The following is a 111,073-nucleotide window of genomic DNA, read 5'->3' as shown; positions in this document are numbered from 1 at the left end:
CCACGGCGTTGGACTTATAGTCGATGGCCAGAACCTCCCGCTCTCGCAGGATCAGCCGGTCGACGGTGCCGTGCAGCGGGCCGATGCCTGGAACGGTAGCAGTCAGCCGGACCTCGCGCAGGATCGTAGCGTCGGGGGCGGGTTCCATCACCTCGGCCAGTTCGGGTGCCTCGATCACGCCCCGCGCCTCGGCCAGCAAGGCTTCTATCTCGTCCCGATCCGGCAGGCCGCCTTCGGCCCCTGCCAGAGCCGCCCGGGCCAGGGTCGGCCAATCCTCGGCAGGCGAACCGGGCAGATGCTCCAGCAGCAGATGCAGACGGGTGCCGCGCAGCATGGCGGCGGCGGGATCGGCGTCCTCCATCGAAGATCCCAGCACCTTGGCACCGGCAAGCGAGGTTGCCGCAACGGGGCGCGGCTGCCGGGGAGGCGTCGCGGCCCGGCGCTGCGCCCATTCAGGAAGCGAAATCCGGCCGGCTGACGCGGCATCGGCGGCAATCTCGTCATCGGGCCAGTTGCCGAAGGACAGGCGCCGCCCGGTGCCGATGCCTTCGACCTCGATATTGCTGGAATCCAACTCGACCCGGCCCGCGCCCTCGGCGATCATGCCGTGCCAGCTTTCAAGCCCGGTCCCGGTGTCACCCGCCGCGGCCACGATCAGCCAGCTTTCCGCCCGTGTCATCGCCACATAGAGCAGCCGCCGCCGTTCCTCTTCCTGTCGCCGGGCCTGTGCGCCGACCGCCTCGGCCACGGGCTCGGGACGCTCCGAGACACTGCCGCGCCATACCTGCATATCCGCGACCCTGACGGTGCGGGCGCGGCTGTCGGCACGTCGTTTCTGTGTCTCGGGCAGGATTACCACCGGGCTTTCCAGCCCCTTTGCCCCGTGCACCGTCATGATCCGGATCAGTCCGCCCGAGCCGCCGGGAAGCTGGCGCTTGACCTCGACCTCGTCGCCCGACAGCCAGACAAGAAAACCGGTCAGCGAAGGCGGCTCGACCGTCTCATAGGCCAGCGCCTGCGACAAAAGCTCGTCGATGCCATCCTCGGCCTCGACTCCCAAGCGGGCCAGCAGGGCGTTGCGCCCGCCATGCCGGGTCAGAAGCCGCGAGATCAGGTCATAGGGGCGGATATAATCTGTCCACCTGGCCAGATCGTTCAGGATATCGCGGGCCTGCTCATGCGGTGATTCCCGCAATCTCTGCCACAGGGTCATGCGCCCGCGTCCGGAAGCGAGCCGGTAAAGGTCGTCCTCGGACAGCCCGAACAGCGGTGAACGCAGGGCTGCCGCGAGCGAAAGATCGTCCTCGGGCGTTACCAGCGCCGAGAGTGTCGCGGTGATATCGCGCACAGCGAGTTCCGCCGCCAGCTTGAGCCGGTCTGCCCCGGCCACGGGCAGGCTCAACGCCTTGCATTCGCGGATCAATTCCTCGAACAGGCCCGAGCGGCGCTGGACAAGGATCTGGATGTCGCCGGGGCCGATGGCGCGGACCCGTTCGGACTTGGTGTCAAAGATGGGCGTGCCGATCATCGCCTGTATCTGCCTGGCGACGGCGCGGGCCAGCAGCGTGTCAGCGGCATTCTCGGCAGGTGCATCGACCGGCTCGGTCCAGTCGCCATGCTCGGGCTTGTCCGGCTCGGGAACAGGCGGCCAGATATCCACCCGCCCCGGCAGGCTGTCGCGGAAGGCGATATGGCGCGGCGGATCCCCCAGCCCCTCTGCGGCGCCGTTCCGGAATACCGCATCGACCAGCGACAGGATCGCCGGGGACGAGCGGAAGGAATGCGACAATCCGCGTTGCTGCATGGGGCGCTGGATCGCCTGGAAATCCTTGTCGAACAGGCCACGCATTTCCTCGAAAACCGCGATATCGGCACCCTGGAAGGAATAGATCGACTGTTTCGGATCGCCGACGACGAACAGTGTGCGCGGATGGGTACTGGCACCCGCGCCGCTGGTGAATTCGTCGGTCAGGCTGCGAATGACCTGCCATTGCTCGGGGCTGGTATCCTGCGCCTCGTCCACAAGGATATGATCGATACCGCCATCCAGCCGCCAGAGCACCCATTGCGCCATGCTGGATTCCCGCAAGAGCCGGGCGGTGCGGCGGATCAGATCGTCGAAATCCAGCCAGCCATGCGCCGCCTTGCGCACCACCAGACGCCGCGTGAAAGCGTGGGCAAAGCGGTGCAGCGCCAATGTCTTGCGCGCGATGGCAAGGCCGAGCATCCGGGGGCGGCTGTCCTGCACCCGCTGCATCAACGCTTCGAGATCGGGCATCAGGGACGCGCAAGGGCCGCTACGCAGTTCCTTGGTCGGAAGGCCGCCGATTTTCGCGGTGAAGGGTTCTTTCGCCTTTTCGCCAGTCAGCAACGTGTCCACCAGCAATCTGAACTCGACCGGCATCGGTGCGGACCAATTGCCCTGCCGCAGCTTGTCGGCCAGCTTCTGATCGCTGGATTTGCCGCCTTGCAGGATCGGCACCAGCGCCGCAAACAGGTCGCTCTCGCCGCCATCGAAAACTTCGGCCAGCAATGCCCCTTCGTCCAATCCCGGCGGCAGGTTCAGTCCCGCCCAGATCGCATCTGCGTCGGGCGGATATTCGAAATCGGCTTCGGACAGCCCAGCCAGGAAACTGTCCAGGTTGTCGCCTGAATGCAGCGCCGTCAGATCGAGGATCGCCGGATCGCCCTCATCCGCCATCTCCTCCACGATCTCGGCGCGCAGGGCGCGGGCGCTGCGGTCGTCAAGCTCGGCAAAGCCCATCGGCACCCCGGCCTCCAGCGGAAAGCGCCGCAGCAAGGCCGCGCAGAAGCTGTGGATGGTCTGCACCTTCAACCCGCCCGGCGCCTCGATCGCACGCGCGAACAGGCGCCGGGCCTCGGCCAGGTCGGGATCGCCGCTTTCTCCCAATTGCTCGAGCGCTTTTTTCAGCGTTGCCTCGGGCAGCATCGCCCATTCGCCCAAGCGCTTCAAAAGGCGGTTCTGCATCTCGGTCGCGGCGGCCTTGGTATAGGTCAGGCAGAGGATGCGTTCCGGCGCTGTCCCGGCCAGCAAGAGTCGCGCCACCCGGTCAGTCAGCACCCGCGTCTTGCCCGATCCCGCATTGGCCGTCAGCCATGTCGATTTCGCCGGATCCGCCGCTTCGGTCTGATTGCGGGTCGCCTCATCCATGATCGCCGACCTTCCCGGGTTGCGCGGAATCAGCCAGCGACCACTCGCCATATCGCGCGAGATGATCGTAGTCGCCCGTATAGCTGGTCTTTTCAGGCGAGCGCATGGAAGTGAAACCGATATCGCCCGAAAGGTAGGCGCCGACCAGCCGGACAAATCCGTCCCAGCTCCGGGCCTCCATCTCGGGGGAGTATTCGCGCTCATGGGTCCGGCCCTCTCCGCCAAGCTGGATATAGCGGATGCCTGCCACATCGACAGGACCGAGCGCATCGAAACCGCCGCGTCGCGCCATCGCGGCCTCGAGGATCAATTGCTTGTCGAAATGCGCGATCTGCCTGTCGGTGGGCGGAGAGCCGGACTTGTAGTCGTAGATCGTCACCCGCCCGTCATTCAGCAGATCGATCCGGTCGGGCTTGGCAGTCAGGCGAAAATCCATTCCCGCGAGCGAGACCGCCCCGCGCCTTTCGATTACTTGCGGATGGCCCTCGGCCAAACGGGTCAGTTCATCCGCCACGATCCGGTCGGCGATCGCCTCCATCCGGGCCTGCCAGAAGGCGCGGGCGGCGGGCCACGGAACCTCTTGCCGCAACACTTCGGCAGTGATGCGCAGGAACTCGGCGCGCATCTGGTCGGCGGCGATGTCGGGGCTCGGGTTTGTCTTCAGCAATCGCTCGACAATGCTGTGCAGGGTCTGGCCGCGCAGGGCGGCGTCGGGTTCCGGGCGCAGGGGGTTCAGCGGGCGAAGCCCGAGAGCGCGCTTGGCATAGACGGCGTAGGGATCACGGATCAGCAGCGAGATATCGGTGACCGGCAGTTCGCGGAATGCCGGAGCGGGAGGAACGGGGGATGGGCGCGGGGCGGGCCGGATCTCTCCTTCGGGGCGAGTCAGCGCCTCGGCCATCGCCAGCCATTCCGCGCCACGTTTCCGCATGTCGGCCAGTGCTTCCGGGCCGCCACGGTCCGGCAATCCGGCCATCAGGTTGGTCAGCCTGTTCAGCCAGCGCGATGGGATGGTTTCGGCCTCGGCATTGCGCCTGGCGCGGGTCAGGATCACCCGCTTGGCGGCGATGCCTTGCTGAAAATCATGCGCAGCCAACCCGATCTGCCGTTCGGGCAGGGTCAGTCCGGCCTGCCTGCGCATCTGCCGCGACAGCCATGGGTCGGGATCAAGGGGCTGGGGCCATTCGCCCTCGTTCAGCCCCGAGAGAATGACGGTGCCATGTCCTTCGGTCCGTGCCTCCCTCGGGCCACGAATGCGCAGCAGGGGATGCGTTTCAACATCGTCGCGGATCGATTGCGCCTGCAACTCGTCCGTGAGCAAGGCCGCGAAATCGGCGGGAGACAAGGGCGGACCTTCGCCGGCATGCGTTGCCATGTGATCCATTATGACTGCGGTCTGTAACCCTGTCTTTCCGCTCCACAACGCAGAGTTTCCGGCATCACCATCTGGCCCGGCCGCCAGGGTCTCTGCCAGAGTTCGCAGATCCGCCAGCCGATCGGGCAATGGACGGGGGGCATGATCGGCCTCGAAACCCGCGATCCGGTCGAGGATACCGGCCAGCCATTCGGCCCATGTCTTGCGCGCCTGATCTCCCTTGCTGGCCCAATCGCGCAAGGCATCGCCATCGGGAAAGGCCGGGCCGCGGGCACGAAGACGCAACTCCAGTTCGCGCGCCTGACGGCGGGCCTCGTTTGAACCGAACAGCTCCGAGCCGGTTGCGGTCATCGGGTGCTTCAGCAGGATCAGCAGCCGATCGATGGTCAGCGACTGGCCAAACAGGGATGCGAGATGACGCAGGAACAGTCCTTGCGCGGTCAGGTGCAGCGGCTGGCCGGAACTGTCATCCGGGCGCAGATGCCAGCGATCCAGCGCCGCAACAACCCGCCGGATCAACCCGCTATTGGCGGCAATCAGCGTGATTGGTTTATTCGACCCGGCTGCCTCGCGCATGATCAGCGCGATGGTTTCGGCCTCGCTGCGGGGCTGGTCGGCCTCGATCAGTGTGAGGCCCTCGCAGGCTCGCATCAGGTCGGGAAGCGATGGGCCATCAGTGATCCATTGATCGGTGACCGGGGCGGGACGCAAGGCAAGCGAGACCAGCTTGTTTCGGTCCGGTGCGGGGGCCTTGGTCTTGGTCCAGGGGCGCGGATGGCCCGCCGCTTTCACCAGAGGCGCAAAGCGTGCCTGCGGGTGGTCCTCGCCTTCCTCATCAAGCCTGTCCCAGATTTCCCGCGGCTGGTCGAAATCGAAACCGGGCAGCACCACGGCACCATTGGGCAATCCCGCAACCGCCTGCATGAAGGTCCGTGTCGCACCATGCGAGCCGGTCGAACCCGCAACGATCACCGGCGCAGCCGGCAGGTTCTCCTCTCTGGCCCATTGGGCGGCAGCCAGTTCGGCGCTGGCACGCTGTCGGGCGGGGCGATCGACCGGCGTGCCGGTCAGATAGAACTGCGCGGCGATGCGCAGGAACCCGAGCGCGTCCTGCCAATGCCGGGCGTGATCGCCGGTATCGATGCGCTCCAACGCCTCGGGTCCACAGCCTTCGGATTGCATCTCGACCATCAGCCCGGTCAAAGAACGGGCCAGTTCAGGGACCGAATGACCCGCTGCCAGATCGGGGCGCGTCCGTAGCAGCTGGTCGATCAGCCGCGCCAGTTGCAACCTGCGGGCCAGCGGCGCGACCAGCGGCCCTTGATTCGCTGCCGGTCCGGCGCCGAGATCGGTGATTACGCGCAGCTGCGGCAGCAATAAGGGGCCGTGGCAGTCGAAAGCCTGTTGCAGAGCCGTCAGGGTGCGGCCGGAATTGGCATAGATGGTGACGCGGGCGATCGCCTCGGGTGGCTGGCCCGCCATGCGTCCGAGGAATCCTGCCACGAACTCCCCGGCGAAATCGACACCGGGAGGAAGCGCGAAGAGGCCGTTTTCCCACTCAGCCATCGGCCAGCACCGCCTCGGCAAGCGGGATCGCCTCGGGTCGGCCGACATCGCACCAGCCGCCCGTATGAATCATCCCGAAGGCACGGCCCTCGGCAATCAGCACATCCCAGATTCGATTCAGCGAGAACACCTGATCGGGGATCTCGGCCAGCCGCTCCGGACGGATCATATGCGCGCCGGCATAGACGAAATCGCCGCGGCGAGTGATCCGGCCAACTACATCCATCGAGAAATCCCCACCGCCGACCCGTGCCGTCGCGGTCGCGAGAGGCACCAGGGCCAGCAACGCATCCATCCGGTCATCCCAGGCCTCGCACAGTGCGGTAAGGGGATTGGGTCCGGTCCAGACGACGTCGGGGTTCAGGGTCATCACCGGCCCTGTGCCCAGCAGCGGCAGGGCCTTGCGCAAGCCTCCGCCAGTGTCCAGCAGCAGGTCGGTCTCGTCGCTGATGGTCACGTCCTGCCCTGCCAGGTGATCGGCGATCTGCTCGCCCAGATAATGACTGTTGACCACGATCGGCGAGAGCCGGGCCTGCCTGCCCATCGCCAGCGCGCGATCCAGCAACGTCTGGCCCGCGACTTCGATCAGGGGTTTGGGGCGGTTGTCGGTCAGGGGCCGCATCCTCGTGCCCAGCCCGGCGGCGAAGATCATCAGGGCTGGGCGCATTGGCGGCGGATCCTTTCGATAATGTCGGCATCGGGGGCGGGCAGATCGCTGATTATCGCTGCCAGAGATGCAAGCGCGGGATGGGAGAGGTCACGGCGGACATATTCCCAGACCCGAGGCATGAAACGCAGATAGCGAGGCTTGCCGTCGCGGATGCAAAGGCGGGTGAAAATTCCCACGATGCGCAGGTTCCGCTGTGCTCCGAGCAACGCATAGGCGGCGCGGAACCGATCCTCGCCCAATCCTGTCGCCTCCAGATATCGGGATATACAGGCGGTTTCGATCTCTTCCGCGACATCGCGGCGGGCATCCTGCAGGGCCGAGACCAGATCATAGGCGGGATGGCAGGCCACGGCGTCCTGATAGTCGATCAAGCCAAGCGGAGTATCGCCGCGCCAGATCAGGTTCTCGGCATGAAAATCGCGCAGGCTGAGGACCGGCGGAATATCGGCGGCGAATTCGGCGTGCAGCCGGGCAATCTCGGGGGCGATCCCCTTGGCCATCTCGGCGGAAACACCGACCGCCTGCGGATACCATTCGGCGAACAATCCGACCTGATCGGCAAGGGTCGGCCCGTCCAGTGGGGCAACGAAATCGGGAACCGGATGGCGGTGCAGGTCTATCAGGAAATCGGTGATCCGATTATAGATCGCGGGGGCCATGCCCGGGTGGTTCTCCAGCACCCGTGCCACGAGGTTGTCGCCCAGATCCTCGACCAGCAACAGTCCCGCCTGCTGATCTTCGGCGAGGAGTTCGGGCGCGCCGAAACCGTGGCCGCGCAGCCAACGGGTCATGGCGACGAAACGCGGCACGTCACCCGAAGGATCGTCCATCAGGACCGCATTGCCCCCGGGCCCGGCCAGCCGGAAATAGCGCCGGGCCGAGGCGTCCCCGGCCAATGGCTCGACGCGTGCCTCCGCCCATCCCACACCGTTGGCGAAACAGGCGCGCCGGATCGCCCGCCGCGTATCGATTCCTCCGATCAGGGTGATCTCGCGCAGGGCCGGATCGGCATGATTGGAGAACGCAACAGTCATGGCACCCTCGGGCAGCGCCTCCATCCGGTCGGGCCATTCGATCAGGCAGATGGCCTTGCCCTGTGCTTCATCCAGCCCCAACTCGTCCAGTTCCGACGGGTCGGTGAGGCGGTAGAGATCGGCATGCCAGATCTCGGTTCCCATCGGGTCGTCATAGGTCTGCACCAGCGTGAAGGTCGGGCTGGGCACATCCTCGGCCGCCTCGCCCTGGCGGGCGCGGATGAAGGCGCGGGCGAAATGCGTCTTGCCCGCCCCGACCGGACCGTCCAGCAGGAGTGTCTGGCCGGGCCGGGCCGTGGCCGCCAGCATGCGGGCAAGGGCGGCGGTCAGGTCTTCATCGGCGATCAGGCTATGTGTTGTCATGAGCCGCTTCTACCTTGTGGAATCCGCTGTGCAAATGGCCATTGCCGTGTGAGATTACGGATCGGTTGATATTGATTGGAGATCACGAGATGCTGCGTATTGCCGCTCTGCTGACGGCATTGGCCGGACCGGCCTTTGCAACACAGGAATATATCCTGCCGACACTGTTCGACGTGACGGGAGTGGCGGCGGATGACGTGTTGAATATCCGCGCGCAGCCGAATGCCGGGGCAGAGATCATCGGCACGCTGGCCCCTGATGCGACAAAGATCGAGGTGGTCGAAGAGACGAAAGGCTGGGGGCGGGTGAATAGCGGCGAGGCTTCGGGTTGGGTTTCGATGGCCTATCTCGCCTATCGGGTGGATGTCTGGGAGGACGGCGAACTGCCCGATGGTTTCCGTTGTTACGGGACAGAGCCCTTCTGGGGGCTGGAACGACAGGCCGGCCAGCTTCTTCTGAGCCGTCCCGACATGGAGGACGACACGCGGCCCATTCAGGCAGTGATGGGAACCGGAGTATTCCGTGATCCGATGCGGGCGATTCTGGCAGAGGGGATGACGGTGACATCTACGCGGGCCATTTGCTCGGATGGAATGTCAAACCGGCTTTTCGGCCTGGAGGCGCATGTCATCCTGCAGGATGATGAGCCAATGATGCTCTCGGGCTGTTGTTCGATCCAGCCGTGACCGGTGAGGCTTTCGCATCCCGCGAAGGCTGGGGCTCTGCCCGTCGCCGGCCGGTTCTCGAACCAGTGGTGCCCAATCCGGCGACCCCTGGGATACTTGCAAGAAGAAGGGAACGGCTTGCTTGCATGGCCCGCGAAGTGACTACCCCAAGCCCAGCACATCCGCCATGTCGTATTCTCCCGGCCCCTTGTCCTGTCCCCACAGGGCGGCGCGGATGGCACCGCGGGCGAATATGGCGCGGTCGGTGGCAAGATGGCGGAGCACGATCCGCTCTCCCATCCCGGCAAAGATCACATCATGCTCGCCGACCACGTCTCCGCCCCGAATGGCGGAAAAGCCGATGCTGCCTGTTTCGCGTGGACCAGTGATGCCCTCGCGCGCGGGAATCCGCAGATCGGCCAGCCTGGCGCCGCGCCCCTCGGCGGCGGCCTCGCCCAGCATCAGGGCGGTGCCAGAGGGAGCGTCGACCTTGTGGCGGTGATGGGCCTCGACCACCTCGATATCCCAATCCTCGCCCAGTGCGGCGGCGACCTTGCGGGTCAGGCCGACCAGCAGGTTGACGCCAAGACTCATATTGCCCGCGCGTATGATCGGCGCGTGGCGGGCGGCGGCTTTCAGATGCGCGAGATCGTCGTCATCAAGCCCGGTCGTGCCGATCACATGCACGGCGCGGGCCTGCGCGGTCAGCTCGGCGAAGGCCACCGTCGCCGCCGGGGAGGTGAAATCGATGACCGCCTGCGCCCGCGCGATCTCTGTCACCGGGTCATCGCTGACCACCACGCCTACCGCAGCCCCGCCCATCGCCTCGCCGATATCGCGGCCGATCCAATCATGTCCCGGACGCTCCAGCGCGCCGACCAGCCTGGCCTGATCGCTTTCCAGAAGCAGCCGGATAAGCATCTGCCCCATCCGGCCCGATGCGCCCGTCACCACGATTCCCGGCAATCCGGCTTCTGCCTTTTCACTATCACTCATCTGTCACCCCCGTGCTTTCTTGCGTCATATCCCGTTGCTTTGCCATCCGCGACCCCCTACATCGGGACGCATGGCACAGAACCGCTTTTCTCATGGTAAAGGCCCGTCACAGCGACAGCTGCGCGTGGGCGAATTGATCCGGCGCACTCTTTCCGACGTACTTTTGCGCGGGGATGTGCATGACCCGGATCTGAACCGTCATTCGATCACCGTGGGCGAAGTGCGCACCTCGCCGGATCTGAAAGTGGCGACGGCCTTCGTGCTGCCCCTGGGTGGATATGAGGCCGAGGAGGCGCTGGAAGCGCTGAGGCGCAATGCGCCCGAACTGCGTCACCTGGTCGCCAGGGAAATGACGCTGAAATATGCGCCGCAGCTGCGTTTCCAGTTGGACGAGACCTTTGATCGCATGGACGATACGCGACGCATATTTGCCGATGAGCGGGTTCGGCGCGATGTCGAGGCCCCGGATGACGATGAGGCTTGATTTGCGGCGCCGGCTTGGCGTTGCGGCAGGAATGGTGCTGGCGATGTCACTGCCCGCCGCTGCCGCCGAATGCGGCAAGATGAGCCATGACGGCAACGGTTATGTTATCTGCGAAGTGGCGGCAGAGCAGGAACCCGCGCTGAAGCTTTGGCAGGACGGGGCGGATGGCAGGCCGCTGCGCAATTTCAGCAATGTCCGCAAGATGCTTGGCGAGGGAGAGAGCCTGTCTTTCGCGATGAATGCCGGGATGTTTCATCCCGATTATCGCCCTGTCGGCCTGCTGATCGTCGATGGTAAGGAATTGTCGCCGATCACCACGGCGGCGGGCGGCGGCAATTTCGGGATGCTGCCGAACGGAGTATTCTGCACCGGTGGGTCGCGGCCGTTCCAGGTGATCGAAAGCCGGGCCTTCGCCAAGGTTCGGCCGGGTTGCCGGCTGGCGACGCAATCGGGACCGATGCTGGTGATAGACGGTGATCTGCACCCGCGTTTCCTTGTCGATTCGGACAGCCGCTATGTCCGTAACGGCGTGGGCGTCTCACCCGATGGGCAAACCGCTTGGTTCGCGATCTCGGACCGGCCGGTGACCTTCCACGAATTCGGGCGGTTGTTCCGCGACGGATTGGGTGTGCGCGATGCGCTCTATTTCGACGGCTCGATCTCGCGGCTTTATGCGCCGGGGGTAAACCGGGCGGATTTCGGGCGCAGTCTCGGGCCGATCATCGGGCTGGTGGAAAGCGCCGGTTGACGGGCGGGACACCCGGGGCTATGCCCTCGGCCTTCCAATTCGCGAGGTTCCGATGGCACGCAAGAAGGGCCGCAACATTAATGGCTGGCTGATCGTGGACAAGCCTGCGGGCGTGACCTCGACTTCGGTCGTGAACAAGCTGCGCTGGGCGCTGGACGCGAAGAAGGCAGGTCATGCGGGGACGCTGGACCCGGATGCGACGGGGGTTCTGGCGGTGGCTCTGGGCGAGGCGACCAAGACCGTCAGCTATATCACCGACGCGCTGAAATGCTATGATTTCACGGTGAACTGGGGGGCGGAGACCACCACTGACGATGCATCCGGAGAAGTGATCCGGCGCTCGGATATCCGTCCGGAACCGGCGCAGATAGAGGCGGCGCTGGCAGGGTTCAGAGGCGAGATCATGCAGGTTCCCCCCGCCTATTCGGCGGTCAAACTGGATGGCGAGCGTGCCTATGATTTGGCGCGCGAGGGCGAGGAGGTCGAACTGGCCGCCCGTCCGCTCTGGGTCGAGGGCCTGTCGCTGATCGAGGCGGATGGCGACACCGCGCGGTTGGAAATGGTTTGCGGCAAAGGTGGCTATGTGCGGTCCATTGCCCGGGATCTGGGGCGCGAGCTGGGCTGCCTTGGTCATGTCGCAGGGCTGCGGCGGGTGTGGTCCGGGCCGTTCGATGTCGAGGACGGCGTGGCGTTCGAGCGTATCGACCGCGAGGCGCAGGTATGGCTGGAAGAGCGGCTCTTGCCGCTGGAGGCCGCGCTGGAGGACATGCCGATGCTGCGGGCCACGCCCGACGGCGCCCGCCGGATCCGCAATGGCAATCCGGGCGAGGTGACGGGTACCGCCGAATGGGGGCAGGCGGTTTGGGTCAGCGATGCCGAGGGGCCTGTCTGCATCGGCCGCTATCAGGGCGGCACGGTTCAGCCCGAGCGCGTTTTCAACCTGTAGATCTCCACGGAAACAACCGTCCTTGGCTCAGCCCTTCTTCTTCATGCTGAATATCCCGGGGAGGCGCGCGTAGCGCGGCGGGGCAGAGCCCCGACATTCCATTCAAAACCGGCAAATTCCGATCCTGCAGGCAGCACCAAAAGCGCTCTACGGGCCTGTTTCAACAATCCGCCGTCATCCGGGCCTGCGGATGCCCAGGAACGGCCCGTCGCCTGCTGCGTCTATCCGGGCGATGGCGTCGGGAATGCTCTCGCGGATCACCGCCATCTTCCATGCGGTGGCGTGGATCATCAGATCGGCCGAGATCGCCAACGCGACGTGGCCCGGCCAGAACAGCAGGTCTCCGCGCCGGATCTCTTCCGCTTCGGGAAAGGCGTCGCGTTGCAGGTCGCTGTCGCCGGGGCAGGGGATGCCGCATTCGGTCAGGGCGATCTGCACCAGTGCCGAACAATCCAGCCCTGAACGGCTGTTTCCACCCCACAGGTAAGGCGTGCCCAACAGTGCGTCGGCGACCTCGATCGGATCATTGGCGGGCCGGTCGCCGATATGAGAAAGGGGCACGTAGCCGCCGGTGGCAAGGCGGGCGAAGCGCCCTTCTGTTCCCTCGACCGCCAGCCTTGCACCGATGGAGAGCAAACATGTCTCGGGCTGCTTCATGTCCGCGGCGGGATAGAGATGAGTCGCCGGTGCCCTCACCCGATGGGTGATCGGGGGCAGGTCGGTGCTGAGCACCTCCTCGGGCAGCCAACCGCAATAGCCATCCAGCGCGGCCTGCACAAAGGCCCATCCGTCCCGGCGCTCGACAATCGTCAGATCTGCGCCGAAATTCACCTGCCGGTCACGGCGGCCATCGGGTGCGCTCATCAGATCGGCGAGAGGGACGGCCATCCGCGCCGGCTCCCCGGCGGTGTATTCCGGACGGTCGAGCTTGCCGCGCAGGCTTTCGAGTGCAACCCGTTCGGTGGCGGGGGTCAGGCGCCGGTCATGGTTCATTTCACAAGGTCGGGCAAGGCGGCAAGGATGGCGCGCGCGCCCTGACCGACACCGCCCTTTGGGCGTCCCGGTGCGGCTGTGGGCTGCCAGCCATAGATATCCATATGGACATAGCGCCCCGCGCCTTCGGCAAAGCGGCGCAGGAACAGTGCGGCAGTGATCGAGCCGGCCATGCTGCCCGAGGGGGCATTGTCCAGATCGGCGATGGCGGGTTCGATCATCGTCTCGTAAGGCTCCCAGAAGGGCATGCGCCAGAGCGGATCGGCGACTGCCATGGAGGCCGCCGAGATTGCCTGCGCGGTGGCGTCGTCATCGCAGTAGAAGGGCGGGATGTCGGGGCCAAGCGCCACCCGCGCCGCGCCGGTCAGGGTGGCCATCGAGATCATCAGATCGGGGTTTTCCTCGGCCCCCAGGGTCAGCGCATCGGCCAGCACGAGCCGTCCCTCGGCATCGGTGTTGTTTACCTCGACGCTCAGCCCCTTGCGGCTGCCCAGCACATCGCCGGGGCGAAAGGCGTTGCCCGCGATACTGTTCTCGACTGCCGGGATCAGGACGCGCAGCCGCAAGCCTTGCGCCGCACCGGTTCCCGCCAGCATCTTCAGCAGGCCGAGAACCGTCGCCGCCCCGCCCATGTCCTTTTTCATCAGACCCATGGAAGAGGGGGGCTTGATGTCCAGCCCGCCGGTATCGAAACACACGCCCTTGCCGACCAGGGTCAACAAAGGCCCGTTGTCGCCAAGGCGGATATCGATCAGGCGAGGTGCCTGCTCGGCGGCGCGGCCGACCGCATGGATCATCGGGAGGTTTGATTTCAGCAAGGCGTCGCCCGTGGTCACCTCGATGCTGGCGCCGATCTCGTTGGCCAGCTTGCGCGCTGCAGCCTCGAGCTGCTTGGGCCCCATGTCGCTGGCCGGGGTATTGATAAGGTCGCGGGTCAGAAACTCGCCCGCCGCGATGGCCAGCACCCGTTCGGCATCCACACCGTCCGGGCAAACGAGGCGCGCATCCTCTGCCGGGCTGCCCTTGTAGCGGGTAAAGCGATACTGCCCCAGCAGCCAGCCAAGCGCCGCCTCTTCCGCGTTGTGGTCACCGGGCAGCGCCGCCAGCCGCCAGTCGCCCTTGGGCAGAGAGGCGGCGGCGCGGGCGAAGGCAAAGCGCTCGCGTCCGTGATGCGCGGGATCGCCAAGCCCGAACAGGGCGCCGGACAGCCCGCCATCCGCATCTGGCAACAGGCATATTTCCCCGGTCTTGCCGGTAAAGCCGCAAGCGGCTGGCCAGTCGCCCGCCCCGGATTCGGGCGGAATTTCCGCGCCCTTCGCAACCGGCCATATCGGCAGGGCCAGATCCGGGGAGGAAGCGAATTGGAGCGGCATGGCGGGGTTCCTTCGTTATTTGCGCGCCAGACTACATGCTGGCGAGGTCATAGCAAGTGATGTCCCTAATCCGCCTGGCCATTACCGCGCAAGATAGTCAGCGAGTTGTTGCCGACCCTCGCCAGCCGTGCACGGATGGCAGCCAGCGCGGTCAGGTCGCGTTGTTCGATGCAATTCCCCAGATTTTGCGCGACAATCGCCACTAATGGCAGGCCGATCTGCCAGGCCAACCGGGTAAGCAGTGCCGCATGAGATACCGCATCCGGGAAGTCATTGCGGGCGAGCGCCTTTTCCGTGGCGGTCATTACCAGAGCGAATTGTTCCAGTGCCAGATCGATCACGTTCCGGCCGGTCCGTTCACCAAGTTCATCGATGATATCCGTGAAACGCTGCCGATCGATGCGTACGGGTTCGGATATGGGCAAGGCCGTGACAGATGGCATGCAGACAACTCCAGGCATCATGCTGACATGAGTGCGAGATTGCAGAACATTTGTGAACGATGTGCCAACGGTGTATGAAAATGCCTCTCGAACTTTATTTGAATGAAGGCTATCAGACTGGGAGCTTGCGAGAGGTCAGCCATGCATAACGTTCATCCCCTGCCGCAATATCTGATCACCCGGTATCACGGCTGGAAAGCCACTGCCTATGCCGAGAACAGCGCTTGGTACCGGCGTTTGGCCGATGACGGGCAGCGGCCGAGGGCGATGGTCATCTCGTGCTGCGATTCGCGTGTGCATGTCACTTCAATATTCGGCGCCGATTCGGGAGAGTTCTTTATCCACCGCAATATCGCCAATCTGGTGCCGCCTCATGCGCCTGACGGGCAGCAGCACGGAACATCTGCGGCGGTTGAGTATGCGGTGGCCTCGCTGCGGGTGGCTCATCTGATCGTGATGGGACACACGAATTGCGGCGGTGTGGCCGGCTGCCATGCTATGTGTTCGGGGCATGCGCCCGAACTGGAGGAAAAATCCAGTTTCGTCGGCCGCTGGATGGATATCCTGCGCCCCGGTTACGAACGGGTCAAGGAACTGCCCGAAGACCAGCAGGTCCGCGCGCTCGAACGCGAGGCGGTGATGGTCTCGATCGAAAACCTGATGACCTTTCCCTTCGTGAAGGCCGCCGTCGAAAGCGGGGAATTGTCGCTCCACGGCCTGGTTCACGATATTCGCGAGGGCACGTTGTGGCAGGCCGAGAACGGCGGAAAGCGTTGGGTATTGGTCTGAGGCGCCGCGCGATAATATCTCAGTTATCCGGCCGCCAGCGGATTACCCGCCACGCATAACCCACGATCAGCGCGACGACGATGATGGTCGAGACAGGATTCAGCCACGCGCTGACCTGTTCGTAGCGGCTTTCCAGCCAATAACCGGCAAGGGCAAGAATGCTGCACCACAGGATGCTTCCCATGGCCGAGAACAGGATGAACCGGGGCATGAACATCTGCGCGAGACCTGCGGGGATCGAGATCAGCGTACGGACGGTGGGGACGAGGCGGCCGAAGAAAACCACCGAACGGCCATGCCTGTCGAACCATCGTTGCGCCCGGTCCAGTTCGGCCGGAGTCATGGTCAGCCAGCGGCCATGGCGCGCGATCAGGCGGTGCAACCGGTCAGTGCCATAGGCATATCCCAGCAGATACCACAGCCACGCGCCGGCCAGCGATCCGGCGGCCCCGGATATGATCACCAGCAACAACGATGTTCCGCCGCGTGCCGCGTTGAAGCCCGCAAGCGGCATGATCAACTCGGACGGAATCGGCGGGAAAACATTTTCCAGAAGCATGAGGGCGGCGATGGCCAATGCCCCGCCGCCCTCGATAAAGCTGGTGATCCAGTCAAACACCTTTCGGGTCTCAGCCCTTCTTCAGGATGCGATTGCCCAGCAACTCGGCGATCTGGACGGCGTTCAGCGCTGCACCCTTGCGCAGGTTGTCGCTGACGCACCAGAGATTCAGCCCGTTCTCGATTGTTGAGTCCTGGCGAATGCGGCTGATGAAGGTCGCGAAATCGCCCACGCATTCGACCGGCGTGGTATAGCCGCCCGGTTCGCGTTTATCGACGACCAGAATGCCCGGCGCCTCGCGCAGGATGTCGCGGGCCTCGTCCTCGTCGAGGAAATCCTCGAACTCGATATTGATCGCCTCGGAATGACCGACAAAGACCGGCACGCGCACGCAGGTCGCGGTAACCTTGATGGCAGGATCGACGATTTTCTTGGTCTCGGCGACCATCTTCCATTCTTCCTTGGTCGAGCCGTCATCCATGAAGACGTCGATCTGCGGGATCACGTTGAAGGCGATCTGCTTCTGGAACTTGCTGGGCTCGACCTCTTGGCCCGGCACATACATGCCCTTGGTCTGGTCCCACAACTCATCCATGCCTTCCTTGCCCGCGCCGCTGACCGACTGATAGGTCGATACCACGACACGCTTGATCCGTGCCCGGTCATGCAGGGGCTTGAGCGCCACCACCATCTGTGCGGTCGAGCAGTTGGGGTTGGCGATGATGTTCTTTTTCGCATAACCCTCGATCGCGTCCGGATTCACCTCGGGCACGATCAGCGGAATGTCGGGGTCGTAGCGATAGAGCGACGAGTTGTCGATTACCACGCAACCGGCCTTGGCGGCGATGGGGGCATATTTCTTTGTCGCGTCCGAGCCGATGGCGAAAAGCGCGATATCCCAACCCGTGAAATCGAATTGCTCGATGTCCTTGATCTTGAGAGTCTTGTCGCCAAAGCTGACCTCGGTGCCTTGCGAACGGCGCGAGGCCAGAACGGCGATTTCATCCACCGGGAACTGGCGCTCGGCCAAGATATTCAGCATTTCGCGGCCCACATTTCCCGTGGCGCCGGCAACAACGACTTTGTAGCCCATCGGGGCCTCCTTTCCTGCGGTCGCTGGCGTTTAACGCAGGCACTCGGCGGATGGAAGGGGGCGCAGGAGAAAGGAGCGGCGGCATTGTCGGGATATTGAACGATTCCGCCCCTTTTCTTCGACGTTCATTTGCCTATGCTGGCGACACCGAGGAAGGAAGGTTGCATGACCCGGTCCGAAATTGATTACGGCGGAATGATGCATCGCGCGATGCAGGGATTGATCGCGGATGTTTTGCAGGATGTGGCCGATAACGGCCTGCCGGGCGAGCATCATTTCTTCATCACTTTCGACACGCGCGAGGACGGGGTCGAGATGGCCGACTGGCTGCGAGAGCGCTATCCCGAGGAAATGACCATCGTCATCCAGCACTGGTTCGAGAACCTGATCATCGATGACGAGGGCTTCAACATCACGCTGAATTTCGGCAATTCGCCCGAACCGATGCGTATCCCCTTTGACGCATTGCGGACCTTTGTCGACCCCTCCGTGGAATTTGGCCTGCGCTTCGAAACCCAGGAAAGTGACGAGGGCGAGGAAAGTTCCGGCGAAAAGGATGGCGAGGATCAGGGGGATGACGGTCCGGATGATCCGCCGGGCGGTGGCGAGGTCGTGCAGCTCGACCGCTGGCGCAAGTAACCCGTCACACGTCTGTCACCTGTCTGCAATAGGCCGGGCCTTGGCATAACTGCAGGAGGTCACGATGTCGGATTTGCCGTTATTTCTGGGCCAGTTCATCCGGCGCCCATCCGAGATACGCTCTGTCATTCCCACCGGTCGGGCCACCGCGCGCGAGATGGCGCGCCATGTCTCGCCCGACATGAAGGCGGTGGCGGAAATCGGTGCCGGAACGGGCACTATCACTCAGGCGATTCTGGCACGCGGCCTGCCGCCGGAACGGCTCGACTTATACGAACTGAACGCGGCTTTCTGCGACTGGTTACGGTCCCGTTTTCCGGGGACCCGTGTTCATAACCGGCCCGCGCAGGAAATGGTCAATCAAAGGGACGAGCCTTTCGACGCGGTCATTTCGGGTGTGCCTACCCTGCCGATGCCGGACGAGTTGCAGGCCGCCATCGTCGGTGCGGCGCTGTCGGTCATGCGGCCCGGTGCGCCCTTCGTACAGATCACCTATGGTCCGTTGCCGCCTCTGTCCGAGGCTGTTCGCCGCCGCTTCGGACTGCGCCATGAACGCAGTCGGCGGATCTGGGCGAATCTGCCGCCCGCACGAGTCTATGCGTTCCGGCAGGGATAAGATTCTGTTCAGCATACAATGGCATGCCGATTGCTTATCGCTGCCGCGGGGGCTAAAAACGCCGCGAAACCGCGAGGGAGCCATTCATCATGACCAAGACCCGTACCGAAACCGACAGCTTCGGCCCGCTGGAGGTTGACGCCTCGAAATACTGGGGGGCGCAGACGCAGCGCTCGATCATGAACTTCCCCATCGGGTGGGAGCGTCAGCCGGTCGCGATCATCCGCGCATTGGGGGCGATCAAGCTGGCGGCGGCACGGATCAACATGGCCGAGGGCAGGCTGGACGAAAAGATCGGCCGCGCGATGGAGCAGGCCGCGACCGAGGTATTCGAGGGCAAGTTCGACGACAATTTCCCGCTGGTGGTGTGGCAGACCGGCTCGGGCACGCAGTCGAACATGAATGCCAATGAGGTAATCTCCAACCGCGCGATCGAGATCCTGGGTGGCGAGATGGGGTCGAAAGACCCGGTTCACCCGAATGACCATTGCAATATGGGTCAGTCATCCAATGACACTTTCCCGACCGCGATGCATGTGGGCATCGGCATGGTGGCGCGCGACGTGCTGCTGCCGGGGCTGGAAAAGCTGCACGAGGCGCTGGTCGCGAAATCGCGGGAGTTCAAGGATATCATCAAGATCGGGCGCACCCATACTCAGGACGCCACACCCCTGACGCTTGGACAGGAATTTAGCGGCTATGCGCATCAGGTGAAGATGGGGATCGAGCGGGTCAGACTGGCCCTGCCGCACATCTATGAGCTGGCACAAGGTGGCACGGCGGTCGGCACCGGGCTGAACACCAGGAAGGGCTGGGACAGCGCCATCGCCGCCGAGATCGCGAAGATCACCGGCCTGCCTTTCGTTACCGCGCCGAACAAGTTCGAGGCTCTGGCGGCACATGACGCGATGGTGTTCTTTTCGGGCGCGCTGAAAACCGTGGCTGTCTCGCTGTTCAAGATCGCCAATGACATGCGGCTGCTGGGTTCCGGCCCCCGCTCGGGCCTGGGCGAGTTGATCCTGCCCGAGAACGAGCCGGGATCGTCTATCATGCCCGGCAAGGTCAACCCGACACAGGCCGAGGCACTGACAATGGTCTGCGCCCATGTGATGGGCAATGACGCGGCCATCGGCTTTGCCGGCAGCCAGGGGCATTTCGAACTGAATGTCTATAATCCGATGATGTCCTATAACGTGCTGCAATCCATGCAGCTCCTGGGTGACGCGGCATCCTCTTTCACCGACAACATGGTGGTGGGGACGCAGGCGAACACGGCGCGGATCGAAAAGCTGATGAAGGAATCGCTGATGTTGGTGACGGCGCTGGCACCGACCATCGGCTATGACAACGCGACCAAGGTCGCCAAGACCGCGCACAAGAACGGCACCACCCTGCGTGAGGAGGCCATCGCGCTTGGCTTCGTGGATGGCGAGACTTTCGACCGGATCGTCCGCCCCGAAGACATGATCGGACCGAAGGAATGATCACCGCGGTTCCGCAACTGATGTTTCAGGGCGCGCTGGCCGATGCCGTCGCGCTCTGGTCCCGCGCCTTCCCGGACATGACCATCGAGGAATTGTCCGGGGAAGGTGAACCCCGCCGCGTGCTTGCCACCGTCGCCGGGCAGAAGCTGTTTCTCTTCGACAGCCCGGTGTCGCATGAGTTCACCTTCACCCCGGCGATCTCGCTGGTGATCACCTGCGATCAGGCAGAGGATGTGGACCGGCTGGCCGGGATATTGGGCGAGGGTGGGCAGGTCTTCATGCCTCTTGATGCCTATCCCTTTTCGCCCCGCTTCACATGGGTGGCAGATCGCTTCGGGGTCAGTTGGCAACTCATGCAGCGGCCCGAGGGATCGGCGTGACCAAGCCGATCAACCTGCGCCAGGCCCGCAAACAGCGGGCCCGCGATGAAAAGCGCGTCAGGGGCGATGCGAACGCGGTAAAGCATGGCGAGGCAAAGCGTGATCGCGAAATAAGGCAGGCCGAGGCCGACCGGATCGGGCGCGCGCACGGGGCTCATAAGCGCGATGATTGACCTGCCGCCGATGACCCCGCCGCTGAAACGCTCGGTCACGATCGAGGGACATCGGACGTCGGTTTCGCTGGAGGACGCGTTCTGGCGCGCATTGGGGCGTGAGGCCGATCTTCTGGGCGTGACACGCGCAACACTTATCGGCCGGATCGACCGTAACCGGCCTCCGGATATAGGGCTTGCCACGGCATTGCGGCTGTTCGTGCTGTCGGAAGTGCAGAAACGGGCCGATCAGACGATTCCCGCCACCCGCGCATGAAAAAACCCCCGCGCACAGCAGCATTCGGGGGTTCGTTCATCTTTTGCTCTGGCTCAGAGGCCGCGCGCAATCCGCTCGATGTCGCCGCGGGTCAGGCCGATATCGTCCAGTTCGCGGTCCGACAGGCGGTTCAGTTCGCGGCGGGTTTTGCGCGTGTCATTCCACGACCCGATCAGCGAAGCGAGATTTGCGACGACACTGCCAAGGCCTCCAACTGCAAAGCTGCGGTTCGTTTCGATGGCGGACATCATATCACCTGTTTTCAGATTGCCCGATCAGCGGGCATGTTTCGGATAAGCAGGAGATAGATTGTGCACATGCAGAATTGTAGGCGCAGAATCGGCAAAGCCGCTATGCGATTCTTGCAGGCTATTTAAAGTTTAATGTCATGCTGCGACGCAGCATTCATAAAGGGTGAATTGATAGAATCCAGGCAATGCCAGTTCAGCGCCAGTCGCCCAGCATCGCCTGCCACAGCGTCATTGCCGCTACGGCAGCGGTATCGGCGCGCAGGATCCTCGGGCCAAGGCTGATTCGCGTAACGAAGGGCAGCGCCGTGAGGCGTGATCGTTCAGCGTCGGAAAAACCGCCCTCGGGACCGATCAGGATTGCCCAGGGAGCGGCAGGCAATTCAGCCAAGGTCTGCGCGGGTCCCGCCATCGCCTCATCCGCCCATAATATCCGGCGGATGCCGTCCCAACCGTCCAGCAGGCGAGCCAGTGGCACAAGTTCGTCCACGCCAGGCACATAGGTGCCGCCGCATTGTTCTGCCGCCTCGACGGCATGGGCTTGCAGACGATCCTGCCGGATACGCTCGGAATTGGTGAAATCGGTTTGGATGGGCAGGATACGGGCCGCGCCCAGTTCCGCCGCCTTTTCGACGATGAAATCTGTCCGCGCCTTCTTGATTGGCGCGAATAACAGCCAGAGATCGGGTGGATCGCGTTGCGGCGCGGTTTGCTCCAGCAATTCGAGACTGCCGCCGCGCTTGCCCGCCTCGATAATGCTTGCGGACCATTCCCCGTCGCGGCCGTTGAAGACCGAGATCACCTCTCCCGCGCGCAGCCGCATGACGCCCGACAGGTAATGCGCCTGCGCGGCTTCCAGCATGACGGGTTGTCCCGTGGCCAGAGGGTGATCTATGAACAGTCTTATCTTCGCCATGACAGGCAGACGCTATGCAAAGCCAGACGAAAAAGCCAGACACTGTCGCGGATGCGCCCGGGGGAAATTGGGCTGACCGTTACGCGCCCGAATCCTGGCGGCCCTGGCTGCATCTTAGCCGGGCCGACCGGCCCATCGGGACTTGGCTTCTGCTGTTGCCCTGCTGGTGGGGAATTGGGCTGGCGATGATGGCGGATGCGCCGGCATGGCGCGATCTGTGGATCGCGGTGGCATGTGGCCTTGGCGCGCTGGTGATGCGCGGGGCGGGCTGCACATGGAACGACATCACCGACAGGGATATCGATGCAAAGGTCGCCCGCACGAGATCGCGGCCCTTGCCCTCGGGGCGGGTGACGTTGCGAGGGGCCTATTTGTGGCTGATCGCGCAGGCTTTGGTGGGATTCGTGATCCTGCTGACATTGGGCAAGGCCGCGATCTGGATGGGAGTGGCCTCGCTTGCGCTGGTGGCGATCTATCCCTTTGCCAAGCGCTTTACGTGGTGGCCGCAGATATTCCTTGGCCTCGCCTTCAACTGGGGTGTGATGTTGGCATATGCGGCGCATATGGGGCGGTTGGATGTCGCGCCGGTGGTTGCGTGGCTCGCCGGCATCGCCTGGACGATCTTTTACGACACCATCTATGCCCATCAGGATGTCGAGGATGACGCGCTGATCGGGGTCAAATCCACCGCCCGGCTGTTCGGCGAAAACAGCCCGCGTATCCTCGTGGGGTTCGCTTTACTGGCGGTTCTGCTTCTGGCGGTGGCGATTTCGCTGACGGGTCGCAATCTGTTGATAGGCTGGATCGGATTGGCTGGTTTTGCTGGACACCTGCTCTGGCAGTTAAAAATTTTTCAACCGGATCAAAATGATATCTGCCTGCGCTTGTTCCGTTCGAACCGTGATGCGGGCCTTGTGCTGGCGATATTCCTTGCCTTTGCGGGGCTTGCATGATTGCGCCTTTCGCAAGGCGCCGCTAGACCAACCCAGCTTTCAACAACCGCGAGGTGCCGGTTCATGGCGTCGTCCCGCAAAGGCGTATCCACCTCTTTGGCGACAATTGTCGTGCTGGCCGGTATCGGTGCCCTGTCCTGGTATGGCGCGCGCGAGGCAGCTGATTTCATGGAGCAGCGTTCCGAGGCCAGGGTGCGGCATGCATTGGCTGATGCGGGACAGGAATGGGTCGAGATTCGCAGCGACGGGTTGCAGGTGCTGTTGTCGGGCACCGCGCCGACCGAAGTGGACCGCTTTCGCGCCGTGACGCAGGCTGGCACAGTGATCGACTCCAGGAGGATTGTCGATGAGATCACCGTGGTCGCCCGTGAAGCTGCCGCGCCGCCGGCGTTCAAGGTCGAGTTGCTGAGAAACGACGAGGGTATCTCGCTGATCGGGCTGGTTCCGGCTTCTACCAACCGGGCGGCATTGGTTCATGCCTTGGAGAGCGAAACTGCGGCACCGCGAATTACCGATTTGCTGGAGAATGCCGATTACCCCGCCCCCGAGAACTGGGATGCTGCGGTTCAATACGGCCTGCGGATAGCGCAATTGACGCCACGGGCAAAGATCTCGATCGAGCCGGGGGCGGTCACGGTAGAGGCGCTGGCCGAAAGCAGGGCCGAAAAGGGGCGGTTGGAGACCGAATTGAACCGGTCGCTGCCGCATGATGTGACTCTCGAGGCGAATATCTCCGCGCCGCGCCCGGTTATCGTGCCGTTCACAATGCGATTCCTGATCGATGACGAAGGTGCACGTTTCGATGCATGCGCCGCCGATCGTGAAGAAGGCCGGGATCGTATTCTCGCGGCGGCTGTCCGGGCCGGAGTTCAAGGCACCCCTGGCTGCACCCTGGCACTCGGGGCGCCCACGCCGGACTGGGCTGATGCCGGAGTTGCGGCGATCGGGGCGGTTGCCGCTCTGGGGCGGGGGACGGTGACCATCTCGGATGCCGATGTCGGGCTGACCGTGCCGGCGGGTGTCGCGCGTGCTGATTTCGACAAGGTGGTGGCCAATCTCGAACAGGCTTTGCCGCCGGTCTTTTCGCTGCACGCGCAGCTGGAAACGCCCCCTGACGGCCCGGCGGGGCCGGCAGAGTTCACCGCGACCATGACATCCGGGCGCGAATTGACTGTGCAGGGGCGGATTGCCGACCAGCAGATGCGCGAGGCAGTGGACAGTTTTGCCCAGGCACGATTTGCCTCGGTCCAGGGCAAGTTGCGCAGCGATGAAAACACGCCGGGGGGGTGGACGGTCAGGGTGATCGCGGCTCTTGAGGCGATTGATGGGTTGGAGAAGGGTTCGGTCAAGGTGACTCCTGACATGATCGAGTTGTCGGGAGATTCGGGCGACCCGCGTGCGGCAGAACATGTCGCTGCCGGGTTGTCGAAACGCCTTGGAGCCGGTGCCAAATACCAGCTTTCGATCCGCTATGACCGCCGACTGGATCCGGCGCTGGCATTGCCCGACGGTGGAGAATGTGTTGACCGCCTGAACATCATCATGTCCGAAGCGGCGATCGGGTTCGAACCGAACAAATCCACGATTGCGGGCGACCCGTCCGAGACGCTGAAACGGTTGGCGGATGCGATGACCGATTGCTCGGATTTCCAGATAGAGGCCGGTGGGCACACCGACTCGCAGGGATCGGAAGGGTTCAATGCCGATCTGTCGCGGGCACGGGCGCAGGCCCTGGTGAACGCGATGACTGATGCCGGAATCGACACCGGCAACATGACATCGCGTGGTTATGGCGAAAGCCAGCCCATTGCCAGCAACGATACCGAGGAAGGCCGCGAGGAAAATCGGCGGATCGAGTTCCGCCTGATTTCGGATAGACCCGTCCGCAGCGAGCCTTTGTCCCCACCGGTGACAATCGAGGGGGTAACCGGGGAAGCCTTGGAAACGCAGGAGGCCCATGAGGAAGAAAGTGCTCCTCCTCCTCCTCCGGACGAAGTGCCCTTCGGGCCGGAAATGCCCAAGGTGAATGACGCACCCCGTACTGCTCCGGCGACGCTCGGCGCGAGCGAGGAATTCCAGACACTGGACGAACGCGAGGAAAATATTAGGCTACCTGTTCAGACGCCTGACGACGACACCCCCCGCCCCGAGCCCCGTCCCGATGGGGCCGAAGGAGGGGAAGAAGGTGACGAAGGGAACACTCAACAAAGCGAAGCCAGCGCAGAATGAACCGCACCGAATTCATCACCGCCACTGCAGTTATCCTGTTCACCACCTTTGTCGTGGGCTGGCTAGTTGGCCTGATTGTCCAGCGCATGACGCGCCCAACCCGTGCCAGCATGAATGAACTGGACCGCATGGCCCAGCAATTGCACGAAGCCGAAGAGGCCCGTGATATTGCCGTGGCCCGGCTGGAACGACGCGAGGCGGAATTGATGAGCAAGCTGGCGGCTGCCGACGTGGAATGGCAGACGGCAATGGAAGAGCTTCGTGTTCGCCGCACGGAAATCGAGGAATTGCGGGATTATATCGACAGGAAGCTGGCACGCCGCTGAAAGGGGGGGCCGTCCCACCCAGCCCATCCGGGCTGGGTTTTCGCGAAAGTGGTCAGGCCAAAGAAGAAGCCGTCAGATCCCGGCGTCGATGATGGCGCGGGCAAGGACCGGAACGGTGTCGCGGTTCAGCCCGGCGATGTTCAGCCGCGAATCGCCGACCATGTAGATGGCGGAATCTGATTTCAGTTTCTGGACCTGCTCAGGGCTGGCCCCGAGGCGCGAGAACATGCCGCGATGCCGGGCGATGAAATCGAACCGGTCGCTGCCCGACAGGTCGCGCAGTTCCGATGCGAGCTGTTCGCGCAGGCCCAGCATGCCGTTCCTGACATCTTCCAGTTCCGATGCCCAATCCGCGCGCAGCCCCTCGTCAGTCAGGACGGTGCTGACGATGCGGGCACCGTGGTCGGGCGGGAAGGAATAGGTCTGGCGGTTCAGGAAGGCCAGGGAGCCCTGGGCAAGATCGCGGGCGGCGCTGTTTTCCGCCAGAGCCATAAGGATCCCGGTCCGTTCACGGTAGATGCCGAAATTCTTCGAGCAGGACGCCGCGATCAGCACTTCTGGCAGGCGGCTCGCCAGCAGGCGGGTGGCGGCGGCATCGGCGTCCAACCCGTCGCCAAAGCCCTGATAGGCAAGGTCGATCAAGGGTAAAGCGCCGGATTTTTCCAGTATCGCGGCGACTTCTTCCCATTGCTCTGCAGTCAGGTTCGCACCGGTGGGATTGTGGCAGCAGCCATGCAGAAGCACGACGTCTCCCTTGCCCGCCTTGGCGATATCCTTTTTCATCCCCTCGAAATCGACACCTCGGGTGTCATTGTCGAAATAACGGTATTCGACAAAGGGCAGGCCCATGAATTTCATGATCGAAAGGTGGTTGGGCCATGTCGGGTCCGAAACATGAACGGTCACGCCGGGATTGGCCAGCCGGGCCAGTTCCAGCGCCTGGCGGATGGCACCGGTGCCACCGACCGTGGCCAGTGAGGCGAGACGATCGGAGGGCGCATCGCCCAATACCATCTGCGCCATGGCATTGCGGAATTCCGGCTCACCGGCGAGGCCAGTATAGGACTTGGTCGTCTGCGCTTCCCAAATCCGCTGCTCGGCTGTCTTGACGGCGCGCATGACCGGGGTGACCCCTTCGGGGTTCTTGTAGACCCCGACGCCCAGGTCGATCTTGCCCTGACGGGTATCGGCCTTGTATTCCTCGATCAGCATCAGGATCTTGTCAGGGGCTTGCGGTTTCAGATCGGTCAGCATCAGGCGTCTCCGGTTGCGATTTCAAGGTCGGAAAAGCTGCCCCATTCGGTCCAGCTTCCATCATAAAGCGAATGGTTGCGGTGACCGATCCGCTCCAGCGCGAGGCTGAGGATCGCCGCGGTCACGCCGCTACCGCAACTGGTGATGGCGGGTTTCGACAGATCCACCCCGGCGGCTTCGAACTCGGCACGAAGGGCCTCGGGGTCCTTCATCGTGCCGTTCTTGTTCAACAGGCGGCCGAAGGGCAGGTTCTTTGCGCCCGGTATATGGCCGGCGCGCAGGCCGGGGCGCGGCTCGTCTGCCTCGCCGCGGAAGCGTTCCGGGGCGCGGGCGTCGATGATCTCGTGATCGCCCAGTTTCGAGGCGGCGGCGACCTGCGTCACGTCGCGCACCAGCCCTGCCTGGCGTTGCACGGTGATGTGGCGGTCGCGCAATACCGGGGGCATGTCCTCGATCGGGCGGCCCTCGGCCTGCCATTTGGCAAAGCCGCCATCCAGCACCGCCACATCGGTCTTGCCCATCAGGCGGAAGGTCCACCAGACCCGGGCGGCGCTGCGGACATCAGAGTTGTCATAGACGACCACCTGATGGCCGTCGCCTACGCCCATCGCGCGCATACGGCTGATGAACATCTCGACCGGAGGTGCCATATGCGGCAATGTGCTGCGCTTGTCGGAAATCGCCTCGATATCGAAGAATCGCGCAGCGGGGATATGCGCCTCATCGTATTCGGCACGCGCGTCCCGGCCCGTTGCGGGCATATGCCAGCTTGCGTCGATTACCCGCAAGTCAGGATCGTTCAGATGCCTGGCCAGCCATTCGGTTGAGACCAGCGTTTTCGGATCGTCCTGCATCGGCACCCCCTTTGTCGGTACTGGCCCGATTTACAGGGGGAAGGGGCAGGCTGCAATGCCGGGATTGGCTTATCCGTTCTGTTTCAGCAACCGTTGCTTCTGCCGGTTCCAGTCGCGCTTGGCAGAAGTTTCGCGCTTGTCGGCAACCTTCTTGCCCTTGGCGATGCCGATCTTCAGTTTTACCAGCCCGCGATGGTTGAAATACATCACCAGCGGCACCAGCGTCATTCCCTGCCGCCCGATGGCCTGCCACAGCCGCGCAAGCTCGCGCTTGTTCACCAGCAGCTTGCGCCTGCGGCGCTCCTCGTGTCCGAATACGCCGGCATTGGGCAGCGAGGCGATATGACCGTTGATCAGCCATAATTCGCCATCCTCGATGGAGGCATAGCTTTCGGCGATATTCGACTGGCCGGTGCGCAGGGATTTCACCTCCGATCCGGTCAGCATGATGCCAACCTCCAGATCGCTTTCGATGAAGTAATCGAAGCGCGCCCGGCGATTTTCGGCAATCACCTTGTAGTTCTTGTTTTCGCTTTCCTTGGCCATGACGGCATCAGATAGGGATCGGTCCGGGCAAAGTAAAGATTTCCCGGCTTGCGGCGGGCGAGTGGCTCGCACAAACTGTCGGCAACAAGGGAGGGGCTGATGAAACCGGGGCCGCGCAACCTGATCACCGATGTCGCCGGCCTGCGGGTCGGCAATGCGCAGGATGCGGAATTGCGTTCCGGCGTGACCGTGCTGACCGGCGACGCGCCCTTCACGGCCTCGGTGCATGTCATGGGCGGGGCGCCGGGCACGCGGGACACAGACCTGCTGGCACCCGACAAGCTGGTGTCACAGGTCGATGCGCTGGTGCTGTCGGGAGGGTCCGGATTCGGAGTGGCCGCTTGTGACGGTGTAATGGCCGGGCTCGCCGCTGACGGGCGCGGCTTTGCCGTGGGCGAGGCACGGGTGCCGATCGTGCCCGGCGCGATCCTCTTTGATCTGCTGAATGGCGGAAAGAAGGATTGGAGAGAAAACCCCTATCCGGAACTCGGTTTGCGGGCCTACAAGGCCGCAGCTTCCGAGTTCGCCATCGGCAGCGAAGGTGCGGGGACCGGAGCCATGACGGCCCGTTTGTGGGGCGGTCTGGGCTCGGCCTCGGCGGTGCTGGAGAACGGGATGACGGTGGGGGCCCTGGTGGCTGTCAACGCGCTCGGCTCGGCCACCGTTGGTGAGACAGCGCATTTCTGGGCCGCTCCCTGGGAACTGGAGCGCGAGTTCGGCGGTCTCGGGCTGCCATCCGAGTTTCCCGCCGCTGCCGAGCCTTTGCCCTTCAAGCGCCCGGGCGAGGCCACGACCATCGCCATCGTCGCGACGGATGCGAACCTGGACAAGGCCGGACTGCAAAGATTGGCGACGGTGGCGCATGACGGGCTGGCCCGTGCCCTGGTTCCCAGCCACACGCCACTTGACGGTGATCTGGTCTTTGCCGCCTCGACCGGCGCAAGGCCGTTGCAGGATCCGGTCGCGGATTCGTTCTGGCTTGGTCATGCGGCGGCCTCGGTTCTGGCTCGGGCTATTGCGCGGGCGGTTTTTACCGCCAGATCGCGCCCTGACGATCGTCGGGCCTGCTGGCGGGATATCGCGAAACGGGGGTGATTCCGCCGGCTCTTGCGGTCAGTGCTGCAACAGGTCATTTTGCAGCCGCTTATCTGCCAGAGGAACCCCGCCATGGATCTGCCCACATTGCTGACCGACATATCCGAGCGTTTGGGCGATCTGACGACTGCATTGTTGATCGGGCTGCTGACCGGCGCATTGTTCGGTTTTGCGGCACAGCGCTCTGCCTTCTGCCTGCGTTCGGCGGCGGTGGAACTGGCGCGAGGTCGTCCCGGTTCGCGCATGGCTATCTGGCTCATGGCGGTCGGGGCGGCTGTATTGTCGGCGCAGGGGGCGCGGATGACGGGGCTGTTTGACGCGGATACGGCGCAACTGATGAATTTCGCGGGAAGCTGGTCCGGGGCGGTCATCGGCGGCCTGATCTTTGGCATCGGCATGGTGCTGGCGCGCGGCTGTTCGGGGCGGCTTCTGGTTCTGGCAGGCACCGGCAATCTGCGCTGCATGCTGGCGGGGCTTGTCTTTGCGCTGGTCGCACAGTTCACCATCGGTGGCTTCCTCGCCCCGGTGCGGCAATGGGTGAACGGGATGTCGATGACCGCAGGGGGCCGCAACATGGACCTGCTGGCGGAACTCGGTGCGGGACCATTGTTTGGGGTGCTGGTCGGTGCCGCCATGCTGCTTGTGGCTGTTGGGCTGGCGCGTCGCACGGGCACCGGCCTGTCTGCGGGTGTATTTGCGATGATCACCGGCATCGCCATCACCATCGGATGGGTGCTGACCTATACGCAATCTCTGGTATCTTTCGAGCCTCTGGGCGTCGTCTCGGCGACTTTCGCGGCACCCTCGGCCGGGGTTGTGCTGTCGCTGATGACCGCCGAGTTCGCGCTGGACTTCAGCCTCGGCCTGATCCCCGGGGTGTTTCTCGGCGCCTTTCTCGGTGCGCTGGCCGGTCGGGAGTTGCGATTGGAGGGTTATCACAGCGTCCCGCAGATGCTGCGTTCGCTCGGCGGCGGGGCGCTGATGGGATTCGGAGGCGTTCTGGCAGGCGGCTGCGCGATCGGGGCGGGTGTCACCGGTGTATCGATCTTTGTCGGGCCGCTGATGCTGGCGACCATGTGCTTTTTCATCGGGGCATGGGTGGCGGATCGGATCGTGGACCGCGAGGCTGCCGCCGCGCATCACCCGGTGCGGCTTCAGCGCTGAGTGCCGGATCAGAATTCGATCCCGATCCGAACCCCCAGCCTGTCCAGGCTGATCCCGAACCGCATCGAGCCGGCGGTCATGCCGACAAGGGCTCCGGCCGCTACTTGCCCGGCGTTATGGGCATTCGCATCGATTCGCGATAACCCGACAAGCAGGGTTGTGCTATAGAAGACCCCTTGTGCGGTCCGGCTTGTCGCGGTGCAGTGGCGCGACAGTTCCGCCGCCCCCCGCGAATGCCGAGGCTGTATGGCCCGAGGGGAAACCCCGGTCTCCCCCGCTCGGGCGCCGGTTGATCGGGGCATTTCCGAGGCCCATTTTTGAACCATGCACCAGAATCGTGGTCTTGCCGTAATCTGCAAGGAATGACGCAAGGCGATCATTATGCCCCGCGCAATACGCAGCGGCCAGAGGCAGGACAATCTGCGCAGTATCGCCAAAGGTTTCGAAGGATGAGGCGGTGGAAGAGGTCGGGGCAAGCATGCCAGCGGCTGCAAGGAGAGATGGGAGTAGTGCTCCGATACCGGGAAACAACGCTGCTGTTTGTGTTTTTGCCGCCACGATCCACGCCCGCATTGGAACACGCTAACCCTGTCATCCAACGATTGATACAGGGTTAAGCCGTCACCGTCGCGGATGGGCGGCCCGATAGACGGCCATCAGATGGGCATCATCCACACCGGTATAGACCTGTGTCGTGGACAGGCTGGCATGACCCAGCAACTCCTGGATGGTGCGCAAATCACCCCCGGCGGCAAGCAGATGGGTGGCAAAGGAATGGCGCAGCGCATGCGGAGTCGCCGAGGGCGGAAGCCCCAGTGCCGCCCGCGCCCGCCGCAGTGCCGAGGCGATGGCGTCCTGGCCCAACCTGCCCCCGCGCACGCCACGGAACAATGGCTGATCCAGGGCCTGCCGCCAGGGACAGAGACGCAGATATTCGGCCACCGCTTCATGTGCTACGGGCAATACCGGCACATGCCGCTCCTTGCCGCCCTTGCCGGCAATCACCAGTGCCTCGCGAAAGGGCCAGTCGCGGCCATCCAACCGCAACGCCTCGGAAATTCGCAGCCCGCAGCCCCAGAGAAGTGTCATCACCGCCACATCGCGGGCCGAGACCCATGGCGTGTCATGCCCCACCGCAACCATGTCCAGCGCATCCTGCGCCTGATCGGGTGAAAGCGGGCGGGGCAGGGACCGAGCATATTTCGGACTGCGGCTCGCGAGTGCTGCGGACAGGTCGAAGCCCTCGCGGTCCGAGAGCCAGCGCAGGAAACTGCGCACCGCCGATTGCCTTCGCGCCAATGAACGCGCGCCCAGCCCCCGCGCCCGTTCAGAGGCGGCGAAGGCGCGCATATCCGCCTGCCGCAGGGATGCCAGAGATTTCGGCGTGGCAGCCTCGCCGTGATGCCCGCTCAGGAAACCCAGGAAGGCCAGCAGATCGGCGCGGTAGGCCGTGATCGTGTGGGCGGAGCGATCGCGGGTCGCGGCCTCGATCTCCAGCCAGCGGGCCAGCGCATCCGCCATGGCGGGGGCGAGGGCCAGCGGGCCGGGCGAGGTCATGCCCTAAGCCGCATGATCAGCACCAGCCGGAACACCTGCCCGAAGAATCGCAGCAGGTCGGTGCCATGGGCGGGCATGAAGCGCGACTTGTCGGCGCTGCCCATCAGCAGCACCGCCTTTGGGCGCTTGGCCCCCAGGTCAAGAGGCAGGAGCGCCTCCGAGGCGACATCGCGGGCATGGGCCGGCTTTGTGATCGGCTCGGCGGCACGCAGGACGATGTCGTCACCACGGGGCGCGCGGCGGCCTGCTGCGATGATCTGGTCAATACTGCCTTCGGGCGTGACGATCACATCCTCGGGCAGGCCCGGAATGGCAGGAGTTTCCTCGACCACCAGCCGCAGCGTCTCGATCCGCAGAAGCGGCGCGATCTCGGTCTGAAGGCTGTCGATGAATTCCTCCAGATCGGCGGCCTCGAGCAGGCCGATCACCGCCCGGTGCACCACCGCAGTTCCCGACTGGTTGTCATAGGCCGTGGCGATGACGCTTTCATGCTGCGCCTCAAGCCGGTCGAGCCGGGTCTCCAGCGCCTCCATTGCGCGGCCGCGGATGTCGATGACATTGTCGCCGATCTCGGCCTCGCGCGCATCGACAAGCGCCCGCATCAGGTCGCGGTCGGCGAGGATGACGCCGGGATCGGCCAGAAGCTTGTCTCGAATCTCCTGATCGAGTTCCAACGTCATTCCTGCCCCTTTCGATGTCATGCCGCTCTCAGCCGATTTTCTGACCGGTCTTTTCCCAATCGGCATTGAACTGCGCCAGGCCCTTGTCGGTCAAGACATGGTTCGCCATCGACTTGATGACGGCGGGCGGTGCGGTGATGACATCGGTGCCGATCTTGCCAACCTCGATGATATGGTTGACCGAACGGATCGAGGCCGCGAGGATCTGCGTCTCGTAGCCGTAATTGTCGTAGATTTCCCGGATATCGGCAATCAGTTCGACCCCGTCCAGATGGATGTCGTCCAACCGGCCGATGAAGGGGCTGATGAAGGTCGCACCGGCCTTCGCCGCCAGAATCGCCTGCGCAGGCGAGAAGCACAGGGTGACATTGACCATGTGGCCGTCGTCCGACAGCGCGCGGCAGGCTTTCAGCCCGTCCCAGGTCAACGGCACCTTCACGGCGATATTGTCGGCGATCTTGGCAAGTGTCTTGCCTTCGCGGATCATGTCATCGGCCTTCTCGGCCACGACCTCGGCGCTGACCGGGCCGTCCACCATCTCGCAGATTTCGCGGGTGACTTCGGTGATGTCGCGCCCGGCTTTCAGGATCAATGACGGATTGGTCGTGACACCGTCCACCATGCCCAGATCATTGAGCTCCCTGATAGCGGCAACATCTGCGGTATCGACAAAGAATTTCATGGTCCGGCTCCCTTTGTGGCGGTTCGTGAGCGTCATACTCCAGATGGGGTCCGTCGGAAAGAGGGACAACCCATGATGCGCGGACTTGCAACCTGCCCGGCAGGTCGGCTTTATCTGCGCAATGAACGATGAAAGCCCACCAGCCCATTTCCCCCCGCGCAGCCGGATTGCCGTGCTGACGACCGAACCCGTGGGCGTGCTGGATTATCTTGCGCCCGAGGGTGGCGTCAGGCAGGGGCAGCTCGTGCGCGTGCCCCTTGGGCCGCGCCGGGTGCTGGGACTGGTCTGGGGCGAGGGAACCGGTGATTTCGATCCCGCCAAGCTGCGCCCGGCCGGCAAGGCGCTGGAGGCCGAGCCGTTCCAGCCCGGCTTTATCGATTTCCTGATCCGTGCCGCCGATTACACCCTGACTCCGCCGCCACTGATGCTGCGCATGGCCACGCGCGCGCCGGATCTGGACCAGCCGCCTGCCGCCCGCCGTGTCATCGTGCCCGCCGGCGAGCCCCCGGATCGGATGACAGAGGCGCGCTCGCGCGTTCTGCAGGTCATGGCCGATCACGGCGGGGCCAGTTTTGCGCCGTCCGAGCTTGCGCAACTGGCCGGGGTCGGGACATCGGTAGTCAAGGGACTGGTTGCGCAAGGCACTCTGGCAGAGATCGAGGCGCCGCGTGACCTGCCCTATCCGCGTCTCGATCCATCGCTGCCCGGAAAATCGCTTGCCGAGGATCAGCAGGCCGCCGCCGACAGCCTGCGTGGCGCGATCCGCGAAGGCGGCTACGGCACAACGCTGCTGCGCGGCGTCACCGGCTCAGGCAAGACCGAGGTCTATCTGGAGGCCGTCGCCGAATGTCTGGCGCAGGGGCGGCAGGCGCTTGTTCTGCTGCCGGAGATTGCGCTTTCGGCCGAGTTCCTGGAACGTGTCGAGGCGCGTTTCGGCGCGCGTCCCGGGGAATGGCATAGCGGCATCACCCGCACCGAACGCCGCCGCCTGTGGCATATGGCCGGGCGAGGAGAGGTCGGGCTGGTGGTTGGCGCGCGTTCGGCGCTGTTCCTGCCATTCCGCGATCTTGGGCTGATCGTCGTCGATGAGGAACATGACGGCAGCTACAAGCAGGAGGACGTGGTTTACTACAATGCTCGCGACATGGCGGTGCTGCGGGCCTCGATTTGCAAGGCCCAGGTGGTGCTGGCCTCGGCCACGCCAAGCCTTGAAAGCTGGGTGAATGCGGGCAGCGGGAAATACCGGCGGCTGGATTTGCGCTCGCGCTATGGCGAGGCGGAACTGCCCGACATGACCGCCATCGACCTGCGTGCCGAAGACATGCCGTCGGGGCGCTGGATTTCGCCGACCCTTGCAGAAGCGGTCGAGGCACGGTTGGCGCAGGGCCAGCAATCCCTGCTGTTTCTGAACCGCAGGGGGTTTGCGCCGGTGACGGTTTGCCGGGCCTGTGGCGAGCAGATCGGCTGTCATCAATGCGATGCGCGAATGGTCGAACACCGTTTCCAGAACCGGCTTGTCTGCCATCAATGCGGCGAGACTCGGGTGATCCCCACGGCCTGCCCGTCCTGCGGGGTCGAGGGCAAGCTGGCGCCTATAGGACCCGGTGTCGAACGCATCGCTGAAGAGGTCGCGGAACGGTTTCCCGATGCGAAGGCGACGGTGCTTTCCTCGGACCTGTTCCATTCGGCGCGGGCGCTGAAAGAGACCATCGCGGCGATTGCCGAGGGCGATACGGATATCATCATCGGCACACAGATCGTCGCCAAAGGGCACAATTTTCCAAGGCTTACGCTGGTTGGTGTGATCGACGCGGATCTGGGGCTGCAGGGCGCCGACCTGCGGGCGGCGGAGCGGTCCTTTCAACTGATGCGGCAGGTGGCAGGGCGCGCGGGGCGGCAATCCGGGCAGACGCCGGGTGTGGCGATGCTACAAACGCATCAGCCCGATCACGCGGTCATCCGGGCGATTCTGTCGGGCGAGGACGAGGCCTTCTGGGATGCCGAGGCGGCGGGGCGGCAGGCGGCCGGGATGCCTCCTTTCGGACGGCTGGCAGGGATCATCCTGTCGCATCCCGACCTTGCCACGGTCGCAGGGTTCGCGCGGAAACTGGCGGAAAACGCGGAAATATTGCGCGAGGCCGGTGCCGAATTATGGGGGCCTGCACCGGCGCCCATCGCCCGGGTCAGGGGGCGTCAGCGGATGCGGATGTTGATCCATGCACCGCGCCAGGCCCCGCTGCAGGCGGCGATCGCCGACTGGCTGGCACCGCACAAGCCGCCGACCAATCTGCGACTGGCCGTGGATATCGATCCACAGAGTTTCCTGTAGGATGGGCAAACCGGCTCTTGCCAAGAGCAGGATGATTGCCGCATTTACCGGGAAGGGAGAAGGTTAATGCGGTTTCTGGTTTTCATGGCTTTATTTGCGGGTCCTGCTATCGCTCAGGATTGTCATCCCAATTACGACGGAGTGTGTGTTCCGATCGCCAGCGATGTGGATTGTGCCAGCGGCAGCGGAAACGGCCCTGAATATGTTCAGGGGCCAGTCCGCGTCGTCGGACCGGATGAATACAGACTGGATCAGGACGGCGATGGTATCGCCTGCGAGCCGTGAATGCCCGAACTATCCCGGCATCAATTCTTCAGCACGATGCAGCGGCCACCGATTTTCTTGAATTTCAGGCAGAAACTGGCGGCTTCGCTCCGGCTTTCATAACCGACTTGAGCGGTGTAAATCGTGCGTGGCATGCCGCTCAGCTTCTTGCGGACATAGCCGACGCGTTTGCCTCCGAGGATTGGATGCAGACTGCGGTTCAGGCGGTTGACCTGCTGGATTGCGCCGGATCGGCTTGGATGGCTGGCGACGATCACACCCCACGGAAAAACGCGCGGCTGGATGATGAACTCGCGCAGGCTGCGATCACCCGCCATCTTCTCGCAGGCGGAGCGGAACTCCGGCTCGGAATTCAGGGCGAGCTTCAGGTCATCGTCCCCGGGCGGGTTGTCGCGCCAGCGCAGGGCGCTGTAGCCGGTGATGGCCTCGACGTAATCCAGCGTTTCATAGGGCAGGGTGGTCTGTTTGGCGATAAACCGGGCAGCACGGTTTTCGCCGCCGTTATATGCGATGGCGGCCAGCCCGATATTGCCGAAACTGTCGCGCAGATAGTCAAGATACCACGCCGCCTTGCGGATGGCCTGTGCCGGATTGAACGGATCGTCGAGATCATAAAGATCGGCGGTTCCCGGCATGAATTGTGCGATCCCCAATGCGCCTGCGGGGCTGATCGCGCCGGGTTCGAAGCGGCTTTCCTTCCATAGCAGGCGTGCGAGGAAATTCGGGTCGAGTTCATGTTCCGAGGCATTGCGCTCGATCAGCCGGCAGACATCGCTTGCATAATGTTCCAGCCGGACGCAATCGCGCCCGTCATCCGAGCAGCGCGTTTCTTCGCCCGTCTCGGCAGGCGGGCGGCCTTGCACGGCGTCCACGGCAGGCCGGGCGAGGGCCTGGCCGGAGATAATGAGCAGGATCGCAATAAGAAACGTGAAATGGCGCATCTTCAGGCAAGGGATCCCGGTGGTGTTCGAAAGCCAGGGATCATTTTTTCTTGCCGGATTTCTTGGCTTTTTCCTTGGAGTCGGGGGCCTTGATAGCTGCCTTTCGCGCGACCTTCTTCGCTGCCTTCCGGGCGGCGCGCTCAGCTTCCTTTTCGGCTTTCCTGGCAGCTTTCTTAAGCTCTTTTTCTGCCTGTTTCGCGACTTTCAGGGCGGCTTTCTTCGCAGCTTTCTTCGCGGCCTTGGCGGTGTCCACGGGTAAGGCTTCGGAACCGGACGAAACCGCTTCGGCCTTGGGGGCCGCTATCGGCGACGGCGCAACGACTGCTGCTGCCGGTTCGGGCCGGATGGCTGGTTTGAGCGGGGCAGGCTTTGCGGGAAGCTTGGCGATCCGACGCGAACCTGTTCTCTGATCGGGTTTACGTGTTTCGGAGGTCTTGCGACCGGCGGGCTTGCGCGTTTCGCGGCGCGTGACGGTTTTTGCCTTGGCGGGGGAGGTTCGCGAGGTGCTCGCGGGTTTTGCCGTGGCGGATTTGGTGCCTGTGCCGCCCCTTGGCTTACCCTCGGCTGTCAGGCCGCGTCGGCGTCGCTCGTTCATGGCCCGGCGCAGGGCGGTGGCCAGCAGGTCGGCGCGCGTCACCTTGCCATCCTTGCCGGGCTCGCCGGCGGTTGCGAGCGCTTTCGTGAGATCATCGATAAGCCGTATCAGACCTGGCGCGTCCAATGCAGCAATGGCCGGCTGCCTGCTGGCCGTGGCCAGCGATTGCTCTTTGGCGGGCAGAATGTCCTGTTCGAGTTTCATATAGTTAGGCATTGCGCTTCCTCGTGGAGGCTTATGGATATGTTTTCCGCGCAGATTGCGTTAGCGCGCGGAAATTTGCAATTGAAATGGCCCCGATCAGCGATCGGGGCCAGCAAAACGCATCGGCTTCCAAGCACGGCTCATCGCGCTGGAACGGCACTTTCAACCAGTGGTGGCTGTGTTGTCGGAGCCGCCGCTACCGCGGTTGCCTGGGCCTGCTCGCGCGCGGGGATGACATAGCCCTCGGGTGTTTCGATCAGCGGGCCTTCGAAGCGCAGGCTTTCGGCCTGGCTGCGAACCGTGACACGGGTGCCCAGTTCGGTTTCGTCGAACAGGTCCATGATGTCCTGGTTGAACAGGCGAATACAGCCCGCCGAGGTGGCCTTGCCGATCGAGGAGGGATCCATGGTGCCGTGGATACGGTAATAGGTATCGCGGCCATTGCGATAAAGATACAATGCACGCGATCCCAACGGGTTGTCGACGCCGCCCGGCAGGCCGCCAGCGAATTGCGCATAAAGCTCAGGCTCGGTGCGGATCATGTTCTGAGTGGGTGTCCAGCTTGGCCATTGCTTCTTGACCGAGATAACCCCGTCGCCGCTGAAGCCCTTGCCGGCACGACCTACGGCAATACCAAAGCGCATTGCCTCGCCATTTTCGAGCACGTGGTAAAGCACCCGGGCATAGGGATCGACCACGATGGTTCCGGGTGCCTCGGGACCGTTATAGGGGACGCGCTGGCGCTGGTTGCGCTCATTCAGATAGGCCGCGCGCACCGCGGGGATCTCTATCGACTCGCCGTTGGGGCCGGTATCGGTGCGGGCTTCATAGATTGCGGGCACATCCGCGCCGCCAAGATTTATCGGTGTCTGACTGGAACCGCAGGCGGACAGACCAAAAGCCGCCACTGCAAGCAGATATGCTAAGCGCATCTTCAATTTCCTTATTCGGCAGCAGATGCCCCGAAGACGGGGCATCCGAGGCAATTTTACTCTTGCGAATCCCGCAGGGAGCAGAACCACACGCGATTCGAGCTAATTCCATCAGCCTGTCGCGGGGTCAGGCAGTCAACCCTGCTGGCCGGTCATATGGAGAATTGATTAAAGGCTGTGGCCAATCAGCCCTAGAAAATTCGCATTCAGGGTGTTTCTATAGGATGAATGCAACCGGAGGATGATTTTCATCACGGGAACTTCATTATGTCTTTCAGGGAGTTCACGTGAATGTGGGCTATCTGCCGACGCAATGAATATGGGTGACACCATGTCGGGGGCTGATTGCCCTTCGGGCAGAGCCTGTCTAAGCTGCCCCGAAACCAGCAGTGACATCCGACGTGACACATAAAGATTCCGCCCGATCCTCGGCCTTCGCCCCTTTTCGGCATCATGATTTCCGCATCCTGTGGAGCGCGACACTGGCATCGAATTTCGGCGGGTTGGTTCAGGCGGTCGGTGCCGCGTGGCTGATGACACAGTTGACCGAAAGCGCAACGCTGATTGCACTGGTCCAGGCGTCCAATACGCTGCCTATCATGCTGTTGGCACTGATATCGGGGGCGTTGGCGGATCTGTTCGATCGCAAGTTGCTGCTGCTGGCTGCGCAAAGCCTGATGCTGCTGATCTCTGCCTTGCTGGCCTTCGTGGCATGGCAGGGATGGCTGACGCCGTGGTTGCTTCTGGGCTTTACCTTCCTGATCGGATCGGGGCAGGCCCTGTATAACCCGCCTTGGCAGGCCAGCATGGGTGATCTGGTCCCGCGAGAGGATCTGCCCGCCGCGGTGACACTGAACTCGGTCGGCTTCAACCTGATGCGCAGCGTCGGCCCGGCCGTCGGCGGCTTCATCGTGGCCGGTTTTGGCGCGGCGGCGGCCTTTACCGTGAACGCCATGAGCTACCTACCGCTGATCGGAGCATTGGCGTGGTGGAAACCGGATGTCGCACCTCAAACCATACGACGCGAGCCCTTTGTCTCGGCCGTAGGGGCGGGGCTTCGCTATGTCGCTTTGTCGCCCAATCTGCTGCGGGTCATCCTGCGCGCGGCACTGTTCGGCTTTGCGGGCGTATCGGTATTGGCGCTGCTGCCGCTGGTGGCCAAAAGCCATCCCGAAGGAGGGTCGTTGCTGTTCGGCGGGCTGCTTGGCTGTTTCGGGGTCGGGGCGATTGCCGGGGCAATGTTCAACCCGCGCATTCGGGAGAGCTTCGACAACGAGATCGTGATCCGCGTCGCCTTTCTGGGCTTTGCCCTTGCCGCGGCGATCCTGGGGCAGACGCGATCGGTCTGGCTTCATGCGCTGGCCATGCTGCCGGCGGGCGCTTCATGGGTTCTGGCACTATCGCTGTTCAACGTGACGGTTCAACTGTCCACCCCGCGTTGGGTCGTGGCGCGGGCACTGGCGCTGTATCAGACGGCGACATTCGGCGGCATGGCGGCGGGCTCGTGGATCTGGGGCGGCGTGGCGGGTGCGCAGGGGCTGGGCACTGCCCTGACCATGGCAGGGGCGTTTCTCGCACTGGGCGCGCTGGTCGGGCTGTGGTTCCGGGCGCCGGAATTCGGCAAGCTGGATCTCGATCCCGCGAACCGCTTTCAGGAACCGGCACTGCGGCTGGATTTGCGCGGACGGTCCGGTCCGATCATGATCATGGTCGACTACCGGATCGCGCAGAAGGATGTTCCGGAATTCCTGCGCCTGATGCAGAAGCGTCGCAATATCCGCCGCCGCGACGGCGCCCGGAACTGGGCGCTGCTGCGCGATCTGGAGCATCCTGACTTGTGGTCGGAAAGCTATCACATCGCGACCTGGGACGAATATGTCCGCCATAACCTGCGCCGCACCAAGTCCGATGCCGAAGTCACTGCCGAATTGCGGGCCCTGCATATCGGGGAGGGCGATCCGGTCGTGCATCGCATGATAGAGCGTCATTCCGTCAGCCTGCAGGATGACGTTCCGCTGATCGGCAAACTGGAGGTGCCCTGAGATGACGGAAAACCCGCTGGTCATCGCCCCCAATCTCAAGCGTCGCCTGTCGGGTGTGACCGCGACGGTGGTGAGGCTGATCCCGGTGCAGGCCCGGATGATCGCGATCTGTGCCACTGGGCCCGGCTTGCCCCCGGGATTGCCACATATCCCGTTGATCCGCGCGGCAATGATGCCGCGTGATCGCTGGCGGGTCTGGCACGCCCGGCGCAATACCGAGATGCTGCTCGGGCTGGTGCTGACGCGGCTCTTGCGGCGCAAATATCGGCTGCTGTTCACCTCGGCCTCGCAAAGGACGCATAGCGGCTATACCAAATGGCTGATCGGCCGGATGGACGCGCTGGTGGCGACCTCGGCCAAGGGAGCGGGCTATCTGGATCACCCCGCGCAGGTCATCCATCACGGCATCGATACCGAAGGTTTCGCACCGCCGGAGGACCGGGCGGCGCTGCGCGAAAGACTCGGGCTTCCTGCGGACGGTCTGCTGGTCGGCTGCTATGGCCGCATCCGGGCGCAGAAGGGGACCGGCGATTTCGTGCAGGCGATGATTGCGCTTCTGCCTTCCCGGCCCAATGTGACGGCGCTGGTCATGGGGCGGGCGACCGAGAAGCATCAAGGCTACCTTGCCGATCTGAAGCGGCAGGTAGAGGAGGCCGGGTTGGGCGGGCGAATCCGTTTCTTGCCGGAGGTGACAGTCGACCGGATGGCCGAATGGTACGGCGCGCTCGACCTTTATGTGGCGCCGCAGCGATGGGAGGGGTTCGGCCTGACCCCGCTGGAGGCGATGGCCTGCGGCGTGCCGGTCGTGGCCACCCGCGTCGGCGCCTTCGAGGAATTGATCGTGCCCGGGGCCGGAACATTGATCGTGCCGCAGGATGAGGCTGCGATGCAAAAGGCGGTGGCGGATTGGCTGGGCAACCCGGATGCATTGGCCCGGGCGGGACAAGCGGCCCGCGAACACGCCGTCCGGAATCACGGGATCGAGGCCGAGGCGCGGGCGCTGGTCGATATCTATCGAGAATTGCTGGCGCGGCCGTGACTCCGCTGCGCTTCCATATCGCACGGCTGATGCGCGACGAGGCGGTTCTTGCGCGGCTGTCGGTTCCGCAAGGCAACCTGCTGGCCGCGCTGGAGGGCAAGAGCGTGGCGCTGATCGGCAATGCCCGTGCCCTGGCCGGGACGAGCCATGGCGCCGAGATCGACGCTGCCGATCTGGTGGTCCGCATCAATCGCGCGCCGATGCCCTCGGCGCAGAGCCATGGCAGCCGGACCGACTGGCTGGCGCTTGCCGTCCGGCTGTCCTCGCGGGAGCGGGGGCGTATCGCCCCCGGACGTATCCTGTGGATGTCGCATAAGCGCAAGCGGCTGGATTGGCAAAGCGCGACCAGTGCCGGGTTCTACCTGCATCCGCTGGCCGATTACCGGGCACTGAAGGACCGGCTTGGAGCGCCCCCCACCACCGGCGCGATGATGATCGATTTGCTGATGCGTTCGGGTCTGGCGCGGCTGACACTCTACGGCTTCGACTTCTTCGCCAGCCAGAGTCTGTCGGGCCATCGCACCGCCAAGCAGGTGCCGCATGATTTCAGCGCCGAGGCCGGATGGGTCGACGATCTGGCGCGGCATGACGGACGGCTGGCCCCGTCTGGCCCGTCCGTGGCCTCCGGAGGGTGAGCCCATGTTTCCGATCCGCGACCATAATCCGTCCCGCCGCAGGCCGATTGTCACCTATCTGCTGATCGCCGCCAATGTGGTCATGTATCTGGTGACCCTGCCCGCCCTGGATGGCGCAGAGATGCTGTGGGCGCGGCTGGCATTGTATCCGCTGGCGATCTCGAACGGAGAAATGCTGTCGGGATTGGTGACCCACATGTTCCTGCATGCGGGTTTCATGCATATCGCCGGGAATATGCTGTTTCTATGGATCTTCGGGGATAACCTTGAGGACCAGATGGGAAGACTGGGTTTTCTGGCCTTCTACCTGGCTTGCGGGCTTGCCGCCGCGGCCGGTCAGATCGCCGCCGATCCGTTCTCGCCCGTTCCGATGGTCGGTGCCTCGGGCGCAATTGCGGGCGTAATGGGCGGATACCTGTTGCTGTTCCCCAGGGCGCGGATCGATATCCTTTTCATCTTCATCATCTTTTTCAAGGTATTCACCGTATCCGCCTGGATCATGCTGGGCCTGTGGTTTGCGATCCAGCTTTTCGGCGGTTTCAGTTCAGTGGGATCAGAGGGCGGCGTCGCCTATTGGGCGCATGCAGGAGGGTTCGTTGCCGGATTGATCCTGACCTTGCCGCTGTTCCTGCGGCGTGGGGGCCCCTCGTTCTGGAACCGCACCCATGGCAAGCCACCTCATGCCGATGCGGTCTATCCGCCAAGCCGTATTCCGCGTGTGCGGCGCTGATACCTGCCATCAACCCGGCATGCGCCCGATGCTCATATGCCGCTTGCGGCCAAAGCCCGGGCGCCGCTCGACGGTAAAGCCTGCCGCCTCCAATGACCGCCGCACATTCCCGGCGGCGGTGTAGGTGGCAAAGCTGCCGCCAGGGGCGGTGTGGCGTCCAACCTCGGTCATCAGTTCGCCCGACCACATCTCGGGGTTTTTCGCGGGCGAAAAGCCGTCCAGGAACCATGCATCCGCGCATCCCTGCCATTGCGGCAGGGTCTTGCGCACATCGCCTTCGATCATCCGCAATTCGACCTGCCCCACCGGGATGACCTGCTGCCCCCATCCGGCGCGAAGCTGCGCTGCAAGACCGGCCAGTTCGGGGAACGCGGCATGGGCCTGTTCAAGCTGCGGCAGGCTCATCGGGAAGGCCTCGAAACTGGTCATCGCCACGGGAGCTTGCGTGATCGCCGCCAGCGCGAGGCAGTTCAGCCCGGTGCCGAAGCCAAGTTCCGCGACATGGAAGCCGGGGCGAAGCCGCGCGGGCAGGTCGTTGCCGGTCAGGAAGACATGCCGGGTCTCGGCCAGGCCGCCGGCGAGGCTGAAATAGGGATCGTCGAAGCGGGTCGCCACTGGCACCCCGCCTTCGCGCCATTCCAGCACGGGCTCATCGCATCCCGCGATGGCCGGGGGCTCTGCCCCCGGACCCCCGAGGTATTTGGACAAAGAAGAAGGCGGCTTTGAATTGGAGGGCATATTCGTTGGCGATGCTTGCGGGATCTGAGCAGCTATAGAGGTTAAGCTGTCGCGGTGGCAACTATCGGAGGTAAGGTGGATGGCGCTGGCTTGCGCCACGGCCGCATGGCGATGTATTCCCACCTTGCCGTTTCCAGTAAAGGTTCGCGATCGCCTTGCCCAGTCCCAGCAGATCAGTCAGCGCCGATATGACGGTCGTCGGCGGCGGTATCCTTGGCCTGAGCTGCGCGTGGGAACTGGTCCGGCGCGGCGCGCGGCTTCGGGTGATCGAGGCTGAGCACATCGGGGCGGGCTCGTCGGGCGGTCATGTCGGGGCGCTGGCACCGCATGCACCCGAGAACTGGAACGGAAAGAAGGCGTTTCAACTGGAAAGCCTGTTGATGGCTGCGGATTTCTGGGCCGGAGTAGAGGCAGTATCGGGATTGCCGACGGGCTACGGTCGCGTGGGGCGGGTGCAGCCGGTTGCCGATGCGGCAGAGGCCGAGAGGCTGCAGCCGCGTATAGCGGCCTCGGCCCGGCAATGGCCTGCTCATATGGCGATGCGGTTGACGGACCGGCCTGCCGCGCCTTTGTCGCCGCAGAGCCCTTTGGGGCTTTGGCTGGAAGACGGGTTGACCGCAAGGATCAATCCTCGCGCCGCATTGACCGCCCTTGCCGCTGCCATCCGGGGCAGGGGTGGCGAGATCGTCGAGGGGCGTGCATTGCATCCGCACGAGGTCTCCGGTCCGGTTCTTTGGGCGACCGGGACCCCGGGGCTGGAGGCGCTTTCGCAGGATCTGGGGCATCCGGTGGGCAAGGGGGTCAAGGGGCAGTCCGCCTTGTTGCGCTTTGATGCAGGGGTGGCGGCGCAACTTTTTGCCGGAGGTCTTCATATCGTACCCCACGAGGATGGAACGGTAGCGATCGGGTCGACTTCGGAAAATGATTTCACGGATAATCGCACCGATGCGCAGCTTGACGATATCATCGCCAGGGCGCGCGGGATATGTCCGGCACTTGCCGAAGCTCCGGTGATCGACCGGTGGTCGGGGAGCCGGCCCCGTGCGAAAAGCCGCGCGCCGCTATTGGGGCCATGGCCCGGGCGGGAAGGGCATTTTGTTGCGAATGGGGGCTTCAAGATCGGCTTTGGCATGGCCCCGAAAATCGCCGTGGTAATGGCGGATCTTCTGCTGGACGGGCGGGACTCGATTCCCGGGGAGTTTCGGTTGGCATAGGCCGGTTCAGGATGACCGGGCAGCCAGCCCGCCCCCGGCATCCCTGCGCCGGGACACGTCCAGCTTGGCTTCGGATTCGCGGATTTCGCGCAGCCTCCGGCGGATATAGGCCAGATGGCCATGCGCAGCCTCATGAGCGGCGCCGGAATCCCGGGCAATGATCGCCTGCGCGATGGCACGGTGCTGCTCGCGCAATTGTTCTCGGGTGCCCGGCAAGGTGAACAACTGCCCACGGTTATGGATCACGTCGCGCCGCAGATTGCCCGACAGCGCCCGCATGACCTGCAGCAGCACCAGATTATGGCTGGCTTCATAGATCAGCAGGTGCAGTTCGGTATCGGCCTCCGCCTCCTGTCCGGGATCGGCTGCCGCATGGGCCCGGTCGATCCGCTCCAGACAGGCGTGGATGCGGCGCAGGTCGATGTCATTGGCGCGTTTCGCGGCCAGCGCTGCGGCCTGGCATTCGACGATATCGCGAAACTCCAGGTAGTCATCCGCCAGTTCCGCCCGTTCGGACAGCAATGTCAGCAGCGGGTCCGAGATGGCCGCCGCGCCCAGATGGGAGACGCGCAAACCCCTGCCGTCAGCGGCCTGCAGCAGCCCCTTTTCCTGAAGCGCCTTCAGCCCGTCTCGCAGGGTGGGGCGTGAAACATCCAGGCGCTTGGCCAGTTCCCGCTCGGGCAGTAATTGCTCGCCGGGCCTCAGCGCGCCTTCAAGGATCAGCGTCTCGATATGGCGGGCGACGCTTTCGGCGGCCTTTTCGGATTTGATCGCGCTTCCGGACATGACGGCTCCTGTATTGCTCCTACACAATCCGATTTGACATGCTTGGTCAAATTATTTTACCAAGTATTTATTGCAAGGAAGAGGCGCCCCATGTCCGGCATCGCCATGCCCCAGCCAGACGAGCATATCCTGAAGCGCGCGCCGCAGATTGTGGCGGCATTGCGGGAGGCTTTGCCGCAAGACACGGTGATTTCCGATCCCGAGGAGACCCGGGCCTATGAATGCGACGCGTTGACGGCCTATCGCTGCGCACCTCTGGCGGTGGTGCTGCCGCGATCGACCGGGGAGGTCGCGGCGGTCATGCGGATTTGCGCGGATATGGGCGTGCCCGTAGTGCCAAGAGGCGCGGGGACATCGCTGGCCGGAGGCGCTTTGCCAACCGCCGATTGCGTGGTGATCGGCACGGCGCGGTTGCGCGATGTGCTGGAGATAGACACCGATAACCGTTTCATCCGCGTGCAGACCGGCGTCACCAATCTGTCGGTCAGCGAGATGCTGGAGCCGCATGGTTTTTTCTATGCACCCGATCCGTCCTCGCAACTGGCCTGCACCATCGCGGGCAATATCGCGATGAATTCGGGCGGGGCGCATTGCCTGAAATACGGGGTGACAACGAATAACCTGATGGGCGCGACGGTGGTGCTGACAACCGGCGAGATCGTCGAACTGGGCGGGCCGGAATTGGGGGCGTCCGGTCTGGATTTGCTGGGCCTGCTTTGCGGCTCCGAGGGGCAGCTCGGAATCGTGACCGAGGCGGTTCTGCGGATCATGCCCCGACCCGAGGGCGCTCGCCCGGTGTTGATCGGCTTCGACGGTGCCGAGGTGGCGGGGGAATGCGTGGCGCGGATCATCCGCTCGGGCGTGCTGCCGGTTGCCATCGAGTATATGGACGAGCCCTGCCTGCGCGCGGTCGAGGATTTTGCCCATGCCGGATATCCGGATTGCGCCGCCGTGCTGATCGTCGAGGTCGAGGGGTCCCCGGACGAAATCGCCGACCAGATCGCCCGCATCCGGAGGATTGCGGATGAGCTCAATCCGGTCGAGTTCCGCGAAAGCCGCAACGCCGATGACGCGCTGGCGATCTGGAAAGGGCGGAAGTCGGCTTTTGGCGCGATGGGCCGGTTGGGGGATTATATCTGCCTCGACGGGACGGTCCCGGTTGGACGGCTGCCCCAAACGTTGCGCGGGATCGGGGAATTGTCGAAACAGCACGGGCTGGAGGTTGCCAATGTCTTTCATGCGGGCGACGGCAACATGCACCCGCTGATCCTGTTCGACGCCAATGAGCCGGGGCAACTGGAACGCGCCGAGGCATTCGGGGCGGATATCCTGCGGCTCTGCGTCGAGATGGGTGGCTGTCTGACGGGCGAACATGGCGTGGGGGTCGAGAAGCGCGACCTGATGGGAACCCAATACGATGCCCTGGATCTGGAGATGCAGATGGAGGTGAAACATGCCTTTGATCCCGCATGGCTGTTGAATCCGGCCAAGGTCTTTCCGCTGGAAGCCAGCGCCCCCTATCGCCTGAAAGCTGCCGAATGACGACAGATGCAATCAGCCGCCTTGCTCCCGCGACCGAGGATGAACTGGGCGGGATCGTGGCGGAGCATTTCGCCTCCGGTCAGCCATTGCGGATCGCGGGTGGAGGAACCCGCGTCCAGACCGGCCATGTCGCCGGGGAACTGCTGACGACCCGCGCGATCTCGGGCGTGGTAACCTATGAGCCCGGAGAGATGACCCTGATCGCCCGTGCCGGAACACCCCTGCAGGAGATCGAGGCGATGCTGGCCTCGGAAGGGCAGGCGCTGGCATTCGAGCCGCCCGATCTGCGCAGGGTGCTGGGGGGGGATGGCTTGCCGACGATCGGCGGGATGGTCGCGGCGAACGCGTCGGGGCCGCGGCGGGTCATGGCCGGGGCCTGCCGCGATCATCTGCTGGGGGTGCGTTTCGTGGATGGGCAGGGCCGTATCCTGAAGAATGGCGGACGGGTGATGAAGAATGTCACCGGGTTGGACCTGTCCAAGCTGCTTTGCGGCTCCTTCGGAACGCTCGGGGTGCTGACCGAGGTGGCGATGAAGACGCTGCCACACGCGCAGGCCCGGGCTACGCTGGCCTTTCCGGGCGTTGACGAGGCGGCGGCACTGCGGATTTTCGCATCCGCGCTGGCCACGCCCTTCGAGATATCCGGTGCGGCATTCCATGATGGCACTGCCTGGCTGCGAATAGAGGGGCTGCCGCCGCAGCTTGCCTATCGGCAAAAGCGTCTGCAGGACCTGTTCTCCGGTCACGAGATCGGGATCTTGGATGCTGATGCGACCGTCAGTCTCTGGCGGGACCTGCGCGATGTCACCCATTTCGCCGGGACGGATGCGCCATTGTGGCGCGTGCTGGTCAAGCCGAGCGATGCTCCGGTCATTGCGGGGGCGCTGCGGAGGCTTGGCGGACAGGTGTCGCTGGATTGGGGGGGTGGTTTGATCTGGTATTGCGGGCCGGGCGAGGTCGCTGCGGTTCGCGCAATCGCCCCGCATTCGGTGCTGGTACGGCATGCGGGACAGAACGGCTTGGCCTTTCCGCCGCAATCCGAGCCGGTTGCGCGCCTGTCACAGGGTTTACGCCGGAAATTCGACCCTGCGGGGATCCTCAATCCCGGTCTGATGGGAGTCTGACATGCAGACGAATTTCACGCCCGAACAGCTTGCCGATCCGACCACCGCGCGCTCCAACGAGATCCTGCGCTCCTGCGTGCATTGTGGTTTCTGCACCGCCACCTGCCCGACCTACAAGCTGTTGGGGGACGAATTGGACAGTCCGCGCGGGCGCATCTACCTGATCAAGGACATGCTGGAAAACAACCGCGTGCCGGACAGCAAGACGGTCGGCCATATCGACCGCTGCCTGTCCTGCCTGTCCTGCATGACGACCTGTCCCTCGGGCGTGCATTACATGCACCTTGTCGATCATGCCCGCGAGTATATCGAACGGACCTATCGCCGCCCTCCTGCCGAGCGTGCCCTGAGATGGCTGCTGGCGAAGATCCTGCCCTATCCGGGGCGCTTCCGGCTGGCGCTGAGAGCGGCAAGGATTGCACACCCGTTCCGCCGCCTGATGCCCGATGCGCGGCTCAGGGCGATGCTGGACATGGCGCCAGAGAAGATCCCGCCGGTCAGCCGCAATGACGCGCCACAGGTATTGCCTGCGCAGGGGCCCAGGCGCAGGCGCGTGGCGTTGCTGATCGGCTGCGCGCAGCGGGCGTTGAACACCGATATCAACGACGCCACGATCCGCCTGTTGCGCCGCCATGGTTGCGAAGTGGTGATCCCGCAGGGCGTTGGCTGCTGCGGCGCGCTGACCCATCATATGGGCAGAACCGGCGAAAGCCACGCCATGGCCGCCGCCAATATCCGCGCCCTGATGGCCGAGTTGGACGGGGGCGGGCTTGATGCCGTGGTCATCAACACCTCGGGCTGCGGCACCACCGTCAAGGATTACGGGCATATGTTCCAGGATGATCCGCTGGCCGGGGATGCGGCGCGGGTGGCGGCGCTGGCAAGGGACATCACCGAGGTGATGGCCGATCTGGGCTTGCGGGATGCCAGTCATGCCGAGCCGCTGCGGGTCGGTTATCACGCCGCCTGCTCATTGCAGCATGGCCAGCAGGTCAGGGCCGCGCCCAAGGAATTGCTGGCGCAGGCGGGTTTCACGGTGCTGGAACCCCGCGACAGCCATATCTGCTGCGGCTCTGCCGGGACCTATAATCTGATGCAGCCGGAGATCTCGGGCCAGTTGAAGGCCCGCAAGGTCGAGACACTGGAGGCGCTGGAACCGCAGGTCATAAGCGCAGGGAACATCGGCTGCATGATGCAGATCGGTTCAGGAACCGGGGTGCCGGTCGTCCATACCGCGGAATTGCTGGACTGGGCGACCGGAGGGCCGCAGCCGCGCGGGTTGGCTGGAGCTGAAGGCTGAGCGGGATTGCGTCCCGCGATGGCCGGGGGTTTCACACCCCCGGACCCCCGTGAGGTATTTGCGCAAAGAAGAAAGGGCGTAGGGCTGGCTGGCCGCGATACCGTCTTGGCGCATGCGGCAAAGCGCGTTGATCAGCCTGCCCGGGTCATGGTCAGCGTGACCCATTCGCCCAGATCGTCGCGGCGATCCAGTGTGAAACCGGCGGTCTGATAGGCCTCGATCACCTCCTGGCCCTGATCGGTCAGGATGCCGGACAGGATGATCTTGCCGCCCGTTCCGACGTGGCGGGCCATTTCAGGGGACAGGTCGATCAGCGGCTGCTTCAGGATATTGGCGAGCACCAGATCGAAGGGTGCGGCTTCCTCCAGCATTGGATGATCAAAGCCGCTCGCCTCGATGCAGACGACCCGGCCATCCAGCCCGTTGGCGATGACATTGGCGCTGGCCGTGTCCACCGCGATGCGGTCGATATCGCTGGCCAGCACCGTATGCGGCCAGATCCGCGCCGCGCCCATCGCCAGAACGGCGGTGCCGCAGCCGATATCGGCGATGCGCTGCGGCTGGTAACCGTCATTGGCCAGGCGATCCAGGGCTTCGAGACAGCCCTTGGTGGTGCCGTGATGACCGGTTCCGAAAGCCATCGCCGCCTCGATGCACAGAGCCTCGACACCCTCGGGCACCCGGTCGGCGTCATGGCTGCCATGGACATAGAACCGCCCGGCCTCCACCGGGGACAGTTCACGCCGGACATGCGCGACCCAATCGACCTCGGGCAGTTCCGAGATGACGAAAGGATCGGCACCATAGGCCGCCGCCAGCAGCGCCAGCGCCACCTCGTCGGGCTGTTCGAGGAAATAGACCCCGACTTCCCAGCGATCCGAGCCATCCTCGATCTCGAACACGCCGGAGCCGACGGGTTCGGGTGCCAGTTCCTCGCAGGCTTCGGCAAGGGCTTCGGCGGGCGCGCGTCCGGCAAGATGGGTCAGGGCGGTGAATGTCGGCATGTGCAGGGTTCCAGATTGGGTTCCGACGCCATAGCGCGGCACCTGCCCGGACGCAATCTTTGCCGCGTTGCACAATGTGCAGCCATCGGCTAGCCATATGCGCGGATGGAGGGCAATGCAAATGCCGGAAGACAGAGGATGACTGCCGCGACTGGCACGGAACCCAATCCCGTGATCGAGACCAAGCCGCTGGTGGCTGCAGCATGGATGATGGGGGCGGTGGCTTCCTTCACCTCGATGGCGGTTGCCGGGCGGGCTGTTTCGCTGGAACTCGACACGTTCGAGATCATGGGCTGGCGTTCGATCTTCGGCGTGGCGATCATGATTCTGGTAATCAGCATGCGTGGGCTGTGGGGGGTGATCAACCTTCACCGGCCCGAACTGCATCTGGCACGCAATATCTGCCATTTCACCGCGCAGAACCTGTGGTTCTACGCGATCTTCTCGATTCCGCTGGCACAGGTTTTCGCATTGGAGTTTACCGCCCCCCTTTGGGCGCTGATCCTGTCGCGGCTGTTTCTGGGCGAAAAACTGACCAAGCCGCGCGCAGTGGCCGCGATCCTGGGGTTTGTTGGTATCCTGCTGGTGACCCGGCCTGGATCGGCGCCGATCACACCCGGCTTGATCTCGGCCGCGGCCTGTGCGGTAGGGTTCGCGCTGACCTATGTCTTTACCAAGAAGCTGACCGCAATCGCCCATACCGCCTGTATCCTGTTCTGGATGACCCTGTCGCAAACCGTTTTCGGGTTTCTTTGTGCTGGCATCGACGGGGATATCGCGCTGCCCTCGGTTGCGGCGCTCCCATGGATCGCAGTGATCGGTGCGGCGGGGCTGGCTGCGCATTTCTGCATCGCCAGCGCGTTACGGGTGGCACCCGCGACGCTGGTGATGCCTTTCGACTTTCTGCGTCTGCCGGTGATTGCGGTGGTCGGGCTGATCTTTTATGATGAACCGCTCGGGTTGCTGGTCATCGCCGGGGCTGCGCTGATCCTGTGCGGGAACTATCTGAATATCCGGGCCGAGGCACGGCGGCGTCAGACACCGAGGCCCGGGGCGCCGGGACCCTGAGCGGCGGCGCGGTCGTCGGGGTTGAACATCTCGCACAGCTCGTGCGACAGGCAACCGCAACGGATGCAGCCGCTGAGTCGGTCGCGGACCCGCTGCAACATGTGGATGCGGTGATCTAGATCGTCTCGCCAGCCCTCCGAGATGCGCGCCCAATCCTCGCGTCCGAGCGGCTGGCCCGAGAGGGCGGGCTTGAGGGCCGTGCGAATTTCCGCCAGCGGAATACCTGCTTGCTGGCCCGCCTTGATGATGGCCAGAATGCGCAGGCTGGCCCGTGAATAGCGCCGGTGATTGGCGGCGTTGCGAGTGGAGCGAATCAGCCCTTCGCGTTCGTAGAAATGGATGGCCGAGACGGAAATACCGCTGCGACGGGACAGAGCGCCGACCGACATGACCGGAGTCGAAGGCGAGCATATATTGTTTTTACTGGACATTTTTTACTTGTCCTAAACTATGGTTGAGGTCTTAGGGTGGCGAGCCATGACCGAAATTGCAAGGAAATGATTATGAAGGAACGCAATCGGATTGTGGTGATCCTTGGATCGATCCGCGAAGGACGAATCAATGACCGGATCGCGGCTTGGGTCGTCGGGCAGCTGGAAGAACATGGATTTGCGCCCGAGATCCTTGACCCTGCTGTGCCTGAGCTTTTGCCGGTGCAGACCGGCGACAAGCAGGCTGTTCAGCAATTGCGGCAACGCATGGCGGGGGCCGACGGCTTTGTGATCGTGACGCCGGAATACAATCATGCCGCTCCGGGACCACTGAAAACGCTGATCGACGCGGTCAATGCCGAATGGCGTGCCCGCCCGGTGGGATTGATCAGCTATGGCGGGATTTCCGGTGGGCTGCGCGCCACCGAGTCGCTGCGCATCGTGCTGGCCGAGCTGCACAGCGTCACCCTGCGCGACACGGTAAGCTTTGCCTCGCCGTGGCGGCGCTTTGACGAGGCGGGACGGATCACCGATCCCGAAGCCGCTGAAGCGGCGGAGGCGGCGATGACGATCTTTGCCCATCGCCTGCGCTGGTGGGCCGATGCATTGGCGGATGCGCGCGCGGCGCGCCCCTATGACCCGGAGGACAGCTAGATGGACCGCTTGCTGACGGATCCGCGCACATGGGGTTTGATGTTCGCGGCGATGCTCACGATCATGTCGAACGCCACGATCACCCCTTCACTGCCGGGGCTGGAGGCGATGTTCGCCGATGATCCCCTGGCCCCCTATCTCACACGGCTGCTGATTACCGCGCCGTCGCTGCTGGTCGCGATCACCGCTCCCTTCGCGGGGGCGATGACCGACAGACTGGGGCGCAGACGACCATTGCTGGTCGGGCTGATCGTCTATGCGGTCGCGGGAACGGCGGGTCTGTATCTGGACTCGCTCGAGGCGATTTTGGCCAGCCGTCTCGCCTTGGGATTGGGCGTGGCGGCGATCATGACCGCGCAGGCGGCGCTCGTTGGGGATTATTTCGAAGGTCCGGCGCGGGGACGCCTGATGGGCTACCAGATGGCCGCGACCAATATCGGCGGGCTGGTATTCGTAACCCTGGCCGGGGTGTTGGCCTCCGCTGATGCCCGATTGCCCTTCGCGATCTATGGGCTTGCCGCCTTGCTGTTGCCGGTCCTGTCGGCGATCCTTCCTGAACCGCAGCGTTTCTCGGATGCGTCGGACAGCGTGCAGGAAAGCGATCCGGGCGAGCCGGGCTGGCAGTTGACCGTCACGATCATGGCGACGGCTGCGGGGCTGACCTTCGTGATCTTCTATGCGGTGCCGACGCAGGTGCCATATCACCTGCAGGGGCTGGGCCTGACCGATCCGCGCAATGCCGGGATGGTCATGGGAGCCTTGATGTTCGCTGCCGCGATCATGTCGGTGGTGTCGGGACTGATCCGGCCATGGCTGGGGCGGATCGGCACGCCGGTCTCGGGCTATCTGGCGCTTGCGGCAGGTTTTGCCGGGCTGGCCGCCGGGCATTCACTCGCCTTCGCCATGATTTCGACCGCGTTCATCGGGGCGGGATTGGGGTTATGCATGCCGACATTCATCACCACGGCGCTGAACGTCGCTCCGGCCCGGCGCCGGGGGCTGGTCACGGGCCTGATCACCTCGGCAATTTTTTTGGGACAATTCCTTTCACCTCTGGCAAGTCAGCCGCTGGTTACCCATCTGGGCTATTCCGGCGCCTTCCGTATCGGGAGTTTCGCTTTCGTCGCCCTGGCGGTCATCCTGACCGTCACGCTGCGCCGGCAGACGCCGAGAAACATCAAGCCGCTGAGCGCTCATTAGCGCCAGGCGGATTCGCAAACGAGGGAGCCGGGCATGACCGGAATCATCGAAATCGACAACTTGTCGAAAGAATATGGCGGCGGCACAAAGGCGCTTTCCAATGTGTCCATGTCCATCGAAGAGGGCGAGATCATCGCACTTCTGGGGCCTAACGGGGCGGGCAAGACGACGCTCATCTCGATCATCTGCGGGCTGGTGGTGCCGACCGGCGGCTCTGTCCGAGTCGGTGGCTATGACATCGGCAAGGATTGGCGGGCGGCGCGCAAGTTGATCGGCCTGGTGCCGCAGGAGATCGCGCTGGAACCGTTCGAGACAGTGCTCAACTGCGTCCGCTTCACCCGTGGCCTGTACGGCGAGGGGCCGGATGACGCCTATATCGAGCAGGTGCTGCGCAGCCTTGCCCTATGGGAGAAGCGCAACGCCGCCACCAAGGAACTGTCAGGCGGCATGAAGCGCCGGGTGCTGATCGCCAAGGCGCTGGCCCACCGACCGAAGGTGCTGTTCCTTGACGAGCCCACCGCCGGGGTTGATGTCGCCCTGCGGCGCGAGATGTGGCAGGTGGTCGAGGGGCTGCGCCGAGACGGTGTGACCATCATCCTGACTACGCATTACCTGGAAGAGGCCGAGGAAATGGCCGACCGGATCGGGGTCATCAACAAGGGCCAGCTTCTGCTGGTGAAACCCAAGGATGAGTTGATGGGCGAGTTCGGGGGCAAGACCCTGAGAATCGAGCTGGACGAGCCCTTGCAAGCGATTCCTTCCGAATTGGCGGGTCGTGGACTGGTTCTCGCCCCGGATGGGCTCGAGATCAGTTATGACTATGACACGCGGGCCGAGCGGACCGGCATCGCCCGGCTGCTGGGCGATCTTGCTGCGCAGGGGATCACCGTGCGCGACGTATCGACCCGGCAATCCAGCCTCGAGGAGGTGTTCATAACCCTTGTCCAGGAGGACAGGGCCGAGAAAGCGGAGAACGCGGCATGATGGCAGAAATCAATTGGCCCGGCGTCTGGGCGATATTCCATCACGAGATGATGCGGTTCTTCCGCACCATCTGGCAATCGCTGGCCTCGCCGGTCGTGTCGACGGTGCTGTATTTCGTCGTCTTCGGCGCGGCTATCGGCGGACGCATCCAGTCAGTCGAGGGCGTGCCTTACGGCGCCTTTATCGTGCCGGGGCTGATGATGCTGACGGTGCTGCAGCAATCGGTCAGCAATGCCAGTTTCGGGATCTATTTCCCGAAATTCAGCGGCACGATCTATGAGTACCTCGTTTCGCCGGTGGGCTGGGTCGAGGTCACCATGGGCTTTGTCGGCGCTGCTGCGGCTAAGGCGATCCTGATTGCGCTGATCATCCTGCTGACCAGCTTCGGCTTCGTCGGTGTGCATATCCTGCACCCGTTCTGGATGCTGGCCTTCCTGTTTTTGACCGCATTGGGCTTCAGCCTGCTGGGTTTCATCCTTGGGCTCTGGGCCAAGTCCTTCGAGCAGTTGCAGATTGTGCCGATGATGGTCATCACGCCACTGGTGTTCCTGGGCGGGGCGTTCTATTCGGCCAGCATGCTGCCGCCTTTTTGGGAAGCGGTCGCCAAGCTGAACCCGGTGCTTTACCTGATCTCGGGCTTCCGCTGGTCGTTTTTTGGACTTGCCGATGTGCCGGTCGGGGTATCGCTGGTGGCGGTGGCGATCTTCATCGGCATCTGCTTTGCCATCATCCGCTGGATATTCATGACGGGCTGGCGTCTGCGCGAGTGATCGGCGGGTAAAGTGGGCAGGAAGTAAATTCCCGGCGAGGCCGCGCGGATGTTCCCCGGTGCGGCCTCATTCGTGTCTGTGCTATCTCGATTTTCTAATGCTGCCGCAAATGTGGGTCTGTGGGTCCAGTCGAACATATTCGCTGGCTGAGATTACATGCATGTTCAACGAACGATTCCAGCCTGCGAACCAACGTTGGCGGATACCACCCCTGTAATAGCTGCCCATGATCTGATCGACATAAGGCGGAATGATCGATGTGTTGGGAATGCGCGGGGCATGAAACCCCACGCTTGCATTAGGGCCGATACAGGCATTCGGCAGGGTGATCAGCATTGTGCAGGCCGAGCGGCAATAGCCCCGGATGCGGACGGTCTTGCCAGACCGGCCAAGGCGCTCGCGTAGCTGGACCGTTTCGAGCACGTTACCGCCCTTGTCATTCCAGACATCGATGAATTTCGGATGCTCGCGTATTTCGGACATCCCGGCAACGGGAGTCAGTGACAGCATCAGCACGGTGCCGATCATCGGGGCATATTTGCGCATTCTCGTAAACATGGTTCGCATATGCCGTGAAAATCCGTGAAAGGGGAAGTCACGTTCCGGCGAAGGACCTTGCGCGATGCTCTCTTTTCAGGTGCCTGCGAATCGCTTATGTGCGGTGAATGCAGCAGAACCCGCCCGATCTTCGCCCCGATCTAGCCCGTGCCACCATTCCCGACGAGCGGCGGGCGGGTCAGCCGACCATCGGCATGGTCAGCCTCGGCTGCCCCAAGGCGCTGGTCGACAGCGAGCGCATCCTGACAAGGCTCCGGGCCGAGGGCTATGCGATCAGCCCCGATTACGGCGGCGCGGATGCGGTGATCGTGAATACCTGCGGCTTCCTTGACAGCGCCAAGGCGGAATCGCTGGAGGCGATCGGCGAGGCGTTGCAGGAAAACGGCCGGGTGATTGTCACCGGCTGCCTGGGGGCCGAGCCGGAATATATTACCGGCGCGCATCCCAAGGTGCTGGCCGTCACTGGGCCGCATCAATATGAATCAGTGCTGGATGCGGTGCATGGGGTGGTGCCGCCCTCGCCGGATCCCTTCATCGACCTGCTGCCCGTCAGTGGCGTGAGCCTGACTCCACGCCATTACAGCTATCTCAAGATTTCCGAGGGCTGTAACCACAAGTGCAAGTTCTGCATCATTCCCGACATGCGCGGCAAACTGGTCAGCCGCCCTGCTCATGCCGTGATCCGCGAAGCCGAGAAGCTGGTCGAAGCCGGGGTAAAGGAATTGCTGGTCATCTCTCAGGATACCAGCGCCTATGGCGTTGATCGCAAATTCGCCGAGGAACGCGGCCATCGCGCCCATATTACCGATCTGGCCCGCGACCTTGGCGGGTTGGGCGCATGGGTGCGGCTGCATTACGTCTATCCCTATCCGCATGTGCGCGAGCTCATCCCGCTGATGGCTGAAGGGCTGGTGCTGCCCTATCTGGACATTCCGTTCCAGCATGCCCACCCCGATACCCTGAAACGCATGGCGCGGCCTGCGGCGGCGGCGAAAACACTGGACGAGATCGCGGCATGGCGTTCGGTCTGCCCGGATATCACCCTGCGCTCGACCTTCATCGTCGGCTATCCCGGCGAGACCGAGGCGGAGTTCCAGACCCTGCTGGATTGGCTGGGCGAGGCCCAACTGGACCGCGTGGGCTGTTTTCAATACGAAAACGTCAAGGGTGCGCGGGCAAATGACCTGCCTGATCATGTGGTGGATGAGGTCAAACAGGACCGGTTCGACCGTTTCATGCAAAAAGCGCAGGCGATCTCGGAGGCGAAGCTGGCGGCCAAGGTCGGGTGCAAGCTGGAGGTGATCGTTGATGCGGTGGACGAGGACGGCGCGACCTGCCGAACCAAGGCTGACGCGCCCGAGATCGATGGCAACCTGTTCATCGACGAGGGTTTCGAGGTGCTGAAACCGGGCGATATCGTGACCGTCACCGTGGACGAGGCGGGCGAATACGACCTTTGGGGCCGGTTGTGAGGCTGGCAGTGCGGCTGCAGCAATTCATCCGGACCCATTGCGAGATGCATGGATGGCGGCGGGGCGGGATGTCCTCTATCGGTGCTTGGTATAACCAGGAACCTGTATGTTGATGAGGGGCCGCCATGAATAGTGCATCTGACGACCTGCTGGCTGTCGCCGGAGACACCCGTTTCGGCACGGTCCTCGCCGATCCGCCCTGGCAGTTCCAGAACCGCACCGGCAAGATGGCCCCCGAGCACAAGCGCCTGTCGCGCTATCCGACCATGACCTTGGACGAGATCTGCGATCTGCCGGTCGAGGCGATTACCGCTTCGCGCGCGCATCTGTATCTGTGGGTCCCCAATGCGTTGTTGCCCGAGGGGCTGCGGGTCATGGATCAATGGGGCTTCAAGTACAAGAGCAACCTTATCTGGTACAAGGTCCGCAAGGATGGAGGTCCCGACCGGCGTGGTGTGGGCTTTTATTTCCGCAACGTGACCGAAGTGCTTTTGTTCGGTGTTCGCGGCACGGATGTTCGCACGCTCGATCCCGGCCGCTCGCAGGAAAATATCTTCGTTACACGCAAGCGCGAACACAGCCGAAAACCCGACGAACAATATGGCGTGATCGAGGCTTGCAGTTGGGGGCCTCGTCTGGAAATGTTCGCGCGCGGTGCACGCAAAGGATGGACAGTCTGGGGTAATCAGGCAAGTGAATATGAACCTGACTGGCCCACCTATGCCAATCATTCGCAGAGCAATGTCGTTAAACTGCGCTCGAAATAATCTCTTCTTTCCGACAGACGGTTTTTAATGCTGCCACCTATGATTACTATCAGTCCCGCCTTCAATCCCGACGGCAAACCGCGCAAGCCGGGTGCCTTGTGCATCGGCGCGCAAAAGGCGGGGACCTCGTGGCTTGCCCAGATGCTGGGCCAGCATCCGCAAATCTGGATCCCGCCCTTCAAGGAAGTCCAGTTTTTCAACCATCGCCATATTCCCGAGCATCGGCGCTGGATCCGCTGGCATTACCGCAACAAGCCCAAGGAAATCCGCGACCGTCACATCAAGCGCGAGGTGCCGATGCCGCCCGAGCTCGATGCCTATCTCGACGGTCTCACAACGGGGCAGATGTTCAACAGGCAGTGGTACAAACGTGTTTTCGCGCCAACCCCGCGAGGTGCGGTCCCGATGGATCTCACACCCGAATATTCCACCCTGCCCGAAGAAGGGGTCGAGTTCGTGGCCCGGTTCCTGGGCAATGTTAAGGTTCTCTATCTGATCCGTCACCCGGTGGACCGGGCGATTTCGCAATTGCGGATGAATCTGCGCCGCGAGAAACGCAACCCGAAGACCGTGCAGGACTGGTTGAAGGAAATCGAGAGCCCGGTGCTTTACAGCCGCGGCGATTATGCCGCCTATCTTCCGCGCTGGCGGAAGCATTTTCCCGACATGATGGTGGTGCCCTTCGGATGGATCGCCCGCTGTCCCGGCGAGTTGATGGATGCGGTCGAGGAGTATCTGGACATCGGCCCCTATCCCTACGGCAACCTTCGGCAGAAGGTTTTTGCCAGCCCATCGGGTCTGGAGCCCCCGGCCGAGGCGGTCGAGGCCCTGGCCGAACGAATGGCTCCGCAGATAGATTTCCTGAAGGCCGAGTTCGGAACCGACTTCATCGACGAAATCCGCTAGGCTTCCCGTAACTGCCCTTTCAAGACCTGCTGCTTTGGCCTACATAGCCCCAAAGATTGCAGGAGATTTCGATGGCGTCCTATCAGTTCGTGTATCACATGGACGGTGTGTCCAAGACCTATCCCGGTGGCAAGAAGGTCTTTGAGAACATCCGCCTGAACTTTCTTCCCGGCGTCAAGATCGGCGTCGTCGGTGTGAACGGTGCCGGTAAGTCGACGCTGCTGCGCGTCATGGCCGGTCTCGACAAGGATTTCACCGGCGAGGCATGGGCAGCCAAGGGCGCGACCGTGGGTTACCTGCCGCAGGAGCCGCAGCTCGATCCGACGCTGAACGTGCGCGACAATGTCATGCTGGGTGTGGCGGCCAAGAAAGCCAAGCTGGACCGTTACAACGAACTGGCGATGAATTACTCGGACGAGACCGCCGACGAGATGGCGGCGCTTCAGGACGAGATCGACGCCCAGAACCTGTGGGATCTGGACAGCCAGATCGACGTGGCGATGGAGGCCCTGCGCTGCCCGCCCGACGATGCCGATGTCGAAACGCTTTCGGGTGGTGAACGCCGCCGTGTGGCGCTGTGCAAGCTGCTGCTTGAGGCGCCCGACATGCTGCTTCTGGACGAACCGACCAACCATCTGGACGCCGAGACGATCGCATGGCTGCAAAAGCACCTGATCGAATATCCCGGCACGATCCTGATCGTCACCCATGACCGCTATTTCCTCGACGATATCACCGGCTGGATCCTTGAACTGGATCGTGGCCGGGGCATCCCCTACGAGGGTAACTACTCGGCTTGGCTGGAGCAGAAGGCCAAGCGGCTGGAGCAGGAAGCCCGCGAGGACAAGGCCAAGCAGAAAACGCTGGAGCGCGAACTGGAATGGATCCGTGCAGGCGCCAAGGCCCGTCAGGCCAAGCAGAAGGCCCGGATCAACGCCTATAACGAGATGGCCAACCAGTCCGAGCGCGAGAAGCTTTCCCGTGCGCAGATCATCGTCCCGAATGGCGAGCGTCTTGGAAACAAGGTGATCGAGGTCAGCGGACTGAAAAAGGCCATGGGCGACAAGCTATTGATAGAGGATCTCGATTTCAGCCTCCCGCCCGGTGGGATCGTCGGCGTGATCGGTCCGAACGGTGCCGGTAAATCGACCCTGTTCCGCATGCTGACCGGTCAGGAAAAACCCGATGCCGGAGAGATCGTGCTCGGCGATACGGTGCAGCTTTCATATGTCGACCAGTCCCGCGATGCCCTGGATGCGAACAAGACGGTGTGGGAGGAAATCAGCGGTGGGGCCGAGCAGATCGAGCTTGGCGATGCGCAGATGAACAGCCGCGCCTATGCTTCGGCCTTCAACTTCAAGGGCGGCGACCAGCAAAAGAAGGTCGGTCAGCTTTCGGGCGGTGAGCGTAACCGCGTTCATATGGCCAAGCTGCTGAAATCAGGCGGAAATGTGCTGCTGCTGGACGAACCGACCAACGATCTGGACGTCGAGACGCTACAGGCTCTGGAAGCCGCGCTGGAGGATTTCGCGGGCTGCGCGGTGATCATTTCGCACGACCGTTTCTTCCTCGACCGTCTTTGCACGCATATCCTGGCCTTCGAGGGCGATGCCCATGTCGAATGGTTCGAGGGTAATTTCGAGGCTTACGAGGAAGACAAGATCCGTCGTCTCGGCCCGGACTCGATCGAGCCAAAGCGGGTGAAATACAAGAAATTCACGCGGTAATCACGGGTCGCACCCACCGGAACGTGACTGGCTCCTGCTGGTCACGCATTTTAAAGGTGGGTAAGTCGCTACCCTGCCCGAGCCTCGAAAGGACCGCCATGCTGACTCGCCGCCATATCCTTATCAGCGGAGCCGCGCTTGGGGTCGGGGCTGCCATGCCCGTCTTTGCGCAGGATGCCGACCGCCCCAACCCGATGCCGGAGGAATTGCGCAAGTCGCTGGAGCGCGATCCAACCTCGCCGGTTCTGGGCAATCCGGATGGCGACATCACCCTGACCGAATTTTTCGATTACAACTGTCCCTTCTGCCGCAAGATGGTCGGGACGATGCAGAAGCTGATCTCCTCCGATCCGCAACTTCGCGTGGTTTATCGCGAATGGCCGGTTTTCGGTGAAGGTTCGGTCTTTGCGGCACGGGCCTCGCTTGCCTCGCTGGATCAGGGCAAATACTGGCAGTTTCACGCCGCCTTGCTGGGGATGAAGGATCGTGCGGTCGAGGCGACCGTTATGCGCGTGGCGCGGAAGGTCGGGCTGGACGAGGAAAAGCTGCGCGCCGACATGGAAGCGCCCCGCGTCGAACAGCACATCCAGATGAGCGGCGATCTTGCCGGGCATATGGGCCTGATGGGCACACCGACCTTCATCGCCGGGGACGAGGGCGTTTTCGGCGAAATGAGCCTCAAGGAAATCCAGGGGCTGGTCGCACGCGCCCGCAAGACCCTCGGTTAACGTATCTTGCCCTTCCAGCCGGGCGGGCGCTTGGCCACCCAAACAAAGAATCGGGCGAGTTCCGGATGACTGCGCAGGGCTTCGACCGTGTTGCAACGCCGGGCCAGTTCGGTTTCCGTCAATGTCTTGTGAATGGTCGAGTGACAGACCTGATGCAGCAGCACCGTCGGGCCGCCCTTGCCGCCGCGCAGACGCGGGATCAGGTGATGACGGCTTTGCGGCGCCTCTGGCGGGATCGGGCGGCCGCAAAGCGGGCAGGTCGGGTCGATGTCGGGATCGTCCATCTGAAATCCCGTGATACTGATCTCAGGCGATCCATTCCCATGGCCGGGTATGTTCGCCAAGCCTGCGCTTGACCTCGGCCTCATCCACCTCGCCGTTGCACGCCAGACGGGCCACCAGACCGCGTTTCTTGTCATCGACAACTTCGGTCACGCTGGCGCCTGTTCCCTCCAGTACCTCGTTGTAAACGCGCGCGATGGCCAGCTTGCGCAGGTCTGGCTTGAAGATCTTTCCGACCGCCGTCTTGGGTAATTCGGGCAGGATCTCGACATGCTTGGGAATCGCGGCGCGTTCATGGATATTGTTCCGCGCATGTTCCATCAATTCCTCGACCGTCACCGTGCCGTCCGCGGTCAGTTCGACATAGACGCAGGGCAATTCGCCCGCGAAGCTGTCGGGTTGGCCGATTGCGCCTGCGAACGCGACTTGCGGATGGCTCAGTAACCCGTTCTCGATCTCGGCGGGGTCGATATTATGGCCGCCGCGGATGATCAGATCCTTGGCGCGGCCGGTGATCCACAGATAGCCATCCGCATCGATCCGGCCCAGGTCGCCGGTGCGCAGATACACATCCTCGGTGAACAGGCGGTGATTCTTCTCGGCCTCGGTATAGGTCGAGCCGGGAATGACGCCGGGATTGGCCACGCAGATCTCACCCACTTCGTCCACGCCGCATTCATGCACATTGCCCGCATCGTCGTGATTGAGGATACGGACATGGGTATAGGGCAGGGGGATGCCGACCGAACCGACCTTTTTCAGCCCGTCGATGGGGTTGCAACTGACCAGGCAGGTTGCTTCGGTCAACCCGTAGCCTTCGGCGATCTCGACCCCGGTGGCCTGCTTGAAGCGGTTATACAACTCCAACGGCAGGGGGGCGGAACCGGATATCGCGGTTCTGAGCGACGACACATCGGCATCCACCGGCCGCTGCATCAGCGCCGATATGGCGGTGGGCACGGTGATCAGGAAGGTGCATTTCCAGCGCTCGATCAGTTTCCAGAAATTGTCGAAGACGCCTTCGCCCCGATAACCGGCAGGTGTCGGCATGACGATATGCGCACCTGATGCGATGCAGGACATCAGCACCGGATAGGCGGCGAAGACATGGAACATCGGCAGGGGACACATCAGCACGTCAGTCTCGTCGAACAGGAGCGTGCCACCCAGCCAGCCGTTATAGATCATGCCAGAATATTTGTGCTGAGCAAGCTTGGGCATGCCGGTCGTGCCGCCGGTATGGAAATAGGCGGCGATACGGTCCTGCTGCGGATCGTCGAATTGCAGGCGGCCGGGCTCTTGTGCGTTGGTCGCGGCCTCGAAATCCAGGACTTTGGCACCGTGGCGTGTCGTGACCTTGGGCCTGATCAGCGGCACGATGAAGCGTTTCAACCCATGCAGATGCCGGTTCAGGTCGATCTCGACGATATGCGAGACATTGGGGGCCGACGCGACGGCTTCGGCAGCTTTCTGGGCGATGTCGGTCTTGGGAAAGGCCTTCAGCGTGACCAGCACCTTGGCATTGGTTTCGCGCAGGATCCCGGCGATCTGCCCGGGGTCCAGTAGCGGATTGATCGGGTTGACGATCCCCGCCACGGCCCCGGCGAGCAGAACCACCGGAGTTTCGATACTGTTGGGCAGCAGATAGGCGACAGTATCGCCCGGACCGATGCCGAGACTGCGGAACAGATTGGCTGTCCGGGTGACCCGCGCCAGAAGCTCCTGCCAGTTCAGCGTCGTCGCATGATCCTGTGCGCCCGACATGAGCTGGAAGCTGATAGCGGGCCGATCAGGGAAACGATGGGCTGTCTGTTCGAGAAAGCCGAATAAGGTCGCGGGCAGTTCCCGCGCCTCATAGGGCATTTCGGCTTCGATACGATTACGATCACTATAACTGGCGAACTGGCCCATGTTTCCCCTCCTTCAGAGCCCCGTTTGGGCGGACTCTGCTCACTACTGGCGAGAATGGGATGAATGCCCCATCGGGAGCAAGGGCTTACGCCACAGGCGGTCAAAGGAACGCCGCGTCAGATTGTCGTTCGGACGCAGCGTCACATGGCGGTTTACGCGGATTGAGGAATGCGCAGTTTCTGACCGGGATAGATCTTGTCCGGATCGGAAAGCATCGGTTTGTTGGCCTCGAAAATCGCCTGATACTTGTTTGCATCGCCCAGGTATTTCTTGGCGATCGCCGACAATGTCTCGCCCTTCTCGACGGTGTGGAACTGTGGTTTGGCATCTTCGGGAAGATCGGCTTCGACCTTGGATATTCCCTCGATATTGCCGACAGCGAGGATCAGTTTCTCCATCGTCTCGCGATCCGCGCCGCGCGATTCCACCTTTACCACATCGCCTTTCAGCGTCAGGTGGACGTCACCGGCATCCAGTCCAAGCGCGCGAAGTTCCTTTTTCAATGCCTCGGCCTTGGCTTGCGCCGTGTTTTCCTGCGCAGGCTTCGATGATTCGGTATCGGCTTTGGCCGGGCTGGCTTTGGCCTCGCCGAGTATCGACTTCCCTGCATCCTTAACGAAATCCCAGATCGCCATCGTCATTATCCTCTCAATAGCGTGATCACCGTTGGCTGAACGCGCCTGACACTGCGGAGGTTCCGCGCCGGGCAGCCCGGACCGGCCCTCGTGGAGCGGGAATGCCATTAACCGAATCTTATTATCCGCTGCCCTATCCAGTCCTGAACCCGGCGATGGAACAGGAGAAAAACGGATATGTCTGCGAAAGCTTTGTCTGTAGTGATATTGTGCCTAGGGCTTGCGGCCTGCGCGGCGAATGAGACCGAAAGGTCCGCGCCCCCGGTCCTCGATCCCCATGATATCCAGGTGATCGCGGCGGGCAAGGCGACCTGTTTCAGGACAACGGAGGAGCAGAACAGGATCGGCGCCCGGGCCACGAACAGGATCCGTGACCGGATCGGATTCGCGCCGGTGGAACCGAACGCGATCTTGGCCAAGGCCGCCGCGCGCCATGCCTGCGACATGGCAAATCGCGGCAGGATGACACATGTCGGCTCGAAAACCAGCGGTCCTGCCGCACGCGTGAAAAAGCTGGGCTACAAGCCCCGGCTGACGGCCGAGAATATCGCGGCCGGACCGTTCGACCTGCACCGGGTCCTGCATGAATGGAATCACTCGCCCGGGCATCTGGAGAATATCCTGCTTCCGAGCATTCGCGATTACGGTATCGGGCAGGCGATCGGTGCGGATGGCAAGACCCGGTTCTGGGCGGCGGTTTACGCTGCGCCTCAATAAATGCCGAAGGTTTGGCGCTGCATGCAGTCAGGCGTCAAGCGGGCCATCGGTGAATTGCATGCGTGCCAGTCTTGCATATAACCCATCTGCCGCCACCAGTTCCTCGTGGCGGCCCTGCGCGACAATGCGGCCCTCGTCGAAGACCACGATCCGGTCGGCTTTCTTGACCGTGGCAAGGCGGTGCGCGATGACAAGTGTGGTGCGGCCTTCGGACAGGCGGTTCACGGCGGCCTGCACCAGCGATTCTGATTCCGCGTCCAGCGCGCTTGTCGCCTCGTCCAGCAAAAGGACCGGCGCATCGCGCAGGATGGCGCGGGCGATGGCGATGCGCTGACGTTGACCGCCCGACAGCATCACCCCGCGCTCGCCCAGTTGCGTGTCATAGCCCTGCGGCAATGCCGATATGAAATCATGGGCATGCGCGGCACGCGCGGCCGCTTCGATCTGCGCGTCATTGGCATCGGGAGCGCCGAGGCGGATATTCTCGCGCGCCGAGGTGGCGAAGATCGCCGGGTCCTGCGGCACCAGCGCCATCGCCCGCCGGAAATCGTCGCGCCGCATGTCGCGCAGATCGATCCCGTCAAGCGTCACGCGACCCTTCATCGGATCCCAGAAGCGCTGGATCAACTGGATCACGGTGGTCTTGCCCGCGCCCGAGGGGCCGACCAGCGCGACCGTTTCACCCGGTTGGATGGTTAGGTCCACATCCTCGAGGGCCGAGGCATCGGGGCGGCTCGGATAGTGAAAGACCACCCCTTCCAACCCGATGCGGCCTTGCACCGGGCGGGGCAGGGCGACGGGGTTCTCGGGGTCGGACAACTCGTCCCGAGCGGTCAGCAATTCGGCCAGCCGTTCGGTCGCACCGGCGGCGCGTTGCAGCTCTCCCCAGATTTCCGACAGCGCGCCGGTCGAACTGGCCACGAGGATGGCGTAGATGACGAATTGCACAAGCTGCCCGACCGTCATCACCCCTTCGCGCACGTCCCGCGCACCGATCCAGAGCACGCCGATAACCCCGGCGAAGATCAGGAAGATCACGATCGCCGTCATCAGCGCGCGGGTGCCGATCCGGATCAGGGCGATATCGAAGGATTGCTCGGTTACATCGCCGAAACGGGCCGCGCTGCGGGTCTCATGAGTATAGGATTGCACCGTCTGTGCGGCCAGCAGGCTTTCCGAAGCGGTGCCCGAGCTGGAGGCAATCCAGTCCTGGTTGATCCGCGACAGGCGGCGCAGGCGGCGGCCCAGGATGATGATCGGCAGGATGATGACAGGCACGATCAAGAGGACCAGCCCGGTCAGCTTGGTCGAAGTCAACGCCAGCATCGCCAGCCCGCCCGCCAGGATCAGCATGTTACGCAGCGCGATGGAAAGCGACGAGCCGATGACTGACTGGATCAATGTCGTATCGGTGGTGATGCGCGACAGGATCTCGCCGGTCATGATCCGCTCGAAAAAACCGGGGCTGAGTGTGATCACGCGGCTGAACACAGCCTTTCGGATATCGGCAACGACCCGTTCGCCCAGCCTTGTCACGAAGTAATAGCGGGCGGCGGTGCCTAGCGCCAGCAGCGCCACGATGGCAAGCGCGGCAGAGAAATATTCGTCGAGCAGCCCGGCTCCATCGTCGAAGCCATCGACGACACGGCGCACGGCCAGCGGCAGGATCAGGCTGATCCCCGAGGTGAGGATCAGCGCGATCACGGCGAGTGAGGCCTGCCGCTTGTAGGGACGGACGAAAGGCCAAAGCGCGCGCAGCGCACCGATCCGTTTGCTGGTGGGCCGGTCCTCAATGATCCTGTTGCCGCGAGCCATGTCTGCCTGTCTTTGATTATCCCTCGCCAGCCGGTTTAGGCGCTGCGCAGGGCGAGGTCCAGCGTGGCGGCTGATGGACCAGACTTCCGTCGCTCATTGCGATGGTGACGGTGACTGGCCTCTTGCGGGTGAGCGGGGGGCGTGGCAGTTGGCAGTCATGAGCAAGGTGTCAGAGCTTTATTACCGGCATGTGTCTTTGGGGCGGATCAAGGCCGATCCCGCGCAGGAGGCCGTTCTGCCAGAGCTTGACCGCCTGGTCGCCGGTCTGCCGGAACCAGGGACGGCGTCGGCGCGACCCGGGCGGAAAACCGGCTGGCGGGCGCTGTTTGCTGGCGGCACGACAGTGCCCGAGCCGGCGCAGAAGGGGCTTTACCTGTGGGGCGGGGTCGGACGCGGCAAGTCGATGCTGATGGACCTGATTGTCGAGGCTGCCCCGGGCAAGGGCGTGCGCCGGGTGCATTTTCATGAATTCATGCAGGAAATCCAGGCCGGGCTGGAAGAGGCGCGCAAGCGGGGCGATCAGGACACCGTGCGCCCCGTCGCGGCGCAGGTGGCGGCATCGGTGCGGCTGTTGTGTTTCGACGAGATGCAGATCACCGATATCGCCGATGCAATGATTGTCGGGCGGCTGTTTCAGATATTGTTCGACCAGGGTGTAAGCATTGTCACCACTTCGAACCGGGTGCCGGAGGATCTTTACAAGCACGGGTTGAACCGGCAGTTATTCCTGCCTTTCATAGACCTGATCCGCGAACGGATGGAGGTTGTGTGCCTCGACAGTGACACCGACTACCGCCAGAATCGCAGCGGCGATCGGCAGGTCTGGTTCACCCCGGCGGATCCGGCTGCGCATGCGGGGCTGGACGCGCTCTGGGACGAGTTGACCGGCAAAGCCAGTCCCATTCCCTGCAAGATCGAGATGAAGGGGCGCAGTTTCGAGCTGCCCGCCTGCGCGGACAAGGTGGCGCGGGCAGGATTCTGGGATCTGTGTGGACAACCTCTGGGCCCTGCCGACTATCTCGAATTGGCGCGGCGTGTGGACGTCCTGATCATCGACGGGATCCCGAGGCTTGGCATATCGAACTACAACGAGGCCAAGCGCTTCGTGACGCTGGTGGATGCGCTTTACGAGGCAAAGGTCCGGCTGATTGCCAGCGCCGCCGAACAGCCTGAGCAATTATATAATGAGGGTGAGGGCAGCTTCGAATTCGAACGTACCGCCAGCCGCATTCGCGAGATGCAGGATGCGAATTGGGGGCGTCTGGATCGCGCCAGCTAAGGGTGGAGGGGCTGCATCTGTCGTAACGCGCAACCAGGAAGGGGCCCCCACCGTGATTTCCGTGTGGCGCATCTGGAAATATCCGGTAAGCCCGCCCGGACAGAACAATGCCCGGACGGGCGGGAGGTTAGCCGTCCTGTGGCGCTGGCTTTACAGGCTCGCTCCGGTCATTCATTGCCTGCATCATTTCGGTGCAAGCTTCCATCATCGGGCCCATCTGATCCATCATCCGCATCATGCCCATCATTCCCGGCATATCGGTCTGGTCCATCATGCGATCATCTTTCATCATCCGATCAGGGGCCATCCCTTGCTCCATATCCTCTTGAGCATGGGCATAGGGTGCCGCGATCATCAGTGCGATCGTTGCGGAAAGGGAAAGTCGTGTCGGGCTCTTCATGGTTCTCTCCTCCTGGTTGAAAGGGTTCGGTCCCTCGTTGCGCGGCTTTTGTCGCTTTCGTTGAGCCTTGCCTGCGCGGCCCGCTGGCGTTCCGGCCATGTGCTCTTGATGAAGGCAAGAATCTTCCGGATCTCGGTATCGGTCAAAAGCTCCGCGAAGCCGGGCATATCGCTTTGATATCCCGGCTGGATGGCCTCGACGCCCAGCTTTGTCATCGTGAACAGTTCCCGGTCGGAATGATGCCATGTATGTCCGGTTTCATCATGTGGCGGTGCAGGCATTCGTCCTGAAGGCAGGCGCCGCTTCCAGTTGGGCTGCCCCTCCAGTTTCGCGCCATGGCAAGAGGCACAGTTCCGGGTATAGAGTTTTTGACCATGCGCGATGTCGTCCTTTGTCATTGCCATGCCCGGAAAACCCGGCCCGCTGGAACCGTCTGCCGGCGCCTCGGCAAGTGCCGTTATCGCAAGAACCGGCAGCAGGGCGGCAAAGCCGAAAACGAGTATCCGCCTATTCATCGGAATACACGGACACGCCGTCCTTGCCGAAAGCATAAGTTGTCAGCCGGCCATGTTTTTCCTGCGCCATCCCCGGCGCGTTGGCGGGCATGCCAGGCAGGGTGATGCCAGCAATATCCGGGCGCTCGGCCAAAAGCCGCTCGATGATGTCCGCCGGCACCAGCCCGCTGACATAGTAGTCGTCGATTTCGGCCAGATGACAGCCAAGCCCCTGCGCGGGAACGCCTGCCGCGACCGAGCGCTTGTCGAAATTCACGTCATCGATGCGCGTCACGTCATATCCATGGGTTTCAAGGTAATCGGCATAGTCGTCGCAGCAGCCGCAACCGGGATCGCGCCAGATGGTGATCTCCCTGGCGCTTTCCTCCGCTTGCGGGCGAGAGGTGTTGGTTTCGTTGTCCTGTGCAGCAGCAACCGAAGCGAATGCAATGGTTCCGCCGATGGCGATCGCACAGAGTGCCGTCAGTTTCGTCATGATTTGGCTCCTTATGTGGCTGAGGGCGCAGCCCAGCTTGCGCCGCCGTCGCGGCTGAGTTTCAGGTTTCCGTCAATGATTGCCGCCATTTGCCCGATGTCCCGGGGGTGAACGGCGATGGCCGTCGCTGCTCCATCGGCCAGTTGTGACCAGACCACGCCACCATTTGACGAGGTCCACAGCCCCGATGGAAGCGCCGCATATAATGTCCCGGGGTGCGAAGGCATGACGGCCAGCGCATGGATCGGCTCTCCTTCGGGAAGCGGTGCTTCGGGCGGCGGTGCCTTGCCAGAGGCCAATGCATCCATCGCATTTCCCGGCTGCACCGCTTGCCAGCGGCAGAAGCAATCCGGAACGCGGATCAGCCCGGCATCGGTTCCGGCATATATCCAGATGCCGCCCATCCCGGTTTCAAGAGCGACCGAGGCGAGCGCGAGCGGGTCATGTTCTGCCTCATTCTGCCAGGGCCGATCCATGGCAAAGGACCAGTTGCGGCCGGAATCCTCGCTTTTCCATAATCCGTCGTCACGAAGTGCGGCATAGATGAGATCGGGATCGTCGGCGGCAATGGTGACAGCATTGACCGGGGCAGAGGGCAAGCCGGCGGCGCGGCTTTCCCAGCCATTACCACCGTCATCCGAGATGCACACGCTTCCGGATGCCAGTCCCGCGACGATCCGGCCCGGACGGTTGGGGTGGGTGGCAAGGGTGGCGACGCGACCGGGGGAGGGCAGTTCCCGCCGCGTGCCGCGCAATGGATCGTATCGCCAAACCCGATGCGTCGCGGCAATAAGCGCGTTGTCATCGAAGGCGAGGCTTGGATCGCCTGTCGCTCGGGCTTGCGACGAACGGGTGGTCATAGACAGCCAAACCCCTGTGCTCGCGGCAAGGAAGGCCCGGCGTGACAGCCCGGAATATGAAGTTCTTGGCATTTGAAAGTCTCATCTGATCTTCAGCAGGCATAGGGCGCATGCTCGGCATGCACCGATAGCCCGGAATGCGGCCCGCTGCCGCGGGACCGCAGTGGCAAAAGTCCGGTTCAGATGAAAATTCGAGGAGGGAAAGGCTCTGGAGACTCGATGAGTCCGGTCAAAGAAACCCTGTTCAGCGGATGCTCCTGCGTCGGGGGGATGGCCAGAAGCGGCCCCATCGATGCGACCAGGGGGGCGACCATGGGAGTCGTGCAGATCATGTCGCAAGCCTGCCCGGCTCCGCCGCCTTCATCCACATCGCAGGACCGGCAATCGGACATGTCCATGCCCATATCAGCAGAGATCGCCATGTCGAACGACATGGCCGAAGCGCCAGCCGGATGCAGCACCGCACCCGTTGCGTAAAGGGCGAGGAACAATGTCACGACGATGCTGGCAACTCTGCGCATGGTAATCACGCTAATCCGGAAATGGCGCCTTGTCGATGCGGCAGATACGCCCCGGCACTCACATCGAGGTCACTGGACGCTATCCCGAGCCGATCAGCACGCCGGTGGCAAAGACCAGTCCGCCGCCGACCACGACCTGCAATGCGGCGCGCCAGAAGGGTGTCTGCATCCAGCGGTTCTGGATCCATGCGATCACCCACAGCTCGATGAAGACTACGATGCAGGCAATGATGGTGGCGGTCCAGAAATGCGGAATCAGATAAGGCAGCGCGTGCCCCAGCCCGCCGATCGCCGTCATCACCCCCGAGGCAAGCCCGCGCTTGAAAGGTGACCCGCGCCCCGACACCACCCCGTCATCCGAGGCTGCCTCGGTAAAGCCCATGCTGATTCCAGCGCCGAGGCTGGCGGCCAGCCCGACCAGAAATGTCGTCCAGCTGTCCTGCGTGGCAAAGGCGGTGGCAAAAATCGGCGCCAGCGTCGAAACGCTGCCATCCATCAGTCCCGCCAGTCCCGGTTGAACCCATGTCAGCACGAAATTGCGATGCGAGACCGCTTCCTCCTCCTCCCGTGCCTCGGGGGTCAAATGTTCGTCGGTCAACTCACCCGCGCGTTCCTCGTGCCCCCGCTCGGCCGCGGCCAGGTCACCCAGCAGCCGGCGGGTCGCCGCATCGCTGCTGGCCTGGGCCGCGCGGGTATAGAACTCGGCCGCGTCATGCTCCATCAGGGCGGCCTCTTCGCGGATCGCCTTCAGCGACAGGTTCCGCATCATCCATGCCGGGCGGCGGCTGTAATAACCTGCGACATGCTCGCGCCGGATCACCGGGATCGCCTCGCCGAACCGGCTCCGATAGGCCCCGATGAGCCGTTGCCGATGCTCGTCCTCCTCGTCGCCCATCCCGTCGAATACCGCTGCCGTAGCCGGGTAATCAGCACGCAGGAACTCCGCCCAGTTACGATAGATCCGCGCATCATCCTCCTCCGAGGCGATGGCCAGCGCCAGCACCTCGCGCTCGCTCAGATCGGAAAAACGCTTGCGATTACTCAGCATCCGCATGGTCTTCTTCTTTGTTCAAATACCTTTGGGGGTGAGGCCGCTCGCGGCCGAGGGGGCGAACAGCCCCCTTGCCACGACAAAGGCGCGGGCACCAGCCGTCACCGTGCGTCTCACGTCGCGCCTGTCAGTTGTTTCCGGCACCAGTCGGTCAGTGCGTCGGGCCGAATCTCTTCTGCCAGTGCACCGCTGAACGCCGCGAAAGCCTGCCGCTGATCCCGTGGAACATGCAACAGCACCGGCAGCCCGCCCAGCACCGCCTGTCCGATCACGTCGCAAAAGCCCCGCCCGACGGCTTCCTGTTTGCCGAATTTTGGCAGGATCAGCAATTCGGCTCCCGCCAGTCTCGCGGCCACACGCGCTGCGGCCGTTTCCAATGCGCCCGGATCCAGGCGGCAGCCGGTCGAGCCGGTGCCAAGCGATTGCGAGATACGGATCGGGCGGTTTTCTTCGCCGATCACCACGATATCCATGTCGCAGGCACAGTTCTGCCCCCGGTCCAGGTTGACTTGCACTGCTCCGGCCAGCCGCAGGCCCCCGCCGGACAGTTCCCGCACCAGCGCCTCCAGAATCCGATCGGCGGCCCCGGGAGGTGCGCCTTCCGGCAATCCAAACCAGCCCAGCATCAGATCCCGCTTTCCAGGGCGAATTTCATCAATCCGTTGATACCGTCCACGCCCAGTTTCTTCTTGAGCGCCGAGGAGGTGTTGGCGGTGGTCTTGTAGCTGACCCCAAGCTCGTCCGCGATGGCCTGCAGGCTAAGGCCGCGCCCGATCAGCCCAAGCACCTGCCTTTCGCGGTCCGACAATGCGCCGAGCGGATCGGCGGCGGCTCCGGCGCGCAGGGTCGCCAGGGCCACGGCCTGTTTGGCGGAGAGGTAGAATTCTCCCGCCTCAAGCGTGCGCACAGCATCACGGAAATCGGCCGGAGGGGCATTCTTCGACAGAAAGCCCTGGGCGCCAGCCTGCAGGGCGCGGGCGGCAAAACCGGTCTGGTCGTTCATTGAAAAGATCAGGATTTGTGCCTTGGGCGCGACCTCGCGCAAGGGCTCGACAAGGTCAAGCCCGCCGGCTCCGGGCAGGCTGATATCGAGTACGATCAGGCTCGGCAGGGGGCCGCTTGCCAGTTGCGCCAAGGCCTCCTCGCCCGACATCGCCTGTCCGACCGGGTCGTAGCCCATTTCGCGCAGCAGGCGGCTGGCGCCCAGATGGGTGATCGGGTGGTCGTCTATGACCAGCGCGCTTTTCATTCCTGTGACCTCATCCGGTCTGCGTCCGAGGCAGGCTTGCCTCTATGGTGGTTCCGTCTTCTCCCGATGACAGGCGCAACCTGCCGCCCAGAAGGGTAATCCGCTCGCGCATGCCGGTCAGCCCGGTGCCCTCGCGGCTGTCGGGGCCGAAGCCCTTGCCGTCATCGGACAGGATCATGCGCCAATGCGCCGGATCGGTCCAGAGGCGGATCGTCACGGAAGCCGCATCGGCGTGGCGCAGCGCATTGGTCGTGCCCTCCTGCAGGATGCGGAACAGGGTCAGCGCGGTGGCTTCGTCGGGTTCCGGCAACCCCGCCGCGATGTTCAGGCCGATGCGGATATCGGGAAAGCGGCGGCCCAGATCGTCCACGTAATCCGACAGCACGGCAGGCAGGGGCAGCTGCCCCACCGCCGCCGGACGCAGATCGTCCAGCAGGGCCCGGTTCACGCGCGAGATCTCCGCGGCGATTGAGGCGATGGCGTCGGCATGCTCGACGATCGCGGCACCAGAGGCCGCCTTGCGCAGCGCATCTGCCTCGACACGCAGGCCAAAGAGGCATGGCCCCATCTCGTCATGCAGATCACGGGCGATGGCCTTGCGTTCCTCGTCGCCGCGACTGACGACCCGGCGCTGCAACTGCCTGCGATCGGCCTGTGCCTGCTCCAGCGCGGATGCCAGCCGGTCCACGCCCTCGGCCAACGGCGCAAGATCGGGTTGCGACAGGTCGCCGACCCGCGCGGTCAGGTCGCCATGGGTCAGATCCTCAAGTCGCGCCTTGATGCTGCCTACCGGGCGCAGCGCGTGCCGGGTTGCGACCAGGATCAGCAACGCCTGCGCCACCGCCGCAATCGCCGCCAGCCCGAGCGTGGTGCGCATGTTTCGCCATGCGCTGGCTATTCCGGCCGCGGGATCCGTGGCGATATGGACAAAGCCTTGCAGCCGTCCGCCGGCGGTGACAGGCACGCGGGTTTCCTGTGGTTCCGGCGCAACCAGCGCCGCGAACCAGCCCGGTGCGGCATTCACCGGTTTCTGCCCGGAATCGGATTCGCGGATGGCGCCCTCGCGCGGATCGAGAATCATGATCGTGGTGTGACGCGGGGGAACCAGCCGTTCAGGCAGTATCGCCATCAGCTCTTCCGGGGCAACGGCAGTTTGCAGGGTGCCGATGGTGGCCAGCACCAGTGAACGGGCCGTCTGTGCGCCAAGCCGGGTTTCCAGCGCGATCTCGCCGCGCAGGCTGCTTAGATTAGCCGCCGCCAGCGCCGCAAACAGCAGAGCCTGCACGGCGAATATCAGCAGGAGGATGCGCGTGATCAGGGGCAGGCGGTTCATACCCCGCAGATTGGCGCATGCACGACGGGACGTCCATGCCCATGGGCGAACCGATCCCACAACCCGATGGGGCTTTCCAGAGGGATGTGCAGCATGAAGGATGATCCCCTTGATGAACTGTGTTCCTACCTCGATCACCCTATGACATGCACCGGACAGGCGGTGGGCGTTGCAGACAGCAAAGCGCCGGGATGCGGTCGATCGGATCCACACTATAATGGGGTCTATCAAGCTGATTACCGGAAAGGCTGATGTGGAGATCAGAATGTCACGAGAGAGTCGAATGCCCGTTAGCCCCTGATCGCCCCGGCCTCGGTCGGGAATATCCGAATCTGTCACTCCCAAAGAGAGTTAATCACTTTCAAGATAGTGGCGGTAACCTAGATAAAACATTCCGGTCAAAAGGTGACATGAAAAGCAATAGCTTATGAGTAGGTGGTGGGCGACCCTGGAATCGAACCAGGCATGGGTCTCCCCGGCGGAGTTACAGTCCGCTGCCGCACCTTGCAGCACGTCGCCCGCCGAGCGCCATCGGCGTGTGGCGTGATTAGCGACCGCGCGGATGGGCGTCAAGCGGATTTCCGGGGCTTGCGCGAAGACAGCGGGACGCGCAGAGAGGGAAATGCAACAAGGGAAAACAAGATGGCCGATACGTCGCGGAAAACGAAGAAGCCAAGCTGGGTCATTGACAAGGAACGCGCACGCCGAGCGGCAGGGGCCGAGACATTGTGGCTTTTCGGACTGCATGCCGTTCGTGACGCATTGGCGAACCCCGCCCGCGAAAAGCTGCGGCTCGTGGCGACGCGGAATGCCCTGGACCGTCTGGGCGAGCTGCATGGCATGACACCGGAGCTGACCGATTCGCGCGTGTTCACGAAAATTGTTCCGTTGCCGGATGAAAGCGTCCATCAGGGCGTGGCGCTGGAAGTGAAACCGCTGAAATGGGGAAGCCTCAGCGAGGTCGCGCTACGCGAAGCGCCGGGGGAGACGCGGCCGCTGCTCGTCGCTCTCGACAGGGTTAGCGATCCGCATAATGTCGGTGCCGTGCTGCGGTCGTCCGAGGTGTTCGGCGCAAGGGCGGTAATCGCGCCTGCCCGCCATTCGGCACCAGAGACCGGTGCCCTGGCCAAGACTGCCTCGGGGGCGCTGGAGCGCCAACCCTATCTGCGGGTGCCGAATCTGGCGGAGGCGTTAAATCAATTGAAGCAAATGGGCTTTATCCTGATCGGACTGGATGGCTCCGGCGGCATGGATCTGCCCGACCTGCTGACCGATCTGTCGGGACGGGCCATCTGCCTGGTATTGGGTTCCGAAGGCCCGGGGATGCGCGATCTGACGACGAAAACCTGCGATTACGTCGCGCGTATTCCCTTTGCTGCGGATTTCGGCTCCCTGAACGTTTCGAACGCTGCCGCCGTGGCACTATACGCGGCGGCCAGGTGACAAGGTATCACAAGCATGCGACAGGCCCGTCTTGCCGTTGAGAATCACGCCAAGGGCTGTCAATCATTATGGCTCCTGTTGCAGTGACCTCCATGAAGCAGCTGATCCTGTCCATATCGTTGTCTTTCGCACTCGCGTCACCTTCCTTCGCGGAGGATTGGGCGTTGGGTGGATATGATGCGGTCGGATATACCTCCGGCCATGCCGTCCCGGGGCGCAGAGATATCGTGACGATGTGGAGGGGCAAGGCGTGGCATTTCGTCTCGGAAGAGAATCGGTCCCGATTCGAGGCAGATCCGCGGCATTTTACCCCCGCTTTTGGCGGGTATTGCCCCGTATCGCTGGTCAATGGCCGACAACAACAGGGTGATCCGCGGTTTTTTGCCGTTATCGATCATCAGCTGTATCTGTTCCGCTCCGGCGCGGAATTGCGGAAGGTCAGAAAGTCCCCGGACCGGATACTGAAAGAGGCCCGGGAAATATGGTCCGCTATGAAGTAAAGCCCGGATTTCATGTAGCTTAATCACATTTTCGAGAATTCTCTGGAACTTTTCGTCCGTGTTGCCCATTTAATTTACAGAACATGACCCCGGAACGGTCATGTTCGGATCACTGTCCCTCGTTCCGCGACTTGCGCCCGGCCAGATTCTGGACCGGGCGCCTTTTCTGTGCAAGGTTAACGCACCGTCCTGGCAGAGAGGGAGGCTCGCCTTGCAGATCGAGATCGACGAAGACGAACAGATCGCCCGGATCGCTCGTGAGACCAAGGTGGTCGCGATGGTGGGCCTGTCGCCCAACGAGGCACGCCCAAGCTGGGGCGTGGCACGTTACCTGCAATCACAGGGAATTCGCGTCATTCCCGTCAACCCCGGCCATGCCGGCGGCACGATTCTCGATGAACGGGTCTATGCGCATCTCGCCGATATTCCTGCTGACGCCGGCGTTCAGATGGTGGATATCTTTCGCCGTTCGGAAGCTTTGGGCACGATCATTGACGAGGCTCTGGCGCATATGCCCGATCTGAAGGTGATCTGGCTGCAACTGGGCCTCAGGGATGAGGCGGGAGCGGCCAGGGCCCGTCAACGGGGCGTGGAGGTCATCCAGGACCGCTGCCCGAAGATCGAGTTTCCGCGGCATATCTGACGCCATGCTGTGATCATGCGGCGGATCTTCAGACACGGAGCCGCTGCCCGAAGATCCGCCGCAGGCAATTTACAGAACCTTGTCCAGAACCGTTTTCAGGCGGTTGATGGTACCTTCGACATCCTTCAGCTTGTCGAGCCCGAAGAGACCAAGCCGGAATGTAGAGAAACTGTCCCCCTCGTTCACGGCAAGAGGGACGCCTGCCGCGATCTGCATTCCTTCGGCGGCGAATTTCTTGCCGGACCTGATATCCGGATCAGCGGTATAGGACACGACGACCCCCGGTGCGGCAAAACCCGGGGCAGCGACCGAACGCAGGCCTTTTTCTGCCAGCATCGCGCGGACACCGTTGCCAAGTCGCCATTGTGCCTCGCGCGCCGCCTCGAAACCCATTTCCCGCGTTTCGGCAATGGCTGCGTGCAGGCCGACCAGGGCGTCGGTCGGCATGGTCGCGTGATAGGCGTGGCCGCCATCCTCGTAGGCTGTCATGATGGCGCGCCATTTTTTCAGATCCAGCGCGAAGCTGTCGCTTTCGGTTTGCTGTAGTTGTTCCCCCGCTGCTTCCGACATCATGACAAGCCCCGCGGAGGGGGAGGCGGACCAGCCCTTCTGTGGCGCCGAGATCAGGATATCGACACCGAGCGCTTTCATATCCACCCAGATTGTGCCCGAAGCGATGCAGTCCAGCACCATCAGCGCCCCGGCTTCATGTGCGGCGTCAGCCATGGCGGCGATATATTCGTCCGGCAGGATCAGCCCGGCGGATGTCTCGACATGTGGTGCAAAGACGACATCGGGACGTGCCTCCGCGATCCGGGCAACCACCTCTTCGATCGGTGGCGGGGCAAAGGCGGGCTGCGGCTCGTTCCCGGCGGGGCGGGCCATGGCGACAGTGGTTTCGCGGGAAAAGCCACCCGCCTCGAAAATCTGGCTCCACCGATAGCTGAACCAGCCATTACGCACGATCAGCGCATGGGCATCGCGTCCGAATTGCCGTGCCACGGCCTCCATCGCATAGGTGCCTCCTCCCGGCACGATAGCGATCTGATCGGCGGCATAGACCTCGCGCAGGGTAGAGGACAACTCGCGCATGACACGCTGGAATTTCTGCGACATGTGGTTCAGTGAGCGGTCGGTGAACACCACCGAGAATTCCTGCAGGCCGTCGGGATCGATTGCGGACATGAACGCGGCTCCTTCATAATCGGTTCGGGCTGCAGGCTAACCCGTCCCCACCGGCTTTGCCAGCCAACCAAATGGCGCAACCCCTTGCGGCCACCCCATCCGCGCGACTACCTTGCGACCAGGGACAACTTTGCAGGTCATTCATGCATATCGGTATACTTCAATGCGGTCAGTCGCCCGCGCAACTGAAGGAAGCACTGGGCGACTATCCCGATATGTTCGCGCGGATGCTGGGCGGGCGCGGATTCGAATTCCGGGTCTGGCATGTCGAGGGAATGGAGTTTCCCTCGGATGTTCACGATGCGGATGGCTGGCTGCTGACCGGCTCCCGTCACGGTGCTTACGAAGATCATCCATTCATCCCGCCGCTTGAGGATTTTATCCGCCGTGCCTATGCCGAGGGGGTGCCGCAGGTGGGCATCTGTTTCGGTCACCAGATCATCGCGCAGGCATTGGGCGGCAAGGTTGTCAAGCATCCGGGCGGGTGGGCAGTCGGTGCGCAGAACTACGATTTCGATGGCCAGTCCGTGACCCTGAACGCATGGCATCAGGATCAGGTCGCGGTCTTGCCAGAGGGGGCGGAGGTCGTTGCGCGCAACGATTTCTGCGAGAACGCCGCACTGATCTATGGCGACCGGGTTTTCAGCGTGCAGCCGCATCCCGAATTCGATGACGCTTTCGTGCAGGGTCTGATGGATACCCGGGCCAAGGGTATCGTCCCGCAGGAGCTGTTGGACCGCGCTGCCAGCCGGATGGGCGAGGCCAGAGACTCCGAACTGCTGGCCGATCGCATCGAGGCATTTTTCAAGCAGTCCCGCGCCCGGGCGAAGGGAGCGGCATGAACAAGCACTGGATGGAGCGCACGCCCGAGGCAGCGCGCGAGTATCTGGCCGGGCGCCGGCTGGACGAGGTCGAATGCATCGTGGCCGATATCGCCGGTGTGGCGCGGGGCAAGGCGATGCCGGCTTCGAAATTTGCGCGCCAGGACAAGTTCTATCTGCCGAACTCGATATTCCTGCAGACCATCACCGGCGAGTGGGCCGACAACCCGACGGGGGCCTTCACCGAGCCCGACATGATTCTGACCCCCGATTACAGCACGGCGAGCGCCGCGCCATGGACAGCGGACTGGACGCTTCAGATCATCCATGACGCGATGGATCAGCAGGGCAATCCGGTTCCCATTGCTCCACGCAACGTGCTGAAGCGGGTGGTCAGGCTCTATGAGGAGAAGGGCTGGAAACCCGTCATCGCGCCCGAGATGGAATTCTTCCTCGTCGCTCGGAATACCGACCCCAACCAGCCGATCATTCCCCCGATGGGACGCACCGGCAGGCGGGCGGCAGCCAAGCAGGCCTATTCTATGTCGGCGGTGGACGAGTATGGCAAGGTCATCGACGATATCTATGACTTCGCCGAGGCGCAGGGATTCGAGATCGACGGCATCCTGCAAGAGGGCGGAGCAGGGCAGGTCGAGATCAACCTCAATCACGGCGATCCCGTCGCGCTGGCCGACGAGATTTTCTATTTCAAGCGCCTGATCCGCGAGGCGGCGCTGCGGCATGACTGCTTTGCGACTTTCATGGCCAAGCCGATCGAGGGCGAACCGGGCAGTGCCATGCATATCCACCATTCGATCGTGGACATGAAAACCGGGCGGAATATCTTTTCGGATGCGAAGGGCCGCGAGACTCCGGCCTTCCTGCATTTCATTGCCGGAATGCAGCGACATCTGCCCGCGGCCATCGCGCTGCTGGCGCCTTACGTGAACAGCTATCGCCGCTATGTTCCGGATTTCGCCGCTCCGATCAACCTGGAATGGGGTCGCGACAACCGCACGACAGGGCTGCGCGTGCCGATATCAGGGCCTGAAGCGCGGCGGATCGAGAACCGGCTGGCCGGGATGGACTGTAATCCCTATCTGGGCATTGCCGCTTCGTTGGCCTGCGGTTATCTGGGATTGCTGGAGGGTGAGGCCCCTCGCGCGGAATATCTGGGCGACGCCTATATGTCGCAGGACGAGTTGCCCTATAACCTAGGCGATGCGCTGGATATCATGGCCGAAAATTCCGCCATGCGCAATGTGCTGGGCGAAGAGTTCGCAGCGGTCTATGAGTCCGTGAAACGTAACGAATACAAGGAGTTCCTTCAGGTCATCAGCCCGTGGGAACGGGAACATCTGCTGCTGAACGTCTGAAGTGAAGCACAGTCGTTTATGCGGGAGCGCCCATGAACCTGCTTTATGTCAATGACCGGCGCGGCGAATATCCCGCCAGCCTCTATGCCGAGACCCGCAGCCCGCTCGATCCTTTCCCGATGCTGAAGGGCGAGGCGCGGGCCGATGTCGCGGTTGTCGGGGGTGGCTATACCGGCCTGTCGGCGGCGCTTCACCTGGCCCGGCGTGGGTTTCAGGTCATGCTGGTCGAGGCCCATCGCGTGGGCTTCGGTGCCTCGGGCCGCAATGGCGGGCAGTTGGGATCGGGCCAGCGGCAGGAGGTTGACTGGCTGGAGGCCCAACTGGGCCGGGATCGCGCCCGGCACCTGTGGGCTCTGGCCGAAGAGGCCAAGGCGCTGGTCCGCTCGCTGGCGGATGAGGCCGGGGTGCCGGTGCGCGATGGCGTAGCTCATGCCTGCCGGAACAAATCCGAGGTGAATCACGCCCGGAACCTCGCCGACCATCTGGCGCAATATTATGGCTATGACCGGATAGAGCCGTTGGATGGTCCCGGACTGGCCGAACTGATCGGCAGCGACGCGTATGTCGGCGGTGATGTCGATTGGGGTGCGGGGCATCTTCACCCGCTCAACCTCGCCATCGGCATCGCGCGGCTGGCGGATGAAGCCGGGGTGCACATATGTGAAAACACCCATGTCCACCGTATCACTCATGCACGCAAGGCCGAAGAGAAAACCATCCTGCATTGCGACACCGGCAAGGTGATCTGTGATCACGTGATCCTAGCCGGTAACGGTTATCTGGGGGATATCGCGCCGCAGGTCGCCGCCCGCGTCATGCCGATCAACAATTACATCGTGGCGACCGAGCCTCTGGGCGAGGAATTCCCCGAGATCCTGCCCCGAAATCCCGCGGTTGCCGATACCAAATTCGTGGTGAATTACTGGCGTCTGGACGATGAACGGCGGTTGATCTTCGGCGGTGGCGAGACCGTCAGCTACCGCTTTCCCGAAGATATCGCCGGGGTGGTGCGGCCGCATTTGCTGTCGGTCTATCCGCAGCTTCGGGATGTCCGCCTGACCCATGCCTGGGGGGGGACTCTGGCGATCACCATGAATCGGATGCCCTGTTTCGCGCGGCCCGCACCCAACTGCCTTTCAGCCAGCGGGTTTTCGGGGCATGGCGTCGCATTGGCGACGTTGTCAGGACGGCTTATGGCCGAGGCGGTGGCGGGGCAGGCCGAAGGTTTCGACGCGATGGCGGCGGTTCCGACGCGCCCTTTCCCCGGCGGCGCGATATTGAGGACGCCACTGCTCGTGGCGGGTATGGCGTGGTATGGGCTGCGGGACCGGTTAGGGTTCTGACCTGCTCAGCCTTCGGATATTCCCAGATCCTGCAATACCTTCTGACGCACCAAGGCCGAATCCCGGTCCGGAACCCCCAACAGCCCGGCGACCAGGCGAATCATTGTTTCTTCGTCCGACACGCGCGTGGTGTCAGCATAGGCCGTCTCCCACATCGAGGCGATCACGTCCAGGCGATCCTCCAGCGCGATCCGGTCCTTGATCGAACGGGTGAAGCGCACGGTATCGGGGGCCTCGGCCTCGATCATCTCTGCGGCGGCACGACGCTCTGCGGCCTCGTCCAGCGTCAGCCCACGGCGGCGCGCCAATATCTGATCAATGCGCCGCCGTTCCGCCTGCTCGTAATGATCGTCCGACCGGGCCACACGCACCAGAAGCGCCGCAATCGCCACTTCCGCGTCCGGCGAAGCCAGCGGCTGCGGATGCGGTTCATCGTTGAAAAGGCGGGTCAAGAGGTTGCGAAACATTATTCAATCATACGGTTTTTCTTCGCAACCACAAGTATCTAGCTGTCACCAGGCCAGCCTTCGATGATCACGAGATCAGCCTGGCTGACAGGATCCCGCAATGCCTTGGCGCGCTGATATTCCGCGCTGTGATAACAATCCCGCGCCGCCTGAAGCGAAGGGAACTCGATCACTACGCTGCGTGGCCGCATCTGACCTTCGACGACCTCTTGCGGGGCGCCACGGACCAGGAACCGCCCGCCGAATTTCGAGAATGCCTCGGCATTGGCCTGACGGTATGCTTCATAGGCTTGGGGGTCGTCTATGCTGACATGGGCGATCCAATAGGCTTTGGTCATGATTCCTCCGGTATCCGGATGCGGCCTTCCGCCACCTGGACGGCACCGCCGCTGATCCTAATCTCGCTCAGGCTGCCGCCTTGAACCAGGGTGGTCAAGCCGATCCGCGAGGGGCGGCCCATTTCGATGCCCTGCTGCAACGGGATCTGCGTCTCACCCTCGGCCAGCGCGCCGCTTTCCAGCAGTTGCGCCGCCAGAATGGCTGAGGCCGACCCGGTCGCCGGATCCTCGGGAATTCCTGCGGTGGGCGAGAACATCCGGGCACGAAAGCCCGCATCTCCGCTCGTGTAAAGATAGGCGCTGCCGACCTGTGCTTCGGCCATCAGCCGCGACCAGTAAGGCTCGATCGGCCGTGCGGTGGCCAGGTCAGCCAGGCTGGCAACCGGAACGAAGAGAAAAGCCGGCCCGCCCTGCCAGATCCCCGGGCGATGATTCCCGAACCCGATTGCCGCCTTCGGCAGATCCAGCGCCAGCGCGACCAGTTCGTCCTCCGCCTTTCCCGGATGCGCAACCGGCAGCCTTGGGGCTATGAATTCAGCCTGTCCCGCGCGAATCTCGACCGGAACCAGCCCCGCCTCCTCCTCCAGCAGCACGCGCCCGTCCCGTCCCCCGCACAGATGCAAGGCGCAGCCGATGGTGGGGTGGCCGGCAAAAGGGATTTCCGCGGTCGGAAAGAATATCCGCACCCGTGCCGTATTCGCCGGATCACGCGGTGCCATGACAAAGATTGTCTCGGACAGGTTGAACTGCCGCGCGATCACCTGCATCTGCGCCGTGCTCAACCCATCGGCCCCCATCACCACGGCCAGTGGATTCCCGGCAAATGGCCGGTCTGTGAATACGTCGTAAACATGATATTCGAGCATGTGCGCCTCGTTCTTTCTTGTCCGAATACCTCCGGGGGAGGCAGGGCGGGAGTGGGCAGTCGCCTTGATCCGTTCAGTATTCCCGAGATGCCTGTAGATCGTGTGGCAAGGCCTCGTATTTGCCCAGCCAGCTCCGTGCCAGTTCCGGCAGTTCGTCGTAATGGCCGATGAGCGCGTCCGGCGTCAGCCGCGAGATTGCCGCTCCCTCGGGACCGAAGCCGACCAGCGCGATCCGGACCCCGGCAGCCGTTGCGGTCTTGCGGTCGGTTTCCGTGTCACCCAACAGGAATGAGGCCGAAACCTCGCCATTCGCCGCCGCGACCGCCGCGCGATAGGGCCTGGGGTCGGGCTTGCGAACCGGCAAGGTGTCTGCCCCGATCAGCGCGGCGAAGATGTCGCGTATCCCCAGTTGGCGCAGCAGGCTTTCCGCCAGTCCCTCAGGCTTGTTGGTGCAAATGGCAAGCCGATGTCCATCCGATGCAAGTTGTTCCAGAGCCGCCTCGACCCCGGGATAAAGGCGCGTATGAACCGCGATGTTACTGCCATAGAAGTCCAGCAGGCGCGGGTAATCCTCTTCCTCTGCGCCGGGAGGCAGCAATACATCCTGCGGCACCCGCCCATATCCCGCCCGCAGCATCGCCCGCCCGCCGTGAAAAGCGATCAAGGCATCAGCGACCGGATCGAGCAATGGGCCCAGGCCGCGCGCCTCGAAGCAGGAATTCGCGGCGGCGATCAGATCGGCTGAAGTGTCGGCCAATGTGCCATCCAGATCGAAGACGACTGTTCCCGCCATCCGTTTCCCTTTCAGTTAACAATCCGAAACCAAAGGTGAATGCCCCAGGGCTTTCCAGCGCATCTGTCACGGATTAGAACCCGGGACAATGAAATTGAGCAGGCATTGGGGCAGTCATGGCGGAAACACCGGTAGCAGTGGTCATTCTGGCGGCGGGGCAAGGCAGCCGGATGCAGTCGGATTTGCCCAAGGTGCTGCATCGTCTTGGCGGGGTGCCGATGGTCGGTCATGCGCTGGCCGCTGCGCGGAGCCTTGAACCCATCGAAATCATCGTGGTTGCAGGTCACGGGGCTGACGCCGTGGAAAACGCGGTCCACAAGCTGGAACCGGAGGCGCGTATCGTCCTGCAATCCGAACAGCTTGGCACCGGCCATGCCGTGCGTCAGGCGTTGCCTCTGCTGGAAGGTTTCGAGGGCAAGGTGATCGTGCTTTACGGCGACACGCCATTCATCGGCGAGGAAACGCTGGCGGCGCTGGCGAGCCATACGGCCGATCTCGTGGTGCTGGGATTCGAGGCCGAGGAGCCAGGTCGTTATGGCCGCCTGGTGGTGTCGGAGGCCGGGCTGGAGCGGATCGTCGAATACAAGGACGCCGATGAAGCTATTCGCTTGATCGCGCTCTGCAATTCCGGCGTCATGGCCCTGGACGTCAGCCTGCTGCGGCGGTTGATTGTCCGGTTGACGAATGACAATGCGGCGGGGGAATACTACCTGACCGATCTCGTGGAGCTGGCCCGTGCCGAGGATTATCGTTGCAATGTCGTTACCTGCGACGAAGAGGAAACCCTGGGTATCAACACCCGCGCCGAGCTTGCCGCCGCCGAGGCCGCGTTTCAGGCTCGCGCCCGTGCGGGGGCGCTGGATAATGGCGTGACGCTCTCTGATCCCGGAACCGTCTGGTTCTCATTGGATACCGCTATCGGGCGGGATGCCGTCATTGGTCAGAATGTCGTTTTCGGACCGGGCGTCACGGTGGAATCCGGCGCCGAGATCCTGCCCTTCTGCCATCTGGAGGGGTGCCATATCTCGTCCGGCGCAACCGTTGGCCCCTTCGCCCGCCTTCGTCCCGGTGCGGAACTGGGGGGAGAAGTCCATGTCGGCAATTTCGTCGAGATCAAGAACGCCGTGCTGGACGAGGGCGTCAAGGTCGGCCACCTGACCTATCTTGGCGATGCGCATGTCGGCGAGCATACCAATATTGGCGCGGGCACCATCACCTGCAATTACGACGGAGTGATGAAGCACCGTACCGAGATCGGTGCCAATGCCTTTATCGGCAGCGACACCATGCTGGTCGCTCCGGTCCGGGTCGGAGCCGGGGCGATGACCGGCTCGGGATCGGTGATTACCCAGGATGTCGAGGACGGCGCCCTGGCGATCGGCCGCGCTCGGCAGGTCTCGAAACCTGGCCTGGCCATCCGGCTCATGCAGGCCCTGCGCATGAAAAAGGAGCAGCGCTGATGTGCGGTATCATCGGTATTCTGGGCGGGCACGAGGTCTCTGTGCAACTGGTCGAAGCGTTGCGGAGGCTGGAATATCGCGGCTATGACAGCGCCGGTGTGGCGACTATCGATGCCGATGGAAAGCTGGACCGCCGCCGTGCCGTCGGAAAGCTGGTGAATCTTTCCGACAAGCTGGTGCATGAACCTTTGCGTGGCCATACCGGCATCGGTCATACCAGATGGGCCACCCATGGTGCTGCGACCGAGGAGAACGCGCATCCTCACCGCTCGGGGCCGGTCGCGGTTGTCCATAACGGAATTATCGAGAATTTCCGCGAATTGCGGGAGGAACTGATCGCCAGGGGCATCCATCCGCAGTCGCAGACCGATACCGAAACCGTTGCACTGCTGACCGGCTATCACATGGAGCAGGGCATGGGTCCGGTGGAGGCTGCCCGTGCCACGCTGGCCCGCCTGCATGGAGCTTTTGCACTCGCCTTTCTGTTCGAAGGCGAGCAGGATCTGATTCTTGCCGCACGCAAGGGCAGCCCGCTGGCCATCGGGCATGGCGATCAGGAGATGTATCTGGGTTCCGACGCCGTGGCGCTTGCATCATTCACGGATCGGATCACCTATCTTGAGGATGGCGATCATGCCGTGCTGAGCCGGGCCGGGGTGCAGATCTATGACCGCGAGGGTCATCAGGTCGGCCGCCGGCAAAGCCGCATCGATGTCGGCGCAACCGCCATCGACAAGGGCGGATATCGCCATTTCATGGCCAAGGAGATCGCGCAGCAACCCTCGGTCATCGCCGATGTCCTGAACCATTATGTAAAGGGTGATCGGATCGTGCTGCCCGACGCGCTGGATTTCCGCAGTGTCGACCGGTTGTCACTGGTCGGCTGTGGCACGGCGCATTATGCGGGCCATGTCGCCAAATACTGGTTCGAGACACTGGCCGGCCTGCCATGTGATATCGATGTGGCCTCGGAGTTCCGCTATCGCGAGCCTCCGCTGTCCCAGCAAAGCTGGTTCATCGCCGTCAGCCAGTCAGGTGAAACAGCCGATACGCTGGCCGCGCTGCATTATGCGCGCGACCATGTCAGCCAGACCATCGGCCTGGTCAATGTCGGCACCTCCGCGATTGCCCGTGATGCGGATATCGCCCTGCCCACGCTGGCGGGAATCGAGGTCAGCGTGGCATCGTCCAAGGCTTTCACCTGCCAGTTGACTGTGCTCGCGATTCTGGCGCTGAAGGCGGCGCATGACCGCGGCAGGATGGATGATGCCGGACTGGCGGGACATCTGGCCGAATTGCGCGCCGTCCCGGGGCTTTTGCAGCAGACGCTGGATCTTTCGGACCATTGCCGGGCATTGTCCGAATGGCTCTCGCAAGCGCAGGACGTGTTGTATCTGGGCCGTGGAGCGCTGTTCCCGGTGGCGCTGGAAGGGGCGCTGAAGCTGAAGGAGCTCAGCTATATCCATGCCGAGGGCTACGCGTCGGGCGAGTTGAAACACGGGCCTATCGCACTGATCGACCGCGATGTGCCGGTTGTCGTGCTGGCCCCTTATGATCACCTGTTCGAGAAAACCATCTCGAACATGCAGGAAGTCATGGCGCGCCATGGCCAGATCCTGCTGTTGTCGGATCATGAAGGTATAGCGGCTGCCGGTGAAGGCGCCCATGCGGCATTGACCATGCCGGTCGGTGGCGGTGTATTCCGGCCGATCCTCTATGCGATCCCGATGCAGTATCTGGCCTACCACACGGCGGTGGCCAAGGGGACGGATGTCGATCAGCCACGCAATCTGGCGAAATCCGTAACTGTGGAGTAAGTCCTGATCGGATGACAGAAACCAGGTTGCTCCGGCTCACTCCGTTTTACGGGCTGTGGGTGGCGAGCGGGCCCGAAACCGGACCCGCGTGCGATCACACGAACCGGTTTATCCGATTTTCGAGCCGCTCCTGCCGTCCGGAGCGGGGTGCCGGATCGAGGTTTTCGGCTTCGACACGTGCCGCGATCTCTTCCAGCGGCAGATCGAGCATGGCTTGCGCCTGCGGCGTTTCCCAGCCCGCATAGCGTTCGCTGCGGGCCTTTTCCAGAAAGCCGTCCTCCAGCATGGCCGCCGCGGCTTTCAGCCCGCGCGCGCAGACATCCATCGCGCCGACATGCGCCAGCACCAGATCCTCGGGATCGAGTGATTGCCGCCGCAGCTTGGAGTCGTAATTCGTTCCGCCGGTCGTGAACCCGCCCGCCTTCAGGACCTCGTAATAGGCCAGCGCGACCTCGGGGACGTTGTTCGGGAACTGATCGGTATCCCATCCCGATTGGTAATCGTTGCGGTTCATGTCGATCGACCCCAGCAGGCCCAGGGACGCTGCCAGGGCAAGCTCATGCTCGAACGAATGCCCGGCGAGGATGGCATGGCCCTGCTCGACATTCAGCTTCACCTCGTTTTCCAACCCGAAGCGCTTCAGGAAACCGTAGATCGTGCCGACATCGTAATCATATTGATGCTTGGTCGGCTCCTGCGGTTTAGGCTCGATCAGGATCGTGCCCTTGAAGCCGATCTTGTGCTTGTATTCCACGACTTTCGCCAGGAAGCGCCCGGCCTGTTCGGCTTCGCGCCCTAGATCGGTGTTCAGAAGCGTCTCATAACCTTCGCGCCCGCCCCACAGCACGTAGTTCTCGCCGCCAAGGCGGTGGGTCACATCCATGCAGGCTTTCACCGATGCGGCGGCATAGGCGAACACGTCCGGGTCGGGATTGGTTGCAGCACCCGCCATCCAGCGACGATGCGAGAACATATTTGCCGTGCCCCACAGCAACCGGGTGCCGGTCTCTTCCATCTTGGCGGCGAAAATATCGGCAATTTCGTCTAGATTGCGGCGGCTTTCGGCAAAGCTCGCGCCCTCGGGCCGCACATCGGCGTCATGGAAGCAAAAGAAGGGCTGGCCGAGGATCGAAAACAGCTCGAAGGCAACCTCTGCCTTCAGCTTCGCATCCGCCATCGTGTTGCCGAACCACGGGCGCTCAAAGGTCTGCCCGCCGAAAGGATCGCCGCCTTCCCAGGCAAAGCTGTGCCAATAGGCCACCGCGAAGCGCAGGTGATCCTCCAGCCGCTTGCCGAGGACGATTTCATCCGGGTTGTAATGGCGGAACGCGAATTCGTTGCCGGTTTCCGTGCCTTCGTAGCGGATGGGTGCGATATCCTTGAAGAAATTGCTCATGATGATTCCTTTGATGATTGAGGCGACCGGCTTGCGGTCGATACTTCACGCTTCAGCGCGCGGCCCAGATCAAGCCACGGCGCAGGATTTCCCGCATCTGCGGCACCTCGAATTCGGCAGCGACATGGCCAAGCGACGAATAGAATACACGGGCGGCTCCGTATCGATGTTTCCAGACGACCGGCATCACGGTGCCCTTGGTCCAGGGCGCATGCGCACCGTCGAATGTGGTGGTCGCGAGAACCTCGATCGACGGATCGACATGCATGAAATATTGTTCGGAGCGATAGTCGAAATCGCCGATCCCGGAGACGAGCGGGTCATCGGGCTTCACGATCTCGACCCGGTAATCGATGATGTTGCCGGGATGGGCGACCCACTGGCCGCCGGTCATGAACTGATAGGCCGGTTCCATGCGGAAGGCGTCGGCCATGCCGCCGTGGAAGCCGCCAAGCCCGGTTCCGCCCTCGACGGCCGTGACCAGGTTCTGCAATTCGTCCTTTTCGACCTGCACCTGCGTCACCAGCGGCACGATAAGGTCGAACCGGCCCAGATCGGCCTCGGCCAATACCTTCGTGCCCTCCTCGCGCCGCACATCGAAGCCCTCATTCGCCAGCATTTCCTCGACGATGCAGGAGCAGGCTTCGGGCTCGTGGCCCTGCCAGCCGCCCCAGAAAATCAGTGCCGTCTTGTTGCTCATCTTGCCTCCGAAATATCGATCTGCCCGAACCGGTCGCTTGGGGTGAGCGCCTCGGGTCTTTCGCAGCTTGTGGAAAGCGTCACCGTCTTGCCGCTGTTAGCCGAGGAAAGAAGCGACTCGATCACGTCGAGCGCGTGCAGCGCCAATCCGCCATTGGCCCGGTGCGGCCTCCCCTCGGTGATGGCGACGGCCATGTCGGCCAGGCCCAGCCCGCGATAATTGCCGTCGCCATGGCCATGGTTTATGTCTTGCGTCAGCCATTCACCGTCGAACAATTCCACATCGCCATCGAAACGGTTCGGATCGGGGATCAGCAGAGAGCCCTCGGTGCCGTAAAGTTCGAGCGGAGAATGGCGATGCGCCCGGACATCGAAGCTGGTGACGATCTGGACGAGCGTGCCATTGGCAAATTCCATGATCCCGGCGACATGGGTGGCGGTCTCGACAGGCACGCTTTCGCCCGCGCGGGGGCCTTGCGCGATAATCCGGTGGTCGCGCCCGCGCGAGGCCAGGGCACTGACCCGGCGGACCGGCCCGAGCAGGTTCAGCATCGCGGTGATGTAATAGGGTCCCATGTCGAAGAGCGGCCCCGCGCCCGGTCCGGCATAGTAGAAATCGGGATTGGGATGCCAGCGTTCATGCCCCGGCAACATCAATGTGGCGGTGCCTGCGGTCGCCCTACCGATCCTTCCATCGTCAAGCAAGGCCCGCGCTGTCTGATGAGCACCCCCAAGGAAGGTATCGGGCGCGCAGCCAAGCCGCAGCCCCTTTCCCGCCGCCGCCGAAACAAGCTGGCGCGCTTCGCGGACGCTGCCTGCAAGCGGCTTTTCGGAATAGACATGCTTGCCCGCATCAAGGGCGGCAAGGCCGACCTCGACATGTGCGGCGGGGATGGTCAGGTTCAGGACGATATCTATATCGTCGCGCGCCAGCAGTTCGGCCGGCGTCATTGCGGCGACGCCATAGGCATCCGCCTTTGCCTGCGCGGCCTCCGGGACGAGATCCGCAACAGCGCGCAGCGAGATATGGGGAAATATCGCCGTGTTCCGCATGTAGATGTCGCTGATGACGCCGCAGCCGATGATGCCGATGCCCAGCCCGGTCATTGCACCACCTCCATGCGTCTGCCGTCATGACCGAAGAGATGCAGATTGGCGCGTTCGGGAGTCAGGGAAAGACGCTCGCCCGCCTTCAGGCGGATATTCCCGGGCAGCCGCACGGTTACATCGCCGATGCGCTCGGCCTTCGCGTAAACCACTGTATCGGCCCCCAATGTCTCTACCACCTGCGCGACGGCTGGCCAGTCGCCGCCCTCGCCTGTGACAGCGATATGCTCGGGGCGGATGCCCACGGTCTTCACCTCCTCCTGCCCGATGGCCGAGCCGGGCAGGAGGTTCATTTTGGGCGATCCAATGAAACCCGCGACGAATTCCGTTTGCGGGCGATCATATAATTCCATCGGCGCCCCCACCTGCTCGATGCGCCCGGCATTCATGACCACGATCTGATCGGCCAGCGTCATGGCCTCGACCTGGTCATGGGTGACATAGATCATCGTCGCGTCGAGCGACTGGTGCAACTGCGCGAGTTCGACCCGCATCTGGGTGCGCAGCGCCGCGTCCAGGTTCGACAAGGGTTCGTCGAACAGGAAAACCTTGGGGTGACGCACGATGGAACGCCCGATGGCCACGCGCTGACGCTGCCCACCCGAAAGCTGGCCGGGCTTGCGGTCGAGATAATCCTCGAGCGCGAGTATCCGGGCGGCCTCGGCCACGCGGGCCTCGCGTTCGGCGGCCGGCATCCTGGCCAGCCGCAAGCCAAAATCGATATTCTGGGCCACCGTCATATGCGGATATAGCGCATAGGACTGGAACACCATCGAGATGCCGCGCTTTGACGGCTCTTCCAGCGTCACGTCCTGCCCGCCGATCAGCACATCGCCGCTGCTCGGCATTTCCAGGCCCGAGATGATGCGCAGCAAGGTCGATTTGCCGCAACCCGATGGCCCCACCAGAACCGTGAAGGAACCATCCGGAACGGTCAGGTTCAGGTTGGGAATGACCGTCATCGCGCCAAAGGATTTGGTTATGTTCTGCAGTTGAACTTCGGACATGCGATCCTCGCCTGTTTGCTCGCCGGGCTCGATTACCGGGGCTCGTAAAGAAAACTCAGGAAATCGGCGTGCCGGCCACGACCTGAGCTGTCATGCGCGCAGATCCCGATGAAGGCGCCGGTGAAATTGTTGCCCGGCCCGTTTCCGGCCTCGTCCGAGATCGCCGATTGATCCAGTTCGATCCCCAAGTTCTGCCAGTCACCGCCATCCGTGGCATAGCGAAAGCGCAGCGTTGCGCCGTCCACATCGCAGCCCAGCCTGACCGTGCCGGTTCCCGGCAGCGGGATTGGCTCGATCGGGTATTCCACGCGCGGATCCGGCCAGTTGGCCGGGCAGCTATAGACCGTCAGGACCCGTGCGCCAGCCTCGTCTGCGGTGACGGCGAGGTAATGGAACTTGAAGCGGCCATACCACGAGATCAGCCCGGCATAATGCTGATAGTCGCCGGGGATCATGTCGATCTCGGTTTCGGCGCGGAAGGCGAAATCCGTCTGCCTGCGGGCGATCAGGGCATGGTCGAATTGCGAGCCCGGCGATTCCCGCCCGAAAAGCCGCAAGGCATCCGGGCGTTCGGAGAGCGAGAAAAGCCGTTCAGGTTCCGGCGTGCGCAGCCACTGGAAAGCGGATGGCAGTCCTTCAGGCGAAAAGCGGCTGAGCGCCGGCTCTGGCTCGAACGGATGTGGCGGCAGATCCGGCGCGGGAACGGTATCGGCAGGGGCGTTGCCGCCATGTGCCAGTCGCGGAAACTCGCCCGGCTCCCATATCAGCTTCTGGATCGCCGTCTCGCGGCCAAGGGGCGAGCGCCGGACATCGTCGGCATGGATGTCCTTTCCATCCACCGGAATGCCGCGCGTCTCGTCCAGCGGCCGGGAGCAGAGATGCACCAGGTAATGCTCGCCACTCTGCGTCTCGACGATATCGGCATGTCCGGCGCGCTGCAGATAAGATTGCGTGCCGCTCGCCGTCAGCAGATGCTTCGCGGGATCGGTTTCGTAAGGGCCGAAAAGATCGCGGGATCGCGCCATGGTCACGGCATGGTCGTAACCCGTCCCGCCTTCTGCGGTGAGAAGGTAATACCAGCCGTCGCGGCGATAGAGATGCGGGCCTTCGGTGAATTTGCGGTCGGTGCCGCGATAGATATTGCGGATCGGTCCGACAAGACGGCGTTCCTTTACCGAATATTCCTGTATCACGATCCCGCCGAACTTGTCGCCACGGGTCCGGTTGTGGTTCCAGATCATGTTGAGCAGGTATTTCCGCCCGTCCTCGTCATGGAAAAGCGAGGGATCGAAACCCGACGAATTCAGATAGACCGGATCCGACCATGGCCCCTCGATGGCGGGGGCGGTCACCAGATAGTTGTGGCTGTCCTTCCACGCGCCGTCGCGGCGCTTCACATCGGTGTAGATCAGCCAGAACAGCCCGTCGGCCCAGGTCAGGCAGGGCGCCCAGATGCCGCCGGAATCGGGATCGCCGCGCATGTCCAGCTGCGATGCGCGATCAAGCGGGCGCTTGACCAGCCGCCAGTTCACGAGATCGCGGGAATGATGGATCTGCACGCCCGGATACCATTCGAAAGTCGATGTCGCGATGTAGTAATCATCGTCCACCCGCAGGATCGAGGGGTCGGGGTTGAAGCCGGGCAGGATCGGGTTCCTGATCTCTGTCATATGGTCATCCTTTCACGGCGCCACCGGTCAGTCCGGCGACGATGTATTTCTGGGCAGCGAGGAAAAAGACGATGGCGGGTACAATGGTCAGCGTTACGAAGGCCAGCGTGCGGTTCCATTGGGTGACATATTCGCCCCGGAACTGCATCATGCCGAGCGGCCAAGTGAAGGCCTCGCGCGAGTTCAGCACGACCAGCGGCAGCAGGAAGTTGTTCCAGCTCTGGACGAAGACGAAAACGCCCACCGTGGCGAGGATCGGTGCGGACAGCGGCAGCGTGAAGCGCCAGAAGAAGCGCACATAGCCGCAGCCGTCGATATAGGCGGCCTCGAATAATTCCTTTGGAAGCTGTTCGAAGAATGTGCGGAAAAGCAGGATCGCCAGCGACAGGCTGAAGGCGGTCTGCGGCAGGATCACTGCCCACCACGTATCCAGAAGCCCGATATCGCGCACCTTGATGAACAGCGGCAGGATCGCGGTGGCGAAGGGGAACATCAGCCCCAGGAGCAGGTAGGAAAACAGCATGCGCGAGCCGAAGAAACGGATCTGCGCAAACACATAGGCGGCGGCGGAGCCGACGATCAGCGTCAGCACGACGGCGGCGGAAGAGATAAGCAGCGAATTGCCCAGGTAGCGCCAGAATGCCGGGTCCGAGATGATCGAGCCGTAGAATTCGAGGTTCCAGCTTTCGGGCAGCGACAGGGCGCTGGTGCGGATTTCCGCATTGCTCTTGAAACCGCCCAGCACGGTGGCCAGCATTGGCGCCAGCACGAAACTGGCCACCATGCACAGGAATGCCACGCGCAGGATGTTGCGGATCAACTGGCCACGGGTCATGCCTGCTTTCCCCTCATGAAGATGCGCTGGTAGAACAGCGCGACGGTGATCGCGGCGATAAACAGGATCACGCCGACCGCGCTGCCAAAGCCGATATTCAGCCGGGTCAGGCCGAAAGTATAAAGATAGGTGACGATGGTATGGGTCTGGTTCGATGGCCCGCCATTGGTCAGCGGGATGATAACGTCGAACACCTGCAGCGCGCCGATGATGGCAAAGAAGGCGCTGACGACGATCGCAGGCTTGATATGCGGGATCTGCACGTAGCGGACGATCTGCAGCCGCCTCGCGCCTTCGATCCGGGCCGCCTCGATCTGGTCTTCGGGCACGCTTTGCAGGGCGGCGATATAGATCATCATGTGAAAGCCGAAATATTTCCAGACGATCACCGTCATCACCGCCGCGAATGCCCATTCACGATCGGCGAGGATGAAAAAACTTTCGGCTCCGAAGAACCCGGCAATCGAGGCGGTGATGCCGTAATTGCCATCGAAGACAAAGCTCCAGATCAGCCCCGCCGCCACCTCGGCAAGGATATAGGGCAAAAAGAAGATGAGCCGGAACACCGCGTTCGTCGGCGTCTTGCGATGGATCAGAAGCGCCAGCAAAAGCGCCAGGGGCATCTGCAGGAACAATGAGACGGCGACGATCTTGAGCGTGTTCCCGACCGCCGTGTGAAAGATCGAATGTCCCGCGATCCGCTCGAAATTTTCCAGCCCGACGAATTCAGTGGGGGTGCCGTAGCCGTTCCAGTTGAAAAACGAGTAATAAGCGGATTCCCCAAGGGGGAGCATCACGAACAGACTGAAAAGGATCAGCGCAGGCGGTAACAGAACAAGTGCCGCGGTGACGCGCCCGTTGGAGAGGCTGCGGCGCAGGCGTTCGGATACCGGAAGGCGCCGTTTGGCGGCGGCGATGGTCATGCCACACTCCGATCTGACGAGAGAGAAGACGGGAAAGGCTCAAGCGCCGCCACGATGGTGGCGCATGAGCGTCAGATGAATATCAACGGAATTCCCATGCTTCCTGTATCTGGGCTGCCGCGTCTTCGGGTGTTGTCGCGCCCTGTGCGAGATCCGCCGAGGCATCGTTGACAGTTGCACCGACAGAGGCACCAAGGAACTGGTCCAGGAAAATCTGGTGATAGCTGCTGTTTTCAATATGTTTGGAAACCTCGGTAAAGAACGGGTTCTCCAGCGCGTCGCCTGTCCCTTTCACGATTGGAATGAACAATTCCTGCCGCGCCCCTTCGCGCTGGTTCTCGGCATTAAGCATGAAGGCCAGAAACTCGACGGCCTCGGGCTCGGCGGAACTCGAGACGGCCCAACCGTTGATTCCGCCCAATGTGGCAGTTTCACCGCCCGGCGTGACCGGATCGGTTATCGTGGGAAAACTGATGATCGCCAGTTGTTCGTCCGGCAGACCCTTGCCGCTGGTGGAGCGTTCGCGCATGGGCAGGTAATCCCAGTCACCCATCAGGTGAAAAGCGCCCTCGCCATCGGCGAACATGCCGCTGGCGGTCTCGTAGGTCGTGCCCATGAAGCCGGGCTGGAACGGTTCCATCCCGGTCAGCCGCTGGAATTCCTTGCCTGCCTCGATGAAGGCTGCGCTTTCGAAGCCGCCATCTTCGCCCGCCATCGCCTTTGCCACGGCATCCGGTCCGCCTTCGCGCAGGGCCAGGTAGCTCCAGTAGAAATGCAGCGGCCATTTGTCCTGCCCGCCCGCAATGATCGGTGTGATGCCGGCGTCCTTGAGCGTCTGAACGGCGGCAAGGAAGTCTTCCCAGGTCTTGATCGCCTCGATATCAAGCCCTGCCTTTTCGGTCAGCGCGGTATTGACCCAGAACACCACCTCGGTCGGATATTGCGGCAGGCCGTAAAGCGTATCGTCGACCGAATAGGCCCGCAGGCCTGCCTCTGGCATCGTCTCGGCGAAACCTTCGGGCAGCAGGTCCGAGATTGGCTGCAGGAAGCCAGCTTCCGCCTGTTCCATGAGGGTCTGCCCGCCCCAGCTATAGAAGATATCGGGCCGGGCGTTCGATTGCAGCAATGTGGGCAGCTTGGATTTGTATGCCTCGTTGGCGATGTATTCGAAAGTGACATCGACCCCTTCATGCTGGGCTTCGAATGCCTTTGCGATCTGCTCGAAATAGGTTTCCTGCTCATCGTTCACCGCGACGCGCAGAACATTGATTGTCGTTTGTGCGTTGGCGGCCTGTGCCCCCGCTACGCCTAGCAGTGCTGTAAATACGGCAGCTATATGTTTCATGTTCTCCTCCCTGATATCGGCTTTCGATCAGATTTATATCTGACGAAGAATCGCATATATTGACGAACGTACGTCAAAAATAACCGCCATGCAACGAAGAACTCGGTCGGGATTTGGCGGAAGTGTTAGGGGAGGTTGTCGCGAAGGTAGACTTCGACGCCGATCCTTTGCCCCTCCGGATCGATTGACATGCCGTCGATCAGCGCCTGCAGCAACTCGACCGTGACCTTCACTTCGCGGGCGGTATCCTGGTGGATCACTGCGTCGAAGGTTCCGTCGAGCAGGGCTTCGCGAGAATAGGGCGTGAGTTCGTGGACCACGACTGACGGACGTCGCTCGGGCGGCAGCGAGGCGATGGCTCGTGCAACGCCGCGATTGCCGGCGCCGAGACTGTATATTCCGACCACGTCAGGCTCGCGGGCCAGCATGTCCGTCAAACGGTCGCCAACGATTTCCTGATCGTCGAAGCCTTCGAGCGGGGGCAGAACCTCCTGATCGGGGAATTCCGATCGTAGCACTTGCTCGAAGCCGAGCCGCCGTTCGGCATGGTCGCGCACCAGCATCGATCCGGCCACCAGGGCGATTCGCCCGGGCCGCCAGCGGCAGAACCGCCCCAGCAGGCTGGCCGCGGTGCGCCCTGCCTGCACGTTGTCGATACCCACAAAACGCTGCCTTTGAGATGACGGCAGATCCGATACGAGCGTAACCGCCGCGATGCCCTTGGCGCGCAATTCGGCCAGTGCTGCCCGCACATTTGCGGAATCGGTTGCGACCAGCGCGACACCGTCCGTTTCCTGCGGATCGACGTGCCTGAGAGCGTCGGCCAGCGCGGTGTCGTCAAAGGCGGGCACGGTGGTGACGGTGGCCGTGGTGAATTCCCGGGCACCGGCCTGCGTGACAACCTCTTGTTCCAATCCTCGCATGAAGGTGTTGCCTCCGCCCGGCAAGATGAAAAGCAGCCGATAGCGCCGCTTCCGCGAAAGATTGGCCGCAGCGATATTCCTTTCATAGCCAAGTTGCCGTATGGCTTCGGCAACCCGGTTTTGCGTCGCGCTTTTCACGCCCTCGCGACCGTTCAGAACGCGGTCCACCGTTGAAAGGCTTACTCCGGCGACACGCGCGACATCATGGATGGTTGGTCGGGACATGGGGCGCTCGATGACCTGGGTTATCGTTTGCAGTGTTCTGACGATCGTAAATCAAATATTCGGGGAACAACAAGGCGTAATCGAATTATCCCGTCCGGCGATGATTTTCGGTCAGTTGGCCTTACGGAATGATCGCCTCGTTACCGTTTCCGGTGGTCACGAGTGTTGTCCTTGCCAGGTGCTGACAATCGCGCGGATCAGCTCCGCCGATCCGCTTGAGCAGCAGTTCTGCCAGTGCCCGTCCGGTGGATACATGCGAGTAATGCGAGGCATGCACCTTGGTCGCCACATATTTGCCAATACTGGTTCCCGAGCGCAGGGCGAAACCGATCTGCCGGACATCATCGCCGATCCGGTCCCGGACACCGGCGCGCGCGCCAAGAAATGTCAGTTCATTCGAGCAAACGAAGCCGTCGGCACCCCGGTCGAGAAGTGGCCCTACGGCTGTGCGGGCAATATTGGCTGCAAGTGTGGAATGGTGACGCAGGGCTGTATCGGGTTCGATCCCATGCTCGCGCAAGGCGCGCTCATAGCCGCGCAGCCGCTGTCGGACGAAAGTATAGCGAGGGTCTCCGTCGATCAGGGCAATCCGCCGGCAACCGTCGCGCAGTAATGCATCAGTGCTTTGCCAGGCGGCGAATTCGTTGTCGATGTCGAACCAGGCATGTTCCGAAAACAGTTCGGTGCGGCCATAGGTAACGAAGGGAAAGTCCGCCTCCAGCAGATATCTTGCCCGCGTATCCTGCAATTCGGTAAGGTCGAAGATCACCCCATCGGCGAGGCGGCCCCGCACAACCTCCCGAATGCGCTCAACCGCCGACCCATCCCGGGACGCGGGGACAGCGCGAACCGCGTAATCGGTGCCGGCGAGGCATTTGTGAAAGCCGTTCAGGATGCCGACAGCGCCGGAATCCCCGATTTCCTCTTCCTCGGCGAAATCCAGGAATGCCATGGCGATCAGCGTCTTGCCGGTGCGTAGCTTGGCGCCCTCGAGATTCCGGACATATCCAAGCCGGTCGGCGGTTTCACGCACCTTGCGCACCGTTTCCGGACCGATCTTGTGGCCATCCTTCAATGCGCGCGCGACAGTCGTCACCGATACGCCAAGTTCATTGGCGATGGTTTTCAACGTCACGGATGAGTTGCCCGAACCGGGACGCACCATTACCAACCTTTCAGTGCCCGCAATTCCGGCGCCCGGACGGGCAGTTCCGTGCGCCTTTGGCGAAGCGCTTTCAGAGCCCGCGGGCGGCCGGGAAGCAGGGTAACGCAATTGTCGGACCAGATCGTATCGCCCCCGAGGTCCCATGTCACCCAGAATGCCGGGCGGTCAGTCTTAAGCATGACCTGCGGCATACCGTCGGCCGTTACGCCGGTTTCAGCGGCTATTTGCGGGGTTCCCAGATCGTATTCCTTCGGGCGCTTTGGCAGGTATTCGCTCTCTCCGCGATGATTGCCGCTATCGTCGCTCCATTCGAAATACAGGAATGCATCCTCCTGCAGCTTGTCCGGGGGCAGCCGGGTGATCTCGATTGCGGTATCGGCGGGGCATGGGCGCTTCCATTCGCCAAGATCTCGCATCTCGCCCGATATCCGCACCGAGCGGGCGGTGACATTCAGAGAAACCGGTCCGTTCGTATCATTGACCGCGTAAAGCACGATCTCCCCCGTTTGCTCATGCGGCTGGGCGGTCACCATTACCGGCGCATAGAAGCGGCGCGCCATGTAGTGAACCGCCTTCCAACCGCCGCCATATTCCAGGCTGGACCAGCTTGCCACCGGCCATGTGTCGTTGAGTTGCCAATACAGCGTGCCCATGCAGCGCGGCTTGGCAGCGCGCCAGCTTTCGATCGCGGTCTTCATCGCCAATCCCTGAGAGATCTGGCTGAGCCAGATCATATCGTCAAAGGAGTCGGGGAAGGGAAAGTAACGCGCCAGCGTCTCGACGATGCGGCTGTTGCCGCCAGGGTTGCGCTGATGGATATCCATCACCCTGGAAGAGACATTCCGGTCCGCCGCTTCGGTAAAGCTCTCGATCACGCGGGCCGACGGAAAGGACTGGAAACCGAATTCCGAGCAGAACCTTGGCCGCACGCTGCGGTAATGCTCGAAATCTTTGGCCGAGTGCCAGACATCCCAGAAATGCATGTCGCCGCTGGTATCGTCGTGCCAGCTATCGCCGAAATTCAGCGGCCCGACGGATGGCGAAGAGGGCCACCACGGAATACCGGGGGCCTCGTCCTCGACCACCTCTTCCAGCGCGTGGTTCAGCCGGTCATACATGGCAAGGTAACGATCCCGGTCGGCCTTGCTTTCGGGGAACCATCCGATCGCACCCACCAGTTCGTTATCCCCGCACCATAGCGCCATGCAGGGATGCACGGAGAGGCGGCGGATCTGTTGCCGGGCCTCGCTTCGCACCATGTCGAGCCATTGCCGGTCGGCGGCAGGATAGAGATTGCAGGCGAACATGAAATCCTGCCAGACCATCAAGCCGCGCTCCGAGCACATCTCATAGAAGAAATCCGGCTCATAGCAGCCGCCGCCCCAGACCCGGATCATGTTCATATTCGCCATTACCGCGCTGTCGAGCAGGTCGGCGACTTTTTCTCTTGTCGCACGGGCGGGCAGGGCATCGGCTGGAATCCAGTTGGCGCCGCGCATGAATATCTCGCGGCCGTTCACGCGGAAGGCGAAACGGTTGCCGACGCTGTCCGGATGATTGAGAAGCTCCACATCGCGCAGGCCGATACGGAGATTTCGACTTTGGTCGCCGATCCGCAGTTCGAGATCATACATCTCTTGCGCGCCATGCCCGGCCGGCCACCATAGACGTGGATTGTCGATCCAGACCGAGAGGGAGTTGCGATTTCTGCCCGGCCAAAGCTGGAATCGTTCGGCCTGGGCCTTGCCGTCGATATGAATTACAGCCTCTGCCTCGATCGGGCGGACCACCTCTGTCAGAAAATCGACATCGACCCGAACCTGGCCAGTTTCGTGGAACTGCCGGACCAGCACATCGTCCAGCCGCAACGCATCGCTATGCCGCAGGCGGATGCCGCCATGCACTCCGATCGGGCTGAGAGCGATATTCCAGTCCCAGCCCGCATCGCATTGCGGCTTTCGCAGAAAATTGTAATGCGGCAGCCGGTTGTTCCAGTGGATATGGGGGACGGGGAAGGGAAATGCATCGGCCTTGTCCCGTGCAATCCTGGAATTCGACAGAAAGCGGATCGCAAGCCGGTTGGTGCCCTCGACCAGCGCCTCGGTCACGTCGAGGTCATGGCGCAGGAACCGGCTTTCCGGATGACCGATCTCTGTTCCATTCAGGCTCACGATTGCGTGGCAATCGACGCCATCCAGCGTCAGTGTGTAGCGGCCGTTTTTCAACTCGCTGATATCAAAGCTGCGTTCGGCCAACCACTCGCTTTCATGTATCCAGTCGAGCCCGGTCTCGCGGTCGCGCCAATAGGGATCCCCGATGACACCATGCGCCAGCAGCACGGAGTGAAGATCATTCGGAAAAGCCACGGTCAGGGAGTGTGACTCTCCCGCACGGGTCAGGCTCCAGCCCTTGTCGAGCGAGAGGTCCGGAAGAGCGGTATTCGGCTGCATGGGCATTCTGTGCGATCCTCCGATTCGGTGCGGATAGGCAAGAGATTGATGGTCTTCGCGCGTTCTCGCAGCGGCCAGTTCCTTGCCATTTTCCCTTCCGCGATGCCTTGGGGTGAAAATAAGGTGTAACGATATATCTATCAATAATCACTACACCTTCTCCGTCAGTTTCGTCAACATAATGCTGAATTTTGCGCGACCGATATCGCTACCATTCTTAAAAAACTGTTGGCGATATGTGAGGTTTAAATTAACGTTAAACCCATGCGCTGATTCGAGCGATCAGTTCCATAGGGAGGCAACATGTCACAAAAACTATTTTTCGCGGCCACGGTGGCCGTCTTCGCTTTTGGCACGGCTCAGGCCGAGGAGGTCGAGGTCACGCATTGGTGGACTTCGGGCGGGGAGGCTGCTGCGGTGGCGGAATTCGCCAAGGCATTCGACGCAACCGGCAATAAGTGGGTGGATGGTGCAATCGCCGGATCGGGCAGCACGGCGCGCCCGGTCATGGTCAGCCGCATCACCGGCGGCGATCCGATGGGAGCGACGCAATTCAACCACGGTCAGCAAGCGCAGGAACTGGTCGAGGCCGGACTGATGCGCTCACTGGAAAATGTCGCCTCCGAAGACGGCTGGCGGGATATCGTGCATCCCTCCTCCATCCTCGAAAGCTGCGAGATCGACGGGGAGATCTATTGCGTTCCCGTGAACATCCATTCGCAACTGTGGCTCTGGCTGTCCAACGATGCGTTCGAAAAGGCCGGGATCGAGGTGCCGGCAGACTGGAACGCATTTGTCGAGGCCGCGCCGGCGCTGCGCGAGGCCGGCATTCAGCCACTGGTTATCGGCCAGCAGCCCTGGCAGGCTTCGCTCGTGCTTCAGAACGTCGTGGCCGCGATTGCGGGTCCGGAGATCTATGCCAAGATCTTCAACGAAAAGGATGTGGAGGCGGTCAACGGCCCCGAGATGGAGAAGGCATTCGCCGCGCTGGAAACGGCCCGCGAACTCGCGGCAGGCTCGAATGTTCAGGAATGGAACCAGGCGACGACCATGGTGATCAATGGCGAAGCCGGCGGGCAGGTCATGGGCGATTGGGCGCAGGGTGAATTCGCGGTGGCCGAGAAGGTTGCCGGTGAGGACTATACCTGCCTGCCGGGCCTTGGTCTTGCGGATATCGTATCGACCGGCGGAGATGCGTTCTATTTCCCAGCTATCGAGGACCCGGAAATCACCGCTGCGCAAGAGGAATTGGCGAGGGTCATGATCTCGCCCGAGGCGCAGGTTGCGTTCAACCTCAAGAAAGGGTCCATGCCGGTTCGTGGCGATGTCGATCTCGATGCGGCCAATGACTGCATGCGCAAGGGGCTGGATATCCTGGCCAATGGAACGGTCGTTGACGGGCTGGACCAGGTCCTGTCGGCGGATGCGGGCAATCAGCTCGCCGACCTCATGATCCAGTTCTTCAATCAGCCGGATATGTCGGTGGATGACGTCAAGGAAGGGCTGATCGGCATTCTCGAATACGATAGCTGAGGCTTCGCAATCGCGCGGGCGGTTCGGATCGTCCGCGCTCAGCCCCGGCATATCGCGGCCAGGATAGCTGGCCCGATATACCTTTCACGTCAAATTCGGGAACGTATTCATGGCCAAAGCCAACGGCTCCGGACGTCCATCCCGGCTTTTCCGGAATCTCAACGCAAAGATCGCCGCCATTCCGATGATCCTGACCGCGATGGTGGTCTTTGTCGGGTTCTCGCTGTGGACGGTGGTCTACTCCTTTACCAAATCCGGTCTTCTGCCGCGCCTCGATTTCGTCGGGCTGATCCAATACGAGCGGTTGTGGAGCAATACCAAATGGCTGATCTCGATCCAGAACCTCGTCGTTTTTGGCGCCTGCATGCTGATCTTTTCCTTCGTGATCGGGTTCGTGCTTGCTTGTCTGCTCGATCAGAAAATCCGCTTTGAAGGCGTGTTCCGCACGATCCTGCTGTATCCTTTCGCACTCAGTTTCGTCGTCACCGGTGTTGTCTGGCAATGGATCCTGAACCCCGATTTCGGCTTTCAGTCGATCGTCAGGGCGGCTGGCTGGGAGAGCTTCACGTTCGATCCGCTCAACAACGGCAAGATCGTCATGTTCGGTGTCGTGATTGCCGCTCTTTGGCAGGGTACGGGCTTTGTGATGGTCCTGCTGCTTGCGGGGCTGCGAGGCATTGACGAGGAGATCTGGAAGGCGACCAGAATAGACGGCGTGCCGGCATGGAAGACCTATCTTTTCGTCATTGTCCCGATGCTGCGCCCGGTCTTTGTCACTGCGCTGGTGATCGTCACGGCGGGGATCGTCAAGGTTTATGATCTGGTCGTCGCGCAAACCAATGGCGGGCCGGGTATTTCGTCCGAAGTGCCCGCGAAATACGTCTATGACCAGATGTTCCTCAATCAGAATCTCGGCCAGGGTTTCGCGGCCTCGACGATGATGCTGGTGACGGTGGCAATCATCATCATTCCCTGGGCCTATCTTGAATTCGGAGGCAGGAAGCGTGGCTGATATCGCATTTGATGGCCCGCGGGGTCCGAAACCGCGCCGCCGGCTCTCGGGCCGGAACATCATGATCTATGGCACGCTGATCGTGGTCGCGCTGTATTATCTCGTGCCGCTTTACGTCATGGTGATGACCTCGCTGAAGGGGCTTCCCGAGATCAGGCTAGGAAATATATTCTCGCCCCCGGTCGAGGCGACGTTCCAGCCATGGGTCAAGGCATGGGCCGAAGCCTGCACTGGTCTGAATTGCGACGGATTGCAACGTGGGTTCTGGAATTCGGTGCGCATCACCGTTCCGTCGGTTCTCCTGTCGATCCTGATCGCCTCGATCAATGGCTATGCGCTTGCCAACTGGAAGTTCAAGGGGGCCGAGTTCTTCTTTGCCGTCCTGATGATCGGCGCCTTCATCCCATATCAGGTGATGATCTACCCGATGGTGATCCTGCTGCGTGAGCTTGGGCTTTATGGCTCTCTGACCGGTCTCGTCCTTGTCCATACCGTGTTCGGAATGCCGATCCTGACATTGTTGTTCCGCAACTATTTCGCAACCCTGCCGGACGAGCTGTTCAAGGCTGCACGCGTCGATGGCACCGGGTTCTGGGGGATCTATTTCCGGATCATGCTGCCCTTGTCGCTGCCGATCTTCGTGGTCGCGGTGATCCTGCAAGTCACCGGAATCTGGAACGATTTCCTGTTTGGTGTCGTCTATACCAAGCCGGAATACTACCCGATGACGGTGCAACTCAACAACATCGTCAATACCACGACGGGCGTCAGGGAATACAACGTGAACATGGCCGCGACCATCCTGACCGGCCTGGTCCCGCTTCTCATCTATTTCGTCTCTGGACGGCTCTTTGTGCGCGGTATCGCCGCCGGTGCCGTGAAAGGATAAGTCATGATGGATCAAACGCAAAGTGCAACCGAAACATCCCTGTCCATCAAGGGCTTGCAACTGTCCTTCGGTGCCGTTCAGGTCCTGAAGGATGTCAACATGGACATCCGGCAGGGCGAATTCATCGTCCTGCTGGGCGGTTCCGGCTCGGGCAAGTCAACCATCCTGAACTGCATCGCCGGGCTGCTCGACGTTTCCGACGGGCAGATATTCATCAACGGCAGAAACGTCACATGGGACGAGCCCAAGGATCGCGGCATCGGCATGGTCTTCCAGTCCTATGCGCTTTATCCGCAGATGAGCGTCCGCGGAAATCTGGCATTCGGCCTCAAGAACGCGCGGCTGCCCCGTGATGAGATCGCGAAGCGCATCGGCCGGGCAGCCGGAATCCTGCAGATCGAGGATTACCTGGACCGTAAACCTGCGGCGCTGTCCGGCGGGCAGCGTCAGCGGGTCGCGATCGGGCGGGCACTGGTGCGCGATGTCGATCTGTTCCTGTTCGATGAGCCGCTGTCCAATCTCGACGCCAAGCTGCGGGCGGAATTGCGGGTCGAGATCAAGCGGCTGCATGAAACCCTTGGCAATACGATGGTCTATGTCACCCATGACCAGATCGAAGCGATGACGCTGGCCGATCGCATCGCCCTGCTGCGCGATGGCGTCATCCAGCAATTCGCCAGCCCGGAGGAGATCTACCGAAAGCCGGTCAATCTCTATGTCGCCGGCTTTATCGGTTCTCCGTCAATGAATTTCATCTCCGGCGAAATCGCGGGCGGGCAATTCCGTTTCAATGGCCGCGCTATCAACCTTGACAGATATGATGGCGCCCCCCGCGACGGTGTCGCGATCCTTGGTATCCGGCCTGAACATACCGATTTTGACACCGGCAGCTCCGAAGCCGGCATCGAGGCCATCGTCGAGCTTCAGGAGCATATGGGCGCGGAAAGCATCATCTATCTGCGGCTGGATGGCCAGCGTTTCGCGCTCCGCACCCCTGACGATACCCATTATCCCGAAGGCACCAGGCTGAGCCTGTCCTTCGATATCGCCCGCGCATCGCTTTTCGATCCGCAAAGTGAACTTCGACTCTGAACCGCAAGGAACGACGAATGCCTGTTCTCTCCTATCAGCTATATTCCTCCCGAAATTTTGCCGGGCTCGAGCAGACTTGCGCGATGCTGGCCCAACTTGGCTATGAGGCGGTCGAGCCGTTCGGCGGGTTGTTCGACGATCCCGATACGCTTCAGCGGGCGGTAGAGGCGAACGGATTGCGCGCGCCGAGTGCCCATATCAACCTCACCGATCTCGAAAGCGATCCGGCGCGTTTCGTCGATCTGGCCGGGCGGCTTGGCATCCGGACCTATTACGTGCCCTTCATCCAGCCCGATCAGCGTCCGAAAGATGCTTTGGGCTGGCGCGAATTCGGAGCCCGCCTGAGCCGCGCCGGGACGCCATTGCGTGAGGCCGGTCTTGGCTTTGGCTGGCATAACCACGATTTTGAATTCAAGGCTGAGGCCGACGGCACCGTTCCCATGCAGGCCATTCTCGACGGAGGTCCCGATCTCGAATGGGAGGCCGATATCGCCTGGATTGTCCGTGGCGGTGGTGATCCTTTCGAATGGCTTGAAAAACACGCGCAGCGGATCACCGCCGCGCATGTCAAGGATATCGCCCCTGAAGGCGAGAAACTCGACGAGGACGGGTGGGCCGATCCGGGTTCCGGGACGCTGGATTGGGCCGCGCTTTACAAGGCGTTGGAGAACACTCGCGCCCGAATCTTCGTGATGGAGCATGACAACCCTTCCGATGACGAACGCTTCGCCAAGGCCGGCGCGGCGTTTCATGCCAGGCTGGGTGGGTGACATGAGCGAACTGAATATTGGCATCATGGGTGCCGGGAATATCTCGAAAACCTATTTCGAACTGTCCCCGCTGTTCAAGGGCATCCGGATCACGGCGGTTGCCGATCTGAACGCTGACGCGGCGGCGAAGGCGGGCAAGGAATGGCAGGTCAAGGCTTTTACACCCGAAGAGATGCTGGCCGATCCCGAAATCGACATCATCGTCAACCTGACCGTTCCCGCCGCGCATTTTGATGTATCGAAAGCCGCGCTGCAGGCGGGCAAGCATGTCTATTCCGAAAAGCCCTTTGTCCTGTCGGTCGATGAGGGCAGGAAACTGGCAGAGATCGCTGCCACAAAGGGCCTTCGCGTCGGTTCCGCGCCCGATACCTTCCTTGGGGGTTCGCATCAGCAGGCGCGGGCGTTGATCGATGCCGGAGAGATCGGCCATGTGCACAGCGCCACCGCGCATGTCATGTCGCCCGGAATGGAGCATTGGCATCCAAACCCGGATTTCTTCTTTTTGCCGGGCGGTGGCCCGATCCTGGATCTTGGCCCCTATTACATCGCCAATTTCGTCAACCTGATGGGGCCGGTGGCCAGGGTCACGGCGCTTGCCGGGAAGGCAAGCGAAGAGCGGCTGATCACCTCCGAGCCTCGCGCGGGGGAACGGATCTCGGTCAAGACCCCCACGACAATACATGCTTTACTGCAATTCGAGTCCGGAGCGATGGTGACATTGGGCGCTTCATGGGACGTGCATGCTCACAAGCACGGCAATATGGAGATCTATGGCAGTGAAGGCAGCCTGATCCTGCCCGATCCGAATTTCTTCGGTGGCAGGCTGGAGATCGCCCGGCGTGGCGGAACCTTGGCTGCTGTTGAGCCATGGGGCCATCCGTTCGGTGTTCCGAACCAACCCCATGAGAACGGAGACAGGGCGAATTATCGTGCCGCCGGGCTTGCCGATATGGCCCGGGCCATTTGCGATGGTGGGGATTTCCTGTGCGATCAGTCGCGTGCGTTGCATGTGATCGACGTAATGACCTCGATCCTCAGGGCGGGTGACAGCGGCGATTGGATTACGCTGGCCACGACATGCCGCCGTCCCGATGCGATGGGGCCGGATGCCGCCCGAGCCTTGCTGCGTTAGGTGCTGATGTTTCGGGATCGTGCTCGGGCTTGGAAGTCATAGCGGCACGATTTCCGGTTGACTTATCAATACCCCACTGGCTATGAGTTAATCATAGCCAGTGGGGTATATATCCATGGAACTGCCGAACGTTCAGGATGCGATTTTCAGGGCGCTTGCCGATCCGACCCGGCGGGCCATTTTCGAACAGCTTTGCCGCGAGGGCGAGGCGACGGTCAGCGCCCTGACGGCTCCGGCCGGGGTGTCGCAGCCGGTGGTGTCGAAGCATTTGCGCGCCCTCAAGCAGGCGGGACTGGTGCGGGGCCGCCCCGAGGGGCGGCAAACGTATTACAGCGTTCAGCCTGAAGCGCTTTCTCCGCTGATCGATTGGACGAACCGGATGACCGGCTTCTGGGAGCGCCGGTTCGACGATCTCGAATACCTTCTGAAAAGGATGGACCAATGAATGATACTCCGACCGAAGCGCGCTCTGTCACGATCGAGCGGGATTTCCCTCACCCGCCGAACAAGATCTGGCGTGCACTGACGCAGCCGCATCTTATCGAGGAATGGCTGATGAAGAATGATTTCGAGCCTGTTCCGGACCACCGGTTCCAGTTGCGTGGAGATTGGGGCAATGTCGATTGCACAATCCGAACGATCGAGCAGGACAGGACCTTGTCCTATAGCTGGGACTCGGGAGATCTTGAAAGTGTCGTGACATGGACCCTGACTCCGACCGATGGAGGAACCCGGTTGCGCATGGAACAGACAGGGTTCAAGCCGGATCAGCCGCGCTATTATCAAGGGGCCCGGATGGGATGGCCGCGGCATTTTGATGCCATCGAGCAGGTTCTGGCGCGAATGGACTAATTCCGGATCGTGGCATCAAGCATATCCGGATCGGCCAAGCGGCACCACCGGGATGGTTATGGCTTATTGGTAAAGGAATTTTTCGATGAACTGGAACAAATGGATTCGGCAAACCCACCGTTGGCTTTCCATTGTTTTTACGGTGATCGTCGTCGCGATCTTCGCGGCGTTGGGACTGGGAAAACAGCCTGCGGAATGGGTGTATTTCCTGCCGCTGTTTCCGCTCGCTCTGATGTTGCTTACCGGCTTGTATCTGTTCGCTTTGCCTTACGTCTCGAAGTCGCGTGACCGTTGACCCACAAATCCTGTTTCGGTCTTTGCCGGGCAGGTATTCGACTGCTTCGGCGTTTGCACAGGTTCAGAGGCCCATGACAACCGGGCGAGCCATCTAATCCGGCGATCAGTCATGACGATCTTCCTGATCTCATTGTTGAGGATTTGCGGACACGCCTGCCGGCACTCCCGGCGTCAGGAACAGAACTCCGCAAGCGCCGTTCTGATATTCAAATCCAGTTCGATGGCAGAGCCGCTTATGGCGGATTCCTGCGCCGCAAGCCCCATCAATACGGCTTTCATACCATCCTCGACCGTTACTTCGACGGGCTGTTGTCCCAATACGGCTGCCTTGAATTTCTGATGCTGGTAGAAGGTCGATCCGTTGTGATCACCTGCCGCGAGCAAGGCCGGGTCAACTGGGATTTCATGGACAATCGGCCCCATCGGTGCGCGCGGACTTTCGATCAGTTGGGCGATGGGCGGTGCGCCCAGATGCTCGGGCCAGAAGCGTCCTGGACCGGGAACGAACGCCTCGATCTTGCCGGATGGCCCGACGGCCGAAATTTCCTCCTGGTAACGCGCACCTTCGGCGAACATGCACAGTTCCAGCATTGCCCGCGCCCCATTGGCGAAATCGACGATGACATAGGCGTTGTCCCAGATATCCGGAGTCTTCCCGTCATATATCTCGTCGCGATGATTGACCGCCTGTCCGGCACTGGCCATCACCCGGACGGGCTCGGAGCGGATCGCGAGCCGCATCAGGTCGAAGAAGTGGCAGCATTTCTCGACCAGCGTGCCCCCGGAACTGTGATTGAAGCGGTTCCAGGCGCCGACCTTGTGCAGGAAAGGAAAGCGGTGCTCGCGTATGGTCAGCATTTTCAACCCGCCCGTCGCCTGGTCGAGCCGATCGAGGAAGCGTGCGATGGGGGGCATGTAGCGATATTCCATCGCCACCCAGATCGGCGCGGGATAGCTGTTCATCAGCTTTCCTAGGCGGGACTGATCCTCGGATCGGGTAAACAAGGGCTTTTCGACCAGAACCGGCAGGGGACGGTAGCGCGCAAGCTGTTCCAACTGTCCGACATGCGCCAGATTTGGGGAAGCAATGACGACGCAATCCAGCGCCTCGGTGTCCAGTAGGGCCTCGACCGAATCGATCAGCCTGGCTTCGGGGGCGATCCCGGCGGCGGCATGCCTCATGTCGCTGTCCGGCTCGTAGATCGCCGCAATCCGCGTATCCGGCAGCAACCTGATGTTCCGCAGATGCTCGCGTCCCATCATGCCGCAGCCGATCATCCCGTAATTCACCGTCCGAGTCATCGTGATCCTATCTTATCCGCGCGACATATCGCGCCTTGGTCGTGTCAAACCAGTTCCGCGAAAATTCCGCGCGCCGATTGTCCTGCGCATAACCGATGCGTTCGAAATAGCCGGTGGCCGAACCGATCGCGGGCTCGAACCCGTCCGGCTTCCAATCGGGCACCCGGGCGATGGTCACGCTGTCTTCGACATGCGCGATCCAAAGGTTCAGTTCCTCGCGATAAAAGAGATAAAGCGATTCGGACAGGTCGCGGGGCGCGATGCGCTCGGCATAGCTGCCGTCGAGCCAGATTTCCTCCAGCACGCAGGGGCTGTCGTTCAGATACCG

The 111,073-nt window shown here is 62.6% G+C and carries 112 protein-coding genes and 1 tRNA gene (2 of these 113 only partly in view); 55 read left to right on the top strand and 58 right to left on the bottom strand.

The genetic code is table 11. The features are described from left to right. The 4 genes in view from addA to tsaE are tightly spaced (each overlapping or abutting the next) and all read right to left on the bottom strand, a layout consistent with a single transcriptional unit that may run on beyond the window. Positions 1–3,172 carry the 5' portion of a double-strand break repair helicase AddA gene (gene addA / locus C9E81_RS12270; RefSeq protein WP_166461895.1) on the bottom strand. Its footprint begins 200 nt before the window's first position, so the window shows 3,172 of its 3,372 coding nt (coding positions 1–3,172); its start codon is at positions 3,170–3,172; the stop codon falls past the left edge of the window. Continuing rightward, complete coding sequence (gene addB, locus C9E81_RS12265; protein WP_122112641.1) at positions 3,165–6,113, bottom strand: double-strand break repair protein AddB; 2,949 nt, start codon at positions 6,111–6,113, stop codon at positions 3,165–3,167. The genes addA and addB overlap by 8 nt, the downstream gene beginning before the upstream one ends. Further along, complete coding sequence (locus C9E81_RS12260) at positions 6,106–6,780, bottom strand: nucleotidyltransferase family protein (RefSeq protein ID WP_208021163.1); 675 nt, start codon at positions 6,778–6,780, stop codon at positions 6,106–6,108. The genes addB and C9E81_RS12260 overlap by 8 nt, the downstream gene beginning before the upstream one ends. Next, entirely contained in the window at positions 6,765–8,180 is a 1,416-nt protein-coding gene (gene tsaE, locus C9E81_RS12255) for a tRNA (adenosine(37)-N6)-threonylcarbamoyltransferase complex ATPase subunit type 1 TsaE (protein WP_122112640.1), read from the bottom strand. Before tsaE ends, C9E81_RS12260 begins: the two co-directional genes overlap by 16 nt. Before the next feature lie 89 nt (positions 8,181–8,269). Between tsaE and C9E81_RS12250 the strand changes: the two genes are divergently transcribed. After that, positions 8,270–8,866: a COG3650 family protein gene (locus C9E81_RS12250; protein WP_122112639.1), complete on the top strand. Its 597-nt coding sequence runs from the start codon at positions 8,270–8,272 to the stop codon at positions 8,864–8,866. Positions 8,867–9,007: 141 nt separating this feature from the next. Here the strand turns inward: C9E81_RS12250 and dapB are convergent, their stop codons facing one another. Continuing rightward, positions 9,008–9,841, bottom strand: a complete 834-nt coding sequence (gene dapB / locus C9E81_RS12245) for a 4-hydroxy-tetrahydrodipicolinate reductase (RefSeq protein ID WP_122112638.1) — start codon at positions 9,839–9,841, stop codon at positions 9,008–9,010. Positions 9,842–9,911: 70 nt separating this feature from the next. On the opposite strand from dapB, the gene rbfA reads away from it, so the two are divergent. The 3 genes from rbfA to truB are packed head-to-tail and all read left to right on the top strand — an operon-like array spanning position 9,912 to position 12,019. Continuing rightward, positions 9,912–10,325: a 30S ribosome-binding factor RbfA gene (gene rbfA / locus C9E81_RS12240; protein ID WP_122112637.1), complete on the top strand. Its 414-nt coding sequence runs from the start codon at positions 9,912–9,914 to the stop codon at positions 10,323–10,325. After that, on the top strand, positions 10,315–11,073 hold the full coding sequence (locus tag C9E81_RS12235) for a phosphodiester glycosidase family protein (protein WP_122112636.1): 759 nt from the start codon (positions 10,315–10,317) through the stop codon (positions 11,071–11,073). Before rbfA ends, C9E81_RS12235 begins: the two co-directional genes overlap by 11 nt. A gap of 52 nt (positions 11,074–11,125) precedes the next feature. After that, the gene (gene truB / locus C9E81_RS12230) at positions 11,126–12,019 is read left to right on the top strand and encodes a tRNA pseudouridine(55) synthase TruB (protein ID WP_122112635.1); all 894 of its coding nucleotides are present in this window, start codon (positions 11,126–11,128) and stop codon (positions 12,017–12,019) included. A gap of 174 nt (positions 12,020–12,193) precedes the next feature. Here the strand turns inward: truB and C9E81_RS12225 are convergent, their stop codons facing one another. The 3 genes from C9E81_RS12225 to C9E81_RS12215 all read right to left on the bottom strand — a co-directional run bounded on the left by C9E81_RS12225 (position 12,194) and on the right by C9E81_RS12215 (position 14,828). After that, a complete protein-coding gene (locus tag C9E81_RS12225; RefSeq protein ID WP_122112634.1) occupies positions 12,194–13,012 on the bottom strand; it encodes a C40 family peptidase in 819 nt (272 codons plus the stop codon). Further along, the gene (locus C9E81_RS12220; protein ID WP_122112633.1) at positions 13,009–14,385 is read right to left on the bottom strand and encodes a leucyl aminopeptidase family protein; all 1,377 of its coding nucleotides are present in this window, start codon (positions 14,383–14,385) and stop codon (positions 13,009–13,011) included. Before C9E81_RS12220 ends, C9E81_RS12225 begins: the two co-directional genes overlap by 4 nt. A 65-nt stretch (positions 14,386–14,450) precedes the next feature. Then, positions 14,451–14,828: a hypothetical protein gene (locus C9E81_RS12215; protein WP_122112632.1), complete on the bottom strand. Its 378-nt coding sequence runs from the start codon at positions 14,826–14,828 to the stop codon at positions 14,451–14,453. 141 nt (positions 14,829–14,969) lie between these two features. Here C9E81_RS12215 and C9E81_RS12210 point away from each other — a divergent pair, with 141 nt between their 5' ends. Further along, the gene (locus C9E81_RS12210; protein WP_122112631.1) at positions 14,970–15,617 is read left to right on the top strand and encodes a carbonic anhydrase; all 648 of its coding nucleotides are present in this window, start codon (positions 14,970–14,972) and stop codon (positions 15,615–15,617) included. Positions 15,618–15,636: 19 nt separating this feature from the next. Here C9E81_RS12210 and C9E81_RS12205 read toward each other — a convergent pair whose 3' ends face one another. Continuing rightward, a complete protein-coding gene (locus tag C9E81_RS12205; RefSeq protein WP_122112630.1) occupies positions 15,637–16,236 on the bottom strand; it encodes a DedA family protein in 600 nt (199 codons plus the stop codon). 10 nt (positions 16,237–16,246) lie between these two features. Then, positions 16,247–17,269 carry an aspartate-semialdehyde dehydrogenase gene (locus C9E81_RS12200; RefSeq protein ID WP_122112629.1) on the bottom strand — a complete coding sequence of 341 codons (1,023 nt, stop codon included), beginning with the start codon at positions 17,267–17,269 and terminating at the stop codon, positions 16,247–16,249. 165 nt (positions 17,270–17,434) lie between these two features. Here C9E81_RS12200 and C9E81_RS12195 point away from each other — a divergent pair, with 165 nt between their 5' ends. The 6 genes from C9E81_RS12195 (at position 17,435) to C9E81_RS12170 (ending at position 20,817) form a co-directional block, all read left to right on the top strand. Beyond that, complete coding sequence (locus tag C9E81_RS12195) at positions 17,435–17,908, top strand: SspB family protein (protein ID WP_122112628.1); 474 nt, start codon at positions 17,435–17,437, stop codon at positions 17,906–17,908. A 64-nt stretch (positions 17,909–17,972) separates the two neighbouring features. After that, complete coding sequence (locus tag C9E81_RS12190) at positions 17,973–18,524, top strand: class I SAM-dependent methyltransferase (protein ID WP_122112627.1); 552 nt, start codon at positions 17,973–17,975, stop codon at positions 18,522–18,524. A gap of 89 nt (positions 18,525–18,613) precedes the next feature. Continuing rightward, positions 18,614–20,008 (top strand): class II fumarate hydratase, encoded by a 1,395-nt coding sequence (gene fumC / locus C9E81_RS12185; protein ID WP_122112626.1) that lies wholly within the window; start codon positions 18,614–18,616, stop codon positions 20,006–20,008. Next, positions 20,005–20,388: a VOC family protein gene (locus C9E81_RS12180; RefSeq protein WP_122112625.1), complete on the top strand. Its 384-nt coding sequence runs from the start codon at positions 20,005–20,007 to the stop codon at positions 20,386–20,388. Before fumC ends, C9E81_RS12180 begins: the two co-directional genes overlap by 4 nt. Further along, the gene (locus tag C9E81_RS12175; protein ID WP_122112624.1) at positions 20,385–20,561 is read left to right on the top strand and encodes a DUF4169 family protein; all 177 of its coding nucleotides are present in this window, start codon (positions 20,385–20,387) and stop codon (positions 20,559–20,561) included. Before C9E81_RS12180 ends, C9E81_RS12175 begins: the two co-directional genes overlap by 4 nt. Then, positions 20,554–20,817, top strand: coding sequence for a ribbon-helix-helix domain-containing protein (locus C9E81_RS12170; protein WP_122112623.1), 264 nt, complete (start codon positions 20,554–20,556; stop codon positions 20,815–20,817). Before C9E81_RS12175 ends, C9E81_RS12170 begins: the two co-directional genes overlap by 8 nt. A gap of 53 nt (positions 20,818–20,870) precedes the next feature. Here C9E81_RS12170 and C9E81_RS12165 read toward each other — a convergent pair whose 3' ends face one another. Beyond that, on the bottom strand, positions 20,871–21,065 hold the full coding sequence (locus C9E81_RS12165; RefSeq protein ID WP_122112849.1) for a DUF1127 domain-containing protein: 195 nt from the start codon (positions 21,063–21,065) through the stop codon (positions 20,871–20,873). Between the two features lie 196 nt (positions 21,066–21,261). Next, a complete protein-coding gene (locus tag C9E81_RS12160) occupies positions 21,262–21,981 on the bottom strand; it encodes a 16S rRNA (uracil(1498)-N(3))-methyltransferase (RefSeq protein ID WP_122112622.1) in 720 nt (239 codons plus the stop codon). Positions 21,982–21,995: 14 nt separating this feature from the next. Here C9E81_RS12160 and ubiA point away from each other — a divergent pair, with 14 nt between their 5' ends. From ubiA to C9E81_RS12145, 3 genes are all read left to right on the top strand, one after another. Further along, positions 21,996–22,934 (top strand): 4-hydroxybenzoate octaprenyltransferase, encoded by a 939-nt coding sequence (ubiA, locus tag C9E81_RS12155; RefSeq protein WP_122112621.1) that lies wholly within the window; start codon positions 21,996–21,998, stop codon positions 22,932–22,934. 63 nt (positions 22,935–22,997) lie between these two features. Next, the gene (locus tag C9E81_RS12150; RefSeq protein ID WP_122112620.1) at positions 22,998–25,163 is read left to right on the top strand and encodes an OmpA family protein; all 2,166 of its coding nucleotides are present in this window, start codon (positions 22,998–23,000) and stop codon (positions 25,161–25,163) included. Beyond that, positions 25,160–25,489 (top strand): hypothetical protein, encoded by a 330-nt coding sequence (locus C9E81_RS12145; protein WP_122112619.1) that lies wholly within the window; start codon positions 25,160–25,162, stop codon positions 25,487–25,489. Before C9E81_RS12150 ends, C9E81_RS12145 begins: the two co-directional genes overlap by 4 nt. A 72-nt stretch (positions 25,490–25,561) precedes the next feature. Here the strand turns inward: C9E81_RS12145 and C9E81_RS12140 are convergent, their stop codons facing one another. The 3 genes from C9E81_RS12140 to smpB form a co-directional block, all read right to left on the bottom strand. Then, positions 25,562–26,743 carry an amino acid aminotransferase gene (locus C9E81_RS12140; protein WP_122112618.1) on the bottom strand — a complete coding sequence of 394 codons (1,182 nt, stop codon included), beginning with the start codon at positions 26,741–26,743 and terminating at the stop codon, positions 25,562–25,564. Next, on the bottom strand, positions 26,743–27,597 hold the full coding sequence (sseA, locus tag C9E81_RS12135; protein ID WP_122112617.1) for a 3-mercaptopyruvate sulfurtransferase: 855 nt from the start codon (positions 27,595–27,597) through the stop codon (positions 26,743–26,745). Before sseA ends, C9E81_RS12140 begins: the two co-directional genes overlap by 1 nt. Positions 27,598–27,666: 69 nt before the next feature. Further along, a complete protein-coding gene (gene smpB, locus C9E81_RS12130; RefSeq protein WP_122112616.1) occupies positions 27,667–28,143 on the bottom strand; it encodes an SsrA-binding protein SmpB in 477 nt (158 codons plus the stop codon). Between the two features lie 99 nt (positions 28,144–28,242). Here smpB and C9E81_RS12125 point away from each other — a divergent pair, with 99 nt between their 5' ends. Both C9E81_RS12125 and C9E81_RS12120 read left to right on the top strand, forming a co-directional pair. Next, positions 28,243–29,238 (top strand): P1 family peptidase, encoded by a 996-nt coding sequence (locus C9E81_RS12125; protein WP_122112615.1) that lies wholly within the window; start codon positions 28,243–28,245, stop codon positions 29,236–29,238. A 72-nt stretch (positions 29,239–29,310) separates the two neighbouring features. Further along, positions 29,311–30,402, top strand: a complete 1,092-nt coding sequence (locus C9E81_RS12120; protein ID WP_122112614.1) for a YeeE/YedE family protein — start codon at positions 29,311–29,313, stop codon at positions 30,400–30,402. 621 nt (positions 30,403–31,023) lie between these two features. On the opposite strand, the gene C9E81_RS12110 is transcribed toward C9E81_RS12120, so the two are convergent. The 3 genes from C9E81_RS12110 to fsa are packed head-to-tail and all read right to left on the bottom strand — an operon-like array spanning position 31,024 to position 33,321. Next, a complete protein-coding gene (locus C9E81_RS12110) occupies positions 31,024–31,959 on the bottom strand; it encodes a tyrosine recombinase XerC (protein WP_122112612.1) in 936 nt (311 codons plus the stop codon). Next, the gene (locus tag C9E81_RS12105) at positions 31,956–32,639 is read right to left on the bottom strand and encodes a DUF484 family protein (protein ID WP_122112611.1); all 684 of its coding nucleotides are present in this window, start codon (positions 32,637–32,639) and stop codon (positions 31,956–31,958) included. The genes C9E81_RS12110 and C9E81_RS12105 overlap by 4 nt, the downstream gene beginning before the upstream one ends. 28 nt (positions 32,640–32,667) lie before the next feature. Next, positions 32,668–33,321, bottom strand: coding sequence for a fructose-6-phosphate aldolase (gene fsa / locus C9E81_RS12100; protein WP_122112610.1), 654 nt, complete (start codon positions 33,319–33,321; stop codon positions 32,668–32,670). 121 nt (positions 33,322–33,442) lie between these two features. Between fsa and C9E81_RS12095 the strand changes: the two genes are divergently transcribed. Beyond that, complete coding sequence (locus C9E81_RS12095) at positions 33,443–35,650, top strand: primosomal protein N' (protein ID WP_122112848.1); 2,208 nt, start codon at positions 33,443–33,445, stop codon at positions 35,648–35,650. A 66-nt stretch (positions 35,651–35,716) separates the two neighbouring features. Then, positions 35,717–35,935, top strand: a complete 219-nt coding sequence (locus C9E81_RS12090; RefSeq protein WP_122112609.1) for an excalibur calcium-binding domain-containing protein — start codon at positions 35,717–35,719, stop codon at positions 35,933–35,935. Positions 35,936–35,955: 20 nt separating this feature from the next. Here the strand turns inward: C9E81_RS12090 and C9E81_RS12085 are convergent, their stop codons facing one another. The 3 genes from C9E81_RS12085 to C9E81_RS12075 form a co-directional block, all read right to left on the bottom strand. Continuing rightward, positions 35,956–36,876 carry a lytic transglycosylase domain-containing protein gene (locus C9E81_RS12085; protein ID WP_122112608.1) on the bottom strand — a complete coding sequence of 307 codons (921 nt, stop codon included), beginning with the start codon at positions 36,874–36,876 and terminating at the stop codon, positions 35,956–35,958. 40 nt (positions 36,877–36,916) lie between these two features. Further along, the gene (locus tag C9E81_RS12080) at positions 36,917–37,687 is read right to left on the bottom strand and encodes a hypothetical protein (protein ID WP_147457589.1); all 771 of its coding nucleotides are present in this window, start codon (positions 37,685–37,687) and stop codon (positions 36,917–36,919) included. A gap of 128 nt (positions 37,688–37,815) precedes the next feature. Further along, positions 37,816–38,607 carry a L,D-transpeptidase gene (locus C9E81_RS12075; RefSeq protein ID WP_122112606.1) on the bottom strand — a complete coding sequence of 264 codons (792 nt, stop codon included), beginning with the start codon at positions 38,605–38,607 and terminating at the stop codon, positions 37,816–37,818. Between the two features lie 401 nt (positions 38,608–39,008). Here C9E81_RS12075 and C9E81_RS12070 point away from each other — a divergent pair, with 401 nt between their 5' ends. Genes C9E81_RS12070 through C9E81_RS12055 form a run of 4 tightly spaced genes read left to right on the top strand, consistent with a single transcriptional unit; the run spans position 39,009 to position 43,053 of the window. After that, positions 39,009–40,649, top strand: coding sequence for an MFS transporter (locus C9E81_RS12070; RefSeq protein WP_122112847.1), 1,641 nt, complete (start codon positions 39,009–39,011; stop codon positions 40,647–40,649). Position 40,650: 1 nt separating this feature from the next. Further along, entirely contained in the window at positions 40,651–41,688 is a 1,038-nt protein-coding gene (locus C9E81_RS12065; protein ID WP_122112605.1) for a glycosyltransferase family 4 protein, read from the top strand. After that, the gene (locus C9E81_RS12060; protein ID WP_122112604.1) at positions 41,685–42,323 is read left to right on the top strand and encodes a glycosyltransferase family 29 protein; all 639 of its coding nucleotides are present in this window, start codon (positions 41,685–41,687) and stop codon (positions 42,321–42,323) included. The genes C9E81_RS12065 and C9E81_RS12060 overlap by 4 nt, the downstream gene beginning before the upstream one ends. A gap of 4 nt (positions 42,324–42,327) precedes the next feature. After that, the gene (locus tag C9E81_RS12055) at positions 42,328–43,053 is read left to right on the top strand and encodes a rhomboid family intramembrane serine protease (RefSeq protein ID WP_122112603.1); all 726 of its coding nucleotides are present in this window, start codon (positions 42,328–42,330) and stop codon (positions 43,051–43,053) included. A 9-nt stretch (positions 43,054–43,062) separates the two neighbouring features. Here the strand turns inward: C9E81_RS12055 and mnmC2 are convergent, their stop codons facing one another. Next, positions 43,063–43,791, bottom strand: coding sequence for a tRNA (5-methylaminomethyl-2-thiouridine)(34)-methyltransferase MnmC2 (gene mnmC2, locus C9E81_RS12050; RefSeq protein WP_122112602.1), 729 nt, complete (start codon positions 43,789–43,791; stop codon positions 43,063–43,065). A gap of 188 nt (positions 43,792–43,979) precedes the next feature. Between mnmC2 and C9E81_RS12045 the strand changes: the two genes are divergently transcribed. After that, complete coding sequence (locus C9E81_RS12045; RefSeq protein WP_122112601.1) at positions 43,980–45,005, top strand: NAD(P)/FAD-dependent oxidoreductase; 1,026 nt, start codon at positions 43,980–43,982, stop codon at positions 45,003–45,005. Between the two features lie 6 nt (positions 45,006–45,011). Here C9E81_RS12045 and C9E81_RS12040 read toward each other — a convergent pair whose 3' ends face one another. After that, entirely contained in the window at positions 45,012–45,791 is a 780-nt protein-coding gene (locus C9E81_RS12040; RefSeq protein ID WP_122112600.1) for an FCD domain-containing protein, read from the bottom strand. A gap of 99 nt (positions 45,792–45,890) precedes the next feature. Between C9E81_RS12040 and C9E81_RS12035 the strand changes: the two genes are divergently transcribed. Genes C9E81_RS12035 through glcF form a run of 3 tightly spaced genes read left to right on the top strand, consistent with a single transcriptional unit; the run spans position 45,891 to position 49,757 of the window. After that, positions 45,891–47,333, top strand: coding sequence for an FAD-linked oxidase C-terminal domain-containing protein (locus C9E81_RS12035; protein WP_208021174.1), 1,443 nt, complete (start codon positions 45,891–45,893; stop codon positions 47,331–47,333). Then, entirely contained in the window at positions 47,330–48,457 is a 1,128-nt protein-coding gene (glcE, locus tag C9E81_RS12030; RefSeq protein ID WP_122112598.1) for a glycolate oxidase subunit GlcE, read from the top strand. Before C9E81_RS12035 ends, glcE begins: the two co-directional genes overlap by 4 nt. A gap of 1 nt (position 48,458) precedes the next feature. After that, complete coding sequence (gene glcF / locus C9E81_RS12025) at positions 48,459–49,757, top strand: glycolate oxidase subunit GlcF (protein ID WP_122112597.1); 1,299 nt, start codon at positions 48,459–48,461, stop codon at positions 49,755–49,757. Between the two features lie 131 nt (positions 49,758–49,888). On the opposite strand, the gene C9E81_RS12020 is transcribed toward glcF, so the two are convergent. Then, a complete protein-coding gene (locus C9E81_RS12020; protein ID WP_122112596.1) occupies positions 49,889–50,761 on the bottom strand; it encodes a 50S ribosomal protein L11 methyltransferase in 873 nt (290 codons plus the stop codon). Positions 50,762–50,899: 138 nt separating this feature from the next. On the opposite strand from C9E81_RS12020, the gene C9E81_RS12015 reads away from it, so the two are divergent. Next, positions 50,900–51,829: a DMT family transporter gene (locus tag C9E81_RS12015; protein WP_122112595.1), complete on the top strand. Its 930-nt coding sequence runs from the start codon at positions 50,900–50,902 to the stop codon at positions 51,827–51,829. Here C9E81_RS12015 and soxR read toward each other — a convergent pair. Continuing rightward, positions 51,796–52,260 carry a redox-sensitive transcriptional activator SoxR gene (gene soxR / locus C9E81_RS12010; protein WP_122112594.1) on the bottom strand — a complete coding sequence of 155 codons (465 nt, stop codon included), beginning with the start codon at positions 52,258–52,260 and terminating at the stop codon, positions 51,796–51,798. The two genes, C9E81_RS12015 and soxR, sit on opposite strands and share 34 nt — an antisense overlap. 72 nt (positions 52,261–52,332) lie before the next feature. On the opposite strand from soxR, the gene C9E81_RS12005 reads away from it, so the two are divergent. The 4 genes from C9E81_RS12005 to C9E81_RS11990 are packed head-to-tail and all read left to right on the top strand — an operon-like array spanning position 52,333 to position 55,868. Then, positions 52,333–52,914, top strand: a complete 582-nt coding sequence (locus C9E81_RS12005) for an NADPH-dependent FMN reductase (protein ID WP_122112593.1) — start codon at positions 52,333–52,335, stop codon at positions 52,912–52,914. Next, entirely contained in the window at positions 52,915–54,114 is a 1,200-nt protein-coding gene (locus C9E81_RS12000; RefSeq protein ID WP_122112592.1) for an MFS transporter, read from the top strand. A 33-nt stretch (positions 54,115–54,147) separates the two neighbouring features. Further along, a complete protein-coding gene (locus C9E81_RS11995; RefSeq protein WP_122112591.1) occupies positions 54,148–55,098 on the top strand; it encodes an ABC transporter ATP-binding protein in 951 nt (316 codons plus the stop codon). After that, on the top strand, positions 55,098–55,868 hold the full coding sequence (locus tag C9E81_RS11990; protein WP_122112846.1) for an ABC transporter permease: 771 nt from the start codon (positions 55,098–55,100) through the stop codon (positions 55,866–55,868). The genes C9E81_RS11995 and C9E81_RS11990 overlap by 1 nt, the downstream gene beginning before the upstream one ends. A gap of 81 nt (positions 55,869–55,949) precedes the next feature. Here the strand turns inward: C9E81_RS11990 and C9E81_RS11985 are convergent, their stop codons facing one another. Next, positions 55,950–56,414, bottom strand: a complete 465-nt coding sequence (locus tag C9E81_RS11985; protein ID WP_243698630.1) for a hypothetical protein — start codon at positions 56,412–56,414, stop codon at positions 55,950–55,952. Between the two features lie 119 nt (positions 56,415–56,533). Between C9E81_RS11985 and rimO the strand changes: the two genes are divergently transcribed. From rimO to C9E81_RS11960, 5 genes are all read left to right on the top strand, one after another. Continuing rightward, positions 56,534–57,898: a 30S ribosomal protein S12 methylthiotransferase RimO gene (rimO, locus tag C9E81_RS11980; RefSeq protein WP_122112589.1), complete on the top strand. Its 1,365-nt coding sequence runs from the start codon at positions 56,534–56,536 to the stop codon at positions 57,896–57,898. A gap of 125 nt (positions 57,899–58,023) precedes the next feature. Continuing rightward, positions 58,024–58,665: an MT-A70 family methyltransferase gene (locus C9E81_RS11975; RefSeq protein WP_122112588.1), complete on the top strand. Its 642-nt coding sequence runs from the start codon at positions 58,024–58,026 to the stop codon at positions 58,663–58,665. A gap of 39 nt (positions 58,666–58,704) precedes the next feature. Then, the gene (locus C9E81_RS11970; protein WP_122112587.1) at positions 58,705–59,571 is read left to right on the top strand and encodes a sulfotransferase family protein; all 867 of its coding nucleotides are present in this window, start codon (positions 58,705–58,707) and stop codon (positions 59,569–59,571) included. Positions 59,572–59,642: 71 nt separating this feature from the next. Further along, positions 59,643–61,298 (top strand): energy-dependent translational throttle protein EttA, encoded by a 1,656-nt coding sequence (gene ettA / locus C9E81_RS11965; protein ID WP_122112586.1) that lies wholly within the window; start codon positions 59,643–59,645, stop codon positions 61,296–61,298. 98 nt (positions 61,299–61,396) lie between these two features. Further along, positions 61,397–62,026: a DsbA family protein gene (locus C9E81_RS11960; protein ID WP_341802640.1), complete on the top strand. Its 630-nt coding sequence runs from the start codon at positions 61,397–61,399 to the stop codon at positions 62,024–62,026. Here the strand turns inward: C9E81_RS11960 and C9E81_RS11955 are convergent. The 3 genes from C9E81_RS11955 to lysM form a co-directional block, all read right to left on the bottom strand. Beyond that, complete coding sequence (locus C9E81_RS11955; protein WP_122112585.1) at positions 62,023–62,310, bottom strand: HNH endonuclease; 288 nt, start codon at positions 62,308–62,310, stop codon at positions 62,023–62,025. The genes C9E81_RS11960 and C9E81_RS11955 overlap by 4 nt on opposite strands. 22 nt (positions 62,311–62,332) lie before the next feature. Then, positions 62,333–64,219 (bottom strand): acyl-CoA synthetase, encoded by a 1,887-nt coding sequence (locus tag C9E81_RS11950; RefSeq protein WP_122112584.1) that lies wholly within the window; start codon positions 64,217–64,219, stop codon positions 62,333–62,335. A 152-nt stretch (positions 64,220–64,371) separates the two neighbouring features. Beyond that, complete coding sequence (lysM, locus tag C9E81_RS11945; protein ID WP_122112583.1) at positions 64,372–64,854, bottom strand: peptidoglycan-binding protein LysM; 483 nt, start codon at positions 64,852–64,854, stop codon at positions 64,372–64,374. 177 nt (positions 64,855–65,031) lie between these two features. On the opposite strand from lysM, the gene C9E81_RS11940 reads away from it, so the two are divergent. Continuing rightward, positions 65,032–65,571, top strand: coding sequence for a CAP domain-containing protein (locus C9E81_RS11940; RefSeq protein ID WP_122112582.1), 540 nt, complete (start codon positions 65,032–65,034; stop codon positions 65,569–65,571). Positions 65,572–65,598: 27 nt separating this feature from the next. Here C9E81_RS11940 and C9E81_RS11935 read toward each other — a convergent pair whose 3' ends face one another. Then, positions 65,599–67,386, bottom strand: a complete 1,788-nt coding sequence (locus C9E81_RS11935; protein ID WP_122112581.1) for an ABC transporter transmembrane domain-containing protein — start codon at positions 67,384–67,386, stop codon at positions 65,599–65,601. A gap of 157 nt (positions 67,387–67,543) precedes the next feature. Here C9E81_RS11935 and zapE point away from each other — a divergent pair, with 157 nt between their 5' ends. After that, complete coding sequence (gene zapE / locus C9E81_RS11930) at positions 67,544–68,665, top strand: cell division protein ZapE (RefSeq protein ID WP_122112580.1); 1,122 nt, start codon at positions 67,544–67,546, stop codon at positions 68,663–68,665. Positions 68,666–68,792: 127 nt separating this feature from the next. Here zapE and C9E81_RS11925 read toward each other — a convergent pair whose 3' ends face one another. The 10 genes from C9E81_RS11925 to C9E81_RS11880 form a co-directional block, all read right to left on the bottom strand. Next, complete coding sequence (locus C9E81_RS11925; protein WP_147457588.1) at positions 68,793–69,020, bottom strand: hypothetical protein; 228 nt, start codon at positions 69,018–69,020, stop codon at positions 68,793–68,795. Between the two features lie 41 nt (positions 69,021–69,061). Next, a complete protein-coding gene (locus tag C9E81_RS11920; protein ID WP_147457587.1) occupies positions 69,062–69,580 on the bottom strand; it encodes a c-type cytochrome in 519 nt (172 codons plus the stop codon). Then, positions 69,573–70,055 (bottom strand): DUF411 domain-containing protein, encoded by a 483-nt coding sequence (locus C9E81_RS11915; protein ID WP_122112577.1) that lies wholly within the window; start codon positions 70,053–70,055, stop codon positions 69,573–69,575. Before C9E81_RS11915 ends, C9E81_RS11920 begins: the two co-directional genes overlap by 8 nt. Before the next feature lie 11 nt (positions 70,056–70,066). Next, complete coding sequence (locus C9E81_RS11910; protein ID WP_243698629.1) at positions 70,067–70,915, bottom strand: WD40/YVTN/BNR-like repeat-containing protein; 849 nt, start codon at positions 70,913–70,915, stop codon at positions 70,067–70,069. A 179-nt stretch (positions 70,916–71,094) separates the two neighbouring features. Beyond that, on the bottom strand, positions 71,095–71,436 hold the full coding sequence (locus C9E81_RS11905) for a hypothetical protein (RefSeq protein WP_122112576.1): 342 nt from the start codon (positions 71,434–71,436) through the stop codon (positions 71,095–71,097). A 79-nt stretch (positions 71,437–71,515) separates the two neighbouring features. Continuing rightward, positions 71,516–72,490 (bottom strand): iron exporter MbfA, encoded by a 975-nt coding sequence (mbfA, locus tag C9E81_RS11900; RefSeq protein ID WP_122112575.1) that lies wholly within the window; start codon positions 72,488–72,490, stop codon positions 71,516–71,518. A gap of 110 nt (positions 72,491–72,600) precedes the next feature. Continuing rightward, entirely contained in the window at positions 72,601–73,113 is a 513-nt protein-coding gene (locus C9E81_RS11895) for a DUF2478 domain-containing protein (RefSeq protein ID WP_122112574.1), read from the bottom strand. Further along, entirely contained in the window at positions 73,113–73,736 is a 624-nt protein-coding gene (locus C9E81_RS11890; RefSeq protein ID WP_122112573.1) for a response regulator, read from the bottom strand. Before C9E81_RS11890 ends, C9E81_RS11895 begins: the two co-directional genes overlap by 1 nt. A 10-nt stretch (positions 73,737–73,746) precedes the next feature. Next, on the bottom strand, positions 73,747–75,069 hold the full coding sequence (locus tag C9E81_RS11885; protein WP_122112572.1) for an ATP-binding protein: 1,323 nt from the start codon (positions 75,067–75,069) through the stop codon (positions 73,747–73,749). A 436-nt stretch (positions 75,070–75,505) separates the two neighbouring features. Further along, a tRNA-Tyr gene (locus tag C9E81_RS11880) sits at positions 75,506–75,589 on the bottom strand. 122 nt (positions 75,590–75,711) lie between these two features. Between C9E81_RS11880 and rlmB the strand changes: the two genes are divergently transcribed. From rlmB to C9E81_RS11865, 3 genes are all read left to right on the top strand, one after another. Continuing rightward, entirely contained in the window at positions 75,712–76,512 is an 801-nt protein-coding gene (gene rlmB / locus C9E81_RS11875; protein ID WP_122112571.1) for a 23S rRNA (guanosine(2251)-2'-O)-methyltransferase RlmB, read from the top strand. A gap of 68 nt (positions 76,513–76,580) precedes the next feature. Then, the gene (locus C9E81_RS23675; protein WP_425010640.1) at positions 76,581–77,012 is read left to right on the top strand and encodes a YHS domain-containing (seleno)protein; all 432 of its coding nucleotides are present in this window, start codon (positions 76,581–76,583) and stop codon (positions 77,010–77,012) included. A gap of 211 nt (positions 77,013–77,223) precedes the next feature. Beyond that, positions 77,224–77,655, top strand: coding sequence for a CoA-binding protein (locus C9E81_RS11865; protein WP_341802639.1), 432 nt, complete (start codon positions 77,224–77,226; stop codon positions 77,653–77,655). A 69-nt stretch (positions 77,656–77,724) separates the two neighbouring features. Here the strand turns inward: C9E81_RS11865 and C9E81_RS11860 are convergent, their stop codons facing one another. Continuing rightward, positions 77,725–78,840, bottom strand: coding sequence for an aminotransferase class V-fold PLP-dependent enzyme (locus tag C9E81_RS11860; RefSeq protein ID WP_122112568.1), 1,116 nt, complete (start codon positions 78,838–78,840; stop codon positions 77,725–77,727). 143 nt (positions 78,841–78,983) lie between these two features. Here C9E81_RS11860 and C9E81_RS11855 point away from each other — a divergent pair, with 143 nt between their 5' ends. Genes C9E81_RS11855 through C9E81_RS11845 form a run of 3 tightly spaced genes read left to right on the top strand, consistent with a single transcriptional unit; the run spans position 78,984 to position 82,380 of the window. Continuing rightward, positions 78,984–79,682 carry a type 1 glutamine amidotransferase gene (locus C9E81_RS11855; protein ID WP_122112567.1) on the top strand — a complete coding sequence of 233 codons (699 nt, stop codon included), beginning with the start codon at positions 78,984–78,986 and terminating at the stop codon, positions 79,680–79,682. Next, complete coding sequence (locus tag C9E81_RS11850; protein WP_122112566.1) at positions 79,679–81,037, top strand: glutamine synthetase family protein; 1,359 nt, start codon at positions 79,679–79,681, stop codon at positions 81,035–81,037. Before C9E81_RS11855 ends, C9E81_RS11850 begins: the two co-directional genes overlap by 4 nt. 32 nt (positions 81,038–81,069) lie before the next feature. Then, the gene (locus C9E81_RS11845; RefSeq protein ID WP_122112565.1) at positions 81,070–82,380 is read left to right on the top strand and encodes an NAD(P)/FAD-dependent oxidoreductase; all 1,311 of its coding nucleotides are present in this window, start codon (positions 81,070–81,072) and stop codon (positions 82,378–82,380) included. Between the two features lie 5 nt (positions 82,381–82,385). Here the strand turns inward: C9E81_RS11845 and C9E81_RS11840 are convergent, their stop codons facing one another. From C9E81_RS11840 to C9E81_RS11825, 4 genes are all read right to left on the bottom strand, one after another. Beyond that, positions 82,386–82,847: a tellurite resistance TerB family protein gene (locus C9E81_RS11840; protein ID WP_122112564.1), complete on the bottom strand. Its 462-nt coding sequence runs from the start codon at positions 82,845–82,847 to the stop codon at positions 82,386–82,388. 38 nt (positions 82,848–82,885) lie between these two features. Then, positions 82,886–83,185, bottom strand: a complete 300-nt coding sequence (locus tag C9E81_RS11835; RefSeq protein WP_122112563.1) for a DUF1330 domain-containing protein — start codon at positions 83,183–83,185, stop codon at positions 82,886–82,888. Next, positions 83,182–84,051 (bottom strand): PhzF family phenazine biosynthesis protein, encoded by an 870-nt coding sequence (locus C9E81_RS11830; RefSeq protein ID WP_122112562.1) that lies wholly within the window; start codon positions 84,049–84,051, stop codon positions 83,182–83,184. Before C9E81_RS11830 ends, C9E81_RS11835 begins: the two co-directional genes overlap by 4 nt. A gap of 73 nt (positions 84,052–84,124) precedes the next feature. After that, entirely contained in the window at positions 84,125–84,844 is a 720-nt protein-coding gene (locus tag C9E81_RS11825; RefSeq protein ID WP_122112561.1) for an HAD-IA family hydrolase, read from the bottom strand. Positions 84,845–84,960: 116 nt separating this feature from the next. Here C9E81_RS11825 and glmU point away from each other — a divergent pair, with 116 nt between their 5' ends. Together glmU and glmS are read left to right on the top strand one after the other, a co-directional pair. Then, on the top strand, positions 84,961–86,304 hold the full coding sequence (gene glmU / locus C9E81_RS11820) for a bifunctional UDP-N-acetylglucosamine diphosphorylase/glucosamine-1-phosphate N-acetyltransferase GlmU (RefSeq protein ID WP_122112560.1): 1,344 nt from the start codon (positions 84,961–84,963) through the stop codon (positions 86,302–86,304). Continuing rightward, positions 86,304–88,121, top strand: coding sequence for a glutamine--fructose-6-phosphate transaminase (isomerizing) (gene glmS / locus C9E81_RS11815; RefSeq protein WP_122112559.1), 1,818 nt, complete (start codon positions 86,304–86,306; stop codon positions 88,119–88,121). The genes glmU and glmS overlap by 1 nt, the downstream gene beginning before the upstream one ends. A gap of 94 nt (positions 88,122–88,215) precedes the next feature. On the opposite strand, the gene xylA is transcribed toward glmS, so the two are convergent. From xylA to C9E81_RS22895, 11 genes are all read right to left on the bottom strand, one after another. Continuing rightward, entirely contained in the window at positions 88,216–89,517 is a 1,302-nt protein-coding gene (gene xylA, locus C9E81_RS11810) for a xylose isomerase (RefSeq protein ID WP_122112558.1), read from the bottom strand. A 52-nt stretch (positions 89,518–89,569) separates the two neighbouring features. After that, positions 89,570–90,217, bottom strand: a complete 648-nt coding sequence (locus tag C9E81_RS11805; RefSeq protein ID WP_122112557.1) for a ThuA domain-containing protein — start codon at positions 90,215–90,217, stop codon at positions 89,570–89,572. Then, positions 90,214–91,323 (bottom strand): Gfo/Idh/MocA family protein, encoded by a 1,110-nt coding sequence (locus C9E81_RS11800; protein WP_122112556.1) that lies wholly within the window; start codon positions 91,321–91,323, stop codon positions 90,214–90,216. Before C9E81_RS11800 ends, C9E81_RS11805 begins: the two co-directional genes overlap by 4 nt. Further along, positions 91,320–92,330: an ABC transporter ATP-binding protein gene (locus C9E81_RS11795; protein WP_122112555.1), complete on the bottom strand. Its 1,011-nt coding sequence runs from the start codon at positions 92,328–92,330 to the stop codon at positions 91,320–91,322. Before C9E81_RS11795 ends, C9E81_RS11800 begins: the two co-directional genes overlap by 4 nt. A gap of 32 nt (positions 92,331–92,362) precedes the next feature. Beyond that, positions 92,363–94,000, bottom strand: coding sequence for a glycoside hydrolase family 43 protein (locus C9E81_RS11790; RefSeq protein WP_122112554.1), 1,638 nt, complete (start codon positions 93,998–94,000; stop codon positions 92,363–92,365). 4 nt (positions 94,001–94,004) lie between these two features. Beyond that, entirely contained in the window at positions 94,005–94,835 is an 831-nt protein-coding gene (locus C9E81_RS11785) for a carbohydrate ABC transporter permease (RefSeq protein ID WP_122112553.1), read from the bottom strand. Continuing rightward, a complete protein-coding gene (locus tag C9E81_RS11780; protein WP_122112552.1) occupies positions 94,832–95,758 on the bottom strand; it encodes a carbohydrate ABC transporter permease in 927 nt (308 codons plus the stop codon). Before C9E81_RS11780 ends, C9E81_RS11785 begins: the two co-directional genes overlap by 4 nt. Before the next feature lie 82 nt (positions 95,759–95,840). Next, positions 95,841–97,103: an ABC transporter substrate-binding protein gene (locus tag C9E81_RS11775; protein ID WP_122112551.1), complete on the bottom strand. Its 1,263-nt coding sequence runs from the start codon at positions 97,101–97,103 to the stop codon at positions 95,841–95,843. 125 nt (positions 97,104–97,228) lie between these two features. After that, positions 97,229–98,251 (bottom strand): LacI family DNA-binding transcriptional regulator, encoded by a 1,023-nt coding sequence (locus C9E81_RS11770; protein ID WP_122112550.1) that lies wholly within the window; start codon positions 98,249–98,251, stop codon positions 97,229–97,231. A gap of 121 nt (positions 98,252–98,372) precedes the next feature. Then, positions 98,373–99,386, bottom strand: a complete 1,014-nt coding sequence (locus C9E81_RS11765) for a LacI family DNA-binding transcriptional regulator (RefSeq protein ID WP_166461894.1) — start codon at positions 99,384–99,386, stop codon at positions 98,373–98,375. A 29-nt stretch (positions 99,387–99,415) separates the two neighbouring features. Further along, on the bottom strand, positions 99,416–101,872 hold the full coding sequence (locus C9E81_RS22895; protein WP_166461893.1) for a glycoside hydrolase family 2 protein: 2,457 nt from the start codon (positions 101,870–101,872) through the stop codon (positions 99,416–99,418). Positions 101,873–102,169: 297 nt separating this feature from the next. Between C9E81_RS22895 and C9E81_RS11760 the strand changes: the two genes are divergently transcribed. The 9 genes from C9E81_RS11760 (at position 102,170) to C9E81_RS11720 (ending at position 109,441) form a co-directional block, all read left to right on the top strand. Beyond that, positions 102,170–103,399 (top strand): ABC transporter substrate-binding protein, encoded by a 1,230-nt coding sequence (locus C9E81_RS11760; protein WP_122112548.1) that lies wholly within the window; start codon positions 102,170–102,172, stop codon positions 103,397–103,399. 109 nt (positions 103,400–103,508) lie between these two features. Beyond that, positions 103,509–104,411, top strand: a complete 903-nt coding sequence (locus C9E81_RS11755; RefSeq protein ID WP_122112547.1) for a carbohydrate ABC transporter permease — start codon at positions 103,509–103,511, stop codon at positions 104,409–104,411. Then, entirely contained in the window at positions 104,404–105,300 is an 897-nt protein-coding gene (locus tag C9E81_RS11750; protein WP_243698628.1) for a carbohydrate ABC transporter permease, read from the top strand. Before C9E81_RS11755 ends, C9E81_RS11750 begins: the two co-directional genes overlap by 8 nt. Before the next feature lie 3 nt (positions 105,301–105,303). Further along, positions 105,304–106,392 (top strand): ABC transporter ATP-binding protein, encoded by a 1,089-nt coding sequence (locus tag C9E81_RS11745; RefSeq protein ID WP_243698627.1) that lies wholly within the window; start codon positions 105,304–105,306, stop codon positions 106,390–106,392. Positions 106,393–106,409: 17 nt separating this feature from the next. Next, complete coding sequence (locus C9E81_RS11740) at positions 106,410–107,162, top strand: sugar phosphate isomerase/epimerase family protein (protein ID WP_122112546.1); 753 nt, start codon at positions 106,410–106,412, stop codon at positions 107,160–107,162. Between the two features lies 1 nt (position 107,163). Further along, complete coding sequence (locus C9E81_RS11735; protein WP_122112545.1) at positions 107,164–108,294, top strand: Gfo/Idh/MocA family protein; 1,131 nt, start codon at positions 107,164–107,166, stop codon at positions 108,292–108,294. A gap of 115 nt (positions 108,295–108,409) precedes the next feature. Then, positions 108,410–108,739 (top strand): ArsR/SmtB family transcription factor, encoded by a 330-nt coding sequence (locus C9E81_RS11730; protein ID WP_208021161.1) that lies wholly within the window; start codon positions 108,410–108,412, stop codon positions 108,737–108,739. Next, positions 108,736–109,146, top strand: coding sequence for an SRPBCC family protein (locus tag C9E81_RS11725; RefSeq protein ID WP_122112544.1), 411 nt, complete (start codon positions 108,736–108,738; stop codon positions 109,144–109,146). Before C9E81_RS11730 ends, C9E81_RS11725 begins: the two co-directional genes overlap by 4 nt. A gap of 85 nt (positions 109,147–109,231) precedes the next feature. Further along, complete coding sequence (locus C9E81_RS11720) at positions 109,232–109,441, top strand: hypothetical protein (protein WP_122112543.1); 210 nt, start codon at positions 109,232–109,234, stop codon at positions 109,439–109,441. Positions 109,442–109,614: 173 nt separating this feature from the next. On the opposite strand, the gene C9E81_RS11715 is transcribed toward C9E81_RS11720, so the two are convergent. Further along, positions 109,615–110,745, bottom strand: a complete 1,131-nt coding sequence (locus tag C9E81_RS11715) for a Gfo/Idh/MocA family protein (protein WP_122112542.1) — start codon at positions 110,743–110,745, stop codon at positions 109,615–109,617. A gap of 7 nt (positions 110,746–110,752) precedes the next feature. Further along, positions 110,753–111,073 carry the 3' portion of a GntR family transcriptional regulator gene (locus C9E81_RS11710; protein WP_122112541.1) on the bottom strand. It continues 381 nt past the right edge of the window, so only the last 321 of its 702 coding nucleotides appear in the window; its start codon lies off the right edge, out of view — the gene reads right to left on this strand; it ends in the stop codon at positions 110,753–110,755.

Origin of the sequence: Paracoccus alkanivorans, assembly GCF_003697785.1 — a bacterium.
Taxonomy (GTDB): Bacteria; Pseudomonadota; Alphaproteobacteria; order Rhodobacterales; family Rhodobacteraceae; genus Paracoccus; species Paracoccus alkanivorans.
This window is presented reverse-complemented; position numbering and strand designations above follow the sequence as displayed.

Excerpts from the sequence above, each read along its gene's own strand:
- addB (WP_122112641.1), bottom strand. The coding sequence starts at position 6,113 with ATGGCTGAGTGGGAAAACGGCCTCTTCGCGCTTCCTCCCGGTGTCGAT.
- C9E81_RS12260 (WP_208021163.1), bottom strand. The coding sequence starts at position 6,780 with ATGCGCCCAGCCCTGATGATCTTCGCCGCCGGGCTGGGCACGAGGATG.
- tsaE (WP_122112640.1), bottom strand. The coding sequence starts at position 8,180 with ATGACAACACATAGCCTGATCGCCGATGAAGACCTGACCGCCGCCCTT.
- C9E81_RS12250 (WP_122112639.1), top strand. The coding sequence starts at position 8,270 with ATGCTGCGTATTGCCGCTCTGCTGACGGCATTGGCCGGACCGGCCTTT.
- dapB (WP_122112638.1), bottom strand. The coding sequence starts at position 9,841 with ATGAGTGATAGTGAAAAGGCAGAAGCCGGATTGCCGGGAATCGTGGTG.
- rbfA (WP_122112637.1), top strand. The coding sequence starts at position 9,912 with ATGGCACAGAACCGCTTTTCTCATGGTAAAGGCCCGTCACAGCGACAG.
- C9E81_RS12235 (WP_122112636.1), top strand. The coding sequence starts at position 10,315 with ATGAGGCTTGATTTGCGGCGCCGGCTTGGCGTTGCGGCAGGAATGGTG.
- truB (WP_122112635.1), top strand. The coding sequence starts at position 11,126 with ATGGCACGCAAGAAGGGCCGCAACATTAATGGCTGGCTGATCGTGGAC.
- C9E81_RS12225 (WP_122112634.1), bottom strand. The coding sequence starts at position 13,012 with ATGAACCATGACCGGCGCCTGACCCCCGCCACCGAACGGGTTGCACTC.
- C9E81_RS12220 (WP_122112633.1), bottom strand. The coding sequence starts at position 14,385 with ATGCCGCTCCAATTCGCTTCCTCCCCGGATCTGGCCCTGCCGATATGG.
- C9E81_RS12215 (WP_122112632.1), bottom strand. The coding sequence starts at position 14,828 with ATGCCATCTGTCACGGCCTTGCCCATATCCGAACCCGTACGCATCGAT.
- C9E81_RS12210 (WP_122112631.1), top strand. The coding sequence starts at position 14,970 with ATGCATAACGTTCATCCCCTGCCGCAATATCTGATCACCCGGTATCAC.
- C9E81_RS12200 (WP_122112629.1), bottom strand. The coding sequence starts at position 17,269 with ATGGGCTACAAAGTCGTTGTTGCCGGCGCCACGGGAAATGTGGGCCGC.
- C9E81_RS12195 (WP_122112628.1), top strand. The coding sequence starts at position 17,435 with ATGACCCGGTCCGAAATTGATTACGGCGGAATGATGCATCGCGCGATG.
- C9E81_RS12190 (WP_122112627.1), top strand. The coding sequence starts at position 17,973 with ATGTCGGATTTGCCGTTATTTCTGGGCCAGTTCATCCGGCGCCCATCC.
- fumC (WP_122112626.1), top strand. The coding sequence starts at position 18,614 with ATGACCAAGACCCGTACCGAAACCGACAGCTTCGGCCCGCTGGAGGTT.
- C9E81_RS12180 (WP_122112625.1), top strand. The coding sequence starts at position 20,005 with ATGATCACCGCGGTTCCGCAACTGATGTTTCAGGGCGCGCTGGCCGAT.
- C9E81_RS12170 (WP_122112623.1), top strand. The coding sequence starts at position 20,554 with ATGATTGACCTGCCGCCGATGACCCCGCCGCTGAAACGCTCGGTCACG.
- C9E81_RS12165 (WP_122112849.1), bottom strand. The coding sequence starts at position 21,065 with ATGTCCGCCATCGAAACGAACCGCAGCTTTGCAGTTGGAGGCCTTGGC.
- C9E81_RS12160 (WP_122112622.1), bottom strand. The coding sequence starts at position 21,981 with ATGGCGAAGATAAGACTGTTCATAGATCACCCTCTGGCCACGGGACAA.
- ubiA (WP_122112621.1), top strand. The coding sequence starts at position 21,996 with ATGCAAAGCCAGACGAAAAAGCCAGACACTGTCGCGGATGCGCCCGGG.
- C9E81_RS12150 (WP_122112620.1), top strand. The coding sequence starts at position 22,998 with ATGGCGTCGTCCCGCAAAGGCGTATCCACCTCTTTGGCGACAATTGTC.
- C9E81_RS12145 (WP_122112619.1), top strand. The coding sequence starts at position 25,160 with ATGAACCGCACCGAATTCATCACCGCCACTGCAGTTATCCTGTTCACC.
- C9E81_RS12140 (WP_122112618.1), bottom strand. The coding sequence starts at position 26,743 with ATGCTGACCGATCTGAAACCGCAAGCCCCTGACAAGATCCTGATGCTG.
- sseA (WP_122112617.1), bottom strand. The coding sequence starts at position 27,597 with ATGCAGGACGATCCGAAAACGCTGGTCTCAACCGAATGGCTGGCCAGG.
- smpB (WP_122112616.1), bottom strand. The coding sequence starts at position 28,143 with ATGGCCAAGGAAAGCGAAAACAAGAACTACAAGGTGATTGCCGAAAAT.
- C9E81_RS12125 (WP_122112615.1), top strand. The coding sequence starts at position 28,243 with ATGAAACCGGGGCCGCGCAACCTGATCACCGATGTCGCCGGCCTGCGG.
- C9E81_RS12120 (WP_122112614.1), top strand. The coding sequence starts at position 29,311 with ATGGATCTGCCCACATTGCTGACCGACATATCCGAGCGTTTGGGCGAT.
- C9E81_RS12110 (WP_122112612.1), bottom strand. The coding sequence starts at position 31,959 with ATGACCTCGCCCGGCCCGCTGGCCCTCGCCCCCGCCATGGCGGATGCG.
- C9E81_RS12105 (WP_122112611.1), bottom strand. The coding sequence starts at position 32,639 with ATGACGTTGGAACTCGATCAGGAGATTCGAGACAAGCTTCTGGCCGAT.
- fsa (WP_122112610.1), bottom strand. The coding sequence starts at position 33,321 with ATGAAATTCTTTGTCGATACCGCAGATGTTGCCGCTATCAGGGAGCTC.
- C9E81_RS12095 (WP_122112848.1), top strand. The coding sequence starts at position 33,443 with ATGAACGATGAAAGCCCACCAGCCCATTTCCCCCCGCGCAGCCGGATT.
- C9E81_RS12090 (WP_122112609.1), top strand. The coding sequence starts at position 35,717 with ATGCGGTTTCTGGTTTTCATGGCTTTATTTGCGGGTCCTGCTATCGCT.
- C9E81_RS12085 (WP_122112608.1), bottom strand. The coding sequence starts at position 36,876 with ATGCGCCATTTCACGTTTCTTATTGCGATCCTGCTCATTATCTCCGGC.
- C9E81_RS12080 (WP_147457589.1), bottom strand. The coding sequence starts at position 37,687 with ATGCCTAACTATATGAAACTCGAACAGGACATTCTGCCCGCCAAAGAG.
- C9E81_RS12075 (WP_122112606.1), bottom strand. The coding sequence starts at position 38,607 with ATGCGCTTAGCATATCTGCTTGCAGTGGCGGCTTTTGGTCTGTCCGCC.
- C9E81_RS12065 (WP_122112605.1), top strand. The coding sequence starts at position 40,651 with ATGACGGAAAACCCGCTGGTCATCGCCCCCAATCTCAAGCGTCGCCTG.
- C9E81_RS12055 (WP_122112603.1), top strand. The coding sequence starts at position 42,328 with ATGTTTCCGATCCGCGACCATAATCCGTCCCGCCGCAGGCCGATTGTC.
- mnmC2 (WP_122112602.1), bottom strand. The coding sequence starts at position 43,791 with ATGCCCTCCAATTCAAAGCCGCCTTCTTCTTTGTCCAAATACCTCGGG.
- C9E81_RS12045 (WP_122112601.1), top strand. The coding sequence starts at position 43,980 with ATGACGGTCGTCGGCGGCGGTATCCTTGGCCTGAGCTGCGCGTGGGAA.
- C9E81_RS12040 (WP_122112600.1), bottom strand. The coding sequence starts at position 45,791 with ATGTCCGGAAGCGCGATCAAATCCGAAAAGGCCGCCGAAAGCGTCGCC.
- glcE (WP_122112598.1), top strand. The coding sequence starts at position 47,330 with ATGACGACAGATGCAATCAGCCGCCTTGCTCCCGCGACCGAGGATGAA.
- glcF (WP_122112597.1), top strand. The coding sequence starts at position 48,459 with ATGCAGACGAATTTCACGCCCGAACAGCTTGCCGATCCGACCACCGCG.
- C9E81_RS12020 (WP_122112596.1), bottom strand. The coding sequence starts at position 50,761 with ATGCCGACATTCACCGCCCTGACCCATCTTGCCGGACGCGCGCCCGCC.
- C9E81_RS12015 (WP_122112595.1), top strand. The coding sequence starts at position 50,900 with ATGACTGCCGCGACTGGCACGGAACCCAATCCCGTGATCGAGACCAAG.
- soxR (WP_122112594.1), bottom strand. The coding sequence starts at position 52,260 with ATGTCCAGTAAAAACAATATATGCTCGCCTTCGACTCCGGTCATGTCG.
- C9E81_RS12005 (WP_122112593.1), top strand. The coding sequence starts at position 52,333 with ATGAAGGAACGCAATCGGATTGTGGTGATCCTTGGATCGATCCGCGAA.
- C9E81_RS12000 (WP_122112592.1), top strand. The coding sequence starts at position 52,915 with ATGGACCGCTTGCTGACGGATCCGCGCACATGGGGTTTGATGTTCGCG.
- C9E81_RS11995 (WP_122112591.1), top strand. The coding sequence starts at position 54,148 with ATGACCGGAATCATCGAAATCGACAACTTGTCGAAAGAATATGGCGGC.
- C9E81_RS11990 (WP_122112846.1), top strand. The coding sequence starts at position 55,098 with ATGGCAGAAATCAATTGGCCCGGCGTCTGGGCGATATTCCATCACGAG.
- C9E81_RS11985 (WP_243698630.1), bottom strand. The coding sequence starts at position 56,414 with ATGCGCAAATATGCCCCGATGATCGGCACCGTGCTGATGCTGTCACTG.
- rimO (WP_122112589.1), top strand. The coding sequence starts at position 56,534 with ATGCAGCAGAACCCGCCCGATCTTCGCCCCGATCTAGCCCGTGCCACC.
- C9E81_RS11975 (WP_122112588.1), top strand. The coding sequence starts at position 58,024 with ATGAATAGTGCATCTGACGACCTGCTGGCTGTCGCCGGAGACACCCGT.
- C9E81_RS11970 (WP_122112587.1), top strand. The coding sequence starts at position 58,705 with ATGATTACTATCAGTCCCGCCTTCAATCCCGACGGCAAACCGCGCAAG.
- ettA (WP_122112586.1), top strand. The coding sequence starts at position 59,643 with ATGGCGTCCTATCAGTTCGTGTATCACATGGACGGTGTGTCCAAGACC.
- C9E81_RS11960 (WP_341802640.1), top strand. The coding sequence starts at position 61,397 with ATGCTGACTCGCCGCCATATCCTTATCAGCGGAGCCGCGCTTGGGGTC.
- C9E81_RS11955 (WP_122112585.1), bottom strand. The coding sequence starts at position 62,310 with ATGGACGATCCCGACATCGACCCGACCTGCCCGCTTTGCGGCCGCCCG.
- C9E81_RS11950 (WP_122112584.1), bottom strand. The coding sequence starts at position 64,219 with ATGGGCCAGTTCGCCAGTTATAGTGATCGTAATCGTATCGAAGCCGAA.
- lysM (WP_122112583.1), bottom strand. The coding sequence starts at position 64,854 with ATGGCGATCTGGGATTTCGTTAAGGATGCAGGGAAGTCGATACTCGGC.
- C9E81_RS11940 (WP_122112582.1), top strand. The coding sequence starts at position 65,032 with ATGTCTGCGAAAGCTTTGTCTGTAGTGATATTGTGCCTAGGGCTTGCG.
- C9E81_RS11935 (WP_122112581.1), bottom strand. The coding sequence starts at position 67,386 with ATGGCTCGCGGCAACAGGATCATTGAGGACCGGCCCACCAGCAAACGG.
- zapE (WP_122112580.1), top strand. The coding sequence starts at position 67,544 with ATGAGCAAGGTGTCAGAGCTTTATTACCGGCATGTGTCTTTGGGGCGG.
- C9E81_RS11925 (WP_147457588.1), bottom strand. The coding sequence starts at position 69,020 with ATGATCGCGGCACCCTATGCCCATGCTCAAGAGGATATGGAGCAAGGG.
- C9E81_RS11920 (WP_147457587.1), bottom strand. The coding sequence starts at position 69,580 with ATGAATAGGCGGATACTCGTTTTCGGCTTTGCCGCCCTGCTGCCGGTT.
- C9E81_RS11915 (WP_122112577.1), bottom strand. The coding sequence starts at position 70,055 with ATGACGAAACTGACGGCACTCTGTGCGATCGCCATCGGCGGAACCATT.
- C9E81_RS11910 (WP_243698629.1), bottom strand. The coding sequence starts at position 70,915 with ATGACCACCCGTTCGTCGCAAGCCCGAGCGACAGGCGATCCAAGCCTC.
- C9E81_RS11905 (WP_122112576.1), bottom strand. The coding sequence starts at position 71,436 with ATGCGCAGAGTTGCCAGCATCGTCGTGACATTGTTCCTCGCCCTTTAC.
- mbfA (WP_122112575.1), bottom strand. The coding sequence starts at position 72,490 with ATGCGGATGCTGAGTAATCGCAAGCGTTTTTCCGATCTGAGCGAGCGC.
- C9E81_RS11895 (WP_122112574.1), bottom strand. The coding sequence starts at position 73,113 with ATGCTGGGCTGGTTTGGATTGCCGGAAGGCGCACCTCCCGGGGCCGCC.
- C9E81_RS11890 (WP_122112573.1), bottom strand. The coding sequence starts at position 73,736 with ATGAAAAGCGCGCTGGTCATAGACGACCACCCGATCACCCATCTGGGC.
- C9E81_RS11885 (WP_122112572.1), bottom strand. The coding sequence starts at position 75,069 with ATGAACCGCCTGCCCCTGATCACGCGCATCCTCCTGCTGATATTCGCC.
- rlmB (WP_122112571.1), top strand. The coding sequence starts at position 75,712 with ATGGCCGATACGTCGCGGAAAACGAAGAAGCCAAGCTGGGTCATTGAC.
- C9E81_RS23675 (WP_425010640.1), top strand. The coding sequence starts at position 76,581 with ATGGCTCCTGTTGCAGTGACCTCCATGAAGCAGCTGATCCTGTCCATA.
- C9E81_RS11860 (WP_122112568.1), bottom strand. The coding sequence starts at position 78,840 with ATGTCCGCAATCGATCCCGACGGCCTGCAGGAATTCTCGGTGGTGTTC.
- C9E81_RS11855 (WP_122112567.1), top strand. The coding sequence starts at position 78,984 with ATGCATATCGGTATACTTCAATGCGGTCAGTCGCCCGCGCAACTGAAG.
- C9E81_RS11850 (WP_122112566.1), top strand. The coding sequence starts at position 79,679 with ATGAACAAGCACTGGATGGAGCGCACGCCCGAGGCAGCGCGCGAGTAT.
- C9E81_RS11845 (WP_122112565.1), top strand. The coding sequence starts at position 81,070 with ATGAACCTGCTTTATGTCAATGACCGGCGCGGCGAATATCCCGCCAGC.
- C9E81_RS11840 (WP_122112564.1), bottom strand. The coding sequence starts at position 82,847 with ATGTTTCGCAACCTCTTGACCCGCCTTTTCAACGATGAACCGCATCCG.
- C9E81_RS11835 (WP_122112563.1), bottom strand. The coding sequence starts at position 83,185 with ATGACCAAAGCCTATTGGATCGCCCATGTCAGCATAGACGACCCCCAA.
- C9E81_RS11830 (WP_122112562.1), bottom strand. The coding sequence starts at position 84,051 with ATGCTCGAATATCATGTTTACGACGTATTCACAGACCGGCCATTTGCC.
- C9E81_RS11825 (WP_122112561.1), bottom strand. The coding sequence starts at position 84,844 with ATGGCGGGAACAGTCGTCTTCGATCTGGATGGCACATTGGCCGACACT.
- glmU (WP_122112560.1), top strand. The coding sequence starts at position 84,961 with ATGGCGGAAACACCGGTAGCAGTGGTCATTCTGGCGGCGGGGCAAGGC.
- glmS (WP_122112559.1), top strand. The coding sequence starts at position 86,304 with ATGTGCGGTATCATCGGTATTCTGGGCGGGCACGAGGTCTCTGTGCAA.
- xylA (WP_122112558.1), bottom strand. The coding sequence starts at position 89,517 with ATGAGCAATTTCTTCAAGGATATCGCACCCATCCGCTACGAAGGCACG.
- C9E81_RS11805 (WP_122112557.1), bottom strand. The coding sequence starts at position 90,217 with ATGAGCAACAAGACGGCACTGATTTTCTGGGGCGGCTGGCAGGGCCAC.
- C9E81_RS11800 (WP_122112556.1), bottom strand. The coding sequence starts at position 91,323 with ATGACCGGGCTGGGCATCGGCATCATCGGCTGCGGCGTCATCAGCGAC.
- C9E81_RS11795 (WP_122112555.1), bottom strand. The coding sequence starts at position 92,330 with ATGTCCGAAGTTCAACTGCAGAACATAACCAAATCCTTTGGCGCGATG.
- C9E81_RS11790 (WP_122112554.1), bottom strand. The coding sequence starts at position 94,000 with ATGACAGAGATCAGGAACCCGATCCTGCCCGGCTTCAACCCCGACCCC.
- C9E81_RS11785 (WP_122112553.1), bottom strand. The coding sequence starts at position 94,835 with ATGACCCGTGGCCAGTTGATCCGCAACATCCTGCGCGTGGCATTCCTG.
- C9E81_RS11780 (WP_122112552.1), bottom strand. The coding sequence starts at position 95,758 with ATGACCATCGCCGCCGCCAAACGGCGCCTTCCGGTATCCGAACGCCTG.
- C9E81_RS11775 (WP_122112551.1), bottom strand. The coding sequence starts at position 97,103 with ATGAAACATATAGCTGCCGTATTTACAGCACTGCTAGGCGTAGCGGGG.
- C9E81_RS11770 (WP_122112550.1), bottom strand. The coding sequence starts at position 98,251 with ATGTCCCGACCAACCATCCATGATGTCGCGCGTGTCGCCGGAGTAAGC.
- C9E81_RS22895 (WP_166461893.1), bottom strand. The coding sequence starts at position 101,872 with ATGCCCATGCAGCCGAATACCGCTCTTCCGGACCTCTCGCTCGACAAG.
- C9E81_RS11760 (WP_122112548.1), top strand. The coding sequence starts at position 102,170 with ATGTCACAAAAACTATTTTTCGCGGCCACGGTGGCCGTCTTCGCTTTT.
- C9E81_RS11755 (WP_122112547.1), top strand. The coding sequence starts at position 103,509 with ATGGCCAAAGCCAACGGCTCCGGACGTCCATCCCGGCTTTTCCGGAAT.
- C9E81_RS11745 (WP_243698627.1), top strand. The coding sequence starts at position 105,304 with ATGATGGATCAAACGCAAAGTGCAACCGAAACATCCCTGTCCATCAAG.
- C9E81_RS11740 (WP_122112546.1), top strand. The coding sequence starts at position 106,410 with ATGCCTGTTCTCTCCTATCAGCTATATTCCTCCCGAAATTTTGCCGGG.
- C9E81_RS11735 (WP_122112545.1), top strand. The coding sequence starts at position 107,164 with ATGAGCGAACTGAATATTGGCATCATGGGTGCCGGGAATATCTCGAAA.
- C9E81_RS11730 (WP_208021161.1), top strand. The coding sequence starts at position 108,410 with ATGGAACTGCCGAACGTTCAGGATGCGATTTTCAGGGCGCTTGCCGAT.
- C9E81_RS11725 (WP_122112544.1), top strand. The coding sequence starts at position 108,736 with ATGAATGATACTCCGACCGAAGCGCGCTCTGTCACGATCGAGCGGGAT.
- C9E81_RS11720 (WP_122112543.1), top strand. The coding sequence starts at position 109,232 with ATGAACTGGAACAAATGGATTCGGCAAACCCACCGTTGGCTTTCCATT.
- C9E81_RS11715 (WP_122112542.1), bottom strand. The coding sequence starts at position 110,745 with ATGACTCGGACGGTGAATTACGGGATGATCGGCTGCGGCATGATGGGA.